The organism is Methylocaldum sp. GT1BB (genome assembly GCF_051027545.1).
In the GTDB taxonomy this organism is placed as follows: Bacteria; Pseudomonadota; Gammaproteobacteria; order Methylococcales; family Methylococcaceae; genus Methylocaldum.
This window is the reverse complement of sequence record NZ_CP194902.1, coordinates 292137-405835: the sequence shown is the minus strand read 5'-3', so window position 1 is coordinate 405835 and position 113699 is coordinate 292137. Positions and strand designations below refer to the sequence as shown.

The following is a 113699-nucleotide window of genomic DNA, read 5'->3' as shown; positions in this document are numbered from 1 at the left end:
AGTGAACGATTCAGAAAGCAGAAAAGTCAATAAGCGATTGATTTGGTCAATCGTCTTAGTGGCTGTCGGAATGTTCGGTTTCGGCTTCGCCATGGTTCCGCTGTACAACGTGTTCTGCGAGGTTACGGGACTGAATGGAAAAGTGAAAACGGAGGCGGTCGCGGACGCCGCTTATGTAGTCGATCAATCGCGGGAACTGACGATCGAATTCATCACCTCGGTCAATGAGAACATGCCGCTCGCTTTCCGTGCGGAAAAAAACAAGATGAAGATACATCCGGGGCAGTATTACACGGTCAAGTTCTATGCCGAAAATACGACCGATAACAAAATGGTCGGGCGTGCCATTCCCAGCGTAGCTCCCGGCGTGGCCACGGAATACCTGAACAAGACCGAGTGCTTTTGTTTTTCCGAGCAAGAATTCGAACCGCACAAATTGCGCGAAATGCCGGTTCGATTCGTGATTGATCCGTCCATTCCGGAAAACGTGAAGGATATGACCCTTTCCTACACGTTCTTCGATATCACCGACAAGAACCAGAACTGACGAGAGAAAGATCAACAATTTCAAAAGCAGGGGAATGTAATGGCTACGAAAGACGCGTACTATCTACCGCACAAAGCGAACTGGCCCATCGTGGGATCGATCGGCCTGACGACTTTGCTCGTGGGATTTGCTAATTACCTTAACGGATCGAGCATCGGTGGAACCTTAATGGTGCTGGGAGCGGGCATCGTGATCTTCATGATGGCCGGATGGTTTGGCTCGGTGATAAAGGAAAGCGTCGCCGGGTTGTATAACCAGCAGGTGGACGGTTCGTTTCGAATGGGGATGATTTGGTTCATTACCTCGGAAGTATTCTTCTTTGCCGCATTCTTCGGCGCGCTCTTTTACGCACGTATCTACTCGGTGCCGTGGCTGGGCGGAGAAGGTAATTTCTCTGCCGGAGCGACTGGAGACTTGTGGCAGGGATTTCAGGCGATGTGGCCGACCAACGGACCGGGACAGGTGGGCGGCGAGTTCGAACCCATGGGCGCATGGGGTGTTCCGGCTCTGAATACTCTGATCCTGTTGAGCAGTGGCGGAACCGTTACCTGGGCGCACTGGGGATTGCTGGCGAATAATCGCGGACAATTGATCAAAGGTCTGATTGCTACGGTTGCCCTAGGTTTTCTGTTCGTGATTCTGCAGGGGGTCGAGTACCACGAGGCCTACACCGAAATGGGGCTGACCTTGGGCTCTGGAATCTACGGCTCGACGTTCTTCATGCTGACCGGGTTCCACGGTTTGCACGTGACCATCGGTGCCATCATTCTTACGGTCGTCTTGCTCCGGAGCATACGCGGACACTTCAACCCGGAACACCATTTCGCGTTTGAAGCGGCCGCCTGGTATTGGCACTTTGTCGACGTGGTGTGGTTGGGCCTCTTCATTTTCGTCTACTGGCTGTAACCCGCCACTGCTTTTTACCAAAAGGGGCGCTACTCTCCTTGGGTAGCGCTCCTTTTGTCTATCCGCCCGGAAATTCGAATAAAGGTGTCAGGCCGATCATTGTCGAGTCGAGGAAGACGGGAGTCTTATTTCATTGGTAAATAAGCCGCCGATATCGACGCGATCGAAATGATAACGGCGGTTGCAGAATTCGCAGCCAACCTCGACTGAATCCTCTTGCTCCAAAATCGATTCCACCTCGTGATTCCCCAAGGTGAGCAGGACGGATTCGATGCGCTCCCGCGAGCATCCACAGCGGAAGGAGATCGGTTCCGAGTCGAAAAGCCGTACCGATTCTTCATTAAAGAGGCGATACAACAGTTCTTGACTGGGTAAATTCAGCAACTCCCCCTCGGTAACCGTATCCGCCAAGTATTCGACGCGCGTCCAATCGTCGCGATCGCGTTGTTTGGCAGGCAGTTCCTGGATGAGCAACCCTGCTGCGCGCTGTTCGTCGGCCGCTAACCAAAGTCGGGTCGCCAGTTGTTCCGAGCGTGAAAAATACGTTTCGATAGCGCCGGCCAGATCGTCTCCCTCGAGAGCGACGATACCCTGGTACGGTTCGGAATCCTCGTTCTGGACCGTCAACACCAAGTGCCCCGGACCGTAGATGTCGGACAGCGTTTCTCCCGTTACTTCGCCGCGCCAGTGTGCGAGTCCGCGAATAGTTCTCTGGTGCGTTGCCTGCGCCACTAAAGTATTCAGCGGTCCGTGGCCTTGAGCCTGAAGAATCAAAGACCCCTTGAACTTGATGGTGGCGGATAGCAATAGCACGGCAGCAAGTGCTTGTCCCAACTGGCTCGATACGGCAGGAGGGTAAGGATGGCGTTCGAGCACGGCTTGCCAACTCGCGTCGAGCCGTACGAGTTCGCCTCGTATCCCGAGATCTTCAAACAAGAACCTTTGGAAACTGTCGAATTCACTCATCGTCTAACCAAAAAGTTTTAAGGAATGTCACTTTGCCTTTTAATAGGCAGAAACTGCTAGTCTACAAGGTTCTGCTAGCGATATTCATGCGGCTTCTGATTGACAGATCACCGAAGAGTAAATTCCATGTTTACGAAAAAGCTTTTGCTGCCTGATGACGATTCCGCTCTTCCCGGCCGAGTGGAAAAGATGCCGGTTCCGGAGTTGCATTTTGTAAATGGACATCGGATGGAGCCGCCATATCCGGAAGGATCGGAAATTGCGATTTTCGGTCTTGGCTGCTTTTGGGGTGCGGAGCGGAAATTCTGGCAGACGCCCGGCGTTTACGTAACGGCAGTCGGCTACGCTGGCGGAGCTACGCCTAATCCCACTTACGAAGAAGTATGTAGCGGGATGACCGGTCACGCCGAGGTCGTACGCGTAGTCTACGATCCTAATAAGATCCATTACCAAGATTTGCTGAAACTATTTTGGGAGTCCCACAACCCTACACAAGGCATGCGCCAGGGCAAGGACATCGGGACGCAATACCGCTCGGTCATTTTCACCTATACGCCGCGCCAGAAAGAACTGGCTATCGTTGCCCGCGATGCTTATCAAGCAGCCTTGAGCCAAAAAGGATATGGGCGAATCACCACCGAAATCCGCGAGGCTCCCGAATTTTTCTATGCGGAACCCTATCACCAGCAATATCTGGCCAAGAATCCCGGCGGATACTGCGGTTTAGGCGGTACCGGAATAAATTGCCCTACTGAATTTGGCGCGAGCGTACACACCGACACCGATTGATAGCACTTAACTCCTTTGGCTATTATCGGGCGTCTCACAATATTAAGAGTTTCCATGAAAAGAATTCTGTTGATTGCATTTTTCACATTGGGCCTTTCAGCTTGTGCGACCTCACCTTTGGGGCGCACCCAGTTCATGATAATGCCAGAGGACCAAATGGCGGCCATGGGGGCACAGGCCTTTGTCAACATGAAACAAAAATTGCCCATCGATCAAAGTCCGCAAACGAATCAATACGTTGTGTGTGTAGCCGGGCCGATTGTTAAGGAGGTAGGGGGGGAATGGGAAGTCACGGTGTTTCAAGACGAATCGCCCAACGCATTTGCACTGCCCGGCGGGAAAATCGGTGTACATACCGGCATACTTCGGGTCGCCCGGAATCAGGATCAGCTCGCGACAGTCATTGCGCATGAAGTCGCGCACGTGCTTTCTCGGCATTCGAATGAGCGAGCTTCCCAGCAGGTGGCCGTGCAACAAGGGCTGAATGTCATCCAAGCGATAACCAATCCGACTACTCAGACGGGCCAAGTGATGATGGGGGTATTGGGCTTAGGCGCCCAATACGGTGTTCTTATGCCGTATAGTCGTCTACAGGAAAGCGAGGCCGATTTGCTCGGATTGGAACTGATGGCCAAAGCAGGCTTCAACCCGCAACAAAGCATCGATCTCTGGATCAATATGGAACAAGCGGGCGGTGGGCAGCCGATAGAGTTTCTTTCGACTCATCCGTCTCATGCTACTCGCATGCAAGAGCTTAAACAAAACATGCCCAAAGCCCTGGAAATGTATCGAAACGCACAGGCAATGGGTAAAAACCCTCGTTGCGGTGGTTGATCCGGCATCCCGGGCGATGCGCGTTCGCGCAAAAAGAAAAGTGCAGGGAGAAAGATCCCTGCACGTCAAGAGGAGGATTGTGAGCACTAAACGTGCGTCTGGTCTCAGCTAGGAGCAGCTCCTAACGAGTGATTAACATTCTAGCAGTGAAACTTGTACGCGAAATGTGACAAATTGTCGCGCAATCCAAGGATTCGCGTGTTGAAAGGAAATAATCCATCGGGAAATAAAAAAGGCAGAAGAGCTAGTCTTCTGCCTTAATGAGGAGGCTATAGCGCACAGCTACAGATAGCATCTGATCGTCGGCCTGCTACCGTCTTGCCGGTTCCTTAAGCATCAGAAACCACGATCTAATACTAGCAGTCACATTAGTAATCAAAAATGTGACAAATTGTCGCATTCGCCCAACAAAGTCGGCCATTTACAATCCGCTCCATGAACTCAAACCCGCTCATGAACATTCCCACTCCGGCGGACACGGAAACCGACGCCCGTCAAAACCTTCGCTGGCTGTTCGTTTTACGCAATCTTATGATTACGGGGCAAGCGCTTATCGTTCTCATCAGTGTCTACGGATTGGAGATACCGCTTAGCGAAGTGCCTCTTACAGCCATCATGACGGCGCTAGGCGCCTTCAACTGGTGGACGTGGTTGAGGCTCAGCAATCCCCGCCCGGTCGCCGAAATGGAGTTGTTCATGCAACTTTCATTCGACGTCCTGGCGATTACCGCGATTCTCTATTTCACCGGGGGCGCCACCAATCCCATGGCCTGGTTTTTCCTGCTTCCGCTGATTATCGCGGCTACCGTGCTGCCCCAGTTTTATACCTGGTATATGGTGATCTTCACTTCCGGGTGTTACACCATACTCATCGGCTTTTACCAGCCGCTTCCCGACATTCAAGCCGTAACTTTGCACGGCGACGCCCCGCCCGCCGTTCAGGCCCTGATGGAGGACCACAGCATTGAACTGCACGCGTTCGGCATGTGGTTCGGGTTCGTATTCAGTGCCGTTCTCGTGGCTTACTTCGTCGTAGAGATGGCGAAAACACTGAGAGAGCGTGAACGCCGCTTGGCTGAAGCTCGCGAGCAGGCTTTACGGAACGAGCGGGTTGTTGCGCTGGGGACGCTGGCGGCCGGTGCGGCGCACGAGATGGGCACCCCGCTGGGAACCATGGCGATCCTGATTCATGAAATAGAGAGCGAATGTGAAGGCGCCAAGCAAGACGATTTGTTGGAAAAAATGAAAATCCTGCGGGAGCAGGTGGTCCGCTGCAAAAAGGCCCTTTCGGTCATGTCGGCGTCGGCCGGTGCAATCAGAGCCGAATCGGGCCACGTAATGCCGCTGACGAACTATCTGGAGGAAACGGTGGATAGCTGGCGGAAACAGCGTCTCAACGCCGAGTTGGAATACGAAAAGGTTGGGCCTTTGCCTCCGCCGTGCATTTTGGCCGAGGATACCCTTACCCACGCTTTAGTTAATATTCTCAACAATGCCGCCGATGTTTCGCCGCGTGGGATAAAGCTGCGCGCCCGCTGGAGCTTCGAGCGCGCGACTTTGGAGATCCTCGACCAGGGACCTGGCATTGCCCCTACGCTATCCCAGCGTCTGGGAAAGGCGCCGATCACGACTAAAGAACATGGGTTGGGGGTCGGGCTATTCTTGGCATTTGCCACTATCGAGCGCCTGGGCGGTCGAATAGAGATGTTACCTCGTGTCGAAGGCGGCACCTGCACTCGCATCGAACTTCCATTGCTGCGTCCGAATTAAGATCTATGAACAGTGCAAAATCCTCATCCGATACCCCTCGTCCCAGTCTGTTATTAGTCGATGATGACCCTACGTTCTGCGGAGTTTTGAAGCAAGCCCTCGAGAAGCGCGGATTCGAAGTGCACGCCGCTCAAGACCTCGAAACCGGCACCGCGCTGACGGAGCAAATCGAGCCCGAGTACGCGGTGATCGATCTGCGCATCGGCCACGATTCCGGACTGGTTTTGGTCAAGCGGCTCCACAATCTCGACGCCAACACCCGTATCGTCGTCTTAACCGGGTACGCCAGTATCGCCACGGCCGTCGAAGCCATAAAGCTAGGTGCGATCCAATATCTCACCAAGCCCGCCGATGCCGACGAGATCGTCGCGGCCCTCCACAAGGATCAGGGCGACGTCTCCGTTGAAATCAAGGAAAAGCCGCTCTCCGTTCGGCGCCTGGAATGGGAGCATCTGCAAAAAGTTTTGATCGAGCACGGCGGCAACATCTCCGCCGCAGCGCGGGCGCTGGGGATGCATCGCAGGACTTTGCAGCGGAAGCTGGATAAGCGGCCGGTGAGGGAGTGAAGTAAAGCGGGAGCGTCTTTCTCTCCGTTCCTATGCTTCGACGCCTAGGGTTTCGAAGCGTGATTTCCGTTTTTATGAGAGCGTTGCGGGCTTGTTTTCGGGCGGCGGTTGTGCGGTTCTCAATCGCTATCAGCAGGCAATCTCGTCAACATAGAGCGTTTTTCTCCGCGGTTTTGCGATGAGCATCGGAAATGCGTAGGTTGGCAATCCTTTGCCGACAAAGTCGTCGCCGACGGCGTGTGCCGGCAAAGGATTGCCAACGTGCCTCGGGCGCAACGCAAAACCGGAAAACGTTCTAGCTACTATGGTCAGCCAACAGAATTGGATGGCCAGCACTTGGAGTCTTACTCCGTAAGCCTTTGGTATCGGAATTCGTGGCAAACGCTGTATCACGATGCCTCTTTTGCCGATAGGCAATCGCTTCCGCTTCGCTTTTCGGCAGTGGCGGCTTCATCGAGTTTGCAGGTAGGAAAGCCAGGGCAGTCGGCCCAATCCTCTTGCCTTTGGTCTGACACAAAAATAGACGACTCGTTTTTGTCTAACGGAGCCGAAGGGTGACATTTTGCGTCAGTTTCTGACCTCGCATATCCCTGTTCAAGGGCTCTCTTTCCTTTCTGAATCTCGGAATCACGCATCCTGCCTGCATCCGGAACGCTGGCATGGCCTGTGCAATAACCTAGCCGAGAGCAAACAACGCTTCTTATTCAACCCTCCTTTAACTCAATGGAGTTCGACATGAACGCGAATATGAATATGAGACAGCAAGGTGGTTTTACTCTGATCGAATTGATGATCGTTGTAGCGATCATCGGTATCCTGGCGGCTGTCGCGGTGCCGGCATATCAGGACTACACGGTCCGCGCCAAGATTTCTGAAGCTTTGGGGCAGGCCGATATGGCAAAGAATACTGTAGCTGAATATCGCCAAACGCAAAACTCTTTCCCTGCAGACAACCCGGCAGCAGGCCTTGCTACGGCGGCTAGTTTTGCCAGCAGATATGTAACATCACTTACCGTTCAAAACGGTGTTATTACGGTGGCCGTAAATCCGACGGCAACGGGTACAACTGGAAACGTCATTATGACCCCGACTGTAGGAGACGCGGGGCAGGTAAATTGGACTTGTACTGGGAGTATCCCCAAGAAATACCTACCGTCTAGTTGCCGTTAAGAAGCACTAACTACGTCCTCTCCGCCGGGCAGAGGGCAGCGGAAAAACTTGATGCGGAGGCTTACGTTTCAAGAGTTCGTCAGTCAACAGCTGTTTAAGGGTTTTTCCTTAATTCAACACAAAAACTTGACCCCTCCATGCGAGGGGTTTTTGTTGGGCCATGAATACCACGCTGCATAACCATGCTATTGCTCTGCTAAGTCTGCTCGTTATAACGGGAGCGGCTTATTTCATTTATTCGGCTGCCTTGGGGGGGGCGTTTAACTTTGATGATGCGCCGAATCTGCAAGCGCTAGCCTTCATCGAGGATCTGCCGTCGGCGTTGGCTTTCATAGTGAGCGGTGATGCGGGCCCACTTGGGCGACCCATTGCGCTGGCCAGTTTCGCCTTGCAATTTTCCGCCTGGCCACATTCGCCTGAAGAGTTCTTATATACCAATATCCTGATTCATCTCATCAACGGTTTGTTGGTTGCTTGGTTCGCTTTGCGCTTGGCGCGGGTGAAGGAGGATATCAGCGGGTATGCCTTGCCATTTGCATTAACGCTGTTCAGCTTGTGGACATTACAGCCATTGCTGGCATCGGCCTCCCTGATGGTGGTGCAGCGGATGACCACGTTATCGGCAACTTTTGTGTTGGTCGGTCTTGTCGGTTATCTAGCAGGCCGTCAGCGTATCGTTCACGCAAGACGTCGAGGATGGCCAATGATGGTGGGCAGCTTGGGCGTAGCGACACTCCTGGCGGTTCTGACCAAAGAGACGGGTGCCCTGTTGCCTGTTTATGTTTGGGTCTTGGAATACACATTGTTTGATAGCCCACAGAACATTCGGATATTTAGTGTATGGAGGCGACTGCTCCATGTGCCTGTCGCTGTATTGCTAGGTTATACAATTCTCCAATTGCCACACATTTTTGAGGTCACCCAGAGAGGTTTTTCAGCCTGGCAACGACTTGTCAGCGAAGGACCAATTCTCTGGACTTATTTACGCCTAATAGTGTTGCCTAAGTCTTCGGACCTAGGGCCATTTCATGACGATATCGCGGTTTCGGCGAGTTTAATTGAATCCCCTCAAGCGTTCTTGGCGTGGTCGGCCTGGGGTGTTTTGATTGCTACGGCAATATTGCTTCGCCGGCGGTTTCCATGGTTCAGCTTTACTGCAGGTTGGTTCTTGCTTGGTCATGCGCTGGAATCCACCCTTTTTAATCTGGAACTTTATTTTGAACACCGCAATTATCTACCCAGTCTTGGTCCACTGGCCTGGATCAGTGCATCAGTGTGGCGGGTTCCGAAAAATTACAAACGGGTAGTAGTTGGAGTTACTGCAACTTACGTGTTGTTACTAGGTTTTGTGCTTCATGAAGTCACGGCTGCATGGGGCAGTCCGGACATTGCAGCAAGGTTATGGGCTGATAAGCATCCTGCTTCTGAAAGAGCACAGCAGTTTTTAGCCAATAGATTGATAGCAGGGGGCGACGTTAAGCTTGCTTTGTCCGTCATCGAAAATGCCTATGACCGTGATCCTTTCAACATCGGGTTAGCTTTGCAGGCTGTGCAGTTGTCGTGCGCCTTGGGTGAGGATGTGTCCGTAAAAGTTGAACAAAGTCTCGTTACGTTATCTCGTGCTCGAGTGGACTATTCTATATTGGATACGCTGGAAATGATTTTGAATCAATATCAGCAGCGAAAGTGTCTTGGTTTAACCCAGGAGGCTATGCACCGGCTGATCGATAACTTATTGGCTAACCATCACTACCAAGGATTGGCCATCACTCGGTTTAAGTTGCACCACGCCAAGGCGCGTTTATTTTTCGAAAATCGGGAATTGGATCCGACAGTTCGGCATCTTGAGCAGGCGTTTGAAGCGCTACCGGACCTGGACACCGGGGTGTTGATGGTCGGTCTCTTAAATAGTGCAGGACTCCGGGATGAGGCTTTAAAGAAGCTCGAGTTTTTCAAGCAATCGCTTCCACTGAACCCGGTTCTAAGGCAGCAATGGAAAGAGCGCTTAAATGAAGTTGCGGAAGACCTTCGTCAATCTGCTAACGGATTCTAGCGTGAGCGAGGTTGTTTGCAGAGAAGAGCGCGAGAAACAGCTGGTTGTTTATTTATTGTTGAGTCACCGCTCTGCAATTCTCCCTTAAGCAGTGTCTGATAAATCAATCATCTAAGAAGGCGATTGCCCGATTTCATCAATCAGACGCAAAAATTATCATTTGTAGGCTAGTCTTAATGCCGACCTAAACAAGCGGCTAATAGATAGTTCATGAACTCGACTGAATCAGGTTTCGCCGGACGGGAAAGTCGCCAAGAAGCAATATCTATTGTTATACCTGCCAAGGATGAGGCTGGCAGTTTAAGATGGCTGTTACCGGAAATTCGCAGACAAATGCCGAACGCGGAAATTCTAGTGGTCGATGACGGTTCGACCGACGAGAGCGTGGCAGTTTGTCATAGTGAAAATGTCAGGGTTATTAGCCACCCCTACAGCATGGGAAATGGCGCCGCTATCAAGACGGGAGCTAGGCACGCACACGGCGACCTGTTCGTATTCATGGATGCCGATGGACAGCATGATCCTGCGGATATTCCGAGATTGCTGGAAAAGCTGGGTCAGGGCTACGAGATGACGGTAGGAGCAAGGCATCCTAGCAGTCAGGCGTCTTTTGGGCGCCGCGGCGCAAATTGCTTTTACAACAAATTGGCTTCGGCGATGACCGGACATCAAATCGAGGACCTCACATCGGGTTTCCGTGCAGTTCGCGCCAGACATTTCCGCAAATTTCTATATTTGCTGCCGAATGGATTTTCCTATCCAACTACCAGCACAATGGCTTTTTTTCGATCTGGGTTTCCGGTTGCGTATGTGCCAATCCACGCTAGAAAGCGCGAAACGACTGGCACCAGTAAGATCCGAATAGCGCAGGACGGATTTCGGTTCTTTATCATTATTTTGAAAATCGGCACTTTATTCTCGCCCATGCGACTTTTCCTTCCCCTAGGCGCTATGCTGTTTTTTAGCGGTCTAGGTCTTTATATCTATAATTATTTAAGTCAGGGACGATTTACCAATATGAGTGTATTTTTGCTTTTGTCGGCGCTATTTATATTTTTGATAGGTATATTATCGGAGCAAATATCTTCATTGCATTATCGAGGGGTCGAAGAAGATTTTCGCCGTACCAAGCGGGACAATTGGCGGTCCGGTATTTAATCGAAAACTAAGCTGTTATTTAATATTTAGATGAGTCGACCTAAGGCTATGTTATGGAGTGCAAGAAATGCATGCGATGGGAGAACGATTTCGACGGTTCAACGCCGATTAGAATGTTATCTAGGGCGTGTCCACTCTGCGGAGGAGAAGGAAGCAAGGATCGCATGGCTAGCCGTTATTTACATCTCCCGTTTGATAGTTTTCAGATATTGAGATGTCGGTCGTGCCAAATTCGTTGGCTAGATCCAGTACCCTTGCCGGATTACCTATCGCGCCTTTATGACCGAAATTATTTCGAACCGGAATTAGAAGCCTTTTCCTATGAGCGTCAGGTTCGGGAAACAAGCGTCTGTTTCCAGGAAACGGCGGCGGCGTTTAAACAGAGACTCACGGGGGACGCAACGGTATTAGATGTTGGATGCGCCACCGGTGATTTCCTTTTGGCACTGCGGCAGGCTGGGGTAGATGGTCTCGGTCTCGAACTTTCTTCCTATGGCATTGAAAAAACGGTGGATAAGGGACTGAAAGTCGTGCAGGGCGATTTATTTGCGTCGCAGCTTGATGGGCTATCGTTTGGCGGTGCTCACCTTTCTCACGTGCTCGAACACTTACCGGACATACGTGGTGCCATGGCTCGCTTGCGCTCGCTTTTGAAACCAGATGGATTGGTATATATCGAGGTCCCGTATCAATTTGACGGTTTCACAGATCGTTTTGATCGGTGGCTTAATCGTGGCCCTCGGCAATTCGGATCTTTCAGTATTCACCATTGTACATTTTTCACGCCTGCATCGCTTTCTACGCTGTTGATGATCCATGGATTCGAGATGTTGTCACTGACAACCTATCTGCCCTGCCGACGTGCGGTTCGAAAGCCTACACTTCGTAAAAGTTTTCTTTGCCTAGGGCTGTGGCTAAGCAACCGAATATTGCAGCGGGGAGATGTAATATCAGTCTGGGCTAAACGTCTACCCGATTAATGCACCACTTGCGGAAAGTTATCGAGGCTACACTCGGTCAGGTTGTTGGGCGAAGTGTCAACTTTCTTATTCCGTTTGTGCTTTTGCATCTTTATTCGCCTAACACGGCGACCGATCGCTTTCTTCTTGCGTTTTCCGTTGCATTTTATTTCTGTGGCACCATGGCCAACTCATTGAGTGATGCTAGCGTACCTCGGGTCGTTTCGAGGCGCCCGTTACTCGCTGGCTGTTATAGGATGCAGTTAAGTGCTGGGCTTGGTGTGGCTGCAGTGGTTGCCGTGTGGCTGACGAGTCCACCTGAGAATGGCGTACCATATCCGTTATTCGCTGGCATTTTCACCATGGTTGGAGCAGCGGTCTATGCGTCGTTTCCCAGCGGTATTCTTAATGCTCGGGATAAATATGCATTGCCAGGTTTGCTTTGGGGCTTGCGCGTCATACCGTTGCTCTTCTGGGGAGTGGTGCGTCCCGAGGCCGAGGAATTGGGTTGGCTGATGTTTGGTATCGGATGTGCGGATTTAGTCAGAGCTTTCTGGCTTGACCGTAGGGCGCTACACCAAGATTTCCCCTCGGAGCAAGGAGGCTGGAGCAGTCTCGATTCCTATATTCCGGTTGTGCTTGCGTCGATCTTTAGCGGATTAAATCCCATTGTGGATCGGTTTATTGCGGTACTTGCAGGTGAGGGCGCGGTTTCGGTCTTAGAAGTCGGCGAACGCTTTTACGGTCTTCTCGCTACTTTCGCTACCATTGGCGTGATGAACCTAGTTTTGGTCCGCCTCAGCCAGGCTTGTGACTGTGCAACTTTTGAGAGCTTATATCAGCGGCTGACTAAAATTGCTGTTTTATGGGCCGCCGCTTGGACCTTGCTGGGATGGAGCGGCTGGGTCATCCTTGGAGACTGGCTGATGGCGCACGTCATACGTGTTACGCCAGAACAAGTCTCCGTAATTAATTCGGTCTATTTTTGCAACTTAATCGGGCTTCCCGCTTTCATACTAGGTTTGGTCGGTGCGCGCGCGTATTTGGCCCGCGGCTGGCAGCGTTCATTGATAAGGCTCTCAATTTTGTCAGTGATTGTTAACGCTGGTTTGAGTCTTATATTGTTTTATATCTTCGGTGTGCCGGGAATCGCTCTTGCAACCTCCAGTGTCTATATCACGGTTACTTTGACCATGTATGTGCACCTGTTCCAGCTAAGCCGAAAAGTACCTCTCGATAGTTATCAATCATCGCCGTAAGCGAAAACCGTTCTCGAGCATGTGTCTCGATGGCTTTGCGGTTGAGTTGAGCGACGTTGGCGAGCGCATGTTTGATTCCCTGAGCTAGTATTTGCGTTTCGCATCGTCCGATGAGAAAACCATTCTTTCCTTCGACAATTAGTTCGTCGGCCCCCGTGTCGGCTTTTACCGCGAGAACAGGCGTGCCAACACTAAGAGCTTCGATCAGTGCGTTGGACGAACCTTCGACTCGCGAGGACAGTACGAAAAGAACTGCTCGTCGTACTAATTCAGTTGGGTTTTCCATAAAGCCCATGAGGATTACTCTATCGGATAGACCGAGTCGCTCTATCAAGAGTTCCAGTTTCGACCGTTCGCTACCTTCTCCGATAATGAGTAGCCGGTATCCCGCTAATGATGCGCCGAGCAGGGAGAAGGCTTCGATGAGGGCATCGAAGCCTTTTTGTGGGTGTAAACGTCCGACTGCAATTAGATATGGCGCAGGGGCCTGTATGGGCGTTTTATTTACGGAATCAAGTCGGGCTGGATCCACGGCGTTCGGAATGACAGCTAAATTTCTTGAAGAGCGGTTGACGAATCCGAGGAATGATCTCCGCATGGTTTCAGACAGAACGATGATTCGGTCCGCTTGCAGGTAAGTATAGCGATATAAAAATCTGGTCAGCCGAGGGAATCGCCAGTACTGCATCCATCCGTCTGGCATCAAAGCTTCCCGTACGACGATTCGTACTTCACTGGGGAATAGTGGCCGCAGTAGCAAGATGGCGATATTAATGTCCGACAGAGTGCTGAGAATGGTTCGCGGGCGTTTCTGCCATACCAAGCGGATAAGTGCTGTGACCCATCCTAGCGTGCCTCCCAGGTCTACAATTTCAACTCTGGAGTCGATATGTGGAATCAATTCACCTATCGGTCGCACAAGCGCTAGCGTTATCTTTCCTGAGCTACAAAGGTTGTTTACGACTTGAAGCATGACCCGCTCGGCGCCGCCCGGTTTGAGGTTCGGCAGCACCACGACCACGTTTGCTCGCTTGGAGGTCATGGCGGCGTTTTAGTTAGGACTAACATTCATTGTTTGGAGGTAACGATCGATGAGATCCTGTGTCCCGCTGGCTAAACGTTTATTAGCGACGTGAGGGTCGTCTCTTAAAATTTTTATTATGGTGCTGGCTAGAGCCTCGGGGTTGGAAACTGGAACGACGTTCTTGTGATTTTGCGGATCCAGCACTTCGATTATGGAATCATCGTAGGCAGTAGCTACGACTGAGATGCCCAACATCTGTGCTTCCAGAATAACGTTCGGGTAACCTTCCCATAGGGAGGACGATACGAGTAACCGGGCGCCGGCTAGCCAACGATAGGGATTTGAGTCAAAACCCGGCATCTCGACTGCTGCGTTCAAGTCTAGCTCGGCGATACACTCTTCAAGATAAGGGCGCATGATTCCTTCGCCCAAAATCAAGAGCCGTGCCTCTACTTGTTGTCGAACGATAGCAAATGCGCGGATCAGTGTTACGAAATCTTTCTCAGGCACCAAGCGTCCAACTCCTATGATCACTGGTGGCGAATTCGCCTTAAACCACGGATGATCGAACGGTTCTCCAGCCATCTGTTGAAGTTTTTTTAGGCCGATAGGATTCGGAATTACCGTGACTTGGTGGGGTTCTAACTTCAGCCTGTAAATGAGTTCTTTGCGCATAGTCCGGGTAAGGGCGATGACTGTGTCTGCTCTGGAATAAAACCACCGCATGAGATACAGTCGAGCCGGGTGTTTTAAATTCCGGAGAGAGCTAGCTTCTCTGACGACAACGCGAGTATTGCTACGTGCTAACTTATGTGCTAGTAGAGCGGCAAGATTAGCTCCGGTTAATGTACTGAGTAATGCGGTCGGTTGTTCCCGTTGAAGATATCCGACTAGCTTTAAAGTTGTAGAGATTCCCAGGCCGATTAACCCGGGACCGGGTTTTCCGGCTCGAAGATCTATAGTTCGGACATTCGTGGGGATTTCCGGCAACAATTCGCCCTCGGCACGGGCCAAGACCAAATCCACGGTGTGTCCCCGCTCGGCGAACGCTTTCGCAAGGGTCAAAAACACGCGCTCTGCTCCACCAATTCGTAAGTCGGGGACGAAAAGGGCAATGCGAGTCATCGTCGGGTGCCGTGCCAGAGCAGTAGTATATAGAGACTCCAGAGTCGCAGACTGCGGTCGCGCACACCTTTGCGATGTTCCCAAAGCATTCTTTTCACAAAGGCAGGATTCAACGGCTCGTGGAATGATTCCAGTCGTTGGATCAAGTTATCGCCGATCTTTCCTCGAATCCAAGTATGCACCGGTACTCCGAACCCTTGCTTGCGGCGCTGCCACACGTCTTTAAGCAAAATTTCGTTAAATGCTGCATACAGGATGCGTTTCCCCGCGAAAACATTGCGGTGCCACGAAGTGGGGAAACTGAAAGCCAATTCGACGACCTTTCGATCAAGAAACGGCGCACGGACTTCCAGACTATGCGCCATGCTGGCGCGGTCTACCTTAAGCAAAATATCTTGAGGCAGATAGACCAGAGCGTCGGCAAACATCATGCGGGGCAGGTCGTCTAGAGTTGTTTCACACAGAATCTTCGGTGGGGTATGTCCACGGCCTGCTAATTCTGGAGCGAGCATTTCCAGTTCCGTTTCTGAGAACATTCGTGCGCATACATAGGGTGTTTCTGATTCCAGCCGATCGACCACATGGGTGAAAAGATGGGCTTTCTTCAATATGCTGCGGCTGTGATGTGCCATGGGCTCGGGAAGAAATCGTATGGCCCGCTCCGCTGTCTTGCGTAGGATCCGGGGAAGGCGCGTATACCACCGTAGGATCTGCCGTGCCTGATAGCGCTGATAGCCGCTGAACAATTCGTCACCGCCGTCTCCCGATAATACGACTTTTACGTGACAGCCAGCCAGTTGCGAGACGCTTGCGGTTGGCAGGAGAGATACGTCGGCGAAGGGTTGGCCGACATGGTTTAGTATCAGTGACTCCAATGCTTCCGGTGTTTCAGGAGGAAAGGTATCCTCGGTATGTCGGGTAGCCAGATGCTCGGCGACTTTCCTTGCATGCACACGTTCATCGAAAGCCGGTTCAACGAACCCCATGGTGAACGTGCGCAAAGGCCGTGACATCCTGCTTTGTGCCAGCGTCGCGATCAGAGAAGAATCGATGCCACCGGAAAGAAAAGCGCCGACTTCAACATCTGCTACCAATCGGCTATCCACCGCTTGGATGAGGGTGTCTCGGAGTCGCTCTTCGGCCTCGATTTTCGATCCGGAGTATCTGTCTGGCATCAAGGTCCAGTAGGCTGTTTGCCGGAAGCCGCCGTCGGAGCTCCAAAATAACAAGTGCCCTGGCAGGACTTCGTTGACGTTCTTGTAAGCCGTAGTGCCGGGAAGATAGAAACCGTAGCGGAGGTAATCGGCCAAGCTATCAGGGTCTTCGCTCCACGCTTGAGGGACCAGTCTGGATAAGGCCGGCAGTTCCGAGGCGCAGGCGATGGAGTAGTTGTCCTCCTGGTAGTAAAGCGGTTTTTTTCCCATACGATCCCGCGATAGCATTAAGGTTCGGGAGACCGTGTCCCAAAGGCTTAAGGCCCACATACCCTCCATCCGTCGCAGAAACGATTCCCCATGGAGGACGAGCCCAGCCAGTACCACTTCTGTGTCTCCATTGGTGTGGAACCTCCAGAACGGGGCGAGGTGGGTGCGCAATTCTTTGAAATTGTATATCTCGCCGTTGTATGCTAGCCAATATCTGCCTGAGGGATCACTCATAGGCTGACGGCTGGCCGCCAGATCTACGATGGAGAGACGGCGGTGTCCTATACACCAATATTCACCAGATTGCAGCCCGAATTCATCGGGGCCGCGGTGGTGCATCAGGTTCAGTGCCTGCTGGATTCTTGCCCGATTTTCGCCCGTTTCCCGAGTTTTTCGATAAAGAAAGGCGAGTCCGCACATTCAATGTTCACCTGCTACTAGCGACATGTATATAGGGCTTGTATACCTGCAGATAGCTCTCTGCGGTACGATTCCACGTTAAATCCTGATCGATGAGAGATTGCTTCGCCGAACTACCCAGCTTTCGGCGCAAAGCTGTATCAAATGCCAGTCGCTTTAGGTGGCTAGCAAGAATATCCGAATTCCCCGGCTCAAATAGCAAGCCGTTGATACTGTCGATGACCAATTCAGCTACACCGTCGATACTGGTTGCCGCGAGCGGTAAGCCCGCGGCCATTGCTTCCAGAATGGCATTGGGTCTTCCCTCGGAGACGGAGGTAAACACAAACACATCTGCGTTAAACAGTTGTGCCGGGATTTCTTCGGGTGGAAGAACTCCTAGAAAATGTACGTGCTTTCCCACCTTTAAATGCTGGGCCAGTTGCTCAAGGCGGGCTTTCTCAGGCCCATCGCCAATCACGATCAATCTAGAGTTTTCGATATTTGCTTTTGCGAAAGCTTCTATGGCTGTATGAATAGATTTTAGAGGTGTTAGATTTCCGATTGTGATAAACGTAATGCCAAAATCCGATACCTGATAATTCCGGTCGATTAATAAGAATTCATCCGCTACACCGTTGGGAATCACAAGCAATTTATTCCGCATCGTAGGAAAAAATTGTCCGACCAACGTGCAAATAGCATCACTGACGCACACGATCTTGCGATTAGTGGCTAGGCAGGTTTTGAGAAAGATGCGGTCGATTACGGAGTTTTGAATTCGCGCTACGTCGCTACCCCGCAATGTAGTAATCACTGGTATCCCTAAAATACAGCCTGCCATCCCGGCAATTGCGCCACAGGCGGCCCAGTTTGCATGGATGATGTCCATATGGCGAAAGTGTCTTAGGCAGGACAAAAACATGGCGGCTATGAATAACGGCATGAGCAAAACAAGCCAGCGATGGTTGCGGAGAGCGACCGGAATCCCGCCCGGCTGATGAGCAATCGTTTGAAAGCGCCGGGGTGCATAGCAGAAAAAGCGAACAGCGTAGGGAAGCGAGCAACAGTCTATAAATGCAATATTGGATGCAGGGGTTATAACGGATACATTCGCATGTTGCGCCAAGTGTGCTACCAACCGTTGGACAAAAACGCCGCTGCTTGGGTTGGTGCGCAGCGGAAAGGACGTCGTGAGAACGCCGATATTCATGGGTCTGGTTCGAATCGGTGATGTTGTGCTTCGTTAAGCATAGCGCACGACTTGCTGGATAGAGGTATGAGGGGCGCTTAAAGAAGGAATGGATGATTTGCCGCCGAAAGCGAGGGGGCGGGCCTACCAAAATAATGTAAACTCGGAAGTGAGTTTTTGTTTAATTGGGCGCGGTTTATGGGCCGACAATAAGACTAAATCACCGATACCGCCGGATTTTTTGCACATGTGCCCTGCGTCGGATAACGGTCCAACAAAATTGCGACTGTTTTTTCTGTTTCATGCGCGCCACTCTAAGTAGCCACCGAGTACTAGCTTTATCTGAAGTCACGCCTGCCACTTTCGCCCGCAGGGAAATGTAGGTGCGTCAGCTTGTTGATCCGGTAAGTCCACAATTTTTGGAATGCGGGCACGGAGTTGATCGGTGACCTGCCGCCATGCCAGTCTGGAACACTAGTGAGACCGACGTTGGCGTGTTGCCGCATATTGCCGCGACCGGAAACTTGACGAGAACAATAAGAACCCCGGATGCGCTCCATGCACCCGGGGTTATCGCCCGCTTGGTTGGCTATCAAGACAGATCGTGGTGGTTATCACGCGGGGTGCGGCAGGCTTTCGTAATTTTGCGGAACGCCGGACCAATCAGGGTGCCGGGAACCGTTCGGCAAGTCGATCCTCACTCCAAGGTAATGCGTCGTCAACCAAAGCGCCGATGGCGGGGTGTTTGTCCTAGGTTCGGGAAACATTATCCAGGCTTTTTCTTCAACTGCCGATTCAAGTCCAGCAGTTGTTGCTCAAGCTTTGGCAGAGACTCACGAATGGTATCCCATGCGACTTCCAGATTGATCTCGAAATAGCCGTGGGCCATTCTGTTTCGCATACCTCGCATCGGTTTCCAGGGTATTTCGGAATGCTCGGCAGCGAGGTCCGGATATTCGTTGACCAATTTAGTGGCCGCCGCGCCAATGACCAGAATATTCAGTATCACCGCCTGCTGCGTCTTACGGATCAGCGAAAAAGTTCTCCTTTGTCACTCCGTTGGTGTATTCGCGTGCCAGCCGGATGGCTTCAAGCATATGACCCAGGTAATCAGCCGCACGAAGTCGGTGTTTGTCGTCGCTCACAGCGGGGCGGCCTCCTGGAGAACCTTGCTCCGGATTTCCGCAGGGAGGTCTCCGGGCGTAAGCAGGTCGACCGGCACGCCGAGTAACTCTTCAAGCGCGATCTGCAGTCCACCGAGATCAAGCAGCGTCGTTCCGGGAAGGGGATCGATCAGGATGTCGAGATCGCTCCGATCGGTATCCTCGCCGTACAGAACAGAGCCGAATACGCGGGCATTTCGGGCACGGCTTCGGTCGACCAACCGACGGATATCTTCACGATGCGCTTGCAGAGCTTCGGAGGGTTTCATGTGAATAGGCTAGGCGCTTGTAATTTGTGGCGCGTTTAACCGGTAGCGCAGGCGTTGTTCATCCAACTGGCGCCCTTTGACTGGGCTTAAGAGGTCATCTATATATTATGTATATTTTGCCAGCTTTGAGTTCCTTGATCCGAATTCTCTGTGAGCGAAAAACAAAAACCCCGGATGCGCTCCATGCACCCGGGGTTATCGCCTGCTTGGTTGGCTATCAAGTCACGTCCTGGTGGTTATCCCTAGAGGATAGCTGTCCTTACCTCCTTGTCGGCGACTGAATGAGTGTGGCAGAAAATTCGTTTCAGACTAAGTCGGAAAATGCTGAAAATTGTGTAAGCTTTGGCTTACATACCGAGCGGGGCGTCCATTGTCGTGAATCGGGCTTAGCAAGACCGCGTGGCCGTTATATCATTAAGGGCCGATTTATTATTCAGAAGATCTCTTGCCGTTCATGATTAGCCGTATCGCCGATGTTGACCGCAATACACTGGAAACCCAAGTGCGGGTTTGTCTGAACCTGGATGGAGTCGGCACGGGTGTTTTCGAAACCGGCGTTCCTTTCCTCGACCATATGTTGGATCAGGTGGCACGGCACGGATTGATCGACCTTGAGGTACGTGCGAAAGGCGATCTGCACGTTGATGCCCACCACACGGTGGAAGACATCGGCATTACGCTGGGCCAGGCGGTGGAAAAAGCTTTGGGGAGCAAAAAGGGGATACGGCGTTACGGTCATGCCTATATTCCCCTGGACGAAGCTTTGTCGCGCGTCGTGATTGATTTTTCCGGGCGGCCAGGTTTATCTTACGACGTAACTTTTACGCGTGCCCGGATAGGCGAATTCGATGTCGATTTGTTTCTCGAGTTTTTTCGGGGATTCGTCAATCACGCAAAAGTCACCTTACATATCGATAATCTGAAGGGACAAAATGCCCACCATATTGCCGAAACCGTGTTCAAGGCTTTCGGTCGTGCCATGAGAATGGCCATAGAACCGGATACCAGGATGCAGGATGTCGTCCCTTCGACTAAAGGAATGATTTAGAAAACTTATACGGAACTCTCGCCCGATTCGCTTTTATCCATGTCTTCCGTTGCAGTCATCGATTATGGGATGGGAAATCTGCATTCCATAGCCAAGGCGCTTCAACACGCCCACTCCGAAACCGCCGTGATTGTCACGGACAATCCCGAAACAATTCTCAATGCCGACCGGGTCGTATTCCCGGGGGTCGGGGCGATCCGCGATTGCATGAATGCATTGGCTGATCGGGACCTCGTAACCATCATCGAACGGGCGGCGGCCTCGAAACCGCTCTTAGGTATTTGCCTGGGGATGCAGGCCCTGCTCGAGGAAAGCGAGGAAAACGGCGGAACAGCTTGCCTGGGTTTGATTCCCGGCCGGGTCGTACGCTTCGCCGATGGAGTGGCGGACGCTGCCGGTCAGCCCTTGAAAATTCCACATATGGGATGGAACCGCGTCAGCCAGCAGGAGGCCGATCATCCGTTATGGCGAGGCATCGCTTCCGACAGTTGGTTTTATTTCGTTCACAGCTACTTCGCGCGACCGACTGATTCCCGAAACGTTGCGGCGACCACCGACTATTCGGAACCCTTCGCTTCGGCGCTGGCGCGCGAAAACATCTTTGCCGTTCAGTTTCATCCTGAAAAGAGCCAGGAAGCCGGATTGCGATTGCTGGCTAATTTTCTAAACTGGGACCCGGGGCGATAAGGCACCGATCATTCACTCTATCCGTTACTGAGGATTTTTTTATGCTTTTGATACCTGCTATCGATCTGAAAGATGGCAAGTGTGTCCGTTTGCGGCAGGGCCGCATGGAAGACGATACGGTCTTCTCCGACGACCCGGTGGCGATGGCGGGGAAATGGGTGTCGGAGGGGGCGAAGCGCCTTCATTTGGTGGATTTGGACGGTGCCTTTGCGGGGATTCCGCGCAACGCGGAGGTTATCCACGCCATACGCGAAGCTTATCCGGATGTACAAATCCAGGTGGGCGGTGGAATCCGGGATGAAGAGACGATTCAGGGTTACCTGAACGCCGGCGTCGATTACGTCATCATTGGTACCAAGGCAGTCAGTGCGCCTCATTTCGTGCGGGAGGTCGCGGCGGAGTTTCCGAACCATATTATCGTCGGTCTGGACGCGAAGGACGGCAAAGTAGCGATAGACGGCTGGTCGAAGTTGTCGCATCATGATGTGATCGATTTGGCTCAAAAATTCGAGGACGATGGCGTTGAAGCCATCGTTTACACCGACATCAGCCGGGACGGCATGATGGAGGGCGTCAATGTCGAGGCAACCGCAAGGCTGGCTCGCTCCATACGCATTCCGGTGATTGCGTCGGGCGGCATCCGGAGTATTCAGGATATTCACGCCCTGGGCAGTGTGGTTGGCGACGGCGTCATGGGCGCCATAACCGGCCGCGCTATTTATGAGGGCACCCTTAACTTTGCCGAAGCCCGTAAAGTAGCGGAAGAATACTGATCCATGCTTGCCAAGCGCATTATCCCCTGCCTGGACGTCGACAATGGACGCGTGGTCAAGGGCGTCCGCTTCGTCGATATCAAAGATGCGGGAGATCCCGTCGAGATTGCTAGGCGTTACGACCGGGAGGGCGCGGACGAACTGACTTTTCTCGACATTACCGCCAGTTCGGACAATCGCCACACGATGGTGCACGTGGTGGAGCAAGTGGCGGGCGAAGTGTTTATCCCCCTTACGGTAGGAGGCGGCATCCGAACGCTCGAAGATATCCGCCGCATGCTGAATGCCGGCGCCGATAAGGTCAGCATCAATACCGCCGCAGTCGCCCGGCCGGAGTTTGTGCGCGAAGCGGCGGAGCGTTTCGGCTCTCAGTGTATCGTCGTCGCTCTCGATGCCAAGCAGGTGTCCGAAGATCCAAAGCGGTGGGAGATCTTTACTCACGGCGGGCGCAAGCCGACCGGCCTTGATGCCATCGAGTGGGCGCGTCGCATGGTGGCTTACGGAGCCGGCGAAATCCTCTTGACCAGCATGGATCGGGACGGCACCAAACAAGGGTTCGATCTGGAACTGACTCGCGCAATCAGCGAAGCCGTATCCGTTCCGGTGATCGCCTCGGGCGGTGTCGGCAATTTGCAGCACCTGGCCGACGGGATCTTGCAGGGCAAAGCCGATGCGGTGCTGGCAGCCAGCATTTTCCATTTCGCCGAATACACCATTCGGCAGGCCAAGGAATACTTGGCGGCTCAGGGCATCGAGGTGCGGCTATGACGGCGTGGCTCGACGAAATCCGCTGGACGTCCGAAGGGCTGGTTCCAGTCATTACGCAGGAGGCGGCCACGGGGCAGGTCCTCATGTTCGCCTGGATGAACCGGGAAGCTTTGCGGCTTACCAGCGAGGAAGGCTACGCGGTCTACTGGTCGCGCTCGCGGAATCGGCTTTGGCGGAAGGGCGAGGAATCCGGGAATCGGCAGAAAGTTCTGGAAATTCGCCTGGATTGCGACGAGGATGTGATTTTGCTCGCGGTCGAACAGGCCGGCGGAATCGCCTGTCATACCGGACGGCATCACTGCTTTTTTCGGGTGCTGCGGGATGGCTGCTGGGAGACGGTGGAACCTGTCCTGAAATCTCCGGAAACGATGTATAAGCGCTGATATGGACGTGTTGAAGGAGTTGGCTAGGGTGCTCGAGGAACGGAAATCTCAGGATCCGCAAAAATCCTATGTGGCGAGTCTTTATGCCAAAGGGCTCGACGCTATCTTGAAAAAAATCGGCGAGGAGGCCACCGAAACCGTAATGGCCGCCAAGGACGGAAACCTCGACAAGATTGTCTACGAAGTTGCGGATTTGTGGTTTCACAGCCTGGTATTGCTCGCTCATCAAGGGTTGAGTCCGGATCAGGTATTGGCCGAATTGCAGAGGCGGTTCGGTCTCTCGGGGCTCGAAGAAAAAGCAGGACGCGACGACAAGTCCGGTTAGAGCGTTTTTCACCGAAGTTCAGTGGTAAGGATAGGGAAATTCGTAGGTCGTTGAGGAGCTTTGTCGGCAAGGGATTGCCGACCTACGAAATCTAAAGCGTTTTTCATCGCGGTATAGCGGCGGGCATTGGAAAACCGCCCCGTACCCAGTCGAAGTAGGTCGGCAATCCCTTGCCGACGCTCCACCGGACGTTCATGGAATCGAGCCGAAACGCAGATGCAACGCCCAGGTCGTTGAGCTGCCCGCGATCAGGAAGCCAAGCACCGCGATCCAGGCCTTGCGGCGATATCGTTTGGTCAATGTGCCCTGTGGAACGACCGATAGCAGATAAGGACGGCCATAACCGGGCTTTTTCATCAGGTGGAACTCGGTTTGCTTCGTTCTTTTGCGCCAGGATGCCATGACTTCACGCTCGGCGTGCTGCCGCGCGATTTCCCACTCCTCCGCATCGATCTCGCCGTCGCCGTTCTTGTCGAAGCGCTTGAGAAGCTCGGAACGGTTTCTCTTCCAGCGGATTAACAGATCGCCTACCTCGTTATGGAAACTGGTGCCTTCGGAACTTCCGAGAGACACGAACTGGCCGATCGCATAAAGCGGATCGTTTGCCTCGATGCGGTATTCCGTGTAGCGATACGGTCCGGACGAGAACAGTGAATCCCAAAATCCGGTTTGCAGCGGTGCGTATCCTGGTCGCGCGAGCTGCCCGCGCCATTTGAGTCGAATGGACGGCATGACCTCCGCGCCTTCGGGATCGACAATGCACCGTCCGGTGTCGTCTTCCAGGTGGAAGATGGCCTCGCTAACGCCGCTCTCAATGGTTTGCCATCGTGTCGTGCGGTGGCCGTCTTCATAGTCGGTCACTTGCTTTTCAACTTTGTAACTGTACCAAACGCAGCGTGCGCCGCTAAGCGGGGCATGGATCGGCTCGCCATCCATCAATTGGGCTCGACCGTCGAGTTCGACGTAACCCTGGGCTGCCGACCGGACCTTGGCTGTGGGCGTGTCGGCGATCAGGCGAGCGCGATGCAGCCAGCGGAATGCGAGAAAGAAGAAGGCTACCCCGGTCAGGGCGACAAGCCCTGTCGCCAGCCAGAAGTGCTGTGGAGAGGATTCGAGGATGAGGTCGCGAAATAGCACGGCTTTCGCCTTAGCCGAACAGCGCCTTTAGATCCACATCGCGTTTTTCTTCTTCCGTGAATTCCAGCAATTCGAAGGGTTTGAAGTTGAATAACCGGGCGATGATCACATCCGGAAATTCTTCCAGCCGGACATTGTTGTAATTGACGCTCTCGTTGTAGAACTCGCGCCGGTCGGCAATCGCGTTTTCCAGTCCGGTTATCCGGGACTCCAGTGCCCGGAAGGAAACGTCCGCCTTCAGTTCGGGGTAACTCTCCGCTACCGCGAAGAGCTGCATCAGTCCTTGCCGCAGCTGGCTTTCCGCCGCCCCGAGAGCATGCAGATTGGCGGACTCTCGGGCCGCAGAGATCCCGGCACGGGCCTGCATTACTTTTTCCAGCGTGTCCCGCTCGTGTTGCATGTACTGCTTGCAGGTTTCGACGAGTTTTGGCAATTCGTCGTGACGCTGTTTGAGCAGCACGTCGATGTTGGACCACGCTTTTGCGGTATCATGCTTCAAATTGACCAGCCGGTTGTAGATCAAGATGGCGTACACGATCACGAACAAGATCGTGCCGACCAGAATGAAACCGCCTACGCTCATAATCTCTCCTCGCGTTCTTGAAGTTGAATCAGGGCTTGGAGAAGTATAGACGGCGGGCCCGGCGCATCATTTGATCAATCGGAGTGTCGTAAGGTGACGATTCAGATTTATAACGGTGTCGAGCCGAAATTGGGAACAGGAACTTACATTGCCGACAGTGCGCTGGTGATCGGTGACGTGACATTGGGCAACGACGTCTCCATTTGGCCGATGGTGGTCGCGAGAGGCGATGTGCACCGAATCGAGATTGGCGACGAAACCAATATTCAGGACGGCTGCGTGCTGCACGTCACCCAACGAAGCCGCTACAACGAAGAGGGCAATGCCTTGATCGTCGGGCGGGGTGTCACCGTGGGGCACCGGGCGGTACTGCATGGGTGCACCATCGGTGATCTATGTCTGATCGGCATCGGTGCGGTGATCATGGACGGTGCCGTCGTGGAGGACCGGGTAATGATCGGTGCGGGGGCTTTGGTGCCGCCCGGCAAGCGTTTGGAAGGCGGTTTTCTTTACGTGGGATCGCCGGCGAAACAGGCACGCCCGCTCAAGGAGGCCGAGCTGGAATATTTAAGTTTTTCCAAGGACGGTTACGTGCGTTTGAAGAATCAATATCTGAGTGATGCCAGATTGCTTGGCGCTTAGCACTAGCGACCACGCTCCCGATTGAGAATGTCGATCACGGGATGCGTTTCCGGCCGTATGCCCCGCCAGATAAAAAACGCCTCGGCCGCTTGTTCGACCAACATGCCGATGCCGTCAACGCTGACATCGGCCCCCACATCTTTTCCCCATCGGACGAACGGTGTGGGCTCCGTCCCATAGGCGAGATCGTAGCAACATCCGCCGGCTCGGAGAATATTCTTCGGCAGATCCGGCAGTTCGCCAATCAGGCTGGCGGCGGTGGCGTTCAGAACGAGATCGAAGGATTCCGTGCCCAAGTCTGAAAAGCCGCATCCGGCGATCGGGCCGAGATCCCCAAACTCCTCTGCCAGCCGGACCGCTTTGTCGGGTGTGCGGTTGGCGATCACCAGGCAAGACGGACCTCGCTCCAACAGTGGACCAATAATGCCGCGGCTTGCGCCGCCCGCGCCCAAAAGAAGGACTCGGCGGTTTTCCAAGGAAAGTCCGAGATTGACCGTAAGGTCTCGCATCAAGCCGACGCCGTCGGTGTTGTCCCCGTAAATCGTTCCATCCGGACGTAAGGCCAAGGTATTGACGGCTTTGCTGCGTTCCGCGCGCTCACTTTTGGAATCGGCAATTTTCCAGGCGAGTTCCTTGAGGGGAACGGTGCAATTCAAGCCTTTCCCGCCACCGGCGAAAAAGTCTCGCACGCGGATTTCGAACGTTTCCGGCAGAACGTCTTGCGCGGTATAGGTCAGACGCTCTCCGGTCTGTTCTGCAAAAAGCGCGTGAATACGGGGCGATTTGCTGTGGCCGATGGGGTGACCGAAGACGGCATAACGATCTGCTGGCAGCATGACTAGGTGAATCCGGCGGAAATCTTGATGAAGACAGTTTTAGGTTTCAGCCTTTGCGCAGTTTAGGTGCTCTGTCTCATGGCGTCTTCGCGAAGCCATTCGGCAACGGTCCTGGCGTAATAGGTCAGAATGGCGTCCGATCCTGCGCGCTTGAGCGCCAGCAAAGATTCGAGCACGGTCTTGCGCTCGTCGAGCCAGCCGTTTTGTGACGCGCCTTTGAGCATGGCGTATTCCCCGCTGACTTGATAGGCGAACGTAGGGACGCCGAAGCGGTCTTTGACGCGGCGGATGATGTCCAGATAAGGCAATCCCGGTTTGACCATGACCATGTCCGCGCCTTCCGCCAAATCGAGCTCGACTTCCCGCAGGGCCTCATCGGAATTGGCGGGATCCATCTGGTAAGTGTATTTGTCGCCGCTCCCCAGGTTGGCCGCCGAGCCCACGGCATCTCGGAAAGGTCCGTAGAAGGCGGAGGCGTACTTGGCGGAATAGGCGAGAATACGCATGTGTACGAATCCTTTCTCTTCCAATGCGTCCCGGATTGCGCCGATGCGCCCGTCCATCATGTCCGAAGGTGCCACGATGTCGGCGCCGGCTTCCGCATGGGACAGCGCCTGTTTCACGAGTACTTCGACGGTTTCGTCGTTGACCACGTAGCCGTTTTGATCTACGAGCCCGTCTTGGCCGTGAGTCGTGAAAGGGTCTAGAGCGACGTCGGTGATGACACCCAGTTCCGGCAGCTGTCGTTTCAGTAGGCGTACCGCTCGTTGCACCAAACCCTCAGCATTGTAAGCCTCGCGTGCGTCATCCGTTTTTTTGTCGGGTGACGTTACGGGAAAGAGTGCGATGGCGGGAATGCCAAGCCGAAAAGCCTTTTCGCTTTCGCGTAACAGCAAGTCGATGCTTAGTCGCTCGACGCCGGGCATAGAAGCGACCGGTTCCCGCCGATTTTCGCCTTCCAAGATGAAAAGAGGGTAAATCAAATCATTGGTGGAAAGCTGTGTTTCCCGCACTAAGCGCCGGCTGAATTCATTCCGTCTCATTCGGCGCAAGCGAACATTGGGGTAAGAAATGCTATTATTTAACGACATGGTGGCCGGTTTATTGCGTGGGACACAGAGGAACTCGGTAGTTTAGTGCATGCCGCCGAGTTATGATAAGAATATTAAAAAGTCAGCAGGAGTTTTTAAATGAAATTTACTAAGTCTTCCTTCGGCCTGGCAAGTTGGGCCGTTGCATTGTCGTTGCTGTTAAGCTTCTGGGGAGCGGCAGCGTGGGCGGAGGAAGGATTACTCCCTCCACAGCAGGTTATCCAGCACAGTGCCGACGAACTGCAAACCACGCTGCAAAAGCCGGAATACAAGGGCGATTTCAGGAAAGCTACTCAGTTCGTTGATGGCATCATCGAACCGCATGTGGATTTCGATCGTGTGTCGATGTTGATTTTAGGAAAGTATTGGAAGACGGCGACGCCCGAGCAAAAAGAACGTTTTAAAAAGGAATTCCGGATGCTGCTTGTGCGTACGTATACCACCGCCTTTACCGAATACGCCAACTGGAAAATCCGTTATCTGCCGCTGCAGATGAAGCCGGAGGACAAGAAGGTTATGGTCCGTACCGAAATTCTCCAGGCGGGCGCTCAACCCGTGGCGGTCAACTATCGAATGGTGTTCACCAAAAACGATTGGAAAGTGTACGACGTATTGATCGAGGGCATCAGTTTGCTACAGAACTATCGTGCCAGCTTTACCGATGAGGTTGCCCGTACCGGCTCCCTCGATCAATTGATTTCACACCTGGCAGAGCGCAACGCTACCGCCATGAAAGAGCCGCTCGGGGCAGCGGGCGGCGGCGATAAAAGAGGCTCATAGCCAGTCTCTAGGTTTCAGGTAATTCTTGTACAGATTATCTTCGGCGCTACCTTCCTGCGGCTTCCAGTTATAGCGCCAATGCGCGATCGGCGGCAGAGACATTAGAATGGATTCTGTCCTGCCGCCCGATTGCAATCCAAACAAAGTTCCTCGGTCATAAACCAGGTTGAATTCGACGTATCGTCCGCGGCGATAGAGCTGAAATTCGCGCTCCCGTTCGCCGTAGGGCATATCCTTCCGTTTTTGGACGATCGGAACATAAGCCTTGATGTAATGATCTCCGACGCTGCGCAAAAAATCGAAGCAGCGATCGAACCCCCATTCATTGAGATCGTCGAAAAATAATCCTCCGATGCCCCGGGTTTCATTGCGGTGTTTGAGAAAAAAGTATTCATCGCACCAGCGCTTGAACTTGGGGTAAATATCTTCGCCAAAGGGAAGACAGGCATCCCGGGCTACAGTGTGCCAATAAATCGCATCTTCTTCGAAGGGATAATAGGGTGTGAGATCGAAGCCGCCGCCAAACCACCATACCGGCGTTTCGTTTTCCTTCTCCGCGAGGAAAAAACGGATATTGGCATGAGAGGTCGGGACATATGGATTCAGAGGGTGAATGACCAGGGATACGCCTACGGCTTGAAATGTCCGGCCTGCGAGTTCTGGCCGATGCGCAGTGGCGGAGGGTGGCAGATTTCTGCCGAACACGTGGGAGAAATTGACGCCGCCTTGCTCGAACGTTTTTCCGCCGGTCAATACGCGGGTTCTTCCTCCGCCGCCGCCATTGTATTGCCAAAGGTCCTCCAAAAATCGTGCGTCTGGTTCCTCGTTTTCCAGGGCGAGACAGATTTTGTCTTGGAGGTCTTGAAGATAAGCTTTAACTTGTAAGATATCGGGTGTGTTCATTCGGCGATCTTCCCGTAAAAGTCGAGTGTGGATGGGAGTCTCCGGGATGTTGTTCGGCTCGAGCGCTTTGCGGCTTTCTTCTTCTAAATGGACGACGAGATTGTAGCACGGTGGAATAGGGATGTTGTTGCCTCGAAAACATTATGAGTCCCGAAGGGGAAACGGAAACCAACAAGGTAAGCGGCGCCCCAAAGAATGGCGGCAACCCATTGAACGAGAATGTCCAATTGTAATTTGAGCCTGAAGGTTTATTCGGATCTGTTTTCGGTGCTTGGCCGGCCGTACTTGCGTACTTGGCTGGACGGGTTGCCGACTCGGTTGGACGCGGTTTTTAGCTCCGCGCGGCATGGCGATTGGCCGGCTTGGCAGGCCGCACTCGATGGCCTGCCAAAAATCGATGCGTCCGTGGTCGATTTGAATGCCGATAGCATCCTTGTCGATGGGGGATGCAACGAAGAACAGCGGGACCGCATCGAGAGTCTGCTGCTCAGGTTTCATCCGTGGCGCAAGGGTCCATATGCCATTCATGGCATTCATATCGATACGGAATGGCGCTCCGATCTTAAATGGCGCAGGCTGAAAGATCATATTCAGCCGCTTGAAGGCCGAACCGTGTTGGATGTCGGCTGTGGAAATGGTTACCACGCCTGGCGCATGATTGGATGCGGGGCCGAGTTGGTGATCGGAGTTGATCCGACACTCTTAAGTGTCGCGCAATTTCTGGCGATCAAGCATTTTGCCGGCGATTTTCCGGTTCATGTGCTTCCCTTGGGTATAGAGGATGTTCCGCTCAATCTTCGTGCCTTCGACACCGTTTTTTCGATGGGGGTGCTTTACCATCGCCGTTCGCCTTTCGATCATCTTTTGGAGCTCAAGGGCTGTCTCAGATCCGGCGGTGAATTGGTCTTGGAGACTTTGGTCGTCGACGGTGGGCTGGGTCAGGTTTTGGTGCCCGAGGATCGCTATGCGCAGATGCGCAATGTGTGGTTCATTCCGTCCTGCGCTACCTTGTTATCGTGGCTAAGGCGATGCGGTTACCGAAACGGCCGGGTCGTCGATGTGACGAGGACCACAGCCGACGAGCAACGCTCCACGGACTGGATGCGCTTTCAGTCTCTGTCCGATTTCCTGGACCCGGCCAACCCGGAACTGACGATCGAGGGCTTGCCCGCGCCGGTGCGCGCGGTGTTCATCGCCGAGAGCCCTTAGAATCGGAAACCACCGCTGGCGTAAAATTATCCCTCTATCCTTTGTTCCTCCCTCGCATATTTCTTCATGAAAACACCCTGTATCGGTTTTGTCAGCCTTGGCTGTCCCAAGGCGTTGGTAGATAGTGAACGCATTCTGACCAAGTTGCGTGCCGAAGGTTACAGCCTCGTTCCGACATATAAGGACGCTGATCTTGTCGTTGTGAATACCTGCGGATTCATCGATGCCGCGGTCGAGGAGTCCCTGGACGCCATAGGCGAGGCTTTGAAAGAGAACGGTAAGGTCATCGTTACGGGATGTCTGGGCGTTCGCGAGAGCGAGATTCGATCCCGCCATCCTCAAGTGCTGAAGGTTACCGGCGCCCATGCCTATGAAGAGGTTGTCGAGGCGGTGCATGAGCATTTGCCGCCTCTTCACGATCCTTTTGTCGATCTGGTGCCGCCGGAAGGAGTCAAACTAACGCCTCGCCATTATGCTTACCTGAAGATCTCCGAGGGCTGCAATCATCGCTGCACGTTTTGCATTATTCCGAGCTTGCGCGGTGATCTGGTCAGCCGCCCCATCGGCGACGTGATGGCGGAAGCGGAGCGCCTAGTTTCGGCTGGAGTGAAGGAACTGCTCGTCGTATCGCAAGATACCAGCGCCTACGGCATCGATTTGAAGTATCGAACCGGCTTCTGGGGCGGGCGTCCGCTCAAGACCCGCTTCTATGATTTGGCCAAGGCTCTGGGGGAGTTCGGGGTTTGGGTGCGGATGCATTATGTTTATCCCTATCCCCATGTGGATGAAGTTATCCCGCTCATGGCGGAGGGAAAAATCCTGCCCTATCTGGACATTCCGTTCCAGCACGCCAGCGCCCGAATTCTGAAGCTGATGAAGCGTCCGGCAGCCGCAGAGGATGTCTTGGCCCGGATCGCCGAGTGGCGGAACATCTGCCCGGAAATCACGCTTCGCAGTACGTTCATCGTCGGCTTTCCGGGGGAAACCGAGGCGGATTTTGAGCAGCTGTTGGCGTTTCTTCAAGAAGCCCAGCTCGACCGGGTCGGGTGCTTTACCTATTCGCCCGTCAAGGGCGCGGTTGCCAACGAGTTATCCGATGTTGTGCCGGAAGCCGTGAAAGAAGAACGCCTCGCGCGGTTTATGGAGGTTCAGGCTCAAATCAGCGCTGATAGGCTGCAGTCGAAGATCGGGTTGCAGGAAATCGTTTTGGTCGACGAGGTTGTGGAGGAGGGAGCGGTCGCTCGCAGCCGGGCCGATGCTCCTGAAATCGATGGCCAAGTATTTATCGATGGCGCGACCCATTTGAAGGTCGGCGACTGGGTCGAGGTGGTTCTTGAGGATGCCGACGACCACGATTCGTGGGCGCGTCTCGCAAACCGTTAGATTTGTAGGCGGCTATCCGGCGAAGAAAGATAGCCGCCTCGTTCTGCGAATCGAATCAGCCGTGGTGATGTCCGCCCGGACCATGTACGTGGCCGTGATCCAGCTCATCGGGCGTAGCATCGCGAACGTCCGTGATTTCAACCTCGAAATTCAAAGTAAGGCCGGCCATCGGATGATTGCCGTCCAGGACTACCTCGTCATCGTCTACGCCGATTACCGTAAGCAGCTGAAGACCTTCCGGAGACTGCGCTTGAAATTGCATGCCAGGCAGTATCTCTTGTCCCTCTTCAAAGGCCGTTTTCGGTACCGACTGAATAAGGTCGTCGTCTCGCAAGCCATACGCTTCTTCCGGCGGAATGCTGACCTTGAGCTTGTCGCCCACGGCGCGACCGGTTAACGCATTCTCCAGTCCGGGAATGATGTTGCCCATGCCGTGAATATAGGCCAATGGACCTTGATCCTTGGAACTGTCGAGGATGTCGCCGTCATCGCTGGTGAGGGTGTAGTGGATATGGACCACTTTGCGGGGTGATACTTGCATGAGATACCCTTGCTGTCGCGGTGGTTGAAATTCCCATCATAACGAGTTTTCACTATGATAGACAGCGTTTTTCCGATTTAGATCAAGCGACAAAGCGATAAGGAGATTTTTTGGGTTTCCCGGCGGGTTTGCTTTGTTCCTTGTAGATGAGATACACGAAAATCCCCATCAATGCTGTCAAAATCCCGCATTTCACCCGCAGCAGAAAATCCAGTTTCGCGATCCAGTGCGGATGAGAGAGGATGAACTCGTTCATCTGGCTGAACCAGTTCTCAAACATAAGCACGACTCCTCGAAATACTCTGGATGAGTGAACTTTCTTCTTAGAACCGATCTTACTCGTTTGAATCCGTAATTTTTCAAAAATCGGTGTTGACGATCTGAGCCGATCGACGCTGTTGTCATACGGAAGCAGATCGAGGGTCCGGCACGTTGAGTGTGCCCGCCGCCTAAGGTAACATTCCGGCTTCTTTTAGGTCTAACGAACAAGATACTCCTCTGCCAATCTTCAACTTCGTCAAAAGGTTGTTCAAATTGCCGCAGCCCAAGCCGGAGGCAGCGGTGAGCGTTAGGATTTATCCGCGATCTGAACACATGATTTCCCGATCGATGATCAGCGATAACGCGCTAAAGGTGCTTTATCGCCTGAAGAAATCCGGGTATCAGGCTTATTTGGTCGGCGGTTGCGTACGCGACTTGCTTTTGGGGCGCGAGCCGAAAGATTTCGACGTGGTAACCAGCGCGCATCCCGAAGAGATCAGGGCGATTTTCCGCAATTGCCGTTTGATCGGTCGGCGTTTTCGCCTCGCTCATGTGCATTTCGGCGAGGAAATTATCGAAGTGGCAACCTTTCGAGGGCTCGCAGGCGAGGAGAGTCACGGGGGGCGCATCATCGAGAATGGCCGCATCCTTAGGGATAACGTCTATGGAACCATCGAAGAGGACGCCTTCCGCCGCGATTTCACGGTTAATGCGTTGTATTACAACATCAATGATTTTTCCGTGGTGGATTACGTCGGCGGCATGGAGGATCACAAGGCCGGTATGCTGAGACTAATCGGCGACCCGGAGCAACGTTATCGGGAGGACCCGGTACGGATGCTGCGGGCGTTACGCTTCTCCGTCAAACTCGGCTTTACCATTCATCCGAGCTGCGCCGATCCGATCAAACGGTTTTCGAGTCTGCTACAAGAAATTCCGCCGGCTCGTCTTTATGAAGAGGTTCTTAAGCTGTTCTTGTCCGGTTATGCGGTACAGACTTTCGAACAGCTCAGGCACTACGGTTTGTTCGCGGCACTGTTTCCCGAGACGGAGCGGTGTTTGGCCAAGGAGCAGCAGGGGTTTCCGCTGACATTCTTGGCCAAAGCCTTGGAACGGACCGATCAGCGAGTGCAAGAGGGAAAACCGGTAGCGCCATATTTTCTGTTCGCGGCCTTGTTGTGGGAACCGGTTCGGGCGGGCGCGCAAGCCCGAATCAAGGCCGGAGAAAGCGATATTTTGGCCTATCAGGAAGCTGCGGGTGAGGTGATTGCACGGCAAGTTCGTCATACCGCTTTGCCCCGGACGGTCAGTCTACCGGCTCGGGAGGTTTGGGCCTTGCAGCCGCGTTTTGAACGGATTGTCGGCTCACGGCCGTTTCGTTTGTTGACCCATCCCCGCTTTCGTGCCGCTTATGATTTCCTGTTGCTCCGGGCCGAGACCGGAGAGGCCGAGCCGTCGCTCGCCGAGTGGTGGACTCGATTCCAGCAGGCCGACGAAGCCGAGCGGAAAGCCATGACGAGTCCCGGCCGGCGCCGCTCCGGCAGATCCCGGTCGCGTAAACGCAAATCGCGCTCTGAATCTTCTGCCAATGTTTCCGTCTGATCATGTTGTGCCATTCGATAAAACGGCGGCCTATATCGGTCTGGGCGCCAATTTGGGCGATCCCATCGAAACCATCAAGTCGGCGCGCTCGGCTATTAGTAAGATAGAGGGTATCCGGGAGTTGGCTTTTTCGAGCCTTTATTGCAGTGCGCCCATGGGACCGGGCGATCAGCCCGATTACATCAATGCCGTAATGTCGGTCGAAACGACATTGGGGCCGCTGGAGTTGTTGCGCAAACTTCAGGCCATAGAGACGGCTCACGGGCGGGTGCGCAAGGGCGAACGCTGGGGACCTCGGACGCTGGACCTGGATTTGTTGCTGTACGGGTGCGAAATCATAGCGAGCGAAGTGCTGACCGTCCCTCATCCGGGAATCGCGGACCGCGAGTTCGTGCTGTATCCGCTCGAGGAGATCGCGCCGGAGCTCGAGATTCCCGGCAAGGGGCGATTGGCTGATCTGGTTCGGAAGTGTCCGCAACGAGGATTGAGGGTAATCGAGCATGTATGATGCGGCCAAGGCTTTGACTATTCCGGATCTCGCGGCGATGAAACGGCGCGATGAAAAAATCGTGGCTCTTACCGCTTACGATGCCAGCTTCGCCAAACTCATGGACGATGCCGGCGTGGATCTGGTTTTGGTCGGCGATTCGTTGGGAATGGTCGTGCAAGGCGAGCCGACGACGTTGCCGGTGACCTTGGACGATATGGTCTACCATACCCGGTGCGTGGCGCGCGGAATTCGCCGCGCCGTATTGGCGGCGGACATGCCGTTCGCCAGTTATTCCGGTCCGGCGCAGGCGATCGATAGCGCCGCTAGGTTGATACGTGGCGGGGCACATATGGTCAAGATCGAAGGCGGGCGGAAGCGGGTCGAGATCGTTCGTGCCTTGGTAGAGCAGAATATTCCCGTTTGCGGTCACTTGGGGCTGCTGCCTCAATCGGTTCATCAGGTCGGCGGTTATCTCGTGCAGGGAAAAGAAGAAAAAGCCGCACAGGCAATCCTCGAGGATGCCTTGATTCTTCAGGAAGCGGGTATTAGTGTGTTGGTGCTCGAATGTGTGCCGGCGACCTTGGCCGGCGAGATTACGGCGGCTCTCGATATCCCGACGATCGGCATAGGTGCGGGTCCGGGCTGTGGGGGCCAGATTCTCGTACTGTACGATATGCTCGGCATCACGCCGGGCAAGCGCCCCAAGTTTTCCAGAAATTTTCTTCAAGGCGCCGAGGATATTCCGTCGGCTATCCGCAATTACGCAGACGATGTGAGATCCGGCCGGTTCCCGGCGTTGGACCACAGTTTTTAGCGGTTCTTTCGGCGGATAATCCAAGGCTCGTCATGCTCATTATCGAATCCATAAGCGATTTGCGCCAAGCCGTGCGGGAATGGCGTTCGAAAGATCTTTCCGTGGCTTTCGTGCCGACCATGGGAAACCTGCATGCCGGGCACGTGCATCTTGTCCGCGAGGCGAAGCAACTCGCCGATAAGGTTGTGGTGAGCGTCTTCGTCAATCCGACTCAATTCTCTCCCGGCGAAGATTTCGATGCCTACCCGCGAACGCCCGCGGAAGATTCGGAAAAGCTTCGCAGCGCGGCAGTCGATCTCCTGTTCATGCCTTCGGTGGCCGAGCTGTATCCCACGGGTTCGGGGGTTACAACTTTCGTCGAGGTGCCGGGTTTGTCCGATGAACTCTGCGGTCGGTTCCGGCCGGGACATTTCCGAGGCGTCGCCACTATCGTCAGCAAGCTCTTCAACCTGGTGCAGCCCGATGTCGCGCTGTTCGGCGAGAAGGATTATCAGCAGCTGTTGATAATCCGCCGTATGGTGGCGGATCTCGATTTTCCCGTGCGCATTCGCTCCGTCCCGACCATCAGAGAGCCGAGCGGATTGGCGATGAGTTCTAGAAATGCGTATCTCACGAGCGAGCAGAAGGAACAGGCGGCTATCTTGTATCGCTGCCTTTGCCTCGCGGCGGAGGCAATTTGCAGGGGCGATAGCGATTTCGACCGTATCGAACGGCAGCAGATCGAAACCTTGCAAGCCGCCGGATTTCGTCCGGATTATTTCAGCGTCCGGCGCGAATCCGATCTGGTACCGGCAGGACAGGACGATTCCCATCTCGTCATACTGGCAGCGGCCTGGCTGGGCAAAACTCGCTTGATCGATAACGTTCGGCTGACGCGCTCCTAATGAATGGGAGCGCTAATTCTTTCCGTTCAAGGCGGTCCTGATGATGTCGCTATTGACGAATCGGCCGGCTTCGGTTCGGACGAATTCCTCGAACTCCCGTGCCACTGCGGACAGGCGTTTGCCGGCCCGATGCACGATGTACCATTGGCGCATGATGGGAAACGATTCCGCATCTAAAACGACCACCCGGCCGTCTTCCAGTTCGCGTTCTACGGTATGTATTGAAACAATGCCAAGCCCGAGTCCTTCTTCCACGCCCTGTTTGATGGCGCCGTTGGTGTTCATTTCCATGCTGGCGGAAATTTGCACGCCCTTTTCCGACAAGAAGCGCTCGACCGCATTGCGGGTGCCGGATCCCTGCTCCCGCATGAGGAAGGTTTCATGATTCAGTTCGCTCAACGGAATGCTCTTTTGGCCCGCCAACGGATGATTGGCGGGGGCGATGACGACCAAGGGGTTGTCCATAAATGCTTCTGCCGTCAAGTCCTGATCCTCCGGCGGCTGCCCCATCAGTACGATGTCGGCCTCATTGTCGTCGAGTTGCTGGAGCAGCCCTTTGCGGTTGGTGACTTTAAAGCTGACCTTAACTTTCGGATAACGCCGGCAAAAATCGGCCAAAAGGCGGATAGCGAAATAATGAACGGTACTGGCAACCGACACGGCCAAACGCCCGCCTTCCGTGCCTTTCAGTTCCTCGATCAGTTGTTCGGCTTCTTCCAATTGCAACGAGATGGTGCGGCTCAGCCGATATAGTTCTTCCCCGGCCCGGGTCAGGTAAATTTTTTTGCCCAACCTCTCGAATAACGGCAAACCGATGACATCCTCGAATTGTTTGATTTGCATCGAAACGGCAGGTTGCGTCAGATAAAGCTCCTCCGCCGCGCGGGTGAAGCTCAGGCGGCGTGCCACCCTCTCAAAGACTTTTAACTGCCGAAGTGTAATGTTCATGCTTTCGCGCCAACAGGCAATCTATAAAGAATTATTTATCTTGAAAGTATGGACTCATTGATTCTTCTTATGCAATATCCTCAGGCCGGTGTTCAGTCGCGATCTTAAATTCAGCAAGGGTAGCGCAGAGCTTCGACGTGGCGGCAGTCTGCCACCGTCGTTCCGTGCACTATGGTTGAATTAGGCGTTTTCAGGGGGCGGCGGTGATGAGGTGGTTGGTCGATATCGCTTTTTGCCCGTACTGCGTCGTCGCCGCTTGCATCGGGTTGGATGCAGTCTGCCGTGAATTTAGGGTGGCCTCGTGGTCCATACATGCGCCCGTGCGGTTAGAATAACGAAATAGGAGGAGGCTCTCATGTCCAAGAAACATCCCGTCATCGCTGTCACCGGTTCGTCGGGTGCAGGTACGACTACCGTAAAACAGGCGTTCGAGCATTTGTTCTTTCGGCTGAACATTGAGCCGGCGGTGGTGGAGGGTGACAGTTTTCACCGTTACGACCGTGCCGAAATGCGTAGCCATATCGCCAATGCTCAAGCGGAGGGCCGGCATTTCAGTCACTTCGCCGTCGAGGCGAACTTGCTCGAGGATTTAGAAAGCTTGTTCCGGCAGTACAGCGAAACTGGCACCGGCAAGCGTCGCTATTACATCCACAACGAGGAAGAAGGCCAGCGTCTGGGGGGGTACAAACCGGGTACCTTCACGCCGTGGGGCGATATTCCCGGGGGAACCGACTTATTGTTTTATGAGGGATTGCACGGCGCTGTGAAGAACGAGGTCGTGAATATTCCGCAATATGCGGACCTCTTGGTGGGTGTGGTCCCCATCGTCAATCTGGAATGGATTCAGAAAATCCACAGGGATACTGCGGAACGCGGCTACAAGCCGGAGGACGTGACCGATACGATTCTGCGACGCATGTACGATTACGTGAAGGTCATCACTCCGCAGTTCTCCCAGACGGATATCAATTTTCAGCGAGTGCCTCTGGTCGATACCTCGAACCCATTCATCGCACGTGACATTCCGTCGCCGGACGAAAGCCTCGTGATTATCCGCTTCAAGAATCCACGCAAGTTCAACGTAGATTTCCAAAATCTTTTGTCGATGATCAAGGACTCGTTCATGTCCCGCTACAACTCGATCGTCGTGCCCGGCGGCAAGATGGGGCTGGCCATGGAAATCATTTTCCGCCCCATTCTCGAGCGGATGATGGAAGAGAAGAAAAATGCTTGACCGAGGCCGAACATGCGACAAGGCGGCTTTTTCAAGGCCGCTGTAAATTCGCGTATGCGAGCATCAGCCACTTGACTCCGGATTCGGCAAAATTCACCTGAACCCTGGCTTGATTGCCTTCCCCCTCGTACTGAAGGATAACGCCTTCCCCGAATTTTGCGTGGCGAACACGCTGTCCCAGCTTAAAAATACCGTTATTGTCGGTGGTGCTGGTTGACGGCTGTGAGGAAATCATGGGTCGGCCGATGCTTCCGCGCATGCGGACTTCCTGAAGATGTTCGGACGGAATCTCCCGTAGGAAACGCGAGGGGCGGGGATAGGTTTCCTTGCCGTACAACCTCCGGGCTTCGGCATAGGTGAGGTAAAGTTTGCGCTTCGCGCGGGTGATGCCGACGTAGCAAAGGCGGCGCTCTTCTTCCAGGCGTCCCGGTTCTTCCAGCGATTGCAGGCTGGGAAACAATCCTTCCTCGAGTCCAGCGATGAACACCAATTCGAACTCCAGTCCCTTGGCCGCATGCAGGGTCATGAGCTGAACGCAGTCCTCGAACTCGTCGCTTTGATTCTCCCCGGCCTCCAGCGCGGCGTGGGACAGAAACTGGTCGAGCTTTGAAAGCTCCGTATCCAGTTGCGGCTCGTATTCGAACTGGCGGGCGGCGTTGACCAATTCGTCCAAGTTTTCGATTCGCGCTTCGGCCTGTTCGCCCTTTTCCTTTTCATAATGGGCTCGGAGACCCGAGGTGGGAATAACATGCTGCACCTGTTCCCAAAGAGAAAGCTCGGCCGTGTCTCGGGTCATGGTCTCAATCAGTTGCAGAAAGCCGGCTAAGGGATTCCTGGCGCGGGTGGGCAACGCGGCGTCGCGGCCGAGCATTTCCGCCGCCTGCCAAAGAGAGCAGCGCTCCGAGCGGGCTAAATCACGGATCAAGTCGAGTGTCTTGGCGCCGATGCCGCGCACGGGCGTATTGACGACTCGTTCGAAGGAGGGGTCGTCATGGCGGTTGGCGATCAGGCGGAGATAAGCGAGAGCGTCCTTGATTTCCGCCCGTTCGAAGAAGCGAAGTCCGCCGTAGACCCGATAGGGAATTCCCATGGCCAGCAATTTCTCTTCAAACTGGCGGGATTGAGCGTTGGAGCGGTAAAGGATTGCCGCATCTCGGCGGGCGTTACCTTCTTGCCCCCACTGCTTTATCCGCTCGGCCACGAAATAAGCCTCTTCCTGCTCGTTGAAGGCGGCATATACCGAAATCGGCTCGCCGATGCCGCCGTCGGTCCATAGGGTTTTTCCGAGTCGGCCTTCGTTATTCGCGATGAGGGCGTTCGCGGCATTTAATATGTTGCTGGTGGAACGGTAGTTCTGCTCCAGCCGAATCAGACGGTGACTTGGATAATCCTTCTGAAATTTATGGAGATTCTCGACTTTCGCACCGCGCCAGCTGTAGATGGACTGATCGTCATCGCCAACGACGAACAGATTCTCGCGCTCGCGGGTGAGAAGCCGCAGCCAGGCGTACTGAATTCGGTTGGTGTCCTGGAATTCGTCTACTAGTACGTGATGGAAACGGCGCTGGTAATGATCCAGCACTTCGGGTGTATCCCGCAGGAATTCGTGGGCGCGCAACAGCAATTCGGCAAAATCGACCAGGCCCGACCGCTCGCAGAGTTCCTCGTAAGCCAGATAGATGCGCTGCATCTGTTTTTGGAATGGATCGTACGACTCCGGCAGGTGACGGGCTCGGCGTCCTTCTTCTTTGTGGGCATTGATGAACCATTGTACGTGGCGTGGCGGCCAACGGGCCTCGTCCAGGTCGAGACTCTTGAGCAGACGACGGATGAGCCGATGCTGGTCGTCCGAGTCGAGGATCTGGAAGGCATCTGGCAATCCCGCTTCCTTGGCATGACGGCGCAACAGGCGGTGCGCGAGTCCGTGGAAGGTGCCGACCCATAAGTTTTGAGCGGATATGTTCAGCAGACTTTCGATACGTCCGCGCATTTCGCTCGCCGCTTTGTTGGTGAACGTGACTGCCAGGATGCCGTGGGGCGACGTGCCTTCCACCTGCATCAACCAGGCGATGCGATGTACGAGTACGCGGGTCTTGCCGCTTCCGGCGCCGGCCAATACCAGAAGGGCCGGAGTGGGCGAAGTTACCGCCTCTCGCTGAGCCGGATTCAGGGGATCGATAATCGGGGTAATGTCCATGGTGCTATTTTAATGGAATCAGCTTGCGCGATTGATATGAAGCTTGCACAATCGCACTCTCTTTGAGAGAGGAGGTTAGCGATGAGTTTCGATATAAAAAAAATGACTAAACGCGAGCTCAACGTCGGGCTTAAAGACCAGAAAATCCGTTACGGTGTCGGCGCCGCACTGGCGCTAGTCTCGGTATTTCTGGCCAATATCCCGCTGTTGATCGTAGGCGGTATTCTATTGGCTTCTGCTCGTCTTCGCTGGTGCCCCGTCTATTCCGGGCTCGGTAAGAACACGGTAGATCCGACTGAAGAGCAAGCTAGTTCCACCAGTTCTCAGACGGATCATTAAACCGGCTTTCATCGACTGGACCTCGTCGGTCCCAGTGCTACACGGCGCAGGGAAGCGCCGAAATACTCGCCTTCTGCCTTGTCGCGCGCAGCGCCAAGTTGTCTTTGAATAGTCATGTTCGGTAACTCGCCGGCGCTTGAGTCCGCTGCCGAATCCGTCTCCTCCCGCCTCCAACGATAGACAATTCGGGAAAGAATTCATCGTAATCAGTCTAAGTTTCGAGCTGAACTTCACGTAAGAATTTTACGTGGAGATTTAATAACGAACGATGAATTTATTGGGGTTGCATGTTGCGTATCCTTAAAGGCTTTATCGCTGTTTTTTTTCTATTTGGGGTTCCGAGTCTCCTTCCGGGATCTATAGTGCGAGATTCCGTCTTTGTTGTCCGGCTTCTGTTTGAAAACCCGCCGACCACTCTGCCGGTTCCCGTCGCCGGTGTTAAACCACGAAATCTGCAAGATACATGGGGAGCGATAAGAAGCGGCGGCCGAACGCATGAGGGGATTGACATCTTCGCTCCCAAAGGAACCCCTGTCCATTCGACTACGCACGGGATTGTTATGAGAGTCGGACAGAATCGATTAGGCGGGAATGTCGTCTCGGTGTTGGGGCCCGGCCGTCAGGTTCACTATTACGCTCATTTCGAACGTGTGGCACCGATCCGGGTAGGGGATATCGTATGGCCAGGCGATCTTTTGGGTTACGTAGGGAATACGGGTAACGCTCGCACTACGCCGAGCCACCTTCACTATGGCCTCTATCTTCCAGGGGGTAGAGCTTCAATCCATTTCCTCTGCTCGCCGGAAATTAGCCTTCGGTGTCGTTTCGCGTGTGCCGCGTTGTCGTTCAGGGGCAAGCGATTCTTAATATAAAGAAGCTTGGTCAACGTTTGCATCTATCGATCATTATAGTTTCTTGTGAGGAATCAATATTTATATAATTTTGATTATTGTAAACGTAAAGTGGCGTAATATGATGGAACCGCTGGCGATCATTAGTCGGTTGATACCCGCGGGAGGTTTAAATGATTGTGATGACTTGGGTTGAGCTTCTGTTAACTGGCTTGCTTGTGGCTTCCGTAGCCTTTTCGATTGGTTTCTGTATCAACAACTACGCAAACGTTAATAAAGAGGGGAGCATCGGATTTATGAAGAAGGCGACGAAATGAGTTTGCTTTCTCCGGGGCTTTTGCAGCCCTGGGGCGATGTTTTCCGATTCGTGCATGATCGATTTTTGTAATTTTCCGGGGGATGGTGGTCGTTAGGCCTATTCCTCGGAAAAGCTTCTCCACTCCGGAATGATCTTTTTCGTCATTGTCTGATCTAGTCGCCGCCAGCGACGCCGATTTCATTCAACTTCATCTGCAAATTTTTCGATGGATAGAGGCATTGCCTCTATCCACGACAGAACTCTATTCCCTTCATGGCGCGTATCCCAACCGATCAACGAGTTTGGCGTGACGGGTTTCGAGCAATATCGACCTTCGGGTTGGATCGCCGATCAAGCCCGTTTTTGCCGCGCTCGCGCAGTGAAAACTGACAATCCGCTGATTCACGGTTTCTCGTCGAGTTCATCGAGCACCGAAGGCTCTCTCGGTGTATGTAACAAATTGTTGATTATTAAAAAGAACCTTCCAGTCGAGGCGCCTTCGTCGAGGTTGGTTTCGACTATGCCATTGCCCCGAAAAAATATTCAAGGATCTTGCTTGACTTGGTTGCAGATGATTTCTATATTCCATTCAGGTGGTAATAAGTGGAAAAAAATGGAGCCCAATGGAAGTAGGGGGATTTCTTGTTTCGAGGCGTTAACTCCATCAATCTCGACGAAAAAGGTCGTCTGGCCATGCCTACGCGTTATCGAGCGGAGTTGCATGAGAATTGTGACGGCCAATTGGTGGTTACGGTCGGTCTGGACAAATGCCTCATGCTCTACCCGCTTCCCGAGTTTGAAGAGATTGAGCGCAAGCTGGTGAAGCTTCCTTCTCTAAATAAACAGGCAAAGCGTTTGCAGCGCCTGTTGATCGGCCATGCCACCGAGTGTGAGATGGATGGCCAGGGACGGTTCCTGGTTCCCGAGCCTTTGAGGAAGTTCGCCGGATTGGAAAAGCGTGTGGCGCTGATCGGTCAAGGTAATAAATTCGAGATTTGGGACGAGGATTCCTGGAATGCCTCTCGTGACGAGTGGATCGAAGAGGAGCGCCTGGAGAGCCTGGAGGACTTGTCGCCCGAGTTGGGATCTTTGGCGCTGTGAGTCAGGAAGATCGGGCGCACCGGCCGGTCATGCTGCGTGAGGTGCTGGATGGTTTGGCACTGAAGGCTGACGGCTTGTATGTCGACTGCACGTTCGGGCGTGGCGGACATAGTGGAGCAATCCTCGAGAGCTTGGGGCCGGAAGGAAGACTGCTGGCTTTGGACAAAGATCCCGAAGCCGTAGCCTCCGAAGAGGCCCAGCGGCTTATGACGGATCCGCGGTTTGCCCTCGAATACGGCAGTTTTGCGAGTCTGCGCGAATTTGTACAGCTCCGCGGATGGTCAAGTCATGTCGCCGGAGTGTTGATGGATTTAGGCGTGTCTTCGCCTCAGTTGGATGAGGCGGGCCGGGGATTCAGTTTTATGCGCGACGGTACTTTGGATATGCGCATGGATACCGGCCGAGGCATGACGGCGGCCGAATGGCTCGCGGGTGCGTCCGAGAGCGAGCTGGTCAGCGTGCTTCGGGATTACGGCGAGGAGCGTTATGCCCGGCGCATCGCCGGGGCGATCATCGAGAGGCGCTCGAAAAGCCCGATCGTATCCACGGGTGAATTGGTCGAGCTCATCGAAAAGGCCGTTCCCACGCGAGAAAGAGGCAAACATCCGGCGACGCGGAGTTTCCAGGCGATCCGCATCTTCATAAACAGAGAGCTGGAGGAGCTTGAGCAGGGACTGCGGCAAGCCATGGATGTACTAAAGCCCGGCGGGCGGTTGGTGGTCATAGCTTTTCATTCATTGGAGGACCGGATCGTGAAGCGATTTATGCGTGATGAGGAGCGCGGAGGGGCGGTGCTCTCGCATTTTTCCTTGCACCCTACCGAGCCTGGAAGGCTGAAGCGCATCGGTAAAGCTCGCATGCCGGAGCCGGAGGAAGTTCGAAGCAATCCGCGTGCTCGAAGTGCGGTCCTGCGCGTGGCGGAGCGCATCCAATCATGAGATTTCTGCTGATGTTGCTTGTGGTGGCCGTGGCCTCTGCCTTGGGTGTTGTGTACACCAAGTATCGCTCGAGGATGTTGTTCGCCGAGGTTCAGCAGCTCGAGCAGGAGCTGGACGCCTATGACGAGGAATGGGGACAGTTGCAGCTCGAGCAAAATACGTGGGCCGAGCATAGCCGTATCGAGAGGCTGGCGCACGGCCGCTTGGGCATGATGTTGCCTGCTAGAGAATCAATCATTTATATCAAACCTTAGACGTCGCACCGAAATATGTTGATTATCCAACCCAGGCCGGTAAATGAGGCAGACTACAGCGGTCGCTGGTATTTTCTGTTGATCGTTATGCTGGTCGCCATGACGGGTTTGATCGGACGCGCCGTTTACCTACAGGTGTTGGATCGACAATTCTTAAAACGTCAAGGCGATCTGCGTCACGTCGGGATATTACCGGTGCCGGCGCACCGGGGGCGGATTTTTGATCGTAACGGAGAGTTGCTGGCCATCAGCACGCCGGTCAAATCCATCTGGGTCAATCCGAAGGAGTTCCGCGAGGCACAGATTCCGGCGGACAAGCGCAAAGCCTTGGCGGATCTTCTAGGCCTATCGTCCGGCGCGCTCGAGAAACACGTCGGAAGCGACGAGCATCGCAGTTTCGCTTATCTGAAGCGAAGGATAAGCCCAGAATTGGCCGACCAGGTGATTGCGCTGGGCATCGCGGGTGTTTATTCGGAGCGCGAATATCGTCGGTACTATCCCACCGGAGAAGTGGCTGCTCACCTGGTCGGCTTTACCAATATCGATGACAAGGGCCAAGAGGCGATGGAATTGGCCTACGACGATTGGCTGAAGGGCGTGGAGGGCGCCAAGCGGATAATCCGTGACGGCAAGCGGCGCGTCATCGAAGACTTGGAAAGCATCAGGCCGCCGGTACCCGGCAAGGATCTTGCTCTGAGCATCGATCAGCGCCTGCAATATTTAGCGTATCGAGAACTCAAGAAAGCCGTACTTCAGCATCAAGCGCGCTCCGGCTCTTTGGCGTTGCTGGATACTCAGACGGGTGAAGTGTTGGCGATCGTCAATCAGCCTTCTTACAACCCCAACAGCCGTACTCAGGTCAAGGGCAGTGCGTCGCGCAACCGGGCGATCACCGATATTTACGAGCCGGGTTCGACGATGAAACCGTTTGTTGTGGCCCTAGGCCTGGAGCTCGGACTGTACCGCCCCGATACCGTAATCGATACGGCGCCGGGTACGATGCGCGTGGGACACAACATCGTCAAGGATATCCACAACTATGGCGTTCTCGATGTTGCGCATGTCCTTCAAAAGTCGAGCAACGTGGGCGTCACCAAGATCGCGCTCAACTTGCCTTCGAAAAAGTTCTGGGCGTTCTATAACAATCTAGGTTTCGGCCAACCTTTGGAGACCGGTTTTCCCGGTGAGGCCAATGGTCGCCTTGCGGACTATCAAGGCTGGAGTCCGTTCGAACAGGCGACCTTGTCCTTTGGTTATGGCGTATCCGCCTCGACGTTACAGCTCGCGAGAGCTTACCTGTCCTTGGCCAATGACGGGGTGATGCCCATGGTAAGTCTGGTCAAGCGAAACAACTCACCCGAATTGCATCGGATCATGTCGGCCCAGACCGCTGGCGGCGTGCGCGCAATGCTGGAGCAAGTCGTGACCCGTGAAGGGACCGCGCTGAAGGCTGCCATTCCAGGCTTTCGCGTGGCCGGCAAGACCGGGACGGTCAAGAAAAGCGGGGTGGGCGGCTACTCATCTTCGCGTTATTTGTCGGTTTTCGCGGGAATGGCGCCCGCAAGCAAGCCACGCCTAGTCATGGTGGTCATGATCGATGAGCCGTCAGCAGGCGAGTATTACGGCGGAGCGGTGGCCGCGCCTGTTTTCTCGCGTGTCATGGAGGGGGCTTTGCGATTGTTGAACATCGCCCCGGATCAGGGAGATATCATGCCAATCCTCGCCGCGCAGCAGGATGAGCCCGCATGACGACCGTCGAAACACAGATTCGGGCGCATAGGCTGGATGCCTTATTGTCCGGCTTTGTCGATGCTCCCGTTTCGCGTTCGGTTGAGGTCGGCGGACTCAGTCATGACAGTCGGCGCACTCGTCCAGGCGATCTTTTCGTGGCGCTGGCGGGACACCGTTCGCATGGCATGCACCATGCCGAACAGGCGATTCGGCAAGGTTGTTCGGCCATCATTTATGATCCTGCGGATGACGGCGATGTTTTGGCAAGGGGTATTGCCGGAATGCCCTGCATGCCGGTCGAGTCGCTCGACCAAAAAATCGGCTTTATCGCGGATCGTTTTTTCGGCGAGCCGTCCGCGTTCTTGGACATTGTCGGCATTACCGGCACCAACGGCAAAACCTCGTGTAGCCACTTCCTCGCCGATGCACTTTCGGCTAAAGCGCCGGCTGCCGTAATCGGAACTCTGGGCTGGGGGGTGCCCGGCTCACTCGAGATTACTCACCACACCACGCCGGACGCCATCGAAGTTCACGATCTTTTGGCTCGCCTGCACGGCCGAGACGTCAAGTTCATAGCCATGGAAGCCTCGTCCCACGGCCAGGTTCAGGGTCGACTCAACGGCGTCCGTTTCAAGGGGGCGCTATACACGAATTTCAGCCGTGATCATCTGGATTACCACGGTACGATGGATGCCTATCTGGAAGCAAAGTTACGTCTTCTGGCTTGGCCGGGGCTCGAATTCGCGGTTTTCAACGCCGATGATCCGATCGCCGACGCCATTTTGAGCCGGGCACCATCTCATCTAAAATTGGTCGCTTTTAGTTCGCGCGAGCGAAAAATCGAATCTGGAGCCGTGGTCTCCGTAAGCGTCGTACATCAAGATTCGCAAGGAATCGCTTTTCAGGCACGGTATCGTCAGCAGCTTGCCGATGTGTTCGCACCGGTCTACGGCGATTTCAACGTGGAAAATCTGGCTGCTTCCTTGGCCGTTTTGCTTGGTTTGGATTGCGAATTGCCCGAAGCAGCGGAACTGCTCAAGAATGTTCGCCCCGTGCCCGGACGCATGGAACGATTTTCCGAGCGAGGGCGGACCGCTGTCGTGGATTACGCCCATACCCCCGATGCCCTTGCCAGTGTTTTGAGGAGCTTGCGTCGGCATTGCGAAGGAAAGTTGTGGGTGGTTTTCGGGTGTGGCGGCGACCGCGACCGCGGCAAGCGGCCGCTGATGGGTGCCGTCGCAGAAGATCTGGCCGACGGCGTCGTATTGACCGATGACAATCCCCGCTCCGAGAATGGCGACCAGATCATCCGGGATATTCGGTCCGGTTGTCGTCTCGGTAATACCGTCACGATCCGCGATCGCCGTGAAGCCATCGCCTGGGCACTCGAACGGGCGGCTGTCGGCGACATCGTTCTGGTAGCTGGAAAAGGACACGAAGACACCCAAGAAATTCAAGGCCAGAAATATCCTTTCAGTGATCGCGAAGTGGTAATGGAAATCCTTTCCGCACTGGAGTTGCCGAGATGAAGATGCGTCTTTCCGAATTCAGCACGATTGTCGGCGGTGAGCGGCATGGCGACGATGTGGCATTCGAGAATCTAAGTATCGATACCCGCTCTTTGAAGCCCGGTGATCTCTATCTGGCTATTCGCGGAGCCCGGTTCGACGGCAACGAGTTCGTCGCCCAAGCGAAATCGGCGGGTGCCTGTGGAGCAGTGGTCGAGCGCTGGACCGATTGCGAATTGCCACAAGTGAGGGTCGAAGACGGACGAATAGCGCTCGGACGGTTTTCGGCGGCTTGCCGCGATCGTTGGACCGGTCGTTTAGTCGGCATCACCGGCAGCAACGGAAAAACGACCGTCAAAGAGATGGTTGCGGCCATCCTGGGAGTTGCCGCACCGGTGCTCAAGACGCAGGGCAACCTCAATAATGATATCGGTGTTCCTTTGATGTTGTTGCGGCTGGCGGACGAATACCGTTTTGCAGCAATAGAAATGGGTGCGAATCATCCGGGCGAGATTGCTTACGTCGCCGGATTGGCGAAACCGGACGTCGCCGTAATTTCCAATGCCGGAGCGGCGCATCTGGAAGGTTTCGGCTCGCTCGAGGGTGTGGCGTCAGCAAAAGGAGAATTGATTGCTTCACTCGGGCCGGACGGTACCGCCGTGCTCAACGCGGACGATCGTTTCTTCGGACGCTGGCGCGAAATGGCCGGCTCCCGGGAGGTCATCAGTTTCGGCTTCGGCCCCGATGCTGTGGTACGCGCCGATGCGGATTCCATACGAACGGGCATAAGCGACGGTAAGTTCCGCTCGTCCTTCGATCTTCTATATCAAGGAGGCCGTTATCCTCTGGCTTTGTCCTTGGCTGGAAATCATAACGTGACGAATGCGCTAGCGGCGGCAGCGGTGGCTTACGCACTGGGTTTCGATATCGAACAGATACGGACAGGGCTTTCCCGCGTTGTTCCGGTGCCGGGGCGCGTCGAGCCGGCAAACGGCATTCGAGGATCCTTGTTGATTAACGATGCCTACAACGCCAATCCCAATTCCTTTCGGGCCGCTCTAAATGTGCTACGGCAGCTTTCGGGCGAGCACTGGGTTGCCTTGGGCGCATTCGGCGAACTGGGTGAGGCGAGCGCGGAGTTGCACGCCGAGATCGGCCGCCAAGCGAAAGCGATGGGCGTGGCTCGGTTATTTGCCGTGGGCCCGAATGCGGACCGGGCGGCGGAGTCTTTCGGCGAAGGTGCTCTGTATTGCCAAGAGCAGGACCAGTTGATTGAACAAATACGACAGCAGATTAACGAGAACGTTGTGTTATTGATTAAAGGTTCACGCAGTCAACATATGGAGCGGGTAGTAGAGGCATTGCGGGAGCGGAGCAATCTATGCTGCTGATACTGGCAGAGGCTCTCCAAAAGTACTTCGACGTTTTTCGCGTCTTTCAGTATCTGACGTTACGAGCCATTTTGGGCGTGTTAACCGCCCTGATCATTTCATTCATTGTCGGACCGGTGATGATCCGACACCTCAGTAAATATAAAGTCGGACAGAGTATCCGGAGCGACGGGCCGCAGAGCCATTTTTCCAAAGCCGGAACCCCGACCATGGGCGGGGCGCTCATTCTGGTGTCGATAGCGATCAGCACCCTGCTTTGGGCCGATCTCAGCAATCGCTATGTGTGGGTCATTTTGCTGGTCACGCTGGCATTCGGCCTGGTGGGTTTCGTCGACGATTACAAAAAGCTGGTACTGCGCAATAGCGACGGCTTGGCCGCACGACACAAGTACTTTTGGCAGTCCGTGGTCGGTATGGCGGCAGCGGTGTTTCTTTATGGCACTGCCACGGTCTCGACCGAGACTCAGTTCATTGTGCCGTTCTTCAAGCAGGTTGTGCTGAACTTGGGTTTCGCCTATCCAATTCTGGCCTATTTCGTGATCGTAGGTTCGAGCAATGCGGTGAACCTGACCGATGGCCTCGACGGCCTCGCCATCATGCCGACGGTGCTCGTGGGTGGTGCTCTCGGCATCTTTGCCTACGTCTCGGGCAACGTGAACTTCGCGGAATACTTGGGCATTCCTTTTATACCCAAGGCGGGCGAGTTGGTGGTATTTTGCGGCGCCTTGGTGGGGGCCGGGCTCGGATTTCTTTGGTTCAACGCTTATCCGGCTCAGGTCTTCATGGGCGATGTTGGTGCCCTGGCGCTGGGCGCCGCTCTCGGAACACTCGCTGTTTTGGTCCGGCAAGAGATCGTGCTGATGATCATGGGCGGCGTGTTCGTCATGGAGACCTTATCGGTGATGCTTCAGGTCATTTCATTCAAGCTCACCGGTCGCCGTATTTTTCGCATGGCACCTATTCATCATCATTTCGAGTTAAAGGGATGGCCGGAACCGCGCGTGATCGTACGCTTTTGGATCATCACCGTGATTCTGGTCTTGATTGGACTCGCGACCTTGAAGTTGAGGTGAAAGATGGCGGCAAACGCAGAGGTTTATCTTGATGCCGTAAATCCATTGGACAAACTCGGATTGGACCGCCGCTCCGCGCGTGTTCTGATTTTCGGGTTGGGCAAGACCGGTCTTTCGGTAGCGCGTTTTCTGGCAGGCCAAGGTATCGAATTTGCGGTGACCGATACTCGGGAATGGCCCCCGTGTCTGGCAGAATTGCGCGAGACTTGCCCCGACGCCGGAGTCTTTCTGGGCGGCCTTCACAGTGCGGCATTCTCGGCCGCTACCCATTTGATCGTTAGCCCGGGCGTGCCGTTGGACCAGCCGAAAATCAAGGAGGCTCAACGGCGGAAGATACCGGTATTCGGCGATCTCGATCTTTTCGCATGCATGGCGAAAGCGCCCATTCTGGCGATCACGGGAGCGAACGGCAAAAGTACCGTAACGACACTAGTCGGCCTGATGGCGGAAGCCGACGGCAGGAATGTGCGAGTGGGGGGGAATCTCGGTACACCGATGCTGGAGCTTCTGGACGACCGAGCGGAGCTTTACGTTCTAGAGCTGTCGAGCTTTCAGTTGGAGCGTTCCTCGCTTTTAAGGCCGGACGCAGCGACCGTTCTCAACATCAGCCCCGATCATATGGATCGCTATCCGGACATCCAGGCTTATGCCGATGCCAAGCGACGAATTTTTCGCGGGCAGGGCGTAATGGTGCTGAATCGCGACGATCCTATGGTTGCGGCGATGGTGGAACCGGATCGACGCTGTGTGTGGTTCGGCTTGCGAGAGTCGGGTGTCGATTACGGCATTTCGGTCGCCGACGGAGCGGAGTGGCTGACAAGTCACGGCGAGCCGCTGATCCGGACTGAGAAAATCGGTATTCAAGGACGCCATAATGTATCCAACGCCCTGGCGGCCGTCGCGCTGGGAGAAGCGATCGGCTTGTCGCAAGCGGCCATGATCAATGCGCTCGAAAAGTTTGAGGGGCTGGCGCATCGCATGCAAACGGTGGCGGAAATCGACGGCGTCACGTGGATTAACGACTCCAAAGCCACCAACGTCGGTGCGTGCATGGCGGCCTTGGCCGGGTTGCATTCCAAGGCAATACTGATTGCGGGGGGGGATGGTAAGGATGCAGAATTCTCCGTACTCAGACCCGTAGTCGCCGAAAAGGTGCGGGCGGCGGTGCTGATGGGCAAAGACGCCCCGTTGTTGGAAACGGCGTTGAGAGATGTCGTTCCCACGGTCCGCGTCGAAAATATGCGTCAGGCGGTCCGGGCTGCACGGTCCTTGGCGCAGCGTGGCGATTCGGTTCTGCTGGCTCCGGCATGTGCCAGCCTCGATCAATACAAGGACTATCAGGAAAGGGGACGGGTGTTCACGGAAGAAGTCATGGGGCTTTCGCCATGAGGGCGAAAGTGACAGTCCGCGGGCGCGGGTTGGTGCTGCATTGGGGGGACCGGCGCTTTTATTTGGACACTGTCTTATTGGTTGCGTCCTTAGGGCTTCTGCTCCTCGGTTTCGTAATGGTTGCCTCGGCCTCTCTGCACCTCGGGGAGAAACTCGCCGAGGACAGTTTTTATTTCCCCCGACACCAGCTAGTCCACATCGCTCTCGGTCTTTGCGCCGGTTGCGCCGTCGCCTCGGTCAAGTTAGAGTCATGGCAGAAATCGTCGTTGAGCTTGTTCCTGTTTGGGCTCGTTCTACTGGTCGTGGTTTTGATGCCCGGCGTCGGCAAGGTCGTGAACGGGAGTTCGCGCTGGATCAACTTATTCGGCATACGGGTTCAGGTTTCCGAGGTATTCAAGCTCATCGCCGTCATTTATACGGCAAGCTATATCCACCGTCATCTCCGCACGGTGCGCGACTCGGTTCAAGGAATGATCCGGCCTCTGGCGCTGCTATCCATAGGTGCATTACTGCTGCTCCTGGAGCCCGACTTCGGTGCGACTGCGGTAGTCATGGCGACGGCACTGGGCATGTTGTTTCTGGGTGGTGCGAGATTATGGCAGTTCGGCGTACTGCTCGGCCTAATGACATTTGCCGGGGTTGGGCTGATTTACAGCGCTGAATACCGTTTGAAGCGCGTACTCAGTTTTACCAATCCCTGGGAACATCCGCTCGATACCGGTTTTCAGCTTACCCAGGCCCTGATCGCGTTCGGTCGCGGCGAGTGGACCGGGGTGGGTTTGGGTTCGAGCGTGCAAAAGCTGTTTTATTTGCCGGAGGCGCATACCGACTTTCTCTTTTCCATCATTGGCGAAGAGTTGGGATTGGTCGGTACCACCGCTGTTATCTCGCTGTTTATGCTGATTGTTTGGCGTGCGCTCGTAATAGGTCAGCTGGCCGACCGGGCTGAGAACCGCTTTGGTGCGTTCGTTGCTTACGGCATCGGTATTTGGTTTGGACTTCAATCGTTTATCAATATGGGAGTGAATATGGGCATGTTGCCCACGAAAGGACTGACCTTGCCGCTGATGAGTTACGGCGGCGGAAGCATGATGGTTATGTGTGCGGCATTAGGACTTTTATTTCGGGTTCGGAGCGAAGCCCTCGAGGCTTATGCCGCGGCGCCCAGGGTTAGGGCCAAATGGGCGCACGTCTGATGATCATGGCCGGCGGTACCGGCGGTCATGTGTATCCGGCCTTGGCGGTCGCGCGGGAGCTTTTGGCACGGGGGCACGAGGTAGTCTGGATGGGGACTCGGTCCGGGTTGGAGGCTCGAGTCGTGCCGGCGGCCGGTATCCCCGTGGAATGGTTGTCGGTGTCAGGTTTGCGCGGCAAGGGCTGGTTAGCCAAGTTGAGTTTTCCGTTCATGCTGACGAAAGCTTGCTTGCAGGCATTGTTCATTTTGCGTCGCGTCAAGCCGAGCGTGGTTCTCGGGATGGGGGGATTCGTCTCGGGGCCGGGGGGGCTTATGGCGCGTCTGCTGGGTATCCCCTTGGTGCTTCATGAGCAAAACCGCATTCCAGGAACTACCAATCGCTGGCTCGCCCGGAGGGCGCAAGTGGTATTGGAAGCTTTTCCCGATAGTTTCGCACCCAAGTTGGGAGCGCTCTGTACCGGAAATCCGGTACGGCAAGAAATTGTTTTTCTTAAACGAGAAATCGGGGCCGGATGGGACGAGCCCCTTAAGATTTTGGTTCTCGGAGGTAGCCAAGGCGCCAGGGCTTTGAACGAGATCGTGCCGGAGGCCCTCGCGAGGGTTGAGATGCCGATTCGCGTTTTTCATCAGACCGGAGAGGCGATGCGGGCAAAAACAGCGGTCCGGTACGCACAATTGAGACTGTCGGCGCGGATCGAAGCATTTGTCGAGGACATGGCCGAGGCTTACGCCTGGGCAGATTTGGTGGTTTGCCGTTCGGGAGCGATGACGATCAGTGAGCTGACCGCGGCGGGGTTGCCGTCGATCTTGGTTCCGTATCCATACGCCATAGACGATCATCAGACTCACAATGCCCGGTACCTCGTCGATAATGGAGCGGCCGTGCTGATTCCTCAGGCCGAGCTGTCCGCGGAGCGTCTTGCCGAAGAAATCACCGCCCTGATGCAGGAACCGGCCCGACTGAAGGCCATGGCGGAGCGCGCATCGGCCCTGGCGAAGCCGGATGCGGCCCAGGTGGTAGCCGAAATCTGCCTGAATGAGGTCGACCGTGAAGCTGCCTGAGCAAATCGCGGGACAATACGGCATGAACCGCATCCGTCGGATTCACTTCGTCGGGATCGGCGGCACCGGCATGTGCGGCATTGCCGAGGTTCTTCTAAATCTCGGGTATCAGGTCTCGGGCTCGGATCTTAATGAAAATGCCAATACACGGCGCTTGGCTGAACTCGGCGCGAAAATATTCTTCGGTCATGCGCCCGTGCATATCGCGGAATCCGAGGTCGTGGTCGTATCCAGTGCCGTCAATCGATCCAACGTGGAAGTCGATGCTGCACGTTCCCAGAAAATTCCGGTCATTTCGCGGGCGGAGATGCTCGCCGAACTGATGCGGTTCCGCTACGGCATCGCCGTAGCCGGCACCCACGGCAAGACCACGACGACCAGCCTGACATCCAGCGTACTTGCCGAAGCCGGACTCGATCCTACATTCGTTATCGGAGGGCGCCTCAACAGCGTAGGCACCAACGCTCAGCTCGGCAAAGGCTCCTATCTTGTCGCCGAGGCGGACGAGAGCGATGCCTCTTTCTTATATTTGCAGCCCATGATTGCCGTGGTCACCAATATCGACCGGGACCACATGGAGACCTATAGCGGTGATTTCAGCAGACTGAAGAGGGCCTTCGTCGAATTCTTGCATCATGTGCCGTTCTACGGTCTGGCCGTGCTGTGTCTGGACGATCCGGGCGTCAGGGATATTCTGCCGGAAATCAGTAAGCCGATGAAAACCTACGGTTTCAGTCCGGAAGCCGACATCCGGGCCGTGAATATCCGTCAAGACGGATTGCGTTCGCATTTTTCGGTGCTTAGGTCGGGGTGCGATGAACCGCTCGACGTGAGCCTAAATCTCCCGGGGCGGCATAACATATTGAATTCATTATCAGTAATTGCCATCGCTGGAGAATTGGGTATTTCCGACGAGATCATACAGCGTGCTTTGCTGGGATTTCGGGGTATTGGACGGCGTTTTCAGATCAATGCCGAGGTACCTTTCGGCGGCTCCTTCGTCACTTTCGTCGACGACTACGGGCATCACCCGCGAGAGATTGCGGCGACCCTCGACTCGGCGCGCCAAGCCTGGCCGGACCGGCGGCTGGTATTGGTGTTTCAGCCGCATCGCTATACGCGGACGCGCGATCTGTTCGAGGATTTTGTGCAGGTTCTGTCCAAAACCGACGTTCTGGTGCTACTCGATGTCTATGCCGCCGGCGAAGCGCCGGTAATCGGCGCGGACGGGCGGGCATTATCGAGGGCGATCCGGGTGCGAGGCCAGATCGATCCGGTTTTCGTCGAAAAGGTAAGCGACCTGGCTGAAATCCTTCCGGGCATAGTCGAGCCGGGCGATGTCGTTTTGACGCTCGGGGCCGGAAGCATCGGGCAAGTTGCTGTCGAATTGCCGTTGTGCTTGACCGACATGCCGGTCGGAGCAATCCAGTGACTGCGGTCTGCGAAGATGGGATAAGCGCGGTCAGTTCGCTCGGTTTAAGGGGCGAGATGCGCTATAACGAGCCACTGGCGAACCACACCTCCTGGCGCGTCGGTGGACCGGCCGATCGCTTTTACTTGCCGGCCGACGCGGACGATTTGGTTCTGTTTTTGCGTTCGCTGCCTCCCAATGAACCGGTTTTCTGGCTGGGCCTGGGCAGTAATCTGCTGGTTCGGGACGGCGGAATCAGAGGTACGGTTATCTGTACCCGAAATCGTTTGAGAGTACTTCGGCGTTCAGGTTCCGGACGCATTTATGCCGAGGTGGGCGTGCCTTGCGCTCACGTGGCCAGATTTTGTTCCGAACAGGAACTGACCGGCGCCGAATTCCTGGCGGGAATTCCGGGCACCATGGGCGGCGCCCTTGCAATGAATGCCGGGGCATTCGGCGGCGAGACATGGCCCCTGGTGGCGCGGGTGGTGACGGTCGACCGTTCCGGTACGTTGCGGGACCGCAGCGGGGGCGACTTTCTCGTTGGCTACCGCAGCGTGAAGGGGCCAGAGAACGAATGGTTTTTGGCTTGTGAGCTCCGGCTTCAGTCTGGTGATGCGGTTGCCAGCCGCGAACGAATCCGGGCGTTGCTGGCTAAACGAAGCGCATCGCAGCCCATCAATCTGCCGAATTGCGGCTCGGTGTTCCGGAACCCGGTGGGCGATCATGCTGCGCGCCTTATCGAAGCCTGCGGGCTCAAGGGGTATCGCATGGGCGATGCATGCGTTTCCGAAAAACACGCCAATTTCATCATTAACACGGGTGCGGCCAGGGCGGCCGATATCGAGGCTCTGATAGGGTTCGTCCAGACGACCGTTGAGCAGACATTCGGGCAGCACTTGATTCCCGAAGTTCGGATCGTGGGCGAAAAATCGACGAGGAGAGATTGAATGAGCAAGCGAATCCTGAAATCGGCTGAATTTGGACGTGTTGCCGTGTTGATGGGCGGTGCCGCCGCGGAGCGCGAAATTTCTTTGAAGAGCGGTCAGGCGGTTTTGGCGGCCTTGTTGAAAAATAACATCGATGCGGTCGGCATAGATGTAACGAGAAATCCGATACAGCCGCTGCTCGAACAACATTTTGACCGCGTGTTCAACGTGATCCATGGAAGGGGTGGCGAAGACGGCGTTCTTCAAGGGGCTCTGGAAGCCTTGGGACTGCCCTACACCGGAAGCGGTGTCCTGCCGTCGGCCTTGAGCATGGACAAGCTCAGGACCAAGCTGTGCTGGCTCGGAGCGGGATTGCCGACGCCGCGCTGGATGAAACTTCAAGGGCCGGAGGACGTAGACCGGTGCGCCGATCTGCTGGGATTCCCGGTCATCGTGAAACCCGCTCAAGAGGGTTCCAGCATCGGAATGGGGCGGGCCGAAAATAAAATCGAATTAATGGAAGCATGGGAACGCGCTTCACACTATAATTGCGCGGTTTTTGCGGAGGCTTGGATTGTCGGTCGGGAATATACAGCCGGCGTGCTCGACGGCGAGCCGTTGCCGTTGATTCGCTTGGAAACGCCCCATTCTTTTTACGATTTCGATGCCAAATATCGCGCCGAGACCACTCGTTATCACTGTCCGGCCGGACTTCCCCGTGAAGAGGAGGCCGCTCTCCAGAAATTGGCTCTACAAGCTTGCGATACGCTCGGCGTGACCGGCTGGGCTCGGGTGGATCTTTTGGTCGATCAAGATAACCAGCCGTGGTTGATCGAGGTCAACACGGTTCCCGGCATGACCGACCACAGCTTGGTTCCGATGGCGGCGAAAGTGGCGGGCTTATCGTTCGAGGACTTGACGTGGCGAATATTGGAAACGAGCTTCCCGCGTCGCGGAGAGGGCGATGCCGAGGCCTAAAGCGGTGCCCGTCAGGGCATTGTTCTTTTTTGGGGTCGTGGCTCTCTGCGGTCTGGCTGCCATGAGTGTCGATCTCGGGCAGATCAAGGGTTTCATGCCCATACGTTATGTGCGCGTGGAGGGGGAGATTCGGAATCTCGATGCGGCAGAGTTCACGAGGACTTTGCTGCCGTTGACCCAGGTCGGATATTTTCTAGTGGATACGCATGGCATTGAAGAAGCCGCCAAATCATTTCCTTGGTTAGACAGCGTTCAGGTTGCTCGGCTCTGGCCCGATACCTTGCTGCTGAAAGTCGTTGAGCAAAAACCGGTTGCCCGCACCAGCGACGGTGGGCTGATCAACGATCGCGGGGGGCGGTTTTCGCCCGGAAACGTCCAGTCCTATGTGAAGTTGCCGATCCTCGACGGCCCACCGGGACAGGAAAAGCAGCTTTTGAGCATGCTTTATCTATTGAACGGGAAGTTAAAGCAGAAAGGTATGCGAATCGATTCCTTGAAGCTCACGGGGCGGCGGGCGTGGAGCGCTCGTCTGGCCAGTGGCGTGGAAATCGAGTTCGGAAAACAAGATCCGGCTCTTGCGCTGGAACGTTTGCTGACGTTATTGCCGCGCTTGGGCGAAGCGCGAATTGCGGCGCTCCAGAAAGTGGACTTGCGCTATCCGAACGGGTTTGCAGTGATTTTCAGACCGCAATCCCAAGCGGATCTTGTTTCTCTGGCCCAACCCGATTGCATCGCGCGCGGCCGAATTCGGAGCAGGATATATACCTGACGTGAATTAAAAACAAAGATTCATTGCAATGGCTAGAAAATCAGATCGGAATCTCATCGTTGGCTTGGATATCGGTACCTCCAAGGTGGCTTGCATCGTCGGTGAGATAAACGAGGACGGTGAAATCGAGGTGGTCGGTATCGGTACCCATCCGTCCCGCGGCCTGAAAAAGGGTGTGGTGGTCAACCTGGAGACCACGGTTCAATCGATCCAGCGTGCCGTCGAGGAAGCCGAATTGATGGCGGGATGCCGGATTCAGTCGGTCTATGCGGGCATCGCGGGCAGCCATATCAGCAGCATGAATTCGCACGGCATCGTCGCCATCAAGGAGAAGGAAGTAACCCAGAGCGACGTGGATCGCGTAATCGATTCGGCGCGCGCGGTTGCCATCCCGGCGGATCAGAAAATCCTTCACATCCTGCCGCAGGAGTTCGTGATCGATAGGCAGGAAGGTATCAAGGAACCGGTCGGCATGTCGGGAATCCGTCTCGAAGCACGGGTGCATATCGTAACCGGCGCGGTCAGTGCGGCGCAGAACATCATCAAATGTATTCGTCGCTGCGGCCTGGACGTCGAGGACATCATCCTGGAACAGCTTGCGTCTTGCACGGCGGTGCTGACCGAAGATGAGAAGGATCTCGGCGTATGCTTAGTAGACATCGGTGGAGGAACCACCGATGTGGCCGTATTCACCGACGGAGCCATTCGCCATACGGCCGTCATTCCTATTGCCGGAGATCAGGTAACCAACGACATCGCGGTGGCGCTTAGGACGCCGACCCAGTTCGCCGAAGAAATCAAGATCAAACACGCTTGTGCGTTAACCCAATTGGCCAAGCTGGAGGACACCATCGAGGTGCCCAGTATCGGCGACAGGCCGGCGCGCCAGATTTCCCGCTTGAATTTGGCTGAAATCGTCGAGCCTCGCTACGAGGAGCTGCTGTTGCTGGTGCAGCAAGAGCTGCGTCGGAGCGGTTTCGAGGACTTGATCGCGGCGGGAATTGTGCTGAGTGGCGGCAGCGCCAAGGTCGAGGGATTGGTGGAGTTGGCGGAAGAAATTTTCCACATGCCGGTACGCCTGGGTTTGCCGCAGTATGTCACCGGTCTGACCGATGTGGTTCGAAATCCGATTTACGCGACGGGCGTCGGACTGCTTCTATTCGGCAAGCAGCACCAGACGCTGGCGGGGAGGTATATGCCCTTGGGAACGGGCTTTAAAGGGTTGTGGGCAAGGATGAAGAGTTGGTTCACGGGTAATTTTTAGGATCGAAAATTCCCCGGAGTGGAAATGCAGTTAAGACGGGGTGGAAACAATGCAATTCGAACTAGTGGATTCTTATAGCCAAAACGCGGTTATCAAGGTAATTGGCGTCGGGGGCGGTGGTGGAAATGCTCTCAACCACATGGTCAACAGCCATGTCGAGGGCGTTGAATTCATATGCGCCAATACCGATGCGCAAGCTTTGAAGAACATTCGGGCCAAGTCGGTCATTCAGCTGGGAAATGCACTGACCAAGGGGCTTGGAGCGGGAGCGAATCCGGAAATCGGCCGACAGGCCGCCTTGGATGATCGCGATCGCATCATGGAAGTTCTGGAAGGTGCGGACATGGTGTTTATTACCGCCGGCATGGGCGGCGGAACCGGGACTGGAGCGGCTCCGGTGATTGCCGAGATTGCCAAGGAAGCGGGTATTCTTACGGTTGCCGTGGTCACCAAACCGTTTCCGTTCGAAGGCAAGAAACGGCGTAGCGTGGCGGAAAGAGGCATCGAGGAGCTCGGTCAATTCGTCGATTCGCTGATTACGATTCCGAACGAGAAGCTGTTGCCGGTATTGGGCAAAGACGTCAGCTTGATCAATGCCTTCGCTGCCGCGAACGATGTCCTGCTCGGCGCGGTGCAGGGCATCGCCGATCTCATTACCCGGCCGGGGCTCATCAACGTGGACTTCGCCGATGTGCGTACGGTAATGTCCGAGATGGGCATGGCGATGATGGGTACCGGTGTGGGTACCGGCGAGCACCGTGCCCGCCAGGCAGCCGAAAAAGCCATCGCCAGTCCCTTGCTCGAAGACATCAATCTTCAGGGCGCGCGTGGCGTTCTGGTCAACGTTACGGCCTGCCAAACTCTCTCGATCGGCGAGTTCAGCGAGGTGGGCGACGCCATAAGAGACTTCGCTTCGGATGACGCGGTCGTCGTGATTGGTACGGCCATCGATCCGGAGCTGGACGATGAAGTGCGCGTTACGGTGGTGGCGACGGGACTAAACAACCAGCGGCAGGCGAACGAAGCGACGATCAAGTTGGTGCATAAGCACACGGGTGAGATCGATTATGATCAATTGCAGCGTCCGACTGTAATTCGCAAGCAGCCCAAGCATGATGTTCGGGCGGAAGCGAAGAAGGATATGGATCTCGATTACTTAGATATTCCGGCGTTCTTGCGCCGTCAGGCCGATTAAGAAAGTAGCGAGGACGCTTCGGTCCGCCCCCACTGGTCTGAGCCCTGCGTAGTTCGTATGCTTGGGCGGTTTAAACTGTGCAGGGCTATATGAGGGATTTTTGGGGATAGTCAGACAAGATAGGTGAGTCGAATGATCAGGCAAAGAACACTAAAGAACGTTATTAGAGGTACCGGAGTCGGGTTGCACACCGGAGAGAAGGTCTATCTGACCCTCCGTCCGGCTGCTCCTAACGCGGGTATTGTATTCCGGCGCGTGGACTTGCCTGAACCCGTCATCATCGAGGCAAGGCCGGAAAATGTCGGCGAAACCACCCTATCGACAACCCTCGTCAAGGGGGACGTGAAGATTTCCACCGTCGAGCATCTCCTATCGGCGTTCGCCGGGCTCGGAATCGACAATGCCTATGTCGATGTGAGCGCGCCGGAGGTACCCATTATGGACGGCAGCGCCGGCCCATTCGTGTTTCTCATTCAGTCGGCGGGCGTGGAGGAGCAAAACGCACCGAAGCGTTTTATTCGGATAAAGCGCAAACTTAGGGTTGAAGACGGTGATAAGTGGGCTAGTTTTGAGCCTTATGACGGCTTTAAAGTCACCTTTACGATCGATTTCGAACATCCGGCTTTTCGCAAGGATGTGCAAACGGCCAGCATCGATTTTTCATCGACATCTTTTGTTAAGGAAGTGAGTCGAGCGAGGACCTTTGGCTTTATGCGCGATATCGAAGCCTTGCGCAAACGCAGGCTGGCCCTGGGAGGCAGCATGGATAATGCGATAGTGGTGGATAACTACCGCGTCTTGAACGAAGATGGGTTGCGTTACGCCGACGAGTTCGTAAAACACAAGATCCTGGATGCGATCGGGGACCTTTATCTCCTCGGACACAGTCTGATCGGTTCGTTTACCGGCCATAAATCCGGCCATGGTTTGAACAATCGACTGCTGATGGAGCTGCTCAAGCAAAGGGATGCCTGGGAATCGGTGACTTACATGGAAGACGACGTTCTGCCGATTTATTTCATGAGGGCGGCGCAGGCCGCTGGCTGATTCCTTTTCTCTCTGGACTGGTCAGGTCCAGGCGAACGATCGGTGTTAAATCCTTATCGAAATGCGGCAGGGAAGCCGATTCTTATCCAGCTGCCGGGTTGGACTTCTCTCGCGTGCCCGTAATTTGGGCATCAGTCCAGGGGCAAACGATCTCTGTCGGCTGAATTTTCGACGCTGTTTTTTATTGATTTTCTTTTCCGGGGTCGGCGTTCCTCAGTGCCTGCACTGTTGCGCTCAGCCGCAGCAGCGCTTCCTTAAGTTCCCCGGAAGATGTCGACAATGCGCTATTTTTCAGTACCTCGGCGGCGAAGCCGGATGGCAAGGCGAGAACTGGTTTGTCGAGAGGTCTTGCTGCGGCAGGCAGTGCGTTACGAATCAGTAAATCGTTGAACCGGTATCCGGTCGATTGCTGAACCTTGGATAAGAGGTGCAAGGCATAAAAGCGTATTTGTGAGGCCCAAGCCGGCGAGTCCACGTAAAGAATCAGGCGGTCCGGCTTGACCACGCAGTCTACACAATGGTCCGCAAGAAAGCCTGGCAGTGCTCTTTTTGCCACATCGAGTACGCGGCGGTGTTTTTCTACCTGGATCAGGAGCCCTTGGATCGCGGCGCCTTGAAATAGACCGGCAACGGATTCTGGTTGGCGCATCTTCGAAATCAGCCCTCCATGGTAGTCGCGGTTAGCCGAATCGAACCCAGCAAACCTGTTCGAATTTGCCTCAATTTCTCGCCAACGTCTGATATGGCCCTCGACTCATTATAAATACCATGGTTTTGCGGTATCATCGTTGGATTATTTTTCGTTTGGACTCGGAATTAAACCGCAATGCTAGGCAAGCTAGTAAAGAAGATCGTTGGCAGTCGCAACGAGCGAATCATCAATAGAAAAAGAAAACTCGTCAAGAAGATCAACGCGCTGGAACCTCAGTTCCAGAATCTATCCGATGAGGCGTTACGAGGGAAAACCCAAGAATTCAGAGACCGCCTGAACGAGGGTGAGATGCTCGATGCGTTACTCCCAGAGGCTTTCGCCGCCGTCAGGGAAGCATCTCGCCGCGTTCTGAACATGCGCCACTTCGATGTTCAGTTGATAGGCGGGATGGTGCTCCATGACGGGAAGATCTCGGAAATGAAAACCGGCGAGGGCAAGACGCTGGTCGCCACCCTGGCCGCTTATCTGAATGCACTGCCCGGTAAAGGCGTACATGTCGTCACCGTCAATGACTATTTGGCGCGCCGAGACTCCGAATGGATGGGCAAGCTCTATAACTTCCTCGGACTCTCCGTGGGCGTCATAGTCAGCAGTCTGAACGCGGAGCAGCGCCGGGAATCCTACGCGGCCGACATTACCTACGGTACCAATAACGAGTTCGGCTTCGATTACCTCCGGGACAATATGGCATTTTCCCGCGACCAGAGGGTGCAGAGGGAAAAATATTTTGCGATCGTCGACGAAGTCGACTCCATCTTGATCGACGAAGCCAGGACGCCTCTCATTATTTCGGGGCCGACCGAGGACCGCAGCGACCTTTACCATAAGATCAACGCCTTTATTCCTCATCTCAAGCGTCAGGAAAAAGAAGGCGCTCGCGGCGATTACAGCGTCGACGAAAAATCCCGGCAAGTCTACCTTACGGAGGAGGGGCACGAGCGCATCGAGCAGTTGCTGGTTCAGCAGGGATTGATCAATGCAGACGAAAGTCTGTACGACGCCGTCAACATCAGACTCATGCATTTCATCAATGCCGGATTGCGGGCTCACGCGCTGTTCCAGCGGGATGTCGACTATATCGTTAGGGAAAACCAGGTGATCATCGTGGACGAGTTCACTGGCCGCGCGATGCCGGGACGTCGTTGGTCCGAAGGGCTGCATCAGGCGATCGAGGCTAAGGAGAACGTTCCGGTTCAAAACGAAAACCAGACGCTGGCCTCCATCACGTTTCAGAACTATTTCCGCCTGTACGAAAAACTGGCCGGCATGACCGGTACGGCCGATACCGAGGCCCCGGAGTTTCATCAGATTTACGGCCTCGAAGTTGTCGTCATTCCGCCCAATAGGCCCATGGTCCGCCAAGATCTCGGTGATCTCGTCTACCTCACCGTTCGTGAGAAATACGGCGCCATCATCGAGGATATCCGCGAGTGCGTGAAACGCGGCCAACCGGTGCTGGTGGGGACTACATCCATCGAAAACTCGGAACTCTTGGCGACTTTCCTCCGTAAGGAAGGCATTCCGCATCAGGTGCTGAACGCCAAGCATCACGAGCAGGAAGCTCATATCATTGCGCAAGCCGGTCAGCCCGGTGCGGTCACTATTGCGACCAACATGGCGGGCCGCGGCACCGACATCGTTCTCGGCGGCAGCCTGGAAGAGGATTTGGCGGCTATCGATCCCAGCGATCAGGGGTCCGTCGCTCGCTTGAAAGAGGAGTGGAAAGTCCGTCACGCTCAGGTTGTGGAAGCAGGCGGCTTGCACGTCATCGGATCGGAGCGGCATGAATCTCGGCGCATTGATAACCAGTTGCGGGGACGGTCCGGACGGCAGGGTGACCCCGGCTCATCACGGTTTTATTTGTCCTTGGAAGATCCCTTGATGCGGATTTTCGCTTCCGATCGGGTGGCCGTGCTCATGCAAAAGCTGGGAATGAAGGAAGGCGAGGCGATCGAACACCCATGGGTGACACGGGCGATCGAGAGCGCTCAACGCAAGGTTGAAGCGCGCAACTTCGACATCCGCAAGCAGTTGCTGGATTACGACAATGTCGCCAACGATCAGCGCAAGGTGGTTTATCACATGCGTGACGAACTGATGGAGGCGGACGATATTTCCGAGGCGATCACGAACATGCGTCGGGACGTTGTCGGCCAGATATTCACCCAGTTCATTCCGCCGCACACCCTTGAAGAGCAGTGGGACGTCAAGGGTCTGGAAGACACGCTATTGCGGGAACTCGGATCGAAGCTGCCGGCGCAACAATGGCTGGATGAAGATTCGCGGCTGGATGAGGACCGCCTGCTCCAGAAAATCATCGATCAGCTGGATGCGGTTTATCAGGCAAAGAGTGCCGTTATAGGCGAATCGGTCATGCGTCATTTCGAGAAAACGGTGATGCTGCAAGTTCTCGATAACGCCTGGAAAGAGCATTTGGCGGCCATGGACCATCTGCGCCAGGGCATCCATCTACGCGGTTATGCGCAGAAGGATCCGAAGCAGGAATACAAGCGCGAAGCGTTCGAGATGTTCACCTCCATGCTGGACGGGATTAAACACGAGGTGATCGGCATCGTATCCAAGGTTCAGGTGCACAGCGAAGAAGAAGTCAATGTCATGGAGGAACAGCGCCGCGCCGTACCTCAAGAAATGCATTTCGAACATGCCGAGGCACACGCACTGACTGCGGAACCTGAAGAGGCGGAGGTCGAGGAAAAGCCGGTTAAACCACGGCCCGCACAGCCTTATATCCGGGACGTCGCCAAAGTGGGCCGTAACGAGCCTTGCCCTTGCGGTTCCGGGAAGAAATTTAAGCACTGCCACGGCAAATTGGATTGAAATCGCCGCGTATGAGCGTCTTGAGCGAAGAGTTGACCCTGGCAACCGTAAAAGGCGTCCGGCTCGGTGCGGCCTGTGCCGGCATCAAGCGGAACGATCGTGACGATATCGTGGTGATCGAAGCAGCCAAAGGGTCTACCTGTGCGGCCGTTTTTACCCGAAATGCCTTTTGCGCCGCGCCGGTGATCGTGGCGAGAGATCATCTCGGACACCATCCACGCTGGCTCTTGGTCAATTCCGGGAATGCCAATGCCGGAACCGGCCAGCGAGGGCTGGACGATGCTCGTCGGACCTGCCGGACGCTCGGCCGGCTGACCGGCGCGGCGGCCGAGCAGGTGCTTCCTTTCTCGACCGGTGTAATCGGCGAATATCTTCCGGTGGAAAAGATCGAATCGGCTTTGCCCAAAGCCCTGAGCGCCTTGGACGAGGCGGGATGGACGCGCGCGGCAAGGGCCATCATGACGACCGATACGCGGCCTAAAGGTGCAAGCCGGACTGTCAATCTGGCTGGAGTATCGGTGACCGTCACTGGCATCGCCAAAGGCGCCGGCATGATTCACCCCGATATGGCCACCATGCTGGCCTTCATTGCCACCGACGCGAAGGTTGAACCGGCTAGTTTGCAGGCTTGCTTGAGCGACGCCGCCGACGGTTCTTTTAATTTGATCACGGTGGACGGCGATACCTCGACTAATGACGCCTGCGTTCTGTTCGCAACGGGCGGAGCCGGTAATCCCGAACTTAGCCGGCAAAGCGTGGATTTCCCTCTCCTGGCCCGAGCGGTTCGGGAGGTTTGTGAAGACTTGGCTGAAGCCATCGTGCGGGACGGCGAAGGCGCCACCAAGGTGATGCGGATAGAGGTCCAAGAGGCCAGGGATGAAACCGAAGCGCGGAATGTGGCCAAGTCTATCGCCCATTCGCCTCTGGTCAAAACCGCTTTTTTCGCCAGCGATCCGAACTGGGGCCGGATTTTGGCTGCGATCGGTCGTTCAGGCTGCGCCGATCTCGATATATCGGGCGTTTCTATATGGTTGGGGAACGTGCTGATCGTGGAAAATGGAGGACGCGCCATGAGTTACACCGAGGAGGCCGGGAGAGCCGTGATGTCTGAGAATGACATCCTGATTCGCGTTGTGCTGGGGAGGGGGAGCGCGCATCAGCGTGTCCTGACGTGTGATCTCTCTTACGATTACGTCCGCATCAACGCGGAATATCGAACCTAGTCGAGGCTGAACGTATCCCGGTGAGCGGTTGCTCCGAGTTGCATGTAGCCGCCGGTGTCATCCGGAACGGACTCGGCCAAATTCTCATTGCGCGGCGCCTCGCCCACGTCCATCAAGGGGATCTTTGGGAGTTTCCGGGAGGCAAGCTGGAAGCCGGCGAAACCGCAAAGGAAGCTTTATCCAGAGAAATCCGCGAGGAGCTTAACCTCGAAGTGATAGAGGCATCGCCCTTGATTCGGATTCGTCACGCTTATCCGGAGCGTTGCGTACTGCTGGATGTGTGGCGGGTGGACCGGTTCGAGGGGACGCCAATCGGCATGCAGGGACAGCCGATTCGTTGGGTTTCGCCAGACGAATTGCCCGGCTTCGCATTTCCGGCCGCGAATCGCCCCATCGTAACGGCTGCCAGACTTCCCGATCAGTATGCGATTCTGGACGATGAATCGGGCGATGAGGCGCTTTTGCGCGAGCGTTTGCACCATCTGGTGTCGCGCAGAGCCGGTTTGATCCAATTACGGGCGCGCCGATTGGGTGTGCACCAATACGAGGCGTTGGCGCATTATGCTGTGGAGTACTGCCGGGAACGGGGCGCGATCCTACTTCTGAATGCGGATCCGTGCTGGGTGGTCGGGACGTCCGCCGCGGGGCTTCATCTTACGGCACAAAGACTGATGAGCTTGAGTGAACGGCCATTGGAGAAAGCCCGGTGGGTTGCCGCATCTTGTCACAATCTCGGTGAACTGAAGCACGCGGAGCGAATCGGCGTCGATCTGGCCGTTCTTGCCCCTGTGCTGTCCACGCCCACCCACCCCCATGCCGTGCCGCTAGGATGGATAACTTTTGCCGAGTTGGTGGATCAGGTAAATATTCCGGTCTTCGCTTTGGGGGGGGTGTCTCCAGCGGATGTGGACGTTGCAAAGTCCCATGGGGCTCAGGGCGTGGCGGGAATTCGCGGATTTCTTCCGTAAACGGCACTGAAATGGGTCGTATGCACATTAATGGTGCGTTTTTGTTTTGCGAACAAGTTGTTGCACTATTGTAATTCCGGGAGATAACAGCGTTTTTCTATTGGTACAATTTTTGTTTAATTACCCGCTTGAGATTTTTACAACCCTAATATTCGGGAGATAAAGAATGACGCCACAAGATGTACTTCAGCTGATGAAGGAAAAGGAGGTCAAATACGTTGATTTGCGGTTTGCCGACACTCGGGGCAAGGAACAGCATGTTTCCATTCCGGCGCACAGTGTGGACGAGGACATGTTCGAAGACGGCAAGATGTTCGACGGTTCGTCTATTGCGGGCTGGAAGAGCATCAACGAGTCGGACATGATCCTGATGCCTGATCCGACGACGGCGGTTATCGATCCGTTTTTCGACGATCCAACCCTGATTTTGCGCTGCGATATCGTCGAGCCCTCTACCATGCAGGGTTATGAGCGCGATCCTCGCTCCATCGCCAAACGTGCTGAAGCTTACATGAGATCCACGGGCATCGCGGATACCGCGCTGTTCGGGCCAGAAAACGAATTCTTCGTATTCGACGATGTGCGCTGGGGCGTTTCCATGCAGGGTTCGTTCTATAAAGTCGATTCCGAAGAAGCCAGTTGGAACACCGAAAAAGTTTACGAAGACGGCAACATCGGCCATCGTCCCGGCATCAAAGGCGGCTATTTTCCGGTGCCGCCCGTTGACTCCATGCAGGACTTGCGCGCGGCCATGTGCAATACGCTCGAAGAAATGGGGCTGATCGTCGAGGTTCATCACCACGAGGTGGCGACCGCCGGACAGTGCGAAATCGGCGTCAAGTTCGGTACGTTGGTCCGGAAGGCGGATGAGGTGCTTACCCTCAAATACGTGGTACACAATGTCGCTCACGCTTACGGCAAGACCGCGACCTTCATGCCGAAGCCGCTGGTCGGCGACAACGGCAACGGCATGCATGTTCATCAATCACTGTCCAAGGGTGGCGTGAACTTGTTTACCGGTGATTTGTATGGCGGCCTTTCTGAGTTGGCGCTGTTTTACATCGGCGGCATTATCAAGCATGCGAGAGCTTTGAATGCCTTCTGCAACCCGTCCACCAACAGCTACAAACGCTTGGTGCCGGGGTTCGAGGCGCCGGTCATGTTGGCTTATTCCGCCCGCAACCGATCGGCATCGATCCGCGTTCCGTATGTCACTAATCCGAAAGCGCGCCGCATTGAGGTTCGTTTCCCTGATTCCACCGCCAATCCATATTTTGCTTTCGCAGCCATGCTGATGGCCGGTCTCGACGGTATCCAAAACAAGATTCACCCGGGCGACGCCATGGACAAGGATCTTTACGATTTGCCGCCGGAAGAGGAGAAGAGCATTCCGCAGGTTTGTCATGCGTTTGATATGGCGCTGGATGCATTGAGTGCGGATCGCGAATTCCTGACTCGCGGCGGCGTCTTCACCAATGATGCGATCGATGCGTACATCGACCTCAAGATGCAGGAAGTCACCCGTCTGCGCATGAGCACGCATCCGGTTGAATACGATATGTATTACAGCCTCTAAACGGCTATTCGGCCCGAATCTGAAAACGCCCCTTTATGGGGCGTTTTTTTTTGTTCGGGTATTTTCCGAATCCGAGACGCTATAGAGAGCTCGCGTAAAGAGTAGTCTGGCGATTCATTCGGCTGAACAAGGCTGTCTATCCCAGTGACAAGTCCGAAAGGGCGAATGTGAGCTCAAAAGTGACTGGCTCGGGCGGTAGCGCCTTTGTCGAGTGTTGGATTATCTATATTGGTAAATTCCGAAATAACTTCAAATGGAACAGATGTTTCAGCAAATCGGTCTAATATGCACCAAGATGGTGCGCATTGCCTGAGGTTCTGTGGCCGCGAGTGTCCGCTGCTGAGTTCTATAGGTCTTGAGGCACCTACAATCAAGCGCAGCTTGCATGGACAATTGGCCTCCATCTTGCTTTTCAAATCGTAATGAATAACCCAGATCCCATTCCACTATATCAACGCATCCTCGATCATTTAACGGACGCCGTGTTGGTTTTCGATCCCGCGTACCGCCTGATTTATATCAATGTGGCCGGGGAAATGTTGTTCGCAGTGAGTGCACGACAGGTTCTGGGTTCGGGGGCCAAAGAGCTTTTCTTTCTATACGATCAGAACATCGAGAAAGATTTGAAACGAACCTTGCAACAGGGTGAATCGTTGACCAAGCGAAATTTGTCGTTGGGTCTTCCGTCTCAAGCTATTACGGTCAATTTCACGATCACGCCGATGCTGGAGCAGGATAAACCGGTCGCCGCATTGGTGCAGATTGAACAGGTGGATCGGCATTTGCGCATCTCCATGGAAGAGCAGCTTCTGGCACAGCAGAACGCCGCTCGCATGCTGTTGCGGGGATTGGCCCACGAAATAAAGAACCCTTTGGGCGGTCTGCGCGGTGCGGCGCAGTTGCTCGACAGGGAGTTGGTCGAAGAAGAGATGCGGGAGTATACGAAAATCATCATGGAGGAATCCGACCGCCTGCAATCGCTGGTCGACCGGATGCTTGAGCCCAACAAACCGCCGCGGAAAAGCCGGCTCAATATCCACCGGGTACTGGAGAGAGTGCGTCAGTTGGTGCAGGTGGAGGCTCCTCCAAGCGTCGTCATCGAAAGAGACTACGACCCGAGTTTGCCGTTGGTGAATGGCGATAGCGATCAGCTGATTCAAGCGATCTTGAACATCGTGCGCAACGCGGCGCAGGCGGTAGGGAAGAAAGGGCACATCCTGATTCGCACGCGCATCCATCGCCAGGTGACCATTGGTCATAGGCGCAACCCGATGGCCGTCAAGATCGACATCATCGATGATGGTCCGGGTATCAAGCCGGAGTTGCTCGGTCAGATTTTTTACCCGATGGTAACCGGGCGCGCTGACGGTACCGGTTTAGGCCTGTCGATCGCACAGTCCTTGATCAATCAGCATGGTGGATTGGTCGAGTGCTCGAGTTCCCCGGGCAACACGGTTTTTTCTATTTTCCTGCCTTTGGAGAAGGACCATGAGTAGTTCAGCCCAAGTATGGGTGGTTGATGATGATCGCTCGATCCGCTGGGTCTTGGAAAAGGCCTTGCAAAAGGCATCGATACACGCGCGCTGTTTTTCGAACGCCGGCGGATTGCTCGATGCTCTCGATCAGGGCAAGCCCGATGCCATATTGACCGATATTCGGATGCCGGGCATGGACGGGCTGGAGCTTTTGCGGCAGCTGCAGATCAAGCATCCGCAACTTCCCATCATCATCATGACGGCGCACTCGGATCTGGAGAGCGCGGTCTCGGCATTCCACGGCGGCGCGTTCGAATATCTGCCGAAGCCGTTCGATGTGGACGATGCCGTTGATCTGGTGCAGCGTGCATGCGCACAAAGTCAGCGCGCGCGGCAAGAGCAAGGTCCGCCCGAGGTGGCCGAGGAAACGCCCGAAATCATCGGGGAGGCGCCGGCCATGCAAGAGGTTTTTCGCGCCATCGCGCGACTCGCCCGCTCCCACATCACCGTTCTGATCAACGGCGAATCGGGGACCGGGAAAGAGTTGGTTGCGCGGGCGCTGCACCGCCATAGTCCACGGGCCGACAAGCCTTTTATCGCCCTCAATATGGCGGCGATCCCCCGCGATCTGCTGGAATCCGAATTGTTCGGCCACGAACGCGGTGCGTTTACCGGCGCGCAGGCTCGCCGCGCCGGGCGTTTCGAACAAGCCGACGGAGGCACGTTGTTCTTGGACGAGATCGGCGATATGCCCGCGGATTTGCAGACCCGTTTGTTGCGCGTGTTGGCCGACGGCGAGTTTTTTCCCGTTGGTGCGCACGCACCGGTCAAGGTGGACGTCCGCATTATTGCCGCCACTCATCAAAATCTGGATACGCTTGTCGCCGAAGGCCGTTTCCGGGAGGACTTGTTCCACAGGTTGAACGTCATCCGCATTCACCTCCCGCCCTTGCGGGAGCGTCGCCAGGATATTCCTTTATTGCTGAACCATTTCCTCAAGGAGGCCAGTCAAGAGCTGAAGGTGGAAACAAAAGTCTTGTTGCCGGATGTGGAGGACTATCTTTGTCGGCTCGATTGGCCGGGCAACGTGCGTCAGTTGGAGAATACCTGTCGCTGGATCACGGTTATGGCGGCGGGCAAGGAGGTTCATCTGGACGATCTGCCGCCGGAATTACTGAGTGTTAAGGCGAGTACCTCTACTGTCGTCGACAGTTGGGAAGATTGTTTCCGGCAATGGGTCGATAAGCGCTTGAGGCGTGGGGATAGAAATGTCGCAAAGGAAGCTATAGATTCAGCCGAAGGGATTTTGATCGCCACGGCGTTACAATTCACCCGCGGGCGTCGCCAGGAAGCAGCAAAGTTATTAGGTTACGGCCGCAATACATTGACACGAAAGATCAGCGAGCTGAGTCTGGACGTGTAAGAAATCGAGTACCGGCAAGCTTATCGTCAACAGCTCCGGCTTTGATGCGATAATCGCCCCTTTCCGGCTTTGTCGTCTGCGGACAGCCGCAGAGGAACGACGAGCTTTTCGTGCCCAATCTGAAATTGCCAAATAAGCGGACCGACTATGCCAAACCGAAGTCTTGTGAATAGTAAGCGAAAACCGTGGTTGACCGAGCTGCCTGCCTTGGGGTTGAAGGCCAAGGATTTGGCCGTGGACATCCGCCGTCATTTCAGCTACACGCTCGGCCGCGACAAGTACTGCGCATCCGCGCACTATGCCTACACGGCGGTCGCTTTGACGGTCCGCGACCGCTTGATGGAGCGGTGGAAGAATACGCATTACGCCTATGAGGAAGCGGACTGCAAGCGTGCTTACTATTTATCCATGGAATTCTTGATGGGGCGGACCTTGAGTAACGCCACGCTCAATCTCGGGATCGACGATCCTCTGCACGAAACTTTACACGACCTGGGGCTGGATCTAGAGGAGATCGTCGAGAGCGAGCAAGATGCCGGATTGGGTAACGGCGGGCTGGGTCGGCTGGCTGCTTGTTTCGTAGATAGCTGTGCGACGCTGCAGTTGCCGGTGATGGGCTACGGCATCCGTTACGAATATGGCATGTTTCGGCAAAACATCGAGGATGGCCATCAGGTCGAGGAGCCCGATCATTGGCTGCGGAACGGCCACGTCTGGGAGCTGGAGCGTCCGGAACTGACGGTGCGGATACGTTTCGGCGGGCGGACGGATACTTATGGCGGCGACGAATCCCACCCGAGGAGGCGCTGGGTGGATACCCACGATGTGCTCGCAGTGCCGTACGACATCCCGATTCCCGGTTACAAGAACGGTACGGTTAACACGCTGCGCCTGTGGAAAGCGGCTGCCACGGATGAATTCGATCTACAAGACTTCAATGCCGGAGATTACACCGAAGCGGTCCGTTCCAAGAACATGGCGGAAAACATCACCATGGTGTTGTATCCCAATGATGCAAGCGAGAACGGAAAGGAGTTGAGGCTACGCCAGCAATACTTTTTGGCTTCGGCCAGTCTTCAGGACGTCATCCGCAAATGGGTGCTGGTGCATGGCGAGGACTTCAGTCGGTTTGCGGAAAAGAATTGTTTTCAGCTCAACGACACCCATCCGAGTATTGCCGTAGCCGAGCTGATGCGCCTTTTGATGGACGAGCATGGGTTGCATTGGGATGAGGCTTGGGCCATCACCTCGCGTACCATGGCTTATACCAATCACACACTGCTTCCGGAAGCCTTGGAGAAATGGCCGGTGCGCCTGTTCCGGCAATTGTTGCCGCGGTTGCTGGAAATCATTTTCGACATCAACGCGCGATTCTTGGGTGAGGTCGCCAACCGCTGGCCGGGCGATCTGGACCGATTGGCGCGGATGTCCCTGATCGAGGAAGGCTGGGAGCAACAGGTTCGCATGGCTTACCTGGCCATCGTCGGGAGCTTTTCGGTCAACGGGGTGGCGGAGCTTCACTCCAATCTGCTCATGCAAGGGCTGTTTCGCGATTTTTACGAACTGTGGCCGAATAAGTTCAACAACAAGACCAACGGTATTACGCCTCGCCGCTGGCTGGCCGGGTGTAATCCCAAGCTTGCCTCGTTGATCACGGAAACGATAGGCGAGGGTTGGTTGACCGATCTGTCCCAACTCGGCAAGCTGGCCGCATATGCCGATGATTCTGCGTTTCGCCAACGCTGGAGGGAAATCAAGCGCCATAACAAGGAGCGTCTCTTACGCTATAAGAAAGCGGAGCTGGGCGTGGATATCGAACTGGATGCGCTGTTCGACGTTCAGGTTAAACGGATACACGAATACAAGCGCCAGTTGCTCAACGTACTTCATGTCATTCACCTCTATGACCGCATTAAGCGCGGCGATACGGCCAATTGGACGCCGAGGTGCGTCCTATTCGGCGGCAAGGCGGCACCGGGCTATGCCATGGCGAAGCGAATCATCAAATTGATCAGTAATGTGTCCAATGTGATCGATCGCGATGCTGCGGCCGGCGAGCTGCTCAAGGTGGCCTTCCTGCCCAATTACCGGGTGACTGCGATGGAATACATTTGTCCCGGCACCGATCTTTCCGAACAGATTTCGACCGCGGGTAAGGAAGCGTCCGGTACCGGCAACATGAAGTTCATGCTGAATGGGGCGCTGACTATCGGTACTCTCGATGGCGCCAATATCGAGATTCGTCAGGAAGTGGGGGCCGAGAATTTCTTCCTGTTCGGCCTCACCGCCGAGGAGGTGGAGGCGAAGCGAGGCCAATACGATCCCGAGTCCGTCATAAACGGCAATGACGACCTGCGCCGGGTGATGCATCTCTTGGAAAGCGGGCACTTCAACCAATTCGAACCGGGAATTTTCGATCCCATCATCCATGCCATAAAAAGCCCGCACGATCCTTGGATGACGGCTGCCGACTTTCAAAGTTACGTAGAAGCCCAGAGGCGCGCGGCCGCTGCTTACCTCGATCAAGAGCAGTGGGCAAGAATGAGCATCCTAAACTGCGCTGCTGGCGGCAAGTTTTCCACCGACCGCACGATTTCGGAGTACAACCGCGACATTTGGAAACTGGAGCCGATCCGCCCTCGGTGTGAATAAGTCCTAACGTGTTCCACATCGTCCTTTACGAGCCGGAAATACCGCCGAACACAGGGAATATCATCCGTCTCTGCGCCAACACGGGCGCTTGGCTGCATCTCATCCATCCCTTGGGCTTCCGGCTTGATGACGCCAGGTTGCGGCGCGCCGGCCTCGATTATCGGGAATGGGCAGATGTGCGGGAATACGGGGGACTGGATGAATTCTTGGAACGGGTTCGGCCGGAGCGGCTGTTCGCGCTCAGCACCAAAGGGCGGTGCTGCTACGCGGATGCCGACTTCCGCCCGAATGACGCCTTGCTGTTCGGTCCGGAGTCCAGGGGATTGCCGGAAACCTTGCTGGCTTCCTTGCCGAAGCCGCGCCTTCTTTACGTGCCTATGAAACCGGAAAGCCGCAGCCTGAATCTGTCCAATACCGTAGCGTTGGTGCTTTACGAAGCATGGCGGCAGAACGGCTTTTCGGGAGCGATTGAACGGGTTTGACCGAAGCAGGCTCAACCGGCCAAGGCTTCCGGCTTCTGTTCTCTCAGGAGTAGATTGTTGACGGCCTCTAAAGGCGCGAGCCCTTCGTAAAGGATTTTGTAGGTCTGTTCGGTAATCGGCATCTCGATCCCGAGACTTTGCGCCAGCTGGTAAATAACCTTCGTAGTAAGAATCCCTTCGATTTCTTGGCCGATTTCGGCCGCGACTTGCTCTCGCGGGAGCCCTTTGCCGAGCCCGAGGCCGAAGCGCCGGTTTCGAGATTGATTGTCGGTGCAGGTCAAAATGAGATCGCCGACACCGGCAAGTCCCATGAAGGTTTCCGGTTTGCCACCCAATGCCAAACCCAAGCGCATCATCTCTGCGAGTCCGCGGGTTATCAGCGCCGCACGGGAGTTGGCGCCGAAGCCCAGGCCGTCGGCGACCCCGGCGGCGATAGCCAGTACGTTCTTGGTCGCCCCGCCCAACTGAACGCCGATGATGTCTTCGGTGGTGTATGCGCGGAATCGGTTGTTATGAAGCAGCCCCGCCAGCATTTTGGCGAATTCGATCTCCCGTGACGCTACCGTAATGGCGGTCGGGAGATTGGCGGCCAAGTCGCGGGCGAAGCTTGGGCCGGACAGCACGGCGGCGGGAATGTCGGGTCCCAGAACGTCCTCCGTGACTTGGTGCAAAAGCTTTCCGCTTTGCAGTTCCAGACCTTTCGTGGCCCATGCGATCTTGGATTCCGGGGTGAGATGCGGTGCCAGGTCCATCAGGAGGTTTCTAAATGCATGGCTGGGCACCGCAACTACGAGAATTTCCGCGGTCTTAACGGCTTCTTCCAGATTCGCGACGACCCGGAGGTTGTCGGGAAAGCGCGCACCGGGTAAATAGCGCTCGTTGCACCGGGCGGCGTTGAGTTTGGCCAAATGTTCGGGGCGATGCCCCCAAAGCACAGTGGGATGGCCGTTGCGGGCTATCAAAAGGGCTAGGGCTGTGCCCCATGAGCCCGCGCCGAGAACTGATACAGCTGTCATGTGGGCGATTGCGGACTATCCCGTTAATGGCTTGTGGGGGCGGAGCCCTGCTGCTGTTGCATCTGCTGCATGTACAAGGCGTCGAAATTGATGGGGGCAAGGAGCATGGGCGGGAAACCGCCCTTGGTCACGAGATCGGAAACGGCCTCGCGCGCATACGGAAAGAGAACGTTCGGACAGTAGCTACCGATCAGAGGGCCGAGTTCTTGGTCGTCGAAGCCCGCCATCGCGAAAATCCCCGCTTGGCAGACTTCCACCAAATAAGCGGTTTTTTCGCCGAGTTTAACGGTTACCGTCGTGGTGAGACTGACCTCGTACAGATTTTCCTGAAGCTTTTGCGCATTGCTCGACAGGTTGAATTCGACCTTCGGTTCCCATTTGAGCGTGAATACCTCCGGCGAATTCGGCGTCTCGAAAGAGACGTCCTTAACGTAAATCTTTTGCAGGACGAACTGTCTTTCTGGCTGAGTGGTTTCTTCGGCCATGGATAATCCTTATTTGTTTCGTAAGCTTGGAAAAATCGGGAGAGGGCGAATTACTTGTTATTCCGCTTCTTAACGACGGGGTATTTTTGGTCTTCCCATGCGAGCATGCCGCCTTTCATTTCAAACACTCGGGTGAAGCCTAAACCGGTCAGTTTCTTGCAGGCCTGGGGAGATCGCGTGCCGGACTGGCAGGTTACGATAACGGGATTTTGTTTGTATGCCTCCAATTCCTGTGCTCGTTCCTCGAGTTTGCCCAAGGGAATGAATTTCGCATTTTCGATATGGCCGTTGGCATGTTCGTGCGGTTCGCGGACATCGATAATGATGGTGTTTTCATCATTCATCAGGTTTACGGCTTCCGTCGGCGAGATTACTTTGTGTTTACGGAAGGCGCTGTCGATAAAATCCTGAATCAGCAAAATCGTAACAATGAGCAAACCGCTGGCCATGATCCAGTGATTGCCCAGGAATTCCAACAGGCGGTCGGGTGTGACAGTCATAGAGAAAATTCGGCTCCAACTAATGATGACAAAATACTTCTTTCATCAGCTTGATCAGCTGCAGTGTGCGCTCGTCGTCAACGTAATAGTACACGCGGTTAGCGTCTTTCTTACAGGCGAGAATACCTTTATCGCGCAGAATGCCCAGATGCTGAGAGATATTGCTCTGAGTCGTGCCGACCTGCTCGACGATGTCCTGAACGCTGACTTTATTGTTCCCCAAAGTGCATAAAATCTTGAGTCGCAGCGGATGGGACATGGCTTTCAGGCAATAGGCGGCCTGCGCGATATCGGCATCTTCCGTAATCAGTATCTCGTTTGGTTTGGTCATCGGAGGCTTCGCATTGTAAGAGTTTGTGCGCTCTTTAGCCGCGATTGCTCGAGCAACACGGGGTTGCAAAAAAAAGTTAAAATACTACTCCGTTTTTCCCTTTGCCTAAGCCCATGGCGCCTCATTCTCAAATTCATATTTATCCGGCGATATTGAGTTCGAGGTCTTTTCCTTTCCGCGAAAGCGGCCGCTTGGCCATTGGGACATACTGATTTTTTCTGCGGGAAGCAACAAAGCCTTTATTGCCAGGCAAACGCGCAAAAACCGAGAGGGAGATTATACTTTGAAGTTGAATCGTCCTAAACCTGTTGTCCTCATCATTCTGGACGGTTTTGGTTACAGCGAAACCAAAGACCATAACGCTATCGCTCTTGCAAGAACCCCGACATGGACGAAGCTGTGGAATACTTGCGCGCATACGTTGCTCGATTGCTCCGGTGAAGTCGTCGGCTTGCCCGACGATCAAATGGGCAATTCCGAGGTGGGACATTTGCATTTAGGGGCGGGTCGACTTATCAATCAGGATTTTACGTTGATCAGTAAAGCGGCTAGGGACCGTTCGTTTTACACCAATCCCGTTCTGCGCGAAGCCGTGGACAAGGCCCTTCGGAACGATAAGGCACTCCATATTTTAGGACTGCTGTCGCCCGGCGGCGTTCACAGCCACGAAATTCACATTCATGCAATGGCGGAGCTCGCGGTTAGGAAGGGGCTGAGAAAGGTCTATGTGCATGCCTTTCTGGATGGGCGAGATACCCCACCCAAGAGCGCAGGCGACCCGATACGCAGAATGGATTCGAAGTTCGAAGAACTGGGGGCAGGGCGGATTGCATCCATTATTGGCCGTTTTTACGCGATGGATCGCGATAATCGCTGGGACCGTATCCAGCAGGCATACGACCTTATCGTGCAAGGAAAAGCCGATTACCGCACGGAAACGGCGATCGAGGGCTTGACGCTGGCTTACGAGCGGGGTGAGTCCGACGAGTTCGTCAAAGCGACTTCAATCGTTCCGGACGGTGAAGCGCCGATTACTCTCAAGGACGGCGATGTCGTGATATTCATGAATTTTCGGGCCGATCGCGCCCGAGAGCTGACGCGCGCACTCAACGAGGCCGATTTCGTGGGGTTTCGACGCGAGGTCGTTCCGAAGCTGGGTGGGTTTGTTACATTGACGGAATATCATCAAGACTTTACGTTTCCCGTCGCTTATCCGCCGCAAGACGTGACCAACAGCCTGGGCGAAGTCTTGTCGAAGCATGGTCTAAGGCAGTTGCGGTTGGCCGAGACTGAAAAGTACGCTCACGTTACGTTTTTCTTCAACGGCGGAGTAGAAACGCCCTTTCCCGGAGAAACGCGCATCTTGGTGCCGTCGCCCAAGGTCAAGACCTACGATCAGAAGCCGGAAATGAGTGCTCCTGAAGTGACGGATGAATTGGTCAAGGCGATCGAGTCCGGCGAGTACGACGTCATCATCTGTAACTACGCCAATGGGGATATGGTTGGTCATACTGGTAACCTGGACGCATCGATTCGGGCGGTAGAGGCTTTGGATGAGGCATTGGGTCGAGTCGTCGAGGCTCTCGACAAGGTCGGAGGCGAAATGCTGATTACGGCAGATCATGGCAATGTCGAGCAAATGATCGATCCTTCGACCGGCGAAGTTCAGACCGCGCACTCGGTTAATCCCGTGCCGCTCGTGTATAAAGGCAAAGCCGGTAGGTTAAGCGACGGAGGCGGTCTGGCCGATGTCGCGCCGACATTGCTCGCGATTATCGGGCTTGAAAAGCCGGCGGATATGACGGGGCGATCGTTGCTGATTTGAGGTTTGCCGTTTTGTCCTGTCACCGAGTCGCGCGAGTTTTCTGTCTGGCTCTAGCATTCAAAATGCCTTTCGCGGCGGCGGTCTCGGAACCAAAGGATCGTTTGGATGAACTAACTACGGTTCGGGAGCGTATTAAGACGGTCCAGAAGTCCAGGGACGCTCTAGAGTCGCGCAGACGAGCTCTGGTCGGGCAATTGAGCGGTATCGAGCGGGACTACGGACGTCTGGCAAAACGGCTTAAAGAGCTCGAGATTCAAGCGCAAGCCCAATTGCGGCATTTGAACGATTTGGAACGCCAATGCAGTGAGTTGCGGGCGGCAGTGAAAGCGCAATATAAAACATTGACAGGACAAGCTCGTGCGGCCTATGCCGCCGGCCGGCAAGATTGGCTGAAGCTGGTGTTGGATCAGGAAGACCCACGCCAGCTCAGTCGCGTGCTGGCTTATTACAATTATCTGAGTCAAGCTCGATTCTCGCTGCTGAGGGAGATGCAAAAGGATTTAACAACCGTTTCGCAATTGCAGCAGCAAGCGTCGGCCGAAGCGGCGAAGCTTCAATCCACTCGTGAGCAGGTAGCAAAAGATCGCCTCGAGTTGGATAAGTTCCGACAATCCCGACGCGAGGTTTTGGCCGACTTGGAACATAGCCTTCAGGATAAGGACGCCCAGCTGAGGCGGCTCCAGGAGGATGAAGAGCGCCTGCAAGATCTGGTTGCCGCCATTCGCCCTTTGTCGGACGACTCGGCGCGAGATCGGTCAGCCAGCAAAGGACCCTTTTCCGCCCTTTATGGTCAGTTAACATATCCGACGAAGGGTTCACTGCTTGAGTCGTTCGGCAGTCCGCGAGCGAGTGGCCGTTGGGATGGTGTCGTTATACGAGCACCGGAGGGCGCGCCGGTGCATGCCGTTGCGGCGGGGAGGGTGGCATACTCCGATTGGTTGCGGGGCTATGGCTTGTTGACCATTATCGATCACGGCGAGGGATATATGAGTCTCTACGCTTTCAATCAGAGTTTGTATAAGAATGTCGGGGACTCGGTGAACGGCGGTGATATCATCGCTACAGTCGGTGCCAGCGGCGGTCGTGCGGAGTCCGGACTTTATTTTGGCATTCGCGAAAAAGGAAGACCGGTGAATCCTATGTTATGGTGCAGTCACAAAGACTGACTTTTTACGGATTGATTTATGAGGCCTTATCCAGGGCGTTTTTGGTTGTAGGAAAATCTATGTTGCGACAAAGAAATTTTCTGGTTCTTATCTTTGGCGTTCTGCTCGGCATTTTGATCAGTACGGGCAGTAGCGTCCTCGCCGAGCGGGAGGCCAGTGGCGATACAAATGCAATCCCCTTCGAAGGATTGAAAACCTTTTCGGAGGTTTATGGACGCATACGCCAGGATTACGTAGAGCCGGTAACGGACCAGAAATTGTTGGAAGACGCCATTCGCGGAATGCTCGCTGGTCTCGATCCGCATTCAGCGTATTTGGATCAGGAGCAGTATAACGAGCTGAAGGTCGGTACTACCGGACAGTTCGGCGGCTTGGGTATCGAGGTCGGAATGGAAAACGGTTTCGTGAAGGTCATCGCGCCTATCGACGATACCCCCGCGCAGAAGGCTGGCATAAAAGCCGGCGACCTCATTATCCGGTTGGACGACAAGCCGGTAAAAGGCATGAGCCTGAACGACGCGGTTAAAATGATGCGTGGCGAGCCGGGTAGCGAGATCGTGTTGACCATAGTTCGCGAGGGTGTCGAGCAGCCGCTGAAGGTTAAAATCGTACGCGACGTCATCAAGGTCAAAAGCGTAAAGAGCCGGCTTCTTGAGGAAGGATACGGCTATGTTCGCATTACGAGCTTTCAGTCCAAGACTGGAGACAATGTCATCGAAGCCATCAGCGAGCTCAAAAAGAAAGGCGACTTGAAGGGCGTTGTGCTGGATCTTCGCAATAACCCCGGCGGAGTTCTCAATGCGGCGGTGGCGGTTAGCGATGCCTTCTTGGAGAGTGGCCTGATCGTTTATACCGATGGTCGTGTCGAAGACGCCAAGATGAGGTTCAGTGCGACTCCGAATGACGTTCTGAACGGTGCTCCAATCGTAGTGCTGATAAACTCCGGCTCCGCTTCGGCCTCGGAGATTGTGGCCGGTGCTTTGCAGGATCATGGACGCGCCATCATCATGGGCGAAAAGACCTTCGGCAAAGGTTCGGTGCAGACAATCTTACCGACCAGCAATGGCGGCGCGGTCAAACTGACCACGGCGCGCTATTACACGCCTTCCGGACGCTCCATTCAAGCGGAGGGCATCGCGCCGGACGTACCGATCTCGAAGGTGAAGTTGGAAATGGCCGCCCAATCGGAGTTTTCTCCGATCAAGGAAGCCGATTTGGTAAACCATCTCGAGAATGGAGCCGAGAAACCGCTCAAGAAGGACGAAACCAAAGCAGGGGATAAGAGTGAAGAGGCCTTGGCCCTGCAGGATTATCCGCTGAACGAAGCCCTTAATCTTCTAAAGGGTATCAATATCATGAGATACGGCCATAAAAAGAACTAGGCCGTGTCGGAGAATTGAAGCACACCCCCGGCTTGACCGGGGGTATTGTTTGTCGAGCGTATTTGAGTTGCCCGAGCTTCCCAGCTATTTACGCCGCCGATAAAGTGGTTCTTTAACGTCTACGGCGGCTTGATATTTCACCGTGAACTCCTGCAATGCGGGCAGCAGTTCTTGCGCATTCGCGGAGCCGTTCGGTTCGAAGGCGTTTACGCCTACCCGACTCAGAAAAAACATCTGATCCCTGAGAAAATCGCCGCGGGCGCGAAGCTCGCCGTTAAAACCGTAACGTTCCCGCAAAAGCCGAGCCAGAGAAAAGCTTCGGCCGTCTGTGAACTGGCGAAATTCCAAGACGATTATCGAGAAGTACTTAAGATCATCTGCAATTTCTTCGAGACTGTCGTCGCTGTTTAGGCGCAGCCCCAAGGGGACGCTGCAAGCGAGCAGGCGATCCCTTTCGTTCTTCCAGCGGAGCAGCGAAACCGTTACAGCCTGTTCCGGCAAGGCTTCGTCGTCGCTCAAGTGCCGCCAGTCGTTTGCGACGATATGGCCGTCTTTAATTATCTCCATAAACTCGCCCCTGGAATGGTCGCATACCGATACGTCTAACCGTTTCAAGAAATGCCTCGTCTTCCAGTCGATGCTCTCGGTAAGTTTGGAAGATGGCTTCTATCGCATGGCAAACCTGGTCCTTGGCTACGGAGGGACCTAGGCGTTCACCGAGGGAAGCATCCTTTCCGGATGAGCCGCCCAGGGTAATCTGGTACCACTCTTCCCCTTTTTTATCGACGCCCAGAATGCCGATATGACCGACGGTATGATGTCCGCAACCGTTCATGCAACCCGAGACATTGATCCGGATATCGCCTAGATCGTAGAGATAGTCCAAATTGTCGAAGATCTGCTGAATGCCGTTAGCGATAGGAATCGATGTCGCATTTGCCAATGAGCAAAAGTCGAGGCCGGGGCAGCAGATGATATCCGTCGCCGTGCCGATATTGGGTGTCGCCAGTTCAAGAGATTTAAGGCGCTGCCATAAGTCGTGCAAATCCGCCTGTTTAACGTCGGCCAGAACGAGATTCTGGGTGTGGGTGACTCGAATTTCGCCAAAACTGTAATGGTCGGCTAAATCGGCAATTACATCCATTTGGCTTGCGCTGAGATCTCCTGGAGGTTTTCCCGGTGTTTTCAGGGACACGAAGACAACCCGATAACCCGGCATTTTATGAGGGAAGGTATTATGGCGGAACCAAGCGGCAAACTGGCTGTCGTGGGCCGTTTTTTCCGCTAACAAGGGATTGTCGGCTAGCGTCTCGTAGGGCGCGGGTTGGAAGAACGTCTTGATCCGCTCGATTTCTTCGAGATCCAGGAGCAGGTCGTCCTTTATTGCAGCCCACTCGGCTTCGACCATTTCGGTAAACTTTTCCTTTCCCAGCTCTTTCACCAGGATCTTGATTCGCGCCTTGAATTTGTTGTCGCGACGTCCGAAGCGGTTGTAAACGCGGAGAATCGCTTCCAGATAAGACAGCAGGTGCTTTTTCTCGAGAAACGGGCGGATTGTCACGCCGATGATCGGTGTGCGCCCGAGGCCGCCGCCTACCAGAACTTCGAAACCTATCTCGTCCCGATCGTTCTTGACGAGCTGCAAACCGATGTCGTGTAGCTGGGTTGCGGCTCTATCCTTTGCCGCACCATTGACGGCAATCTTGAACTTGCGCGGCAGAAAGCTGAATTCCGGATGGAGGGTGGACCACTGCCGGATAATTTCGCAATAAGGGCGTGGGTCCTCGAGTTCGTCTCCGCCGACTCCCGCAAGATGATCGCTGGTGACGTTGCGGATGCAGTTGCCGCTCGTTTGGATCGCATGCATCTGTACCGTAGCGAGTTCGCTCAGAACATCCGGCACGTCCTCGAGTTTCGGCCAATTGAACTGAATGTTCTGTCGCGTCGTGAAGTGGCCGTAACCCTTGTCATAGGTTCGCGCGATATGAGCCAACATCCGCAGTTGGCGCGACGAGAGCAGGCCATAAGGAATGGCAATGCGCAGCATCGGCGCGTGTTTTTGGATGTATAAACCATTCATCAAGCGAAGAGGCCGGTACTGATCTTCGCTGAGTTCTCCCTTCAAGAACCGCTCTGTTTGACCCCTGAATTGAGCGGCGCGCTCATTCACTAAGGTCTGGTCGTAATTGTCGTACTGGTACATATATGGAAGAAATCCGTCTGCCTAGGCGAGAGAAAAGCCTGAGTAATTCAGTAGGGAAAAACTATAACATGGAGCCGTTAATAGGAAAAAATAATAAAACTGGATATATCTATGAATTTACTTCATATCGACTCTGCCTGTAAACGCCGTTCTTCCGTCACAAGTGCACCTGAACCGAAGTGCGGAAAAAGTGCTTGGTTATTCATTCGCTAGCCCTTCTATATATATAATGCAGGGCTGTTTTGACTGGGGGGTCGTGCTGCTTGACGGCAGTGGCACAGACGTTTTTCAAAAACACCGAAGAGGGCTTAGCTTTGTTACGCGCATTCGTTTTACTTTCGCTGCTATTTCTTGTGCCCGGTTTGGCATCGGCCGAAGGATCGGAGGTCTTGGGGCTGACCGGTACCCAACGGGGCCTTTATTGCGTCTTGGTCTTCATCATCGCGTACGGGTTCGTGATGACCGAAGAGTTTACCCATTTGCGAAAATCCAAGCCGGTCATTCTTGCCGCCGGCATCATTTGGGCGCATGTGGCTTATCTGGCCGCCAGCAACAGCGTTCCATCGGAGAAGGTGCACAAGGCCTTCGAGCACGATCTCCGCGAGTATGCCGAGCTGTTTCTGTTCTTGTTGGTCGCTATGACCTACATCAATGCCATGGCCGACCGAAATGTGTTCGAGGCCCTGCGTTCCTGGCTGGTGAGCCGTAAATTCGGTTATCGCAAGCTTTTCTGGATCACCGGGGTGATCACTTTCTTCCTGTCCTCGGTAGCTGACAACCTGACTTCCGCGCTGTTGGTGGGTGCTGTGGTGATGGCTGTCGGTGCAAATAGCCCACGCTTCGTAGCTTTGGGTTTTGTCAATTTGGTGAGCGCGGCTAATGCGGGCGGCGCGTTCAGCCCCTTCGGCGATATCACCACGCTAATGGTCTGGCAGGCCGGCAAGGCGGAGTTCTTCGACTTTTTCGAGCTGTTCATTCCGTCGGTGGTAAACTTCGCTGTGCCCGCCGCCTTCATGCACTTCGCCATACCGGACGAAGCACCCAGTTTCCCCGATGAGGAGCAGGTCAAGATGAAGGACGGCGCCCTAATCGTTTGCGGCTTGTTCGCTCTCACCATCGTGACCGCCGTTAGCTTCAAGCAATTTCTGCATCTTCCGCCGTTCCTGGGCATGATGGTGGGACTTTCCTTTCTGATGTTCTATGGATACCGCTTGAAACTGTTGTACAGCGCCGAGAATGGGAGGTTCGATGTATTCGCCAATGTTCGCGATGCGGAATGGGATACCCTGCTGTTTTTCTTCGGCGTGGTATTCGCTGTGGGCGGTTTGGGCTACATCGGTTATTTGGAACTGGTTTCCGAGGCGATGTACGATGGACTCGGGGCGACGACGGCAAATATTCTGATCGGCGTGCTTTCGGCCATCGTCGACAACATTCCGGTCATGTTCGCGGTGCTGAGCATGAATCCCGATATGGACCTTTATCAGTGGATGCTCGTGACCTTGACCGCCGGCGTGGGCGGAACCATGCTGTCCATCGGTTCGGCGGCGGGTGTGGCCCTCATGGGGACGTCGCGCGGCATGTATACCTTTTTCAGCCATCTGCGCTGGACGCCGGCCATTATCGCCGGCTATGCCGCGAGCATTTTGACCCACTATTGGATCAACGGCTAACGCCGCTTCGGCTCATTTAAACAAGGCGTAGCCGTTATCCGCGGCTACGCTTTTTTTCGCGGTCTAATCCGCGTCCTTCCCAAGCATCGAGCAAGATCGCCACGAGCATATCGGCGAGCACGTTTACCCCGGACCGGAGTCTCGCGAGGATCCAGTCGACCGGCGCGATCAGAGGTATCGCTGCGGCTACGATTGTCTCCGGCAAACCTGACGCACTCAGCACCAGTGGAAGGATAATCAATCCCGCTTCCGGAATTCCGGCGACGCCGATAGCCGCCATAAGCGCCGAGAGCACAATAATGGCTTGTTGTCCGGCTCCAAGCCCGGTAACCCAATGCCTGTGCCAGGAACAGTGCCGCCATAGCCTCGTACAGCGTGATGCCGTCGTTATTAAGATTTGTTCCGGCGCAAACCGCGATGCGCGCAGATGAGTCCGAGACGCCGATGGTCCTCAGGCACCGCAAGGTAACGGGCATGGCCGCCAAACTGCTGTTTGCCGATAAGCCGGTCATGATGGCATCCGCGCCTTGCTTCAGATAAATGTGCGGTGGCTTTCCACCCGCCAGCCATGCCGCCAAGGGATAATAAACGAGGCCGTGCAAAGCCAGGCCAAGGCTTATAACACCGAGAAACCCGCCTAAATCGGCGAAGATTTCCAGACCGGTTTTTCCGACGACTTGAGCTACGAGGCCGAAGACTGCGAACGGAACGGCTTCGACAACCCAAGAAAGCACCTTGGCTAGAATCTGATAGGCCGAGGATACAAATCCTTCCAACGGTCGAATGTCTGCGATATCGCTCTCGCCTTGGCGATCTTTAAGCCAGCGTAGGGCGGCGCCGAATAGCAAGGCGAGCAGAACTACCGAGATCACGTTATTGCCGGCAAGCGGTTCGATCAGGCTTTGAGGGATATAGGCGCCGAGGTTCTTCAATGGGTTGAGGGTTGCCGCCGGGACCGCGTTTGAGCTCGCCAGAGCGGAATTTCCGGAAAGTTGGGCGGTGAGTTGCTCGATCCTGTCCTGCCATGCCAGCCCGGGTTCTATCGCATTCATCAGCAGCAAGCCGATCATGCAAGCGACCGAAACGTTGATGAGGCAAATCGTCACCAGCCGTCCTCCGCTTCTTGCGGATATATGGGTTCGCGCAAATGCATCGAGAATCGCAAATAGAATGAGCGGCACGGCAAGCGCTTTCAAGAGTCGGATCACGAGCATTCCGAGCTGCCCGAGATGGTCGTTTCGAAGGCCCCAAAGATAAGCTTCATCACCACCGACGACGCCGAGTAACGCCCCCAGCGCGACGCCTATCAGTACGCGTATCGACAGGGGCCATCGTTTTGCTTTCATGTTCAGTTTCTGTTGATCGAAAGAGAGGATGTTATCGCATCGTTCAAGACTAAGGCGGTCGGCGTAGCTTAAGGCGACATTTCCGATAGTCCAGGGGGCCTGGGACTAGTGCCCATTTCGGCATGGCGCGGTCTTCAGGCGTGGTTTCGGCCGTTCTGCGTTAGGGATTTGTCCCAATTGACGGTACTTGCGCTTGTTGCTTACATCACTCGAACGAGAGGCTGCTCACTGCCCAAATAGCCAAGGCGATGAGCGGCGCATTTCTATTCATCGGACGGACAAGGAGGGTTCGAATCATGAGATTTATCACCTTCGGTTTATTGTGTCTCGTCAGTCTTACCGGTTGTGACGGCTCCGGGAGTTCAGGCGAGAAGAAGGTTCCTTTGGATCAAGTGCCGCCAGCCGTAAGAGCAACGGCAGACAAGGCGGTGCCTGGAGTCCAATGGGAGAAAGCTGAGACGGAAACGGAAAAGGGCCAGGCCATTTACGAACTGAAGGGACGTGATTCATCGAATCGTAAAGTAGAGGTTGAGGTGACGCCCGAAGGGACATTGGTCGAGGCCGAGACCGAGATTCCGTTGGAGGAGGTCCCCATCGTCGCGCGTGAAGCATTGAAAGCGAGGCTGCCCAATTTCAAACCGGACGAGGTCGAATCGGTCACTAAGGGAATTGGCCCCGCCGGATACGAGTTCGAGGGACGGGACGAAAGGAACAAGAAGATCGAGGTTTTTGTTTCGGCGGATGGCACTCAGGTGACCATCGAGGAAGATGATGACTGAGGAAGGTATTTTTTACGCTCGGTCGGTTTCGCACCACCCTGGGCAACATCTACTCGACGGGAGCGGCCTGAAGGTAGCCTCCACATCTCACGTCTCCGTCGATATCAGGGGCAGGGATGGTCGCGGCGGTTCACGTTCCTGCCGACGCCAAACCCGGGACCCGCTAGGCTCCGAGTTTTTTCGATCAGCTGGGAATCACACGTGACGTGAACGCGTCGCACACGATGTCTTTCATGGATGCGCCTGCCAGGAAGGCTTTCTTTTGAGCGGCTTTCACCATTTCCGGGTGTCCGCACAGAAAAACTCGCCATCCTGTCAAGTTGGGCACCTCATTCAACGCGATCTGGTGAACCCTTCCGCTTGCGAATTCTTTCGAAACGTGGCTGCCCGAAAGACAGGCTGTGTACTCGAAATTGGAGTAGGCTCTGGTAAGTTCTCGCAGTTTATCGGTTAGGTAGAGACCGTTCGGAGTCCGGCTGCCGTGAAAGAGCCTGATCGGTCCGATATGGCCCTGGGCGAGAGCGTCACGAACGACGCCGTACAGCGGCGCCAGTCCGCTGCCCGTGCCGATCAGCAGCAGGCCTTGTTCGGGCGATCCGGGTAGGTAATAGCAATCGCCGCCTGGACCTTGAATGTCGATCGTGTCGCCCGGGCGCAAGGCGTCGTGCACCCAATTGCTCACTTTCCCTTGTGGTACTCGCCGTACGTGGATATGAATATGAGGATCTTCGGTCGGTAGGCTGGCGACGGAATAGCTTCGCGCCAGATTCTCGCCCTGATACAGGTTGATGAATTGACCGGCCCGATACTCGATCTGTTCGTGGGCTTTCAGGCTGACCTGCATGATCTCGGCGTTTAGAAGCTCCATGCCCACAATCGTCGCGGGGGTCCTGGAAAGCTCGTTGCCAGGCAACGAGACTGAAAGGGTTTCTTCCGGATTGCAAATACACGCCAGAAAGTAATTCTTGGCTTTTAGCGTCGGCTTCAGTCCTTTTTGCGAAGCTTCCGGTGGACGCCCGACCTCCGCCCGCATCAGACAGGCTTGGCAAATACCGGCGCGACAACCGAACGGCACGGATGCGCCGTGCTCGGTCAAACACTCAAGAACGGACTGACCGTCGCGTAGCGAATAGATTTGTCCATCGTAGCGGATGTTCGGCATCGAGACCCTTCCCCAGAATAAGCCGCGGGTTATCGACCGAGAACGTCGTTCCGAGTACTTTCGGCGATGGCCGCAGCTTCGGCAATTAGTTCTTCCGGAACTTTGAGTTCCTGCATGGTCGCGGCCAGGTTTTCCATCACCGCATCAAAATGAGCGTCGTTCAATCCGTTCTTGACAAGATGAGCGTGGCCTCGCCGCATGTCGAGACCGGAGTAGTGATGAGGACCGCCGAACGCCATGGTCAAGAATGCTTTCTGCTTGGCCGCTTGTGCCTCCATGTCGACGCTTTCGAAGAAATGCGCGATTCGGTCGTCGCTCAAGACCTTGCGGTAAAAAATATCGACGGCAGCGTCTACGGCAGCTTCGCCCCCCAGCTTTTCAAAAAGACTTTGGCTCATTTAGAGTTCTCCAAAACTATGGGTTTCTGTCAATCATGTAGCATTAATGCATCTTTACGCGCATAAAAAAACGCGTAAATCGCGTTTATTGCACTTAATATGCGTGCTCGATGAATATTAAGAGACGGTACGCTACTCTGTCAATCGGCCTAGGTTTGCGGATTGCAGGCTTGGACAAAAAGACCGAAAATCGGCTGCCTTTGTCCCCGGCACCCGCTAGACGCAACACCTTGGCAAGGTTCGACGATCGGTAGCGCTGGATTTACCTTATCCGAGTGAAGTGCCGGTGCTAACGTGTGTTCGTCTTCGCTAGGGGGCAAGTTTTACGACTCTCAGAGGAGATTTTGCAGTGAAAAGAATTATGATGATCTTGGGGGCCGCGGTCATCGCGACGTTTGCTTGGGCGGAACAGTCCAATGTAGCACCGGCTCCGAATGGGATTACGATCCCGCAGAATTATAAAGATTGGCGGCTAATCGCCGTTTCTCAGCGTCCGGAAACCAGTACGCTCCGTGCCATTTTAGGTAATGATGTCGCTATTGCTGCGGCGAGAGCCGGAAATACCAATCCTTGGCCAGATGGAGCGGTGCTGGCCAAGCTGGTGGTAAAGCAAAAAAACCATCCCAAATATCCCACGGCCATGGTGCCGGGTGAATTCGTCCATGCCGAGTTCATGATCAAGGATTCAGCCAAGTATGCTTCAACGGGCGGCTGGGGTTTTGCCCGCTGGCTGGGAGAGAAGCAGGAACCTTATGGCAAGGACGCGAATTTTGTACAGGAATGCGTCGGCTGCCACACGACTGTTCAACAGAACGATTGGGTATTCACGGGACCGATCAATTTGCCTTGAACCGGAAAAGACGATATCGGCGGGGGTTGCTTGGGAATTGCCCCAGGTGCATGTAAAATGCGCCTCTTAATTTCAAGAGGCTGCCCGTCACTGCTGCTTGCAAGATAGATTGGAACGGGTTTGGCGGGGCGGTGAAACTGCACGCATAGAGCCGAGTCCAATAACGAGCGAAACAGGCTGTTATCTGGTAACCCATACAGCTTACAGGAAAATTTGAAATGACTTTCGTAGTAACCGAAAACTGCATCAAGTGCAAATTTACCGATTGCGTCGATGTTTGCCCGGTCGACTGCTTTCACGAGGGGCCGAATTTTCTAGTCATCGATCCTGATGAATGTATCGACTGCACTTTATGCGAGCCCGAATGCCCCGCGAACGCGATTTATTCCGAAGATGAAGTTCCGGAGGGCCAGGAACAATTCATCCAATTGAACGCGGAGCTTTCGAAAGTGTGGCCAAGCATCACGGAAGTCAAGCCAGCTTTGGAAGATGCGGACGAGTGGAACGGCAAACCGGACAAGATGCAATATCTCGAAAAATAATCGGAAGGTCGTGGCTAGCGATGAGTTATACGGCGGGGAGTTCAATCGGGTTCGATAATTCGTCTTTTCGTCGCCTCAACTGAAAAGTCTCAATCTCCGCTGTCGAGGGCGCTGTTGAAGTCAGCAGCGCCTTTTTGTCGTGAACAGTCGGTCTTGAACCGAACACGTTTCAGCAGCTGCCGCTGCTGTTTTCACAATCGCTCAAGATTTGTCGTCCGCTCTTGGAAAACTGAACTGGGCGGCGCGTGCCGGGATGTGCGCACCAGGCTGCGGGGTCTTGTAAGATATACGGCTCGATCCCGATGAAATCGTCTTCATAAGGATCTTCGGTAATCATGCGGAAGTGCGTTCGCACGCCGCGATCCGCTCCCCGCGTGGAAAGATGTATCCGTCCTCGTCGCGAAACTTTTCGTAGGTGCCGCGGTAAATGACCGCATGGCCGCGGTCGATGTACCCCTTGCCTTCGCCTTTTACGGTGGTTACGGCCACCGATCGGAATTTGATGCTCCGATGGCCTGCCACGGCGTCGTATCCCACTTGTCCAGCTTCACCGCAACGGAAGTCCGACTCGACCCATGCTTTCAAGAATTCCTGTCCCTGAGGCACCCGAAATACAAGCGCTCCGCAGTTTCGAGTCGGTTTTGAGGTGGAGCGGGAACCGGTTCGTCGGAAACGATACCGGCAACGGTGACAGGCGTTTAGCAGTCCTCGCAGATCTTACCTAGAGATAGAGTATTTGCCGAAATTCGGGGCTGCTCGAGGTTGGTAGCTTTTCGCGATTAATTCAGCCTTAGAGTTGAGCTTTGCGAAATGATGCTATTGAAAAGAGTATAATTTTTGTTTCCCTCGTTCACTCGGGATGACGCCGAAGACGCCATGAAATTGCAGCAATTACGCTATATCTGGGAAGTTGCGCAGCACGAATTGAATGTTTCTGCGACGGCGGACAGCCTCTACACGTCGCAGCCCGGAATTAGCAAGCAAGTCCGGCTTTTGGAGGATGAACTGGGGCTTCCGATTTTCGCGCGGAACGGCAAGCACCTGACGGAGATTACCGCAGCCGGCAAGCAGATTGTGGCGATTGCCGGAGAAATTTTGGGCAAGGTCCAGGATATAAAGAATATCGCGCAGGAACACCGCGACAATAAGGTCGGTTCGCTGTCCATCGCCACTACGCACACGCAGGCGCGCTATGCGCTTCCTCCCGCCATAAAGGAGTTCATGCGTCGTTACCCCGGGATCAAGCTCAATATCAACCAGGGCACGCCGATGCAGATTTCCGAATTGGCGTCGCGCGGGGTTGTCGATATGGCGATTGCCACCGAAGCGATGGAACTCTTCGAGAATCTCGTCATGCTGCCGTGTTACCAGTGGAATCGCTGTGTCTTGGTACAGCAGGGGCATCCATTGACGGAAAAGGCGGAGCTAACTTTGCAGGATGTCGCCGAGTATCCCATCGTGACTTACGTCTTCGGATTTACCGGACGTTCGCAGCTGGATCAGGCGTTCGAGAAGGCAAATCTGCATCCCCAGTTAGCTTTGACTGCGGTGGATGCGGACGTGATCAAGACCTATGTAAGGCTCGGTTTGGGAGTCGGAATCGTTGCCAAGATGGCTTACGACCCTGTCGCGGACGCCGATCTGATTCCGCTCGATGCCAGTCATATGTTCGGTTTGAGCACGACGAAGATCGGGCTGCGGCGGGATATGTTCATCCGCGGATTCATTTACGAGTTCATCCGCTTATTCGCGCCGCATCTGACGCGGGAATTGGTGGAACAAGCCATGACCCAGCGGGAACAAAAAGACGTCGATGCCTTGTTCGAGAATATCGCGCTGCCGGTGCGCTAGTTTTCGCATGCCCGGCTTGGTGATGCGCCAAGGCCGGTGTTGATCCTCAAGCTTTTTCAGCTGTTTTCAGATTCCCGGCATGTAGGCCGCATTCCTTCTTCCCGGCATCTTCCCACCACCACCGGCCTTCGCGCTCATGCTGATTGGGCAGAATCGGCCGAGTGCAAGGTTCGCAGCCTATGCTGACGAAACCTTTACGATGCAGTTCGTTGAAGGGCACGTCGTAGGCCTCGATGTAATCCCACACCTGCGCCGACGACCAGTTCGCGAGCGGATTGAATTTGATCAGGCGATGGTCGGGCGTGGAAAAAGCTTCGTCAAGCTCGATCTCGGCCAAATTTTCCCGAGTCGGGTTTTGGTCGCGTCGCTGACCGGTAATCCAGGCGTCCAGCTGACTAAGCTTCCGGCGAAGCGGCTCGACCTTGCGGATGCTGCAACATTCGTGATGGCCGTCTTTGTAGAAGCTGAATAAGCCTTTTTCTCTGACTAAAGCTTCCAGTTGCACGCGATCCGGCGAAAGAACGTCCAGCCGAATGGGGTAGCGCTCCCGAACGGTCTCGATCAATCTGTAGGTTTCGGGATGCAAGCGACCGGTATCCAAGGTGAAGACCTGAATGCCCGGCTTGAGCTTGCTGGCTAGGTCGATCAATACCACGTCTTCGGCGCCGCTGAAGGAAATGGCGATGTTGTCGAACCATGTCAGCGCCGCCTTGAGAATCGCGCGGGGATTTTTTCCGGCCAGTTCGCCTTTAAGCTGATCGAGATCGAAGAATTGAGTACTCATGTCGTATCGGGGTAGAAACCGTGACGGATAAGGTAACACACGAGATTCAATCCTAAAAATTCTAAAAACAACTTTTGATATAGAAAAACGGGATAAGATCAGACGAAAAAGCCCCGCCGTTTTCGGCGGGGCTTTGGTGTTCTCGGTCGTGGAAGCAACCGATTACATCATGTCTTCCATTCCGGCACCGGGCATGCCGGCTCCTTTTTCTTTCTTCGGCTGTTCGGCCACCATGGCTTCCGTGGTGAGCATCAGACCGGCCACGGACGCGGCGTTCTGCAGCGCGGAACGGGTGACCTTGGTCGGGTCCAGGATACCCATCTGAATCATGTCGCCGTATTCACCGGTCGCAGCGTTGTAGCCGAAGGTGCCTTCGCCTCCCTGAACCCGGTTCAGGACGACCGAAGCTTCTTCGCCCGCGTTGGTCACGATTTGACGCAGCGGCTCCTCGATCGAACGGCGCAGGATGGCGATACCCACGGTCTGGTCGTGGTTCTTGCCCTGCAGATCCTTCAGCGCGTTTTGAGCACGGATGAAAGCGACGCCGCCGCCCGGAACGATGCCTTCTTCAACCGCAGCGCGGGTTGCGTGCAGCGCGTCTTCCACGCGGGCTTTCTTTTCTTTCATCTCGACTTCGGTGGCTGCGCCGACTTTGATCACGGCAACGCCGCCGGCCAGCTTGGCCACGCGCTCTTGCAGTTTCTCGCGATCGTAGTCCGAGGTGGTGTCTTCGATCTGCTTGCGGATCTGCTCGACGCGAGCCTTGATGTCTTCCGCTTTGCCGGCGCCGTCGACGATGGTGGTGTTTTCCTTGTTGATCTGGATCTTCTTCGCACTGCCGAGATCGCCCAGGTCGACTTTTTCGAGGCTCAGGCCCAGTTCTTCGGAAATGACGCGGCCACCGGTCAGGATGGCGATGTCTTCCAGCATGGCCTTGCGGCGATCGCCGAAGCCCGGCGCCTTAACGGCGCAAACCTTGATGATGCCGCGCATGGTGTTGACTACCAGGGTCGCCAACGCTTCGCCTTCGACATCCTCGGCGACGATCAACAGCGAACGACCGGATTTCGCCACTTTTTCGAGCAGCGGCAGCAAGTCGCGGATGTTGGAGATCTTCTTGTCGTGCAGCAGGATGTACGGGTTTTCGAGCTCGACGCTCATGGTTTCTTGGCTGTTGATGAAATAGGGCGAGAGATAGCCGCGGTCGAACTGCATACCCTCGACAACATCCAGTTCGTTGTCCAAACCGGAACCTTCCTCAACGGTAATCACGCCTTCCTTGCCCACCTTGTCCATCGCGTCGGCGATGATTTTGCCGATGCTCTCGTCGGAGTTGGCGGAGATGGTGCCGACCTGGGCGATGGCTTTACTGTCGGTGCAGGGCTTGGAGAGTTTCTTCAGCTCTTCGATGACCACGCCGACCGCCTGATCGATGCCGCGTTTGATATCCATCGGGTTTGCACCCGCCGCTACGGATTTCAAGCCTTCGCGGACAATGGCCTGAGCCAGGACGGTTGCCGTGGTGGTGCCGTCGCCGGCGACGTCGGACGTCTTCGAGGCGACTTCCTTCACCATCTGAGCGCCCATGTTCTCGAACTTGTCTTTCAGTTCGATCTCTTTTGCGACCGAAACGCCGTCTTTGGTGACGGTCGGTGCGCCGAAGCTCTTTTCCAGCACGACGTTACGGCCTTTCGGGCCCAGGGTCTGCTTCACTGCGTCGGCCAGAACGTTAACCCCGGCCAGCATGCGCTGACGGGCGTCATCGGAAAAACGGACTTCTTTAGCTGCCATCAGTTAATTCCTCCAAAATCAGTCTGAACGTTAGGTCGTGGATCAGGCTTCGAATACGCCCATGATGTCGTCTTCGCGCAGCATCAGATATTCGGTGCCGTCGATTTTGACTTCGGTACCGGCATACTTGCCGAACAAGACTTTGTCACCGACTTTTACATCCAGTGCGCGCACTTGACCGTTATCCAGGGCTTTTCCGTTTCCTACAGCAACCACTTCGCCTTTGATCGGCTTTTCCTTTGCGGTGTCGGGAATGACGATTCCGCCCGGGGATGTTTTTTCTTCTTCCCAGCGTTTTACGACGATACGGTCATGCAAGGGACGAATTTTCATGATGACTGTTTTCTCCTTGAAGAAGTTTGAACCTCAAAAAAACACTGTAGTGTTAGCACTCTCTGTCGAGAGCTGCTAACAATATAGCGATGCGGATTTAGTTTTCAAGGGGCGCAATATGAAATTTTGATTACCGAATCGAGCTAGCATTTCAGAAAAGATGAAGGCCAGCGTTAGGCTGGCCTTCGGTTTTATGGCCTCGCGTGGCCGGTCTTGTGGAAAGCGGGTCGCCGCCCTACCTAAACGAATCGGCGAAGATGTTGTCGGCCCAATGGAACATGTGCTCGTAATTTTCCGACGACGGCTCCGCCGCTTCGCCGAACGAATCCTCGACGCGCTTCATGCTGTGCGTTGTCGGATCGTATTGGTAAACCGCAGTCAACCACGACGCTTCGGTCTCGGTGATGGGGCTGAAGCAGGCCGAATTGGTCGTCGGCTGCGGGTCCGGTGTTTCGCCGACGAACGCGCGGATGATCGAGTCGACGCAAACTTTGGCCTGGGAGTTCGCCATGTGGCCGGACTTCGGTTGTGCCGTTGCCTGAGAATCGCCGATCACATAGATGTTTTCGTAGACGGTTGAACCGTAAGTCAGCGGATCGACCGTCGCCCATCGGCCCGTCGGATCGTTGACCACGCCGGCGTCGAAGACGATCTGTCCGGCTTTCTGGTTGGGAATCATGTTGAGCACGTCCGCCGACAACGCGCCGATCGTGGTGTCTATTGTCTTGAGCGATGAATTGACTTGGGTAATGCCTACGTTGGCGTGGTATTCGAGCGTTCCTGCATAGGTCTGGCTGAATGCCGTGCCGAATGTATGCGGCTCGGCCACGATGTCTGGGTTCGCATCCAGCACGATGATCTTCGAACGTCGCTTCTTGCGCTTCAGATAAGCGGCGACGATACATGCACGCTCATATGGGCCGGGTGGGCAGCGATAGGGCGCTTTGGGGACGTTCATGACGAACACGCCACCGTCCGGCATGGCCGCCAATTGATTCTTGAGCAGGGTAGTCTGGGGCCCGGCTTTCCAGGCGTGGGGCGTCAGGTTCGGGTCGTACAGACGTTCGGCTCCGGCCGGATTCGGGTTGATGAAGTCGATGCCGGGCGCAAGGATCAGATGCTCGTAGTCTAGTGTGGCGCCATTCGACAGACCCACCTTGCTACCGACCGGGTCGATGGCGGCAGCCATGGCTTGGACGATCTTGACGCCTCGATTTCTTAAACCGTCGTAGCTTAGGTTGATCCGGTTCATCGAGATGGCGCCGGTGATGACCAGGTTGGACAAAATACAGGCGTAGTGTGTGGCGTTGGGCTCAACCAGGGTGACATCGATGGTATTGTCCCAATGTTTGAGGTATTTGGCGGCCGTTGCGCCAGCGAAGCCTCCGCCGATGATGACGACTCGATTCGAGAGCGGTGTCGCGGCGCTCAAACTTCTGGGTATGGCCGCAACAAGCGAGGTTGCGCCGGCGAGTTTTAGAAATTGCCGTCTGTTGAAAGCAGTCATATTTAGTCTCTCCTGTCGGGAGTTGGCGTCATTGGTCCTGCGGTAGGAGGCTAGTCGTCCGAGGACGAGGCTCGCGGAAGCGAGCCAAGGTAGTCGGCGATCAACCGTAGTTGATCATCGGTATAACCGCGGGCTTGCCTGTCCATGATGTCCTCGACCGGGCGGTACTTTCTTTCGATCAGCTCGTCATACAACTCGTCGGCAGACTCCCCTGCCAGCGACTCGTAGCCCGAACCGTCGGTTCCGTGACATTGCGCGCATTGCGCGGCAAGGAGACGTCCGGCGGGAGGCTCGGAAAAGGCGCTTAGTGGAGTGGCCGTGGCAGTAATCAATACGAAACACGTTCTTAGGGGGTAAAACGATTTACGCATGTGTTACCTCGCTCGGTGACGTTAATGAGGTTTGGCCAATTCGTTTGCCGTCGCGCGGTCACTTAAGTTTCCCCGCGCGACGGGACGTTTCTCTGTCGCCCTTGGTGGGGGGCAGGTTTCGGGTGTGTTTCGGTAACCCTACGGGATGTACTGAAATTTCCATGCCGCGGCCGCTTTCTGGGCGGATTCTTGTTCCCGAATACCGGGTTAACGTACCGGGTCGTGACCAAAGGAGTTACAGAATATGCTAATAAAACAATAAGTTGATATGGCATTAGCGGAAACCCGTGCTGGTGTTCACGCGGCTAGATGAAGCTGCGACGATGGACGCGAGCGGACTCGAGCTCGGCGGTTGTGACGCCGGCTAGCGACGAAAGAACAGGTTGATCAGCAGAGTCAACACGAGGCTGATGATGATCATGGAGGTGATGGGGATGAAGATGTACCGGTTTTCGTCCTGAATCCGGATATCACCGGGAAGCTTTCCGAACCAGCCGAACAGTCCCGGGGCGTAGGATAGGACCAATCCGAGCAGAAACAGGCCGATACCGACGTAGATGAGAATTTTCCCGAAAGACATCGCTCAAGTCCTCTTTGACGCTTCGCCACCATCAATCAAGTAGACCGTCGCGAACAGCAAGAGTGCTGCGATGCCTAGCAGCCACCGAATGTCGGTTTTGGTCGTGCGGCGCTCGACGAATTCCGGGGCGCGTAATGCGTCCATGAGACCTTCCGGCGTTTCCAGACGATGATAGCGGAGGCCGGTTGTCGCGCTCAGTTCGCGTAGATGGTTTTCGTCCAGCCAGGAAAGATAATAGCCTTCGCGCGGCGGTCGGGGTACGGTCTCGGTTGTTTCGTAGGCTGTGCTGGATTCCGGCATTTGCGCGATATCGGTGTTTTCCCAATAACCGATGAGCCGGTTTTCGCGATCGTATTTCGGCACTGTGGTCGGATGCAATCCGCCCACACCCACGATCAAGCCAGCGATTTCTCCCGGTTTTCCGGAAAATGTCGGTCGTATTGTTTGCGGCGGTGCTTCCTGGCCGTCGGTGAAGAGCGCCAGCCGAATGCCGGGATCTCGGTTTTTTACGTCCCGGATAGCGGCATAAACGCCTTGAGCGACAAAGCTGTTGGCTGCCCAGGCCATGCGCCAGTCGACATGGGCGAGCACATCGTCGATCACGCGCAGGTGTTCGCACACTTCTATGGGTTCGAACAGTAATTGAACGCTCTGAGTGGTGAAAAGTCCGAGCCCGACTTCCGAGCCGCACGGAAGATCATGCACCGCCTGCCGGATCGATTCCTTGACGAAATTGAGCCGGTCCGCCGGCATGTTTGCGACATGGTAATCGCGGACATTCATGCTTTGCGTGATGTCGATGACGAAGGCATAGCGATAGACCCGAAGCGGCAGCGGGAGTTTCGGATCGGCAAAGGTCAGCGCCACGAGCACGGTGGCAACGAACAGCGCCGTCGTGCGCCAGTCCCGGCGAACGAGCCGCATCCTCACGGCGCACCACCCGGAATCGTGGGCACGGTAGCGAATACACTGGGTTTCGCTCCGTGCCAATCCGCCTTTTCCCGCTCCTTGGCCGGCGGGGTAATCCTATGTGCGTATTCGAGATTGAAACGGGCATCCCAGTTAGCCGGATTCAGCCGAAGAGTCTTCTGCAACTGTTCCTTGGCCAGGGCGACCAGCGTGTTGACACGGACATATTCCAATACGCCTTTGGCGTTCCACAGTTGGGCGGCCTCTCGAAGATACAGTGTTCCAAGATTGTAATGAACCTGCTCGCGAAGGTGCTCGTCGCCGCGTTCGAGAATGGTGGTGTAAAGGCGCAGGGCTTCCTGCGTCTCGCCCGATCGTTCGAGCCGATGGGCTTTGGCGAGTACCAGAACGGGCGGTGTTTTGTCGTCGACCTCGACCCTTTCCGGCTGGGAGATTAGAGTGTTTTGGCGGGCGATTCGGAAAACGGCATAACTTTCGTAAACGACTCCGGCCAGGAGGGCTGCCAGAAGACCCCAGATCAGCATCGGCGAGCGCCACATTCGCATCAAACGGGCCACGACTTCACCTCCAATGCTTTGGCGCTCAGGAGCAGTGCCAGAAATGCGAGAGCAGCGGCATAGCAGTAGCCGGAGATGTCCCTTCGCGGCAGTTTTTCCAGGTAGTGCAGCGGAAGATTTTCCAACTGCTCGACCTCTAGAATTGCGCGCTGCAGCGCTTCCGGATTTTCCGCCTCGAAAGCCCGATAGGGGACGCCAAGGTTTTGGAAATATTGATGTAGAAAATATTCCGGCGTCGTGCTTTCGCCCGGATTGACCGGCTTCTCCGAAAGGCGTCCGCTCCTTGGATTTCGGAGGTAAATCCAGTAAAGGGTCGCCTGCGTTTCCTGAAACCATTGCCGTAGCTGGTCGCGGGTTTCCTCTTCGATGCGCGCCGCTCCGTCCGAGACCAGCAGAACGATTCGGGACCCGGTGAACGGTTTTCCGCTGTAAAAATCGAGCGCCATCGCCAATCCGGGCGCGATGTTGGTTACTCCGTGACCGCGACCGCTGGTCGCTTCGATAGCCGCTAAGATCGCCGGCCGATCTTGAGTGAAAGGCATGACGTAGATTGGTGCAGCCGAGAAATCGATCATGGCGAACAGATCGTGCTCCCGTCGGGCGACGAATTCGGCCAGCAGCTTGCGGGCTATGGCGCCTTTGGTTTCCTGCGCGCGACCGCCCATATAGCTGCCGGAGAAATTCTCGTTCATGCTGCTGCTCCTATCGAGCAGAAGCACGATGTGGGCCCCGGTCCCGACTCTTTCCACCCATTGCTCATGCAAGTAAGGACCCGCGATGCCCAGGCTGAGACTAAGCGCTGCAGCGGCGGCGCTAGACCGCAGCAGTCGATCGAGCATCGTCGACAGCGGATCGCTCGGGAGCATCGAGATGGAGGGATAGGAAATCGCGGCTTGCCCGCGTTTTAATAAAGGAATCAGGGCGGTAATGCCGAGAATCAGTGCCCAAGGTGCGGAAAGCCCGATGCTCAAACACTCCTCCGTTCAGCAAGGACACACTGGCGGCATAAGGCTTCAAGCCGGGAAAACAGGGAATCCGCTGGTATCGGTGCATCGGGGGCGGTGAAAAAGACTTGCCGGGACAGGGCGAAGAAATGGTTAAGCTCGTCTCGAAGCTCGGCGAAGGCCGGATGGTCTGCCAGGAAGGATTCCAATTCCCCGGCAAACAGACGAAAACCGGCGGTGTCGTCCAAGGCTCGGTGCAGGAGCTTGATCGCGGTCCGGTACGCATCGGCATCGGCCGGTTTACGGCTGAGCTTCTTGAGATCGCGCATGGTGCGCGCAAACGGCGGGGCTGTCTTTGTAAAGAACGGCAGCTTGCCGTAACGCCATGCGAGAAGCGGCAGTACGGCCAGGGTTCCGGCGAGATAGGCGATAAGCCTCAGGCGGTGTGACAGGATCGGAAGCGGCTCCGGTACCACGGATTCGCGGATTTCGACTTTTTCGTCTGCAATGTCGGGCGGAATGATCGGTGCGATCGTGATATACCACGGCGGCGTTCGCGCTTCTAGCGGGGCTTGTCCCTGAAAACGGACCGGCAGTGACGGGATGGTCAATTTTTCCGGTTGCCGTACGCCTTTGAACACCTGATAGGTCAGCCGCAGTCGGTAATGGGCTACGTCTTTAGCGTTAGTCTTGGTCCAACTGACGGTGCGGAGATCCAGCCATTCATCGAGCGCGCCGGGCTTGGGCAGATATTCGGTCTCCAAAGCATAGCTTTCGGGTACCGTGATGAGGACGTGATAATCGATCAGGTCTCCCATGACATAGCCGAAATTCCGCGGTGCCGACGGCTCGATGCGAGGCGTCAATTCGGCGGAGCAGGCGAGGGCAGGGGCCAGTAGAAGCGCCGGGCTCAAGCCGAAAAGCAGTTTAAACATCGGGCGCATCGTTCAGGTTCGATAAAAATAACGGGTCAGCTCGTCCGGGTCGAAACGGTCGATCAGGAAGAACGGCTCTCGACCATGAAGCGCGCAAATCTGCCCCAGTTCCTCGCGGCGCTTCTCGAACGACGCACTGATCTTCTCTCGTAGCGCGGGTCGCATGAGCAATCGCCGCCGGGCACCGGTCTCTGGGTCTTCGAAATTAACGAGACCCCACGAAGGTAGCCGATCGAATTCGGCGCTGTTCCATAAAACCACCGGCACCACATCATGGCGGACCAGGGCCTTGAGCAGTGTATCGAGGCGATCCAGGGTTAAATGAAAATCCGAAACGAGAAATACTAAGGCTTTCCGTTTCCCGAGATACGGTACGACCTCGTTCAGCCCGTCGGAGGATCTGCCCCGAGGGCGGAGGTTCTTGAGGTTCTCCAACAGTTCCGGCGCGGCGCCTTTATGCCAGCGCAGCGGCAGGAGCATGTCCTGGAGTATCGTGCTGTCGCAGCCGATAAAGCCGAAGAAGTCGCCGGTGCGGTAGGCGGTATAGGCCACCGAAGCGGTGAATTCGGCCAACAGTTCGGTCTTCGATCTCGTGCCCCGGAAACCCATCGATGCCGAAAGGTCGGCGACTACATAAACGGGAATCGCGCTCCTTTGGCGAAAAGTTCGCACCATGAGCTGCTCGAAAGGATCGTGCAGTGTGGCGCGTATATCCAGATTTCGCGGGTCCGGATTGGATGTTAATAGCGTATGACCGGCGAATTCGTAGCCGCCGCCCTGCCGTGCGCTACGGTGGTGGCCGGGATGGACACCCGGTGAGCGCCAATTAACGTGATAATGAAACTCGGGGATCAAGGCGCCGCGACGCGTTGCAGAATACCGCTCATGAGTTCACCGACCAGATCGCTTCGGCGAAGTTCATAAACCGGATTGAAGAAGACCCGGTGAGCGGTGGTGTCTACGAAGACCTGCCGAATGTCCTCGGGGATCAGGCTGGTCCGATCATTCAGCCAAGCCGAGACCCGGGCCGCCCGCATCATCATGCTCATTCCCCTGGGGCTGGCGCCGGCCAGGACCAATTGCCGCATGTCCACGCCGTCCATTTTGATGCCGTAATCCTGAGGTCGCCGAGTCGCCTGCCAGAGATCGAGCGCGTATTGTTGCAATGCGTCGCTGGCCTTGATCTCGACTTGAATGACACGGGCGATATCCGCAATGTCGCGGTAGGGCAGAACGCCTGGCTGTACGTCCTCTATCAGCCGATCGGTGTCGTGAAACCGGGGGTCAAACATCAAGGCACGCTGCATAGCCGGGTCCTGTGGCGTTTCGATGTGCAGTTCCATCAGGAAACGATCGCGTGCCGCCGAGGGAATTTCGAAGGTTTCTTCCTTCTCGACCCGATTGCGATCGGCGAAAACCAGGAGGTGCGGGAAAAAATACTCTCGGTTGAAGGCCGTTATGCTGCGTTCGGCCATGACCCGCAACAGTAATGAATGCACTTGAGGGCGGGCCCGGTTCACCTCGTTGAAGAAGAAAACGGAAAGCTGCTCGCCGTTCTTGAGGATGGGGCCCGGATCGACCTGCGGCCTGCCTACCTCGTTGATATAGGTATGGTAAATGAGATCGTTGGGCATCAGGTCGATTGTGCCCTCGATTCGTTCGTAAGCGCCGCCCAGTCCCCTAGCGACTGCTCTAAGTAAAGTCGTTTTACCCACTCCGACGTCGCCTTCCAGCATGACGTGGCCGCGGGAGAAAATCGCTAGCGTGATTTGGCGGATGGCGTGATCGAGGCCGATTACGGCGTTTCCGATTTCTTGCTGGAAGCTCAGGGCGCGCTGCCGCCAATCTGAGAGCAAGGTATCTTTATCGTATCGAGACATAGCGCAGAAACGGGTCAACGGAGTAGGGAGAGGTGCAGCAGCTGACCCAATAGGTTACAGCATCGGAAGGCGCAAAGGAAAAACCCCGCATTGCGGGGTTTTTGTCAGGGTTGGTTGCCGGTCGATCGCTTGCTAGAAATGCATGGCGTAATCGTACGAACCGACGTTCCTTAAGCGGTACCGGTCTCGGTCTGCTTTCCCGAATCGATGAGCGGATCGAAGCGCTGAATTTGGCTGTATCCGAAAGAGATCAGTTGCACGCCGATATCGACGACGAGTCTGTAAAGTTCCGGCATGCGCGAAACGAGATAACCGATGTAGCCCAAGGCCGAGATACCGAGTCCGGCGGCGAGAACGGTCGGCAGGCCAATGCCGTGGAAAATTCGAACAATCTGGGTCAGTATGTCCAGCGGCAACAGCAGCATGACGCCGAAGTAGACGAGCGTCATAAAGGTAAACAACACGAATACGACGAACTTGAACGTCTTCGCCAATATAAGATCTATTTTCATGCGTATTTTTTCCTTCCCAAGCTAAAGCTAAAAACCTCTTCTTCGGGCCGGACCGATGGGAGTTGTGATTGCCGCCCAAGCCTCCGCGGTAGATCGGGAGCCCCTTCAAAAAACAAAAGCCGCGAAATACCGGCTTGAATTAATATGACTGTGATAATTTTCGCGGCATTTTAGCATATCAATCCTCCTCGGCCAGCTTTAATCGGGGCGAAGGATCTTGACTCAAAGCGGACGGATACCGCAGCAATCCAGTATTGCCGAGTGCGACGGGCCGGTCGGCTTTATCCGAAGGATAGCGATACTTTCGATCGTCATGAAATTCGACATGTGGAAATTCCGGACGTTTTGTATCGAGCATGCGAAAATTGCTTCCGTTTCAGTGCGAGGCATCTATACACGGCACCTTTCTCTTTAAATGACCAAGAAAGTTTTTCGTCTGTTTCCCCCACCCTTTGAAGAAGTCGTTCTAGAAGGACTTTATCTACAACTGAATCTGCACCGGCAGGGCACGCCCGACTCGCCGTTCGTCTATGCCAATTTCCTTACCAGCCTGGACGGGCGGATCGCGCTGGAGGATTCGAGCGGTCAGACTTACCTTCCGAAAAGCCTGACCACGCCGGATGATTTTCGGTTGTTTCTGGAGCTGGAGTGCCAGGCGGATTGCCTAATCACTCACGGCGGGTATCTCCGTTCACTGGCGCAGAAGCGCTTGGGAAACATTCTGCAAGTCGGTTTGACGGATACGACTCGCGATCTCGCGAAGTGGCGCGAGGAGCAGGGGCTGAGCCCTCAGCCGGCGATCATTATCGCGAGCGCCAGTCTGGATTTTCCGATGCCGGCATCCATCAAAGAACATCGTCAAGCCTGTTATATCGCTACGGGAGAACAGGCGGACCCCGCAAAGCTGGACTATTGGCGCAAGCAAGGTTACGAGGTGATTCTGGCGGGAAAGGGCAGAATGGTGGAGGGCGACGTGCTAACGCGCAGGCTGGGCGAGCTAGGTTACCGAACCATTTACCTTATCGCCGGACCCCATATGTTGGATACGATGGTGCGGAACGGACGTCTGGCGCGCCTGTTTCAAACCATCACCCATCAGTTGATGGGTGGGGAGGCGTTCCGTACTTTGCTGCCGGGACCGGAATTGGGGCCGTTTGGACACTTGAAGCTGGTGTCCTTGTATTACGATCCGACCTCGCCGTTGGGGGCGGGGCAGTGGTTCGCGCAATTCGAAAGCAATCACTCGTAGAGGCTGTGGGAGTCAAGGGGAATTGTATGGTGAAATCGGCGCTCGTCACTGGCGCGGCTCGCCGCATCGGCGCTGAAATCGTGCGTCGGCTGCATGCGGCCGGATACAACATCGTGCTGCATTATCACCGGTCGGCGACCGATGCCGAGGCTTTAGCCAACGAGCTCAATGCCGTGCGAGCGAACTCGGTTCGTTTGTTGCAGGCTGATCTGCTGGAAACGGAAAGACTGACCGAGCTCGTTCGGCAGACGGCGGCGTTTTGGGGTGGTTTGGACGTGTTGGTGAATAACGCCTCCGGTTTTTATCCTACGCCGTTTGGAGCGATCACTGAGGTTCAATGGAACGACCTCTTGGGCAGCAACCTCAAGGCGCCGTTTTTCCTGGCTCAGTCGGCCGTTCCCTATCTACGCGACCGTAAGGGTTGCATCATCAACATCGGCGACATTTACGCCGATCATCCTATCGAGAAATATTCGGTCTACAGTCTCGCCAAGGCCGGATTGGCGACGATGACCCGCGCTCTTGCCAAAGAGTTGGCGCCGGAAATTCGAGTTAATGGCGTCGCGCCGGGCGCCATTCTATGGCCCGAGCACGACGCCGATCCCGCGAAGAAAGCTGAAATCTTGGCGCGTATTCCTATGAAACGCGCCGGGGAGGCTTCGGATATCGCGAAAGCGGTATTGTTTCTGGTCGATGATGCGCCGTACGTGACCGGGCAGATGCTGGTCGTGGATGGCGGGAGGAGTTTATTCAGCTGATATCCGAAACCGAGCCCACCCGCCACTGGTTGACGCTAGTCTTGTCGAATTTGGCCCACAGCTCGGCGTAGGTCTCGCCGATCACCGGATGCTTTCGATTCGGCGCGATCTCCGCGAGCGGCTCCAATACGAAGGCGTAACGGGTGATGTCCTCGCGCGGCAATGTAAGCTTTCCTTCCTGGAGCACCTCGTCGCCGTAAAGAATCAAATCGATATCGAGGGTACGCGAGGAGAACTTTTTGCAATCTCGTGTACGCCCATGATTGTTTTCGATCTCGCTCAGGATCTTTACGATCTCGGATACCGGGAGTTCGGTGGAAAAGGCCGCTACCAAGTTGTAAAAGCGAGCGCCTTCGAAGCCTACCGCTTCGCTTTCGTAAACGCCGGAGACAGTCAACGAGCCGACACGCTCTTCCAGCTCTCTCAAAGCGGAAGGAATGTGCTTTTCTCTTTCGATATTGCTGCCGATGCTCAGGAAAACATCAGGCATATTTTCGTTTATCTCCTCTTTCGATAATGATTCCGACATCGCTGGCTTTACGGATCGCGCCCTTCTTGTTTAGCGTCAACCTAAGCCACGGCACATCAAATTCATCGATAACGATTTGAGCGACCTTCTCGGCTAGAGTTTCCACGAGAAAGAAGTCGCTTTCTTCCACGAAAGAAATGATGCGTTTGGACACCGCTTTGTAGTCGAGCGTGTGTTCGATATTGTCCGATGCCGCCGCCTCGCGGATGTCGGTACCCATTTCCAAATCGATCAGGATGGTTTGCTTGATCTTTCTCTCCCAATCGTAGATGCCGATCACCGTCTCGATCTCAAGGCCGCGTAGAAATATAATGTCCATCGTCAATCCGACCGGTTTTCGCTATTTCGCGAATTGGTAACATAAAAATTACAAAACTGGCAACCAGGATACATAATAAGCGCATGGCGGTGTGGTTTTTAGTTCCTTTGGCCTATTTCCTAGGCTCGCTATCCAGTGCGGTAATCGTAAGCCGATTGTTTCGCCTTCCCGATCCCCGAGAACAGGGCTCGAAAAACCCCGGTGCGACCAATGTGCTGCGGTTGGGTGGTAAAAAAGCAGCCGCGATTACCTTGTTAGGAGATGCCGCCAAGGGGTTGGTTCCGATCTTGTTGGCCAAGGCTTTTGACGCTGACCTGCTTGTGATCGCTTTGGTGGGGTTGGCGGCATTTTTTGGCCATCTTTACCCGGTATTTTTCCAGTTTAAGGGCGGCAAAGGCGTTGCCACAGCCTTGGGGGTACTCTTGGGATTTTCATGGATGGTAGGCTTGGCTGCTCTATTGACGTGGATTGCGATTGCTTTCGTCTCGCGTATCTCGTCGCTTGCGGCTTTGGCTGCGTCCGTTCTGGCACCCGTCTACGTTTGGCTTTTGACCGGTTCCGAGGCGTTGATTGGCGCCTCGGTCGTGATGGTCTTGTTTCTGATTTGGCGGCATCGGGGAAATATCGAGCGTTTGCGTCATGGACAGGAAGCGCGGATCGGGCGTAAAGCCTGACGGTTTCAGAATTGCCGCTTGTTTAGGCTGTTGACTCTTGCGATAGGGCGAGCGGTGCTAACTTGCTTAAGGGCCACCGCGGAAGAGCGTTGATCTCGGGGGGCTCCGTTTGGCCGGCGAGCAGTCTCTGGCAGCCGGCAAATGCGATCATGGCGCCGTTATCGCCGCAAAATTCGAGTCGCGGAAAATAAACCCGGCAGTTTTCTTCGCTAGCCATGTGCTGAAGTTTGTCGCGCATAGATCGGTTGGCGCTGACCCCGCCCGCGACCACTAAGCGGGTGAGCCCGCTTTCCTTGAGCGCCCGCCGGCATTTGATCGTCAGTGTATCGACCACCGCATCCTGGAATGCCTTGGCAATGTCCGCTTTATCCTGTCGAGTTTTGGCGGTGGATGCGAATGTTTGTAACGTATGCGTTTTAAGGCCGCTGAAGCTGAAATCGAGACCTGGCCGATCGGTCATGGGGCGAGGGAATTCAAACCGATGCTCGTCGCCTTCCTCGGCCAATTCTGCGATCGCGGGACCTCCTGGATAGCCCAGATCAAGCATCTTGGCGGTTTTGTCGAAGGCTTCCCCGGCGGCATCGTCCACCGATTCTCCCAAAATGTGATACAGGCCGATGCCTTCTACCTCGACGAGCTGGGTGTGGCCACCGGAAACGAGGAGCGCGATAAACGGAAAATCGGGTGGGTCGGACTCCATTAAGGGCGCGAGCAAATGGCCTTCCATGTGATGTACCCCTATCGATGGAATTTCCCATGCCCATGCTAGGCTGCGGGCGACGGAAGCGCCTACCAGGAGCGCGCCGATCAATCCCGGGCCGGCTGTATAAGCGATTCCGTCGATTTGCCGTTTGGAAATGCGGGCGTCTGCGATTACTTGCCGAATCAGCGGAACCAGTTTTTTGATGTGATCACGGGAGGCCAGTTCGGGTACTACGCCTCCATACTCCGCATGAGTTTTTACCTGACTATACAGGCGATGGGCCAAAAGTCCCTTGGTGGCGTGATAGATCGCCACGCCCGTTTCATCGCAGGATGTTTCAATGCCGAGTACGTACATACAAATTGACTTTTACCTTGCGCTCTGTAGTGAGTATAATTAGCACTTTTAAGTTGGCGGGGTAATCCTGCCTCGGGAATTTCGTCATTTTAGTCATCAATCTTGGGAAGCTACATGCCGTCGATTAAGCTTAGAGAAAACGAGCCCTTTGAAATTGCTATCCGTCGTTTTAAACGTGCCTGCGAGAAGGCCGGTATTCTTTCCGAAGTGCGCCGCCGCGAATTCTACGAGAAACCGACCGAGGAACGTAAGCGCAAAGCGGCTGCAGCAGTGAAGCGGCATCTGAAAAAGCTTTCCCGCGAACGGTTTGCTCTGCAGAATTTGCGCAAAGGGCGCCCGCAAACCTGATAGCCCCTTTCGATGAGCGTATTGAAAGAACGTCTCCAGGCGGATATGAAAGCCGCCATGAAAGCCGGAGAAAAAGATCGGCTGGGCGTCATTCGGCTGATAATGGCCGCCATCAAGCAGCGCGAGGTGGACGAGCGGATTCAGTTGGATGATGCGCAAGTCCTTGCCGTTCTGGACAAGATGGTCAAGCAGCGGCGTGAATCCATCACGCAATTTCAATCGGCAGGGCGGGATGATTTGGTTGCTGCGGAACAGGCGGAGCTTGGCGTTATTCAGGAATACTTGCCGCAAGCATTGAGCGAAGAGGAAGTGGAGTCTCTGATCAAGGAGGCTTTGGCGGAATCGGGTGCTTCCGGAGTCGGCGATATGGGCAAAGTTATGGCCGTGCTGAAGCCAAAAATGCAGGGGCGAGCCGATATGTCGATGGTTAGCTTGCGGGTCAAAAGCCTGTTAAGCGGCTAGGACACGGTAGTCTTGATGTTTTTTAGGAACGGCGTAGCGTGAACTGAGCTGCCGGTATAAACGATGGCCGGCAAGATTCCCCGTCAATTCATTCAAGAACTGATCGCTCGTATCGATCTGGTCGATCTGGTTGATGCGCGCGTGCCGCTTAAGCAAGCCGGCAGCAACTTTACTGCTCGTTGTCCTTTTCATAGTGAAAAAACACCCAGCTTTACCGTAAGTCGCGATAAGCAGTTTTACCATTGCTTTGGTTGCGGCGCACACGGTAATGCCATTGATTTTCTGATGGGCTATGACCATCTGAGTTTTGTCGAAGCGGTGGAAAGTCTCGCTGCGTCGGCGGGGTTGAAAATTCCGGTAGACGCCCAGAGTGCGACGGTAGATCCGCAGTCTAAGATGGCGAAGGCCATTTACGAACTGCAGGATGCTGTTTCCCGATTCTATGCACACCAGTTTAAAGTCCATCCCGAAACGTCGCGAGCTATCACATATTTGAAACGCAGAGGGGTCAGCGGCGAACTCGCTCAGCGATATCGCTTGGGTTATGCTCCTCCGGGGTGGCAAAATCTACCGTCGGAGTTTTCGCGGGAGCTGCTGGAGGCGGCGGGTCTTATGATCATGAAAGACGATAAGGCTTATGACAGATTCAGGGATCGTATTATCTTTCCCATTCGGGATCGCCGAGGCAGGGTGGTGGGCTTTGGCGGACGGGTGATGGGCGACGAAACGCCGAAATATCTCAATTCGCCCGAGACTATCGTTTTCAAAAAGCACAAGGAAGTATATGGACTATACGAGCTGTTAAAGCAGTCTCCGAGGCCGGAGCGCATCGTCGTGGTCGAGGGCTATATGGATGTGATCGCCTTGGCTCAAAACGGCATTTCCAATTCGGTTGCAACGCTTGGAACTGCTACGTCCGCTGATCATGTCGAGCTGCTTTTCCGTTATACGGATGAACTGGTTTTTTGTTTCGACGGAGATTCTGCGGGACAGAAGGCTGCCTGGAAAGCGCTCGAAGCAAGCCTTTCGTTCTTACGGGACGGACGGCAAATCCGATTTCTGGTTTTGCCGGAGGGGCAAGATCCTGATTCCTTGGTCCGATCGGAGGGTGCGGATGCTTTCCTAAACCGTCTCGATACCGCGTTACCTTTCTCTGACTATTTCTTCAGGTGTTTGGTGCGTCGGCTTGATTTAGGCACCTTAGAGGGACGCGCCGCTTTGATTAACAAAGCCAAACCATTGATTGGTAAGTTACCTGCTGGTGTTTTTCGTGAGATGATCGACAAACGTCTGGAGGAACTTGCGGGGCATGGGGTAGTCGAACCATCCGATAAATCGGCTAAGCTTGTAGGGCCGTCGGAATCAAGGGTTGCATCCGTAAGAGGTCGAGTGCAGCCCTCTGCATCACGTATCCTTTTGGCGCTTCTGGTCCAGAATCCAGAACTTGCGGCCATGGTTGGGGCTGACCTGCGTAGTAAGCTGCGTACGGTTAATAAGAATGGATACTTAATCGAAAAGGTGCTCCGGATTCTGGATGAAAATCCGGGTTCGACTAGCGGCGGCATCCTGGAGCATTTTCGCGGTGCGCCGGAGGAAAATTTTATCGCCAACCTCATAGAGTGGGATACTTTGTTGCCCAAGGAAGGTATACGAGCTGAGTTCTCAGATGCTTTAATGCGTTTCAGTCATCAGCTCAAGCGGGAGCGTTTGGATGAGCTCATCAAGAAATCGAAAAAAATGCAGCTCAGTTCCGAAGAGCGGGAGGAAATGCGAGTGCTCATGAGTCAATGAGGCCGGTAATTTAAGTTTCCTGTTTTCTCAAACTTTTAATATACTGTATTGTTTTGCGGGCATACAGCAGTCGCGGGTCAGTTGATGAATCTGGAACAACAGCAATCTCAGCTTAAAGAGCTTATCGCCAAAGGTAAAATGCAAGGTTACCTCACTTTTTCCGAGGTGAATGACCACTTACCCAGCGATATCGTCGATCCGGAGCAGATGGAAGACATCATCTGCATGATCAATGATATGGGAATTGAGGTGCACGAGGATGTGCCGGATGCAGATTTGATTCCCGAACCTGCCGTTGTTACCGAGGAAGATGAGGACGAAGCGGCGGAAGTCGCTGCGGCACTTGCTTCCTCCGTTGATGCCGAATTGGGCAGGACCACAGATCCCGTACGTATGTACATGCGTGAGATGGGAACGGTCGAGCTGCTGACCCGCGAAGGTGAGCTGAGCATCGCCAAGCGCATCGAGGAAGGACTGAACCAAGCGGCGAATGAGTTGGTTCGTTTTCCAGCTGCGATGGATCATTTTATCAGGGCCTTCGATGCTGTCGAAAAAGGAGAGGCTCGGTTGTCGGACTTGATTTCCGACTTTTTCGATCCGGCAGCCCAGTCGGAAGAGGTCTTGCTGGATGAAGAGGCCGACACCGAAATTCTCGATGAAACCGAGAGTGGGCCTGACCCGGAACTCGTTAGAGAGAAGCTCGAGCTTTTCAACAAGCAGCACAAAGCTGCTGTCAATGCACATCACAAGCACGGTTATCACCATGAACGTACGCAGAAAGCGTTCGACTCTCTTGCGGAAAGTTTCATGGAGTTCAAGAAAACGCCCCAGTTTTTCAAGGAGTTGACCGATCTGTTGCACAGTGCGGTCGAGAAGATTCGGGAGCAGGAGCGGATTATTCAGGATATCTGCGTCGTCAAAGCAAAAATGCCGCGCGCAGAATTCATCGCCTCTTTCGCCGGTAACGAAAGCAATCCCGATTGGTTTCAGAAACTGTTGGGGGCGCGCTATGGTGAGATATTGGCTTCTTATGCCGACGAGGTGAGGCGTGCGCAAAGCAAACTGGCGCAGATAGAAAAAGATAATCAACTGTCGATCGCCGACATTAAAGAAATCAATCGGCGCGTCTCTGTTGGCGAGAGCCAGGCACGTCTCGCCAAAAAGGAGATGATCGAAGCCAATTTGCGTTTGGTCATTTCCATTGCCAAAAAATATACCAATCGGGGATTGCAGTTCCTCGATTTGATCCAGGAAGGAAACATCGGCCTCATGAAGGCGGTCGATAAATTCGAATATCGACGCGGTTACAAGTTTTCCACCTATGCAACGTGGTGGATTCGCCAGGCGATTACGCGTTCGATTGCCGATCAGGCGCGCACCATCCGAATTCCGGTGCACATGATCGAGACGATCAATAAACTGAACCGTATCTCGCGTCAGATGTTGCAGGAAATGGGACGGGAAGCGACGCCGGAAGAACTGGCGGTCCGCATGGATATGCCCGAAGATAAGGTTCGCAAGGTTCTAAAGATCGCCAAGGAACCCATTTCCATGGAAACCCCCATCGGCGATGATGAGGACTCGCATTTGGGTGATTTCATCGAGGATTCTCGGGTGATGTCTCCGATCGAGCATGCAACCGTCGCAAGCTTGCGCGAAACGACTCAGCAAGTGTTGGCCGGATTGACGGCTAGAGAAGCGAAAGTCTTGCGGATGCGTTTCGGAATTGATATGAATACCGACCACACCTTGGAAGAAGTGGGCAAGCAGTTCGACGTGACCCGCGAGCGTATTCGTCAGATCGAAGCCAAGGCATTGCGCAAACTCCGTCATCCTTCTCGTTCCGAGCAACTACGCAGTTTCCTTGACATGGATTAACGACCAGTTCTCGGGCCCTTAGCTCAGTTGGTTAGAGCAGGGGACTCATAATCCCTTGGTCCAAGGTTCAAGTCCTTGAGGGCCCACCAAGTAAAACAAAGGCTTGCAGCGATGCAGGCCTTTTTCATTTTGAGCGAATGCCCAATTTCTGCTCAAGACTGGACTTTCGCTCCCGCCTGATTCTAACGACCATTCTCTTTGGTTGTTCCTTATCCGATAAACGTTTAACCGAGGCTAATCCCTCACTGCTATCCCAAAGATGCTCGGAGGCGGCTGCAAGGCACCGTAAAGCTTGAGAAGCGAAGCGCCGGGCATGGTAGAGCTGTGTGATATGCCGCATATAGTGAGTCATAAGCCCTAGTTTGCGAGGCTACATCTAGATTCCCACTCGAATCAGGCGCGGAAATGCGCTCGGCACAGACCTTGCTCGGATAGTTCAGCCACGATCTTCCTCTCGAGGCTTGAAAACTGTACTTGCTCCCCGATGGCGCCAAGACCCGTTAAGGAACAACAATAAATGAAATCGTCCGTTGCGCTTATTCAGTCGACTTACTTGGAAACTCGAAAACCCTTGCTGCAATTGCTCAAGCGCCGTCTCGGTTGCAGCGATACTGCGGAGGATGTAGTCCAGGAGGCCTATTTGCGGGTTATTCAGCAAAACTCCGTCGACGAAATAGTTAATCTGCCTGCTTACCTGTTTCGTATCGCGAGCAATTTGGTGGTCGATTACGGGCGGCAGGCCGTGGCGTCGGCGCAGGCTCATCACGAGCCGCTGGAAGAAGACCTGATCTGTCCGAAACCGCTTCCCGACAAGATCACGGAAGCAGGCCAAGA

Annotated in this window: 113 protein-coding genes, 1 tRNA gene and 1 pseudogene (1 of these 115 only partly in view); 70 read left to right on the top strand and 45 right to left on the bottom strand. The window is 54.9% G+C overall.

Annotated features, from left to right (window positions below; translation table 11 throughout):
- The first annotated feature begins 1 nt into the window (after window position 1).
- Window positions 2–547, top strand: coding sequence for a cytochrome c oxidase assembly protein (locus tag ACR2TX_RS03090; RefSeq protein WP_077728531.1), 546 nt, complete (start codon window positions 2–4; stop codon window positions 545–547).
- Window positions 548–586: 39 nt separating this feature from the next.
- Window positions 587–1453 carry a cytochrome c oxidase subunit 3 gene (locus ACR2TX_RS03085; protein ID WP_077728530.1) on the top strand — a complete coding sequence of 289 codons (867 nt, stop codon included), beginning with the start codon at window positions 587–589 and terminating at the stop codon, window positions 1451–1453.
- A gap of 96 nt (window positions 1454–1549) precedes the next feature.
- Here ACR2TX_RS03085 and hslO read toward each other — a convergent pair whose 3' ends face one another.
- Window positions 1550–2419: an Hsp33 family molecular chaperone HslO gene (hslO, locus tag ACR2TX_RS03080; protein ID WP_077728529.1), complete on the bottom strand. Its 870-nt coding sequence runs from the start codon at window positions 2417–2419 to the stop codon at window positions 1550–1552.
- 126 nt (window positions 2420–2545) lie between these two features.
- Between hslO and msrA the strand changes: the two genes are divergently transcribed.
- From msrA to ACR2TX_RS03035, 9 genes are all read left to right on the top strand, one after another.
- Window positions 2546–3208 carry a peptide-methionine (S)-S-oxide reductase MsrA gene (gene msrA / locus ACR2TX_RS03075; RefSeq protein WP_434131172.1) on the top strand — a complete coding sequence of 221 codons (663 nt, stop codon included), beginning with the start codon at window positions 2546–2548 and terminating at the stop codon, window positions 3206–3208.
- 54 nt (window positions 3209–3262) lie between these two features.
- Window positions 3263–4042 (top strand): M48 family metallopeptidase, encoded by a 780-nt coding sequence (locus ACR2TX_RS03070; RefSeq protein WP_156880836.1) that lies wholly within the window; start codon window positions 3263–3265, stop codon window positions 4040–4042.
- A 453-nt stretch (window positions 4043–4495) separates the two neighbouring features.
- Window positions 4496–5812, top strand: coding sequence for an ATP-binding protein (locus ACR2TX_RS03065; protein ID WP_077728526.1), 1317 nt, complete (start codon window positions 4496–4498; stop codon window positions 5810–5812).
- A 5-nt stretch (window positions 5813–5817) separates the two neighbouring features.
- Entirely contained in the window at window positions 5818–6378 is a 561-nt protein-coding gene (locus ACR2TX_RS03060) for a response regulator transcription factor (protein ID WP_434131171.1), read from the top strand.
- A gap of 735 nt (window positions 6379–7113) precedes the next feature.
- The gene (locus ACR2TX_RS03055; RefSeq protein ID WP_434131169.1) at window positions 7114–7548 is read left to right on the top strand and encodes a pilin; all 435 of its coding nucleotides are present in this window, start codon (window positions 7114–7116) and stop codon (window positions 7546–7548) included.
- A gap of 160 nt (window positions 7549–7708) precedes the next feature.
- On the top strand, window positions 7709–9601 hold the full coding sequence (locus tag ACR2TX_RS03050) for a hypothetical protein (RefSeq protein ID WP_434131167.1): 1893 nt from the start codon (window positions 7709–7711) through the stop codon (window positions 9599–9601).
- A gap of 210 nt (window positions 9602–9811) precedes the next feature.
- Window positions 9812–10759: a glycosyltransferase family 2 protein gene (locus ACR2TX_RS03045; RefSeq protein ID WP_434131164.1), complete on the top strand. Its 948-nt coding sequence runs from the start codon at window positions 9812–9814 to the stop codon at window positions 10757–10759.
- Between the two features lie 164 nt (window positions 10760–10923).
- Entirely contained in the window at window positions 10924–11739 is an 816-nt protein-coding gene (locus tag ACR2TX_RS03040; RefSeq protein WP_434131162.1) for a methyltransferase domain-containing protein, read from the top strand.
- A gap of 236 nt (window positions 11740–11975) precedes the next feature.
- Window positions 11976–12977, top strand: a complete 1002-nt coding sequence (locus ACR2TX_RS03035) for a lipid II flippase MurJ (protein WP_434131161.1) — start codon at window positions 11976–11978, stop codon at window positions 12975–12977.
- Here ACR2TX_RS03035 and ACR2TX_RS03030 read toward each other — a convergent pair.
- From ACR2TX_RS03030 to ACR2TX_RS03005, 6 genes are all read right to left on the bottom strand, one after another.
- Window positions 12901–14019, bottom strand: a complete 1119-nt coding sequence (locus ACR2TX_RS03030; RefSeq protein WP_434131158.1) for a glycosyltransferase — start codon at window positions 14017–14019, stop codon at window positions 12901–12903. The genes ACR2TX_RS03035 and ACR2TX_RS03030 overlap by 77 nt on opposite strands.
- Window positions 14020–14028: 9 nt before the next feature.
- On the bottom strand, window positions 14029–15126 hold the full coding sequence (locus ACR2TX_RS03025) for a glycosyltransferase (RefSeq protein ID WP_434131155.1): 1098 nt from the start codon (window positions 15124–15126) through the stop codon (window positions 14029–14031).
- Window positions 15123–16970, bottom strand: a complete 1848-nt coding sequence (asnB, locus tag ACR2TX_RS03020; protein WP_434131152.1) for an asparagine synthase (glutamine-hydrolyzing) — start codon at window positions 16968–16970, stop codon at window positions 15123–15125. The genes ACR2TX_RS03025 and asnB overlap by 4 nt, the downstream gene beginning before the upstream one ends.
- A 7-nt stretch (window positions 16971–16977) precedes the next feature.
- Complete coding sequence (locus tag ACR2TX_RS03015; protein ID WP_434131149.1) at window positions 16978–18162, bottom strand: glycosyltransferase; 1185 nt, start codon at window positions 18160–18162, stop codon at window positions 16978–16980.
- A 745-nt stretch (window positions 18163–18907) separates the two neighbouring features.
- Entirely contained in the window at window positions 18908–19150 is a 243-nt protein-coding gene (locus ACR2TX_RS03010; RefSeq protein WP_240502388.1) for a HepT-like ribonuclease domain-containing protein, read from the bottom strand.
- Window positions 19151–19282: 132 nt separating this feature from the next.
- Window positions 19283–19573 (bottom strand): nucleotidyltransferase family protein, encoded by a 291-nt coding sequence (locus ACR2TX_RS03005; protein WP_077728519.1) that lies wholly within the window; start codon window positions 19571–19573, stop codon window positions 19283–19285.
- A 454-nt stretch (window positions 19574–20027) separates the two neighbouring features.
- On the opposite strand from ACR2TX_RS03005, the gene hisB reads away from it, so the two are divergent.
- From hisB to ACR2TX_RS02975, 6 genes are read left to right on the top strand one after another with little or no spacing between them, the layout of a single operon-like run.
- The gene (hisB, locus tag ACR2TX_RS03000) at window positions 20028–20621 is read left to right on the top strand and encodes an imidazoleglycerol-phosphate dehydratase HisB (protein ID WP_434131145.1); all 594 of its coding nucleotides are present in this window, start codon (window positions 20028–20030) and stop codon (window positions 20619–20621) included.
- 39 nt (window positions 20622–20660) lie between these two features.
- Window positions 20661–21308: an imidazole glycerol phosphate synthase subunit HisH gene (hisH, locus tag ACR2TX_RS02995; protein WP_077728517.1), complete on the top strand. Its 648-nt coding sequence runs from the start codon at window positions 20661–20663 to the stop codon at window positions 21306–21308.
- A 41-nt stretch (window positions 21309–21349) separates the two neighbouring features.
- Complete coding sequence (gene hisA, locus ACR2TX_RS02990; RefSeq protein ID WP_077728516.1) at window positions 21350–22081, top strand: 1-(5-phosphoribosyl)-5-[(5-phosphoribosylamino)methylideneamino]imidazole-4-carboxamide isomerase; 732 nt, start codon at window positions 21350–21352, stop codon at window positions 22079–22081.
- Between the two features lie 3 nt (window positions 22082–22084).
- A complete protein-coding gene (hisF, locus tag ACR2TX_RS02985; protein ID WP_434131142.1) occupies window positions 22085–22849 on the top strand; it encodes an imidazole glycerol phosphate synthase subunit HisF in 765 nt (254 codons plus the stop codon).
- The gene (hisI, locus tag ACR2TX_RS02980) at window positions 22846–23232 is read left to right on the top strand and encodes a phosphoribosyl-AMP cyclohydrolase (protein WP_434131140.1); all 387 of its coding nucleotides are present in this window, start codon (window positions 22846–22848) and stop codon (window positions 23230–23232) included. Before hisF ends, hisI begins: the two co-directional genes overlap by 4 nt.
- 1 nt (window position 23233) lies before the next feature.
- Window positions 23234–23557, top strand: a complete 324-nt coding sequence (locus tag ACR2TX_RS02975; protein ID WP_077728513.1) for a phosphoribosyl-ATP diphosphatase — start codon at window positions 23234–23236, stop codon at window positions 23555–23557.
- Window positions 23558–23749: 192 nt separating this feature from the next.
- Here ACR2TX_RS02975 and ACR2TX_RS02970 read toward each other — a convergent pair whose 3' ends face one another.
- Both ACR2TX_RS02970 and ACR2TX_RS02965 read right to left on the bottom strand, forming a co-directional pair.
- A complete protein-coding gene (locus ACR2TX_RS02970; protein WP_077728512.1) occupies window positions 23750–24694 on the bottom strand; it encodes a GIDE domain-containing protein in 945 nt (314 codons plus the stop codon).
- A 10-nt stretch (window positions 24695–24704) separates the two neighbouring features.
- Window positions 24705–25277: a LemA family protein gene (locus tag ACR2TX_RS02965; RefSeq protein ID WP_434131136.1), complete on the bottom strand. Its 573-nt coding sequence runs from the start codon at window positions 25275–25277 to the stop codon at window positions 24705–24707.
- A 93-nt stretch (window positions 25278–25370) separates the two neighbouring features.
- Here ACR2TX_RS02965 and ACR2TX_RS02960 point away from each other — a divergent pair, with 93 nt between their 5' ends.
- A complete protein-coding gene (locus ACR2TX_RS02960; protein WP_077728510.1) occupies window positions 25371–25919 on the top strand; it encodes a gamma carbonic anhydrase family protein in 549 nt (182 codons plus the stop codon).
- A 2-nt stretch (window positions 25920–25921) separates the two neighbouring features.
- On the opposite strand, the gene aroE is transcribed toward ACR2TX_RS02960, so the two are convergent.
- A complete protein-coding gene (gene aroE, locus ACR2TX_RS02955) occupies window positions 25922–26755 on the bottom strand; it encodes a shikimate dehydrogenase (protein ID WP_086135143.1) in 834 nt (277 codons plus the stop codon).
- A 62-nt stretch (window positions 26756–26817) separates the two neighbouring features.
- Window positions 26818–27846, bottom strand: a complete 1029-nt coding sequence (hemB, locus tag ACR2TX_RS02950; protein WP_086135144.1) for a porphobilinogen synthase — start codon at window positions 27844–27846, stop codon at window positions 26818–26820.
- A 99-nt stretch (window positions 27847–27945) separates the two neighbouring features.
- Between hemB and ACR2TX_RS02945 the strand changes: the two genes are divergently transcribed.
- Window positions 27946–28626: an MlaC/ttg2D family ABC transporter substrate-binding protein gene (locus ACR2TX_RS02945; RefSeq protein WP_077728507.1), complete on the top strand. Its 681-nt coding sequence runs from the start codon at window positions 27946–27948 to the stop codon at window positions 28624–28626.
- Here the strand turns inward: ACR2TX_RS02945 and hemF are convergent.
- Complete coding sequence (gene hemF / locus ACR2TX_RS02940) at window positions 28621–29529, bottom strand: oxygen-dependent coproporphyrinogen oxidase (RefSeq protein WP_086135145.1); 909 nt, start codon at window positions 29527–29529, stop codon at window positions 28621–28623. The genes ACR2TX_RS02945 and hemF overlap by 6 nt on opposite strands.
- A 219-nt stretch (window positions 29530–29748) precedes the next feature.
- Between hemF and cmoB the strand changes: the two genes are divergently transcribed.
- Window positions 29749–30738: a tRNA 5-methoxyuridine(34)/uridine 5-oxyacetic acid(34) synthase CmoB gene (cmoB, locus tag ACR2TX_RS02935; RefSeq protein WP_086135146.1), complete on the top strand. Its 990-nt coding sequence runs from the start codon at window positions 29749–29751 to the stop codon at window positions 30736–30738.
- Window positions 30739–30804: 66 nt separating this feature from the next.
- The gene (gene rimO / locus ACR2TX_RS02930) at window positions 30805–32121 is read left to right on the top strand and encodes a 30S ribosomal protein S12 methylthiotransferase RimO (protein ID WP_077728504.1); all 1317 of its coding nucleotides are present in this window, start codon (window positions 30805–30807) and stop codon (window positions 32119–32121) included.
- Between the two features lie 55 nt (window positions 32122–32176).
- Here the strand turns inward: rimO and ACR2TX_RS02925 are convergent, their stop codons facing one another.
- Entirely contained in the window at window positions 32177–32662 is a 486-nt protein-coding gene (locus ACR2TX_RS02925; RefSeq protein ID WP_077728503.1) for an FKBP-type peptidyl-prolyl cis-trans isomerase, read from the bottom strand.
- Window positions 32663–32744: 82 nt separating this feature from the next.
- Window positions 32745–32942 (bottom strand): hypothetical protein, encoded by a 198-nt coding sequence (locus ACR2TX_RS02920; protein ID WP_077728502.1) that lies wholly within the window; start codon window positions 32940–32942, stop codon window positions 32745–32747.
- Between the two features lie 245 nt (window positions 32943–33187).
- Here ACR2TX_RS02920 and pcnB point away from each other — a divergent pair, with 245 nt between their 5' ends.
- The 4 genes from pcnB to panC are packed head-to-tail and all read left to right on the top strand — an operon-like array spanning window position 33188 to window position 36713.
- Window positions 33188–34525: a polynucleotide adenylyltransferase PcnB gene (pcnB, locus tag ACR2TX_RS02915; RefSeq protein ID WP_240502387.1), complete on the top strand. Its 1338-nt coding sequence runs from the start codon at window positions 33188–33190 to the stop codon at window positions 34523–34525.
- A 7-nt stretch (window positions 34526–34532) separates the two neighbouring features.
- A complete protein-coding gene (folK, locus tag ACR2TX_RS02910) occupies window positions 34533–35033 on the top strand; it encodes a 2-amino-4-hydroxy-6-hydroxymethyldihydropteridine diphosphokinase (protein ID WP_348529936.1) in 501 nt (166 codons plus the stop codon).
- A complete protein-coding gene (gene panB, locus ACR2TX_RS02905) occupies window positions 35026–35829 on the top strand; it encodes a 3-methyl-2-oxobutanoate hydroxymethyltransferase (protein WP_077728499.1) in 804 nt (267 codons plus the stop codon). The genes folK (ACR2TX_RS02910) and panB overlap by 8 nt, the downstream gene beginning before the upstream one ends.
- A 32-nt stretch (window positions 35830–35861) precedes the next feature.
- Window positions 35862–36713: a pantoate--beta-alanine ligase gene (panC, locus tag ACR2TX_RS02900; protein ID WP_434110211.1), complete on the top strand. Its 852-nt coding sequence runs from the start codon at window positions 35862–35864 to the stop codon at window positions 36711–36713.
- Window positions 36714–36725: 12 nt separating this feature from the next.
- Here the strand turns inward: panC and ACR2TX_RS02895 are convergent, their stop codons facing one another.
- Entirely contained in the window at window positions 36726–37661 is a 936-nt protein-coding gene (locus ACR2TX_RS02895; protein WP_434131132.1) for a LysR family transcriptional regulator, read from the bottom strand.
- 355 nt (window positions 37662–38016) lie between these two features.
- On the opposite strand from ACR2TX_RS02895, the gene ACR2TX_RS02890 reads away from it, so the two are divergent.
- Window positions 38017–38895 (top strand): phosphoribulokinase, encoded by an 879-nt coding sequence (locus tag ACR2TX_RS02890; protein WP_210023768.1) that lies wholly within the window; start codon window positions 38017–38019, stop codon window positions 38893–38895.
- A gap of 31 nt (window positions 38896–38926) precedes the next feature.
- Here the strand turns inward: ACR2TX_RS02890 and uvrD are convergent, their stop codons facing one another.
- On the bottom strand, window positions 38927–41092 hold the full coding sequence (uvrD, locus tag ACR2TX_RS02885) for a DNA helicase II (protein ID WP_347258125.1): 2166 nt from the start codon (window positions 41090–41092) through the stop codon (window positions 38927–38929).
- Between the two features lie 81 nt (window positions 41093–41173).
- On the opposite strand from uvrD, the gene ACR2TX_RS02880 reads away from it, so the two are divergent.
- Entirely contained in the window at window positions 41174–41431 is a 258-nt protein-coding gene (locus ACR2TX_RS02880) for a YgaP family membrane protein (protein ID WP_077728494.1), read from the top strand.
- A 287-nt stretch (window positions 41432–41718) separates the two neighbouring features.
- Window positions 41719–42303, top strand: a complete 585-nt coding sequence (locus tag ACR2TX_RS02875) for a M23 family metallopeptidase (protein ID WP_434110205.1) — start codon at window positions 41719–41721, stop codon at window positions 42301–42303.
- A gap of 182 nt (window positions 42304–42485) precedes the next feature.
- Here the strand turns inward: ACR2TX_RS02875 and ACR2TX_RS02870 are convergent, their stop codons facing one another.
- Complete coding sequence (locus ACR2TX_RS02870; RefSeq protein WP_133717623.1) at window positions 42486–42782, bottom strand: hypothetical protein; 297 nt, start codon at window positions 42780–42782, stop codon at window positions 42486–42488.
- 440 nt (window positions 42783–43222) lie between these two features.
- Between ACR2TX_RS02870 and mraZ the strand changes: the two genes are divergently transcribed.
- The 17 genes from mraZ to lpxC all read left to right on the top strand — a co-directional run bounded on the left by mraZ (window position 43223) and on the right by lpxC (window position 61815).
- Window positions 43223–43681, top strand: a complete 459-nt coding sequence (mraZ, locus tag ACR2TX_RS02865) for a division/cell wall cluster transcriptional repressor MraZ (RefSeq protein ID WP_077728492.1) — start codon at window positions 43223–43225, stop codon at window positions 43679–43681.
- The gene (gene rsmH, locus ACR2TX_RS02860; RefSeq protein WP_077728491.1) at window positions 43678–44619 is read left to right on the top strand and encodes a 16S rRNA (cytosine(1402)-N(4))-methyltransferase RsmH; all 942 of its coding nucleotides are present in this window, start codon (window positions 43678–43680) and stop codon (window positions 44617–44619) included. The genes mraZ and rsmH overlap by 4 nt, the downstream gene beginning before the upstream one ends.
- The gene (gene ftsL / locus ACR2TX_RS02855; protein ID WP_077728490.1) at window positions 44616–44873 is read left to right on the top strand and encodes a cell division protein FtsL; all 258 of its coding nucleotides are present in this window, start codon (window positions 44616–44618) and stop codon (window positions 44871–44873) included. Before rsmH ends, ftsL begins: the two co-directional genes overlap by 4 nt.
- A 15-nt stretch (window positions 44874–44888) precedes the next feature.
- Entirely contained in the window at window positions 44889–46622 is a 1734-nt protein-coding gene (locus tag ACR2TX_RS02850) for a peptidoglycan D,D-transpeptidase FtsI family protein (RefSeq protein WP_077728489.1), read from the top strand.
- Window positions 46619–48133, top strand: coding sequence for a UDP-N-acetylmuramoyl-L-alanyl-D-glutamate--2,6-diaminopimelate ligase (locus ACR2TX_RS02845; protein WP_156880272.1), 1515 nt, complete (start codon window positions 46619–46621; stop codon window positions 48131–48133). Before ACR2TX_RS02850 ends, ACR2TX_RS02845 begins: the two co-directional genes overlap by 4 nt.
- Window positions 48130–49503 carry a UDP-N-acetylmuramoyl-tripeptide--D-alanyl-D-alanine ligase gene (locus ACR2TX_RS02840; RefSeq protein ID WP_434131128.1) on the top strand — a complete coding sequence of 458 codons (1374 nt, stop codon included), beginning with the start codon at window positions 48130–48132 and terminating at the stop codon, window positions 49501–49503. Before ACR2TX_RS02845 ends, ACR2TX_RS02840 begins: the two co-directional genes overlap by 4 nt.
- Window positions 49494–50576, top strand: coding sequence for a phospho-N-acetylmuramoyl-pentapeptide-transferase (gene mraY, locus ACR2TX_RS02835; protein WP_077728486.1), 1083 nt, complete (start codon window positions 49494–49496; stop codon window positions 50574–50576). Before ACR2TX_RS02840 ends, mraY begins: the two co-directional genes overlap by 10 nt.
- A 3-nt stretch (window positions 50577–50579) precedes the next feature.
- Window positions 50580–51965, top strand: a complete 1386-nt coding sequence (murD, locus tag ACR2TX_RS02830) for a UDP-N-acetylmuramoyl-L-alanine--D-glutamate ligase (RefSeq protein ID WP_156880268.1) — start codon at window positions 50580–50582, stop codon at window positions 51963–51965.
- Window positions 51962–53161, top strand: a complete 1200-nt coding sequence (gene ftsW, locus ACR2TX_RS02825; protein ID WP_434131125.1) for a putative lipid II flippase FtsW — start codon at window positions 51962–51964, stop codon at window positions 53159–53161. The genes murD and ftsW overlap by 4 nt, the downstream gene beginning before the upstream one ends.
- The gene (murG, locus tag ACR2TX_RS02820) at window positions 53146–54222 is read left to right on the top strand and encodes an undecaprenyldiphospho-muramoylpentapeptide beta-N-acetylglucosaminyltransferase (RefSeq protein ID WP_077728483.1); all 1077 of its coding nucleotides are present in this window, start codon (window positions 53146–53148) and stop codon (window positions 54220–54222) included. Before ftsW ends, murG begins: the two co-directional genes overlap by 16 nt.
- A 22-nt stretch (window positions 54223–54244) precedes the next feature.
- A complete protein-coding gene (gene murC, locus ACR2TX_RS02815; RefSeq protein WP_434114240.1) occupies window positions 54245–55654 on the top strand; it encodes a UDP-N-acetylmuramate--L-alanine ligase in 1410 nt (469 codons plus the stop codon).
- Between the two features lie 56 nt (window positions 55655–55710).
- Window positions 55711–56583: a UDP-N-acetylmuramate dehydrogenase gene (gene murB / locus ACR2TX_RS02810; RefSeq protein ID WP_077728481.1), complete on the top strand. Its 873-nt coding sequence runs from the start codon at window positions 55711–55713 to the stop codon at window positions 56581–56583.
- A complete protein-coding gene (locus ACR2TX_RS02805; protein ID WP_077728480.1) occupies window positions 56584–57540 on the top strand; it encodes a D-alanine--D-alanine ligase in 957 nt (318 codons plus the stop codon).
- On the top strand, window positions 57527–58309 hold the full coding sequence (locus ACR2TX_RS02800; protein ID WP_077728479.1) for a cell division protein FtsQ/DivIB: 783 nt from the start codon (window positions 57527–57529) through the stop codon (window positions 58307–58309). The genes ACR2TX_RS02805 and ACR2TX_RS02800 overlap by 14 nt, the downstream gene beginning before the upstream one ends.
- A 28-nt stretch (window positions 58310–58337) precedes the next feature.
- On the top strand, window positions 58338–59573 hold the full coding sequence (gene ftsA / locus ACR2TX_RS02795; protein WP_077728478.1) for a cell division protein FtsA: 1236 nt from the start codon (window positions 58338–58340) through the stop codon (window positions 59571–59573).
- Window positions 59574–59622: 49 nt separating this feature from the next.
- On the top strand, window positions 59623–60768 hold the full coding sequence (ftsZ, locus tag ACR2TX_RS02790; protein ID WP_077728477.1) for a cell division protein FtsZ: 1146 nt from the start codon (window positions 59623–59625) through the stop codon (window positions 60766–60768).
- 132 nt (window positions 60769–60900) lie between these two features.
- Complete coding sequence (lpxC, locus tag ACR2TX_RS02785; RefSeq protein WP_077728476.1) at window positions 60901–61815, top strand: UDP-3-O-acyl-N-acetylglucosamine deacetylase; 915 nt, start codon at window positions 60901–60903, stop codon at window positions 61813–61815.
- Window positions 61816–61996: 181 nt separating this feature from the next.
- Here lpxC and ACR2TX_RS02780 read toward each other — a convergent pair whose 3' ends face one another.
- Window positions 61997–62464, bottom strand: coding sequence for a DciA family protein (locus ACR2TX_RS02780; protein WP_077728475.1), 468 nt, complete (start codon window positions 62462–62464; stop codon window positions 61997–61999).
- A 177-nt stretch (window positions 62465–62641) separates the two neighbouring features.
- Here ACR2TX_RS02780 and secA point away from each other — a divergent pair, with 177 nt between their 5' ends.
- The 8 genes from secA to ACR2TX_RS02740 all read left to right on the top strand — a co-directional run bounded on the left by secA (window position 62642) and on the right by ACR2TX_RS02740 (window position 75164).
- Window positions 62642–65365: a preprotein translocase subunit SecA gene (gene secA, locus ACR2TX_RS02775; RefSeq protein WP_077728474.1), complete on the top strand. Its 2724-nt coding sequence runs from the start codon at window positions 62642–62644 to the stop codon at window positions 65363–65365.
- A gap of 11 nt (window positions 65366–65376) precedes the next feature.
- A complete protein-coding gene (gene argJ / locus ACR2TX_RS02770) occupies window positions 65377–66588 on the top strand; it encodes a bifunctional glutamate N-acetyltransferase/amino-acid acetyltransferase ArgJ (RefSeq protein WP_347257250.1) in 1212 nt (403 codons plus the stop codon).
- A gap of 20 nt (window positions 66589–66608) precedes the next feature.
- Window positions 66609–67556: a Nudix family hydrolase gene (locus ACR2TX_RS02765; RefSeq protein WP_077728473.1), complete on the top strand. Its 948-nt coding sequence runs from the start codon at window positions 66609–66611 to the stop codon at window positions 67554–67556.
- Between the two features lie 166 nt (window positions 67557–67722).
- Entirely contained in the window at window positions 67723–69132 is a 1410-nt protein-coding gene (gene glnA / locus ACR2TX_RS02760) for a glutamate--ammonia ligase (RefSeq protein ID WP_077728472.1), read from the top strand.
- Between the two features lie 422 nt (window positions 69133–69554).
- Complete coding sequence (gene glnL, locus ACR2TX_RS02755) at window positions 69555–70628, top strand: nitrogen regulation protein NR(II) (RefSeq protein ID WP_133717633.1); 1074 nt, start codon at window positions 69555–69557, stop codon at window positions 70626–70628.
- Window positions 70621–72030, top strand: coding sequence for a nitrogen regulation protein NR(I) (gene ntrC / locus ACR2TX_RS02750; protein ID WP_077728470.1), 1410 nt, complete (start codon window positions 70621–70623; stop codon window positions 72028–72030). Before glnL ends, ntrC begins: the two co-directional genes overlap by 8 nt.
- A gap of 147 nt (window positions 72031–72177) precedes the next feature.
- Window positions 72178–74682, top strand: coding sequence for a glycogen/starch/alpha-glucan phosphorylase (locus tag ACR2TX_RS02745; protein ID WP_077728469.1), 2505 nt, complete (start codon window positions 72178–72180; stop codon window positions 74680–74682).
- Between the two features lie 8 nt (window positions 74683–74690).
- Window positions 74691–75164, top strand: coding sequence for a tRNA (cytidine(34)-2'-O)-methyltransferase (locus ACR2TX_RS02740; protein ID WP_077728468.1), 474 nt, complete (start codon window positions 74691–74693; stop codon window positions 75162–75164).
- Between the two features lie 11 nt (window positions 75165–75175).
- On the opposite strand, the gene ACR2TX_RS02735 is transcribed toward ACR2TX_RS02740, so the two are convergent.
- Genes ACR2TX_RS02735 through ACR2TX_RS02720 form a run of 4 tightly spaced genes read right to left on the bottom strand, consistent with a single transcriptional unit; the run spans window position 75176 to window position 77496 of the window.
- Complete coding sequence (locus ACR2TX_RS02735) at window positions 75176–76189, bottom strand: NAD(P)H-dependent glycerol-3-phosphate dehydrogenase (protein WP_434132397.1); 1014 nt, start codon at window positions 76187–76189, stop codon at window positions 75176–75178.
- Window positions 76190–76203: 14 nt separating this feature from the next.
- Window positions 76204–76665, bottom strand: coding sequence for a protein-export chaperone SecB (secB, locus tag ACR2TX_RS02730; RefSeq protein WP_077728466.1), 462 nt, complete (start codon window positions 76663–76665; stop codon window positions 76204–76206).
- A 50-nt stretch (window positions 76666–76715) separates the two neighbouring features.
- On the bottom strand, window positions 76716–77165 hold the full coding sequence (locus tag ACR2TX_RS02725; RefSeq protein ID WP_077728465.1) for a rhodanese-like domain-containing protein: 450 nt from the start codon (window positions 77163–77165) through the stop codon (window positions 76716–76718).
- 19 nt (window positions 77166–77184) lie between these two features.
- Window positions 77185–77496: an ArsR/SmtB family transcription factor gene (locus ACR2TX_RS02720; protein ID WP_077728464.1), complete on the bottom strand. Its 312-nt coding sequence runs from the start codon at window positions 77494–77496 to the stop codon at window positions 77185–77187.
- A gap of 289 nt (window positions 77497–77785) precedes the next feature.
- On the opposite strand from ACR2TX_RS02720, the gene gpmI reads away from it, so the two are divergent.
- From gpmI to ACR2TX_RS02705, 3 genes are all read left to right on the top strand, one after another.
- Complete coding sequence (gene gpmI, locus ACR2TX_RS02715) at window positions 77786–79321, top strand: 2,3-bisphosphoglycerate-independent phosphoglycerate mutase (RefSeq protein ID WP_434132396.1); 1536 nt, start codon at window positions 77786–77788, stop codon at window positions 79319–79321.
- A 194-nt stretch (window positions 79322–79515) separates the two neighbouring features.
- Window positions 79516–80487, top strand: a complete 972-nt coding sequence (locus tag ACR2TX_RS02710) for a murein hydrolase activator EnvC family protein (RefSeq protein ID WP_434101532.1) — start codon at window positions 79516–79518, stop codon at window positions 80485–80487.
- Window positions 80488–80546: 59 nt separating this feature from the next.
- Window positions 80547–81869 carry a S41 family peptidase gene (locus tag ACR2TX_RS02705; protein ID WP_077728461.1) on the top strand — a complete coding sequence of 441 codons (1323 nt, stop codon included), beginning with the start codon at window positions 80547–80549 and terminating at the stop codon, window positions 81867–81869.
- Between the two features lie 84 nt (window positions 81870–81953).
- On the opposite strand, the gene ACR2TX_RS02700 is transcribed toward ACR2TX_RS02705, so the two are convergent.
- Complete coding sequence (locus ACR2TX_RS02700) at window positions 81954–82436, bottom strand: DUF934 domain-containing protein (RefSeq protein WP_077728460.1); 483 nt, start codon at window positions 82434–82436, stop codon at window positions 81954–81956.
- Window positions 82423–84072, bottom strand: coding sequence for a nitrite/sulfite reductase (locus ACR2TX_RS02695; RefSeq protein ID WP_086135162.1), 1650 nt, complete (start codon window positions 84070–84072; stop codon window positions 82423–82425). The genes ACR2TX_RS02700 and ACR2TX_RS02695 overlap by 14 nt, the downstream gene beginning before the upstream one ends.
- 314 nt (window positions 84073–84386) lie before the next feature.
- On the opposite strand from ACR2TX_RS02695, the gene nhaD reads away from it, so the two are divergent.
- Window positions 84387–85745 (top strand): sodium:proton antiporter NhaD, encoded by a 1359-nt coding sequence (gene nhaD, locus ACR2TX_RS02690; protein WP_133717643.1) that lies wholly within the window; start codon window positions 84387–84389, stop codon window positions 85743–85745.
- A gap of 34 nt (window positions 85746–85779) precedes the next feature.
- On the opposite strand, the gene ACR2TX_RS02685 is transcribed toward nhaD, so the two are convergent.
- Together ACR2TX_RS02685 and ACR2TX_RS02680 are read right to left on the bottom strand one after the other, a co-directional pair.
- Window positions 85780–86025 (bottom strand): cation:dicarboxylate symporter family transporter, encoded by a 246-nt coding sequence (locus ACR2TX_RS02685; protein ID WP_434132394.1) that lies wholly within the window; start codon window positions 86023–86025, stop codon window positions 85780–85782.
- 106 nt (window positions 86026–86131) lie between these two features.
- Window positions 86132–87091 (bottom strand): annotated as a pseudogene (locus ACR2TX_RS02680) (dicarboxylate/amino acid:cation symporter); the annotation flags it as partial.
- Between the two features lie 296 nt (window positions 87092–87387).
- Between ACR2TX_RS02680 and ACR2TX_RS02675 the strand changes: the two are divergent.
- On the top strand, window positions 87388–87870 hold the full coding sequence (locus ACR2TX_RS02675; protein ID WP_133717645.1) for a PepSY domain-containing protein: 483 nt from the start codon (window positions 87388–87390) through the stop codon (window positions 87868–87870).
- A 184-nt stretch (window positions 87871–88054) separates the two neighbouring features.
- Here the strand turns inward: ACR2TX_RS02675 and ACR2TX_RS02670 are convergent, their stop codons facing one another.
- Window positions 88055–89032 carry an FAD-binding oxidoreductase gene (locus tag ACR2TX_RS02670; protein WP_077728455.1) on the bottom strand — a complete coding sequence of 326 codons (978 nt, stop codon included), beginning with the start codon at window positions 89030–89032 and terminating at the stop codon, window positions 88055–88057.
- A gap of 29 nt (window positions 89033–89061) precedes the next feature.
- Entirely contained in the window at window positions 89062–89430 is a 369-nt protein-coding gene (locus tag ACR2TX_RS02665) for a group I truncated hemoglobin (RefSeq protein ID WP_077728454.1), read from the bottom strand.
- A gap of 349 nt (window positions 89431–89779) precedes the next feature.
- Between ACR2TX_RS02665 and ACR2TX_RS02660 the strand changes: the two genes are divergently transcribed.
- Both ACR2TX_RS02660 and fdxA read left to right on the top strand, forming a co-directional pair.
- Window positions 89780–90280, top strand: a complete 501-nt coding sequence (locus ACR2TX_RS02660; RefSeq protein WP_240507101.1) for a cytochrome P460 family protein — start codon at window positions 89780–89782, stop codon at window positions 90278–90280.
- A gap of 218 nt (window positions 90281–90498) precedes the next feature.
- The gene (fdxA, locus tag ACR2TX_RS02655; RefSeq protein WP_077728452.1) at window positions 90499–90822 is read left to right on the top strand and encodes a ferredoxin FdxA; all 324 of its coding nucleotides are present in this window, start codon (window positions 90499–90501) and stop codon (window positions 90820–90822) included.
- Window positions 90823–91155: 333 nt separating this feature from the next.
- Here the strand turns inward: fdxA and ACR2TX_RS02650 are convergent, their stop codons facing one another.
- Entirely contained in the window at window positions 91156–91407 is a 252-nt protein-coding gene (locus ACR2TX_RS02650) for a hypothetical protein (RefSeq protein ID WP_434131121.1), read from the bottom strand.
- Between the two features lie 291 nt (window positions 91408–91698).
- Between ACR2TX_RS02650 and cysB the strand changes: the two genes are divergently transcribed.
- Complete coding sequence (cysB, locus tag ACR2TX_RS02645) at window positions 91699–92673, top strand: HTH-type transcriptional regulator CysB (RefSeq protein ID WP_077728450.1); 975 nt, start codon at window positions 91699–91701, stop codon at window positions 92671–92673.
- Window positions 92674–92719: 46 nt separating this feature from the next.
- Here cysB and ACR2TX_RS02640 read toward each other — a convergent pair whose 3' ends face one another.
- The 13 genes from ACR2TX_RS02640 to ACR2TX_RS02580 all read right to left on the bottom strand — a co-directional run bounded on the left by ACR2TX_RS02640 (window position 92720) and on the right by ACR2TX_RS02580 (window position 103797).
- Window positions 92720–93457: a phosphoadenylyl-sulfate reductase gene (locus tag ACR2TX_RS02640; RefSeq protein WP_434131118.1), complete on the bottom strand. Its 738-nt coding sequence runs from the start codon at window positions 93455–93457 to the stop codon at window positions 92720–92722.
- Between the two features lie 162 nt (window positions 93458–93619).
- Window positions 93620–95248 carry a chaperonin GroEL gene (groL, locus tag ACR2TX_RS02635; protein WP_077728448.1) on the bottom strand — a complete coding sequence of 543 codons (1629 nt, stop codon included), beginning with the start codon at window positions 95246–95248 and terminating at the stop codon, window positions 93620–93622.
- 42 nt (window positions 95249–95290) lie between these two features.
- Entirely contained in the window at window positions 95291–95581 is a 291-nt protein-coding gene (groES, locus tag ACR2TX_RS02630; protein ID WP_077728447.1) for a co-chaperone GroES, read from the bottom strand.
- Window positions 95582–95816: 235 nt separating this feature from the next.
- On the bottom strand, window positions 95817–97088 hold the full coding sequence (locus ACR2TX_RS02625; protein WP_086135164.1) for an FAD-dependent oxidoreductase: 1272 nt from the start codon (window positions 97086–97088) through the stop codon (window positions 95817–95819).
- 50 nt (window positions 97089–97138) lie between these two features.
- A complete protein-coding gene (locus tag ACR2TX_RS02620; protein ID WP_077728445.1) occupies window positions 97139–97459 on the bottom strand; it encodes a c-type cytochrome in 321 nt (106 codons plus the stop codon).
- A 364-nt stretch (window positions 97460–97823) separates the two neighbouring features.
- Window positions 97824–98039, bottom strand: a complete 216-nt coding sequence (locus ACR2TX_RS02615; protein ID WP_086135166.1) for a DUF2905 domain-containing protein — start codon at window positions 98037–98039, stop codon at window positions 97824–97826.
- Between the two features lie 3 nt (window positions 98040–98042).
- A complete protein-coding gene (locus tag ACR2TX_RS02610) occupies window positions 98043–98963 on the bottom strand; it encodes a VWA domain-containing protein (RefSeq protein ID WP_086135167.1) in 921 nt (306 codons plus the stop codon).
- Window positions 98964–98965: 2 nt separating this feature from the next.
- On the bottom strand, window positions 98966–99526 hold the full coding sequence (locus ACR2TX_RS02605; RefSeq protein WP_143735051.1) for an MxaK protein: 561 nt from the start codon (window positions 99524–99526) through the stop codon (window positions 98966–98968).
- The gene (locus ACR2TX_RS02600) at window positions 99514–100497 is read right to left on the bottom strand and encodes a vWA domain-containing protein (RefSeq protein ID WP_077728441.1); all 984 of its coding nucleotides are present in this window, start codon (window positions 100495–100497) and stop codon (window positions 99514–99516) included. Before ACR2TX_RS02600 ends, ACR2TX_RS02605 begins: the two co-directional genes overlap by 13 nt.
- Window positions 100494–101405 (bottom strand): hypothetical protein, encoded by a 912-nt coding sequence (locus ACR2TX_RS02595; protein ID WP_077728440.1) that lies wholly within the window; start codon window positions 101403–101405, stop codon window positions 100494–100496. Before ACR2TX_RS02595 ends, ACR2TX_RS02600 begins: the two co-directional genes overlap by 4 nt.
- A gap of 12 nt (window positions 101406–101417) precedes the next feature.
- Entirely contained in the window at window positions 101418–102260 is an 843-nt protein-coding gene (locus ACR2TX_RS02590) for a DUF58 domain-containing protein (protein WP_077728439.1), read from the bottom strand.
- Entirely contained in the window at window positions 102257–103285 is a 1029-nt protein-coding gene (locus ACR2TX_RS02585; RefSeq protein ID WP_077728438.1) for an AAA family ATPase, read from the bottom strand. Before ACR2TX_RS02585 ends, ACR2TX_RS02590 begins: the two co-directional genes overlap by 4 nt.
- Window positions 103286–103455: 170 nt before the next feature.
- Window positions 103456–103797, bottom strand: a complete 342-nt coding sequence (locus tag ACR2TX_RS02580) for a hypothetical protein (protein WP_077728437.1) — start codon at window positions 103795–103797, stop codon at window positions 103456–103458.
- 415 nt (window positions 103798–104212) lie between these two features.
- Between ACR2TX_RS02580 and ACR2TX_RS02575 the strand changes: the two genes are divergently transcribed.
- On the top strand, window positions 104213–105046 hold the full coding sequence (locus ACR2TX_RS02575; RefSeq protein WP_077728435.1) for a RibD family protein: 834 nt from the start codon (window positions 104213–104215) through the stop codon (window positions 105044–105046).
- 26 nt (window positions 105047–105072) lie between these two features.
- Window positions 105073–105804, top strand: coding sequence for a pteridine reductase (locus ACR2TX_RS02570; protein ID WP_133717711.1), 732 nt, complete (start codon window positions 105073–105075; stop codon window positions 105802–105804).
- On the opposite strand, the gene folK (ACR2TX_RS02565) is transcribed toward ACR2TX_RS02570, so the two are convergent.
- Both folK (ACR2TX_RS02565) and folB read right to left on the bottom strand, forming a co-directional pair.
- Window positions 105797–106294 (bottom strand): 2-amino-4-hydroxy-6-hydroxymethyldihydropteridine diphosphokinase, encoded by a 498-nt coding sequence (folK, locus tag ACR2TX_RS02565; protein WP_086135173.1) that lies wholly within the window; start codon window positions 106292–106294, stop codon window positions 105797–105799. The two genes, ACR2TX_RS02570 and folK (ACR2TX_RS02565), sit on opposite strands and share 8 nt — an antisense overlap.
- Window positions 106287–106652, bottom strand: a complete 366-nt coding sequence (gene folB / locus ACR2TX_RS02560; protein WP_077728432.1) for a dihydroneopterin aldolase — start codon at window positions 106650–106652, stop codon at window positions 106287–106289. The genes folK (ACR2TX_RS02565) and folB overlap by 8 nt, the downstream gene beginning before the upstream one ends.
- An 83-nt stretch (window positions 106653–106735) precedes the next feature.
- Between folB and plsY the strand changes: the two genes are divergently transcribed.
- Window positions 106736–107326, top strand: a complete 591-nt coding sequence (plsY, locus tag ACR2TX_RS02555) for a glycerol-3-phosphate 1-O-acyltransferase PlsY (RefSeq protein WP_077728431.1) — start codon at window positions 106736–106738, stop codon at window positions 107324–107326.
- A 22-nt stretch (window positions 107327–107348) separates the two neighbouring features.
- On the opposite strand, the gene tsaD is transcribed toward plsY, so the two are convergent.
- Window positions 107349–108386 (bottom strand): tRNA (adenosine(37)-N6)-threonylcarbamoyltransferase complex transferase subunit TsaD, encoded by a 1038-nt coding sequence (gene tsaD, locus ACR2TX_RS02550; RefSeq protein WP_077728430.1) that lies wholly within the window; start codon window positions 108384–108386, stop codon window positions 107349–107351.
- A gap of 114 nt (window positions 108387–108500) precedes the next feature.
- On the opposite strand from tsaD, the gene rpsU reads away from it, so the two are divergent.
- The 6 genes from rpsU to ACR2TX_RS02520 form a co-directional block, all read left to right on the top strand.
- Entirely contained in the window at window positions 108501–108734 is a 234-nt protein-coding gene (rpsU, locus tag ACR2TX_RS02545) for a 30S ribosomal protein S21 (protein WP_026609693.1), read from the top strand.
- A 12-nt stretch (window positions 108735–108746) separates the two neighbouring features.
- On the top strand, window positions 108747–109196 hold the full coding sequence (locus ACR2TX_RS02540) for a GatB/YqeY domain-containing protein (RefSeq protein WP_077728429.1): 450 nt from the start codon (window positions 108747–108749) through the stop codon (window positions 109194–109196).
- Between the two features lie 63 nt (window positions 109197–109259).
- Window positions 109260–110987 (top strand): DNA primase, encoded by a 1728-nt coding sequence (dnaG, locus tag ACR2TX_RS02535; protein WP_077728428.1) that lies wholly within the window; start codon window positions 109260–109262, stop codon window positions 110985–110987.
- A gap of 84 nt (window positions 110988–111071) precedes the next feature.
- Window positions 111072–112865, top strand: coding sequence for an RNA polymerase sigma factor RpoD (gene rpoD / locus ACR2TX_RS02530; protein WP_077728427.1), 1794 nt, complete (start codon window positions 111072–111074; stop codon window positions 112863–112865).
- Between the two features lie 12 nt (window positions 112866–112877).
- Window positions 112878–112954: transfer RNA gene (locus ACR2TX_RS02525), tRNA-Ile, on the top strand.
- Between the two features lie 428 nt (window positions 112955–113382).
- A protein-coding gene (locus ACR2TX_RS02520) for an RNA polymerase sigma factor (RefSeq protein ID WP_077728426.1) crosses the window boundary here: on the top strand, window positions 113383–113699 show its 5' portion. The gene runs 187 nt beyond the window's last position; 317 of the gene's 504 nt are visible here — the first part of the coding sequence; its start codon is at window positions 113383–113385; the stop codon falls past the right edge of the window.

Coding starts and splice junctions, on each gene's coding strand:
- ACR2TX_RS03085 (WP_077728530.1), top strand. CDS start 587: ATGGCTACGAAAGACGCGTACTATCTACCGCACAAAGCGAACTGGCCC.
- hslO (WP_077728529.1), bottom strand. CDS start 2,419: ATGAGTGAATTCGACAGTTTCCAAAGGTTCTTGTTTGAAGATCTCGGG.
- msrA (WP_434131172.1), top strand. CDS start 2,546: ATGTTTACGAAAAAGCTTTTGCTGCCTGATGACGATTCCGCTCTTCCC.
- ACR2TX_RS03070 (WP_156880836.1), top strand. CDS start 3,263: ATGAAAAGAATTCTGTTGATTGCATTTTTCACATTGGGCCTTTCAGCT.
- ACR2TX_RS03065 (WP_077728526.1), top strand. CDS start 4,496: ATGAACATTCCCACTCCGGCGGACACGGAAACCGACGCCCGTCAAAAC.
- ACR2TX_RS03060 (WP_434131171.1), top strand. CDS start 5,818: ATGAACAGTGCAAAATCCTCATCCGATACCCCTCGTCCCAGTCTGTTA.
- ACR2TX_RS03055 (WP_434131169.1), top strand. CDS start 7,114: ATGAACGCGAATATGAATATGAGACAGCAAGGTGGTTTTACTCTGATC.
- ACR2TX_RS03050 (WP_434131167.1), top strand. CDS start 7,709: ATGAATACCACGCTGCATAACCATGCTATTGCTCTGCTAAGTCTGCTC.
- ACR2TX_RS03045 (WP_434131164.1), top strand. CDS start 9,812: ATGAACTCGACTGAATCAGGTTTCGCCGGACGGGAAAGTCGCCAAGAA.
- ACR2TX_RS03040 (WP_434131162.1), top strand. CDS start 10,924: ATGGCTAGCCGTTATTTACATCTCCCGTTTGATAGTTTTCAGATATTG.
- ACR2TX_RS03035 (WP_434131161.1), top strand. CDS start 11,976: ATGCAGTTAAGTGCTGGGCTTGGTGTGGCTGCAGTGGTTGCCGTGTGG.
- ACR2TX_RS03030 (WP_434131158.1), bottom strand. CDS start 14,019: ATGACCTCCAAGCGAGCAAACGTGGTCGTGGTGCTGCCGAACCTCAAA.
- ACR2TX_RS03025 (WP_434131155.1), bottom strand. CDS start 15,126: ATGACTCGCATTGCCCTTTTCGTCCCCGACTTACGAATTGGTGGAGCA.
- asnB (WP_434131152.1), bottom strand. CDS start 16,970: ATGTGCGGACTCGCCTTTCTTTATCGAAAAACTCGGGAAACGGGCGAA.
- ACR2TX_RS03015 (WP_434131149.1), bottom strand. CDS start 18,162: ATGAATATCGGCGTTCTCACGACGTCCTTTCCGCTGCGCACCAACCCA.
- ACR2TX_RS03005 (WP_077728519.1), bottom strand. CDS start 19,573: ATGAAACCCTCCGAAGCTCTGCAAGCGCATCGTGAAGATATCCGTCGG.
- hisB (WP_434131145.1), top strand. CDS start 20,028: ATGATTAGCCGTATCGCCGATGTTGACCGCAATACACTGGAAACCCAA.
- hisH (WP_077728517.1), top strand. CDS start 20,661: ATGTCTTCCGTTGCAGTCATCGATTATGGGATGGGAAATCTGCATTCC.
- hisA (WP_077728516.1), top strand. CDS start 21,350: ATGCTTTTGATACCTGCTATCGATCTGAAAGATGGCAAGTGTGTCCGT.
- hisF (WP_434131142.1), top strand. CDS start 22,085: ATGCTTGCCAAGCGCATTATCCCCTGCCTGGACGTCGACAATGGACGC.
- hisI (WP_434131140.1), top strand. CDS start 22,846: ATGACGGCGTGGCTCGACGAAATCCGCTGGACGTCCGAAGGGCTGGTT.
- ACR2TX_RS02975 (WP_077728513.1), top strand. CDS start 23,234: ATGGACGTGTTGAAGGAGTTGGCTAGGGTGCTCGAGGAACGGAAATCT.
- ACR2TX_RS02965 (WP_434131136.1), bottom strand. CDS start 25,277: ATGAGCGTAGGCGGTTTCATTCTGGTCGGCACGATCTTGTTCGTGATC.
- aroE (WP_086135143.1), bottom strand. CDS start 26,755: ATGCTGCCAGCAGATCGTTATGCCGTCTTCGGTCACCCCATCGGCCAC.
- hemB (WP_086135144.1), bottom strand. CDS start 27,846: ATGTCGTTAAATAATAGCATTTCTTACCCCAATGTTCGCTTGCGCCGA.
- ACR2TX_RS02945 (WP_077728507.1), top strand. CDS start 27,946: ATGAAATTTACTAAGTCTTCCTTCGGCCTGGCAAGTTGGGCCGTTGCA.
- hemF (WP_086135145.1), bottom strand. CDS start 29,529: ATGAACACACCCGATATCTTACAAGTTAAAGCTTATCTTCAAGACCTC.
- cmoB (WP_086135146.1), top strand. CDS start 29,749: ATGTCCAATTGTAATTTGAGCCTGAAGGTTTATTCGGATCTGTTTTCG.
- rimO (WP_077728504.1), top strand. CDS start 30,805: ATGAAAACACCCTGTATCGGTTTTGTCAGCCTTGGCTGTCCCAAGGCG.
- ACR2TX_RS02925 (WP_077728503.1), bottom strand. CDS start 32,662: ATGCAAGTATCACCCCGCAAAGTGGTCCATATCCACTACACCCTCACC.
- ACR2TX_RS02920 (WP_077728502.1), bottom strand. CDS start 32,942: ATGTTTGAGAACTGGTTCAGCCAGATGAACGAGTTCATCCTCTCTCAT.
- panB (WP_077728499.1), top strand. CDS start 35,026: ATGTATGATGCGGCCAAGGCTTTGACTATTCCGGATCTCGCGGCGATG.
- panC (WP_434110211.1), top strand. CDS start 35,862: ATGCTCATTATCGAATCCATAAGCGATTTGCGCCAAGCCGTGCGGGAA.
- ACR2TX_RS02895 (WP_434131132.1), bottom strand. CDS start 37,661: ATGAACATTACACTTCGGCAGTTAAAAGTCTTTGAGAGGGTGGCACGC.
- ACR2TX_RS02890 (WP_210023768.1), top strand. CDS start 38,017: ATGTCCAAGAAACATCCCGTCATCGCTGTCACCGGTTCGTCGGGTGCA.
- uvrD (WP_347258125.1), bottom strand. CDS start 41,092: ATGGACATTACCCCGATTATCGATCCCCTGAATCCGGCTCAGCGAGAG.
- ACR2TX_RS02880 (WP_077728494.1), top strand. CDS start 41,174: ATGAGTTTCGATATAAAAAAAATGACTAAACGCGAGCTCAACGTCGGG.
- ACR2TX_RS02875 (WP_434110205.1), top strand. CDS start 41,719: ATGTTGCGTATCCTTAAAGGCTTTATCGCTGTTTTTTTTCTATTTGGG.
- ACR2TX_RS02870 (WP_133717623.1), bottom strand. CDS start 42,782: ATGAAATCGGCGTCGCTGGCGGCGACTAGATCAGACAATGACGAAAAA.
- ftsL (WP_077728490.1), top strand. CDS start 44,616: ATGAGATTTCTGCTGATGTTGCTTGTGGTGGCCGTGGCCTCTGCCTTG.
- ACR2TX_RS02850 (WP_077728489.1), top strand. CDS start 44,889: ATGTTGATTATCCAACCCAGGCCGGTAAATGAGGCAGACTACAGCGGT.
- ACR2TX_RS02845 (WP_156880272.1), top strand. CDS start 46,619: ATGACGACCGTCGAAACACAGATTCGGGCGCATAGGCTGGATGCCTTA.
- ACR2TX_RS02840 (WP_434131128.1), top strand. CDS start 48,130: ATGAAGATGCGTCTTTCCGAATTCAGCACGATTGTCGGCGGTGAGCGG.
- mraY (WP_077728486.1), top strand. CDS start 49,494: ATGCTGCTGATACTGGCAGAGGCTCTCCAAAAGTACTTCGACGTTTTT.
- murD (WP_156880268.1), top strand. CDS start 50,580: ATGGCGGCAAACGCAGAGGTTTATCTTGATGCCGTAAATCCATTGGAC.
- ftsW (WP_434131125.1), top strand. CDS start 51,962: ATGAGGGCGAAAGTGACAGTCCGCGGGCGCGGGTTGGTGCTGCATTGG.
- murG (WP_077728483.1), top strand. CDS start 53,146: ATGGGCGCACGTCTGATGATCATGGCCGGCGGTACCGGCGGTCATGTG.
- murC (WP_434114240.1), top strand. CDS start 54,245: ATGAACCGCATCCGTCGGATTCACTTCGTCGGGATCGGCGGCACCGGC.
- murB (WP_077728481.1), top strand. CDS start 55,711: ATGCGCTATAACGAGCCACTGGCGAACCACACCTCCTGGCGCGTCGGT.
- ACR2TX_RS02805 (WP_077728480.1), top strand. CDS start 56,584: ATGAGCAAGCGAATCCTGAAATCGGCTGAATTTGGACGTGTTGCCGTG.
- ACR2TX_RS02800 (WP_077728479.1), top strand. CDS start 57,527: ATGCCGAGGCCTAAAGCGGTGCCCGTCAGGGCATTGTTCTTTTTTGGG.
- ftsA (WP_077728478.1), top strand. CDS start 58,338: ATGGCTAGAAAATCAGATCGGAATCTCATCGTTGGCTTGGATATCGGT.
- ftsZ (WP_077728477.1), top strand. CDS start 59,623: ATGCAATTCGAACTAGTGGATTCTTATAGCCAAAACGCGGTTATCAAG.
- lpxC (WP_077728476.1), top strand. CDS start 60,901: ATGATCAGGCAAAGAACACTAAAGAACGTTATTAGAGGTACCGGAGTC.
- ACR2TX_RS02780 (WP_077728475.1), bottom strand. CDS start 62,464: ATGCGCCAACCAGAATCCGTTGCCGGTCTATTTCAAGGCGCCGCGATC.
- secA (WP_077728474.1), top strand. CDS start 62,642: ATGCTAGGCAAGCTAGTAAAGAAGATCGTTGGCAGTCGCAACGAGCGA.
- argJ (WP_347257250.1), top strand. CDS start 65,377: ATGAGCGTCTTGAGCGAAGAGTTGACCCTGGCAACCGTAAAAGGCGTC.
- glnA (WP_077728472.1), top strand. CDS start 67,723: ATGACGCCACAAGATGTACTTCAGCTGATGAAGGAAAAGGAGGTCAAA.
- glnL (WP_133717633.1), top strand. CDS start 69,555: ATGAATAACCCAGATCCCATTCCACTATATCAACGCATCCTCGATCAT.
- ntrC (WP_077728470.1), top strand. CDS start 70,621: ATGAGTAGTTCAGCCCAAGTATGGGTGGTTGATGATGATCGCTCGATC.
- ACR2TX_RS02745 (WP_077728469.1), top strand. CDS start 72,178: ATGCCAAACCGAAGTCTTGTGAATAGTAAGCGAAAACCGTGGTTGACC.
- secB (WP_077728466.1), bottom strand. CDS start 76,665: ATGGCCGAAGAAACCACTCAGCCAGAAAGACAGTTCGTCCTGCAAAAG.
- ACR2TX_RS02725 (WP_077728465.1), bottom strand. CDS start 77,165: ATGACTGTCACACCCGACCGCCTGTTGGAATTCCTGGGCAATCACTGG.
- ACR2TX_RS02720 (WP_077728464.1), bottom strand. CDS start 77,496: ATGACCAAACCAAACGAGATACTGATTACGGAAGATGCCGATATCGCG.
- ACR2TX_RS02705 (WP_077728461.1), top strand. CDS start 80,547: ATGTTGCGACAAAGAAATTTTCTGGTTCTTATCTTTGGCGTTCTGCTC.
- ACR2TX_RS02700 (WP_077728460.1), bottom strand. CDS start 82,436: ATGGAGATAATTAAAGACGGCCATATCGTCGCAAACGACTGGCGGCAC.
- ACR2TX_RS02695 (WP_086135162.1), bottom strand. CDS start 84,072: ATGTACCAGTACGACAATTACGACCAGACCTTAGTGAATGAGCGCGCC.
- ACR2TX_RS02685 (WP_434132394.1), bottom strand. CDS start 86,025: ATGGCGGCTATCGGCGTCGCCGGAATTCCGGAAGCGGGATTGATTATC.
- ACR2TX_RS02675 (WP_133717645.1), top strand. CDS start 87,388: ATGAGATTTATCACCTTCGGTTTATTGTGTCTCGTCAGTCTTACCGGT.
- ACR2TX_RS02670 (WP_077728455.1), bottom strand. CDS start 89,032: ATGCCGAACATCCGCTACGATGGACAAATCTATTCGCTACGCGACGGT.
- ACR2TX_RS02665 (WP_077728454.1), bottom strand. CDS start 89,430: ATGAGCCAAAGTCTTTTTGAAAAGCTGGGGGGCGAAGCTGCCGTAGAC.
- fdxA (WP_077728452.1), top strand. CDS start 90,499: ATGACTTTCGTAGTAACCGAAAACTGCATCAAGTGCAAATTTACCGAT.
- cysB (WP_077728450.1), top strand. CDS start 91,699: ATGAAATTGCAGCAATTACGCTATATCTGGGAAGTTGCGCAGCACGAA.
- ACR2TX_RS02640 (WP_434131118.1), bottom strand. CDS start 93,457: ATGAGTACTCAATTCTTCGATCTCGATCAGCTTAAAGGCGAACTGGCC.
- groL (WP_077728448.1), bottom strand. CDS start 95,248: ATGGCAGCTAAAGAAGTCCGTTTTTCCGATGACGCCCGTCAGCGCATG.
- groES (WP_077728447.1), bottom strand. CDS start 95,581: ATGAAAATTCGTCCCTTGCATGACCGTATCGTCGTAAAACGCTGGGAA.
- ACR2TX_RS02625 (WP_086135164.1), bottom strand. CDS start 97,088: ATGACTGCTTTCAACAGACGGCAATTTCTAAAACTCGCCGGCGCAACC.
- ACR2TX_RS02620 (WP_077728445.1), bottom strand. CDS start 97,459: ATGCGTAAATCGTTTTACCCCCTAAGAACGTGTTTCGTATTGATTACT.
- ACR2TX_RS02615 (WP_086135166.1), bottom strand. CDS start 98,039: ATGTCTTTCGGGAAAATTCTCATCTACGTCGGTATCGGCCTGTTTCTG.
- ACR2TX_RS02610 (WP_086135167.1), bottom strand. CDS start 98,963: ATGCGGCTCGTTCGCCGGGACTGGCGCACGACGGCGCTGTTCGTTGCC.
- ACR2TX_RS02595 (WP_077728440.1), bottom strand. CDS start 101,405: ATGTTTAAACTGCTTTTCGGCTTGAGCCCGGCGCTTCTACTGGCCCCT.
- ACR2TX_RS02585 (WP_077728438.1), bottom strand. CDS start 103,285: ATGTCTCGATACGATAAAGATACCTTGCTCTCAGATTGGCGGCAGCGC.
- ACR2TX_RS02580 (WP_077728437.1), bottom strand. CDS start 103,797: ATGAAAATAGATCTTATATTGGCGAAGACGTTCAAGTTCGTCGTATTC.
- ACR2TX_RS02575 (WP_077728435.1), top strand. CDS start 104,213: ATGACCAAGAAAGTTTTTCGTCTGTTTCCCCCACCCTTTGAAGAAGTC.
- ACR2TX_RS02570 (WP_133717711.1), top strand. CDS start 105,073: ATGGTGAAATCGGCGCTCGTCACTGGCGCGGCTCGCCGCATCGGCGCT.
- folK (WP_086135173.1), bottom strand. CDS start 106,294: ATGCCTGATGTTTTCCTGAGCATCGGCAGCAATATCGAAAGAGAAAAG.
- folB (WP_077728432.1), bottom strand. CDS start 106,652: ATGGACATTATATTTCTACGCGGCCTTGAGATCGAGACGGTGATCGGC.
- plsY (WP_077728431.1), top strand. CDS start 106,736: ATGGCGGTGTGGTTTTTAGTTCCTTTGGCCTATTTCCTAGGCTCGCTA.
- tsaD (WP_077728430.1), bottom strand. CDS start 108,386: ATGTACGTACTCGGCATTGAAACATCCTGCGATGAAACGGGCGTGGCG.
- rpsU (WP_026609693.1), top strand. CDS start 108,501: ATGCCGTCGATTAAGCTTAGAGAAAACGAGCCCTTTGAAATTGCTATC.
- ACR2TX_RS02540 (WP_077728429.1), top strand. CDS start 108,747: ATGAGCGTATTGAAAGAACGTCTCCAGGCGGATATGAAAGCCGCCATG.
- dnaG (WP_077728428.1), top strand. CDS start 109,260: ATGGCCGGCAAGATTCCCCGTCAATTCATTCAAGAACTGATCGCTCGT.
- rpoD (WP_077728427.1), top strand. CDS start 111,072: ATGAATCTGGAACAACAGCAATCTCAGCTTAAAGAGCTTATCGCCAAA.